Origin of the sequence: Nitrosarchaeum koreense MY1, from assembly GCF_000220175.1 — an archaeon.
In the GTDB taxonomy this organism is placed as follows: domain Archaea; phylum Thermoproteota; class Nitrososphaeria; order Nitrososphaerales; family Nitrosopumilaceae; genus Nitrosarchaeum; species Nitrosarchaeum koreense.
This window is the reverse complement of the sequence record NZ_AFPU01000001.1, coordinates 1-115,343: the sequence shown is the minus strand read 5'-3', so window position 1 is coordinate 115,343 and position 115,343 is coordinate 1. Positions and strand designations below refer to the sequence as shown.

The 115,343-nt window shown below is 31.8% G+C and carries 111 protein-coding genes, 3 tRNA genes and 1 other RNA gene (1 of these 115 running past the window's edge); 49 read left to right on the top strand and 66 right to left on the bottom strand.

The window, feature by feature from the left end:
* On the bottom strand, nucleotides 1-430 hold the 5' portion of the coding sequence (locus MY1_RS00560) for a PqqD family peptide modification chaperone (protein ID WP_007549500.1). 209 nt of this gene lie to the left of the window's left edge; 430 of the gene's 639 nt are visible here — the first part of the coding sequence; its start codon is at nucleotides 428-430; its stop codon lies beyond the left edge, outside the window.
* Nucleotides 431-468: 38 nt separating this feature from the next.
* Nucleotides 469-1,524 carry an S-methyl-5-thioribose-1-phosphate isomerase gene (gene mtnA / locus MY1_RS00555; RefSeq protein ID WP_007549499.1) on the bottom strand — a complete coding sequence of 352 codons (1,056 nt, stop codon included), beginning with the start codon at nucleotides 1,522-1,524 and terminating at the stop codon, nucleotides 469-471.
* A 177-nt stretch (nucleotides 1,525-1,701) separates the two neighbouring features.
* On the opposite strand from mtnA, the gene MY1_RS00550 reads away from it, so the two are divergent.
* Nucleotides 1,702-2,727: an SIS domain-containing protein gene (locus MY1_RS00550; RefSeq protein ID WP_007549496.1), complete on the top strand. Its 1,026-nt coding sequence runs from the start codon at nucleotides 1,702-1,704 to the stop codon at nucleotides 2,725-2,727.
* A gap of 9 nt (nucleotides 2,728-2,736) precedes the next feature.
* On the opposite strand, the gene MY1_RS00545 is transcribed toward MY1_RS00550, so the two are convergent.
* Nucleotides 2,737-3,108: a cupin domain-containing protein gene (locus MY1_RS00545; protein WP_007549495.1), complete on the bottom strand. Its 372-nt coding sequence runs from the start codon at nucleotides 3,106-3,108 to the stop codon at nucleotides 2,737-2,739.
* A 304-nt stretch (nucleotides 3,109-3,412) separates the two neighbouring features.
* On the bottom strand, nucleotides 3,413-5,002 hold the full coding sequence (locus MY1_RS00540; RefSeq protein ID WP_007549494.1) for a hypothetical protein: 1,590 nt from the start codon (nucleotides 5,000-5,002) through the stop codon (nucleotides 3,413-3,415).
* A 147-nt stretch (nucleotides 5,003-5,149) separates the two neighbouring features.
* Here MY1_RS00540 and MY1_RS00535 point away from each other — a divergent pair, with 147 nt between their 5' ends.
* Nucleotides 5,150-6,175, top strand: coding sequence for an alcohol dehydrogenase catalytic domain-containing protein (locus MY1_RS00535; RefSeq protein WP_007549493.1), 1,026 nt, complete (start codon nucleotides 5,150-5,152; stop codon nucleotides 6,173-6,175).
* Between the two features lie 77 nt (nucleotides 6,176-6,252).
* On the opposite strand, the gene MY1_RS00530 is transcribed toward MY1_RS00535, so the two are convergent.
* From MY1_RS00530 to MY1_RS09625, 6 genes are read right to left on the bottom strand one after another with little or no spacing between them, the layout of a single operon-like run.
* Nucleotides 6,253-7,602, bottom strand: a complete 1,350-nt coding sequence (locus MY1_RS00530) for an alkaline phosphatase family protein (RefSeq protein WP_007549492.1) — start codon at nucleotides 7,600-7,602, stop codon at nucleotides 6,253-6,255.
* Nucleotides 7,603-7,651: 49 nt separating this feature from the next.
* Complete coding sequence (locus MY1_RS00525) at nucleotides 7,652-8,482, bottom strand: UbiA family prenyltransferase (protein ID WP_157832747.1); 831 nt, start codon at nucleotides 8,480-8,482, stop codon at nucleotides 7,652-7,654.
* Between the two features lie 20 nt (nucleotides 8,483-8,502).
* Complete coding sequence (locus tag MY1_RS00520) at nucleotides 8,503-9,327, bottom strand: sugar phosphate isomerase/epimerase family protein (RefSeq protein WP_007549488.1); 825 nt, start codon at nucleotides 9,325-9,327, stop codon at nucleotides 8,503-8,505.
* A gap of 9 nt (nucleotides 9,328-9,336) precedes the next feature.
* Entirely contained in the window at nucleotides 9,337-10,131 is a 795-nt protein-coding gene (locus tag MY1_RS00515) for a TatD family hydrolase (RefSeq protein ID WP_048109287.1), read from the bottom strand.
* The gene (locus tag MY1_RS00510; RefSeq protein WP_007549485.1) at nucleotides 10,121-10,960 is read right to left on the bottom strand and encodes a sugar phosphate isomerase/epimerase family protein; all 840 of its coding nucleotides are present in this window, start codon (nucleotides 10,958-10,960) and stop codon (nucleotides 10,121-10,123) included. Before MY1_RS00510 ends, MY1_RS00515 begins: the two co-directional genes overlap by 11 nt.
* Complete coding sequence (locus MY1_RS09625) at nucleotides 10,957-11,106, bottom strand: hypothetical protein (protein WP_157832746.1); 150 nt, start codon at nucleotides 11,104-11,106, stop codon at nucleotides 10,957-10,959. The genes MY1_RS00510 and MY1_RS09625 overlap by 4 nt, the downstream gene beginning before the upstream one ends.
* A gap of 188 nt (nucleotides 11,107-11,294) precedes the next feature.
* Between MY1_RS09625 and MY1_RS00505 the strand changes: the two genes are divergently transcribed.
* Genes MY1_RS00505 through MY1_RS00495 form a run of 3 tightly spaced genes read left to right on the top strand, consistent with a single transcriptional unit; the run spans nucleotide 11,295 to nucleotide 14,195 of the window.
* The gene (locus MY1_RS00505; protein ID WP_007549483.1) at nucleotides 11,295-12,296 is read left to right on the top strand and encodes an SDR family NAD(P)-dependent oxidoreductase; all 1,002 of its coding nucleotides are present in this window, start codon (nucleotides 11,295-11,297) and stop codon (nucleotides 12,294-12,296) included.
* 44 nt (nucleotides 12,297-12,340) lie between these two features.
* A complete protein-coding gene (locus MY1_RS00500; RefSeq protein ID WP_007549482.1) occupies nucleotides 12,341-13,120 on the top strand; it encodes a cytidylyltransferase domain-containing protein in 780 nt (259 codons plus the stop codon).
* The gene (locus MY1_RS00495) at nucleotides 13,113-14,195 is read left to right on the top strand and encodes a DegT/DnrJ/EryC1/StrS family aminotransferase (protein WP_007549481.1); all 1,083 of its coding nucleotides are present in this window, start codon (nucleotides 13,113-13,115) and stop codon (nucleotides 14,193-14,195) included. The genes MY1_RS00500 and MY1_RS00495 overlap by 8 nt, the downstream gene beginning before the upstream one ends.
* A gap of 3 nt (nucleotides 14,196-14,198) precedes the next feature.
* On the opposite strand, the gene MY1_RS00490 is transcribed toward MY1_RS00495, so the two are convergent.
* The 7 genes from MY1_RS00490 to MY1_RS00460 all read right to left on the bottom strand — a co-directional run bounded on the left by MY1_RS00490 (nucleotide 14,199) and on the right by MY1_RS00460 (nucleotide 21,546).
* Nucleotides 14,199-14,933, bottom strand: a complete 735-nt coding sequence (locus MY1_RS00490) for an N-acetylneuraminate synthase family protein (RefSeq protein ID WP_007549480.1) — start codon at nucleotides 14,931-14,933, stop codon at nucleotides 14,199-14,201.
* 38 nt (nucleotides 14,934-14,971) lie between these two features.
* Entirely contained in the window at nucleotides 14,972-15,856 is an 885-nt protein-coding gene (locus MY1_RS00485; protein WP_048109285.1) for an NAD-dependent epimerase/dehydratase family protein, read from the bottom strand.
* Nucleotides 15,853-16,548: an HAD family hydrolase gene (locus MY1_RS00480; RefSeq protein ID WP_048109283.1), complete on the bottom strand. Its 696-nt coding sequence runs from the start codon at nucleotides 16,546-16,548 to the stop codon at nucleotides 15,853-15,855. The genes MY1_RS00485 and MY1_RS00480 overlap by 4 nt, the downstream gene beginning before the upstream one ends.
* The gene (locus MY1_RS00475; RefSeq protein ID WP_007549475.1) at nucleotides 16,545-17,612 is read right to left on the bottom strand and encodes an ATP-grasp domain-containing protein; all 1,068 of its coding nucleotides are present in this window, start codon (nucleotides 17,610-17,612) and stop codon (nucleotides 16,545-16,547) included. The genes MY1_RS00480 and MY1_RS00475 overlap by 4 nt, the downstream gene beginning before the upstream one ends.
* A gap of 79 nt (nucleotides 17,613-17,691) precedes the next feature.
* Nucleotides 17,692-18,261, bottom strand: coding sequence for a GNAT family N-acetyltransferase (locus tag MY1_RS00470; RefSeq protein WP_007549474.1), 570 nt, complete (start codon nucleotides 18,259-18,261; stop codon nucleotides 17,692-17,694).
* A 47-nt stretch (nucleotides 18,262-18,308) separates the two neighbouring features.
* On the bottom strand, nucleotides 18,309-19,619 hold the full coding sequence (locus MY1_RS00465) for a PQQ-dependent sugar dehydrogenase (RefSeq protein ID WP_007549472.1): 1,311 nt from the start codon (nucleotides 19,617-19,619) through the stop codon (nucleotides 18,309-18,311).
* A 70-nt stretch (nucleotides 19,620-19,689) separates the two neighbouring features.
* Nucleotides 19,690-21,546: a UDP-N-acetylglucosamine 2-epimerase gene (locus MY1_RS00460; RefSeq protein ID WP_007549470.1), complete on the bottom strand. Its 1,857-nt coding sequence runs from the start codon at nucleotides 21,544-21,546 to the stop codon at nucleotides 19,690-19,692.
* A gap of 110 nt (nucleotides 21,547-21,656) precedes the next feature.
* On the opposite strand from MY1_RS00460, the gene rfbF reads away from it, so the two are divergent.
* From rfbF to MY1_RS00410, 10 genes are all read left to right on the top strand, one after another.
* Nucleotides 21,657-22,427 carry a glucose-1-phosphate cytidylyltransferase gene (gene rfbF / locus MY1_RS00455; RefSeq protein ID WP_007549469.1) on the top strand — a complete coding sequence of 257 codons (771 nt, stop codon included), beginning with the start codon at nucleotides 21,657-21,659 and terminating at the stop codon, nucleotides 22,425-22,427.
* A complete protein-coding gene (gene rfbG / locus MY1_RS00450; protein ID WP_007549467.1) occupies nucleotides 22,424-23,491 on the top strand; it encodes a CDP-glucose 4,6-dehydratase in 1,068 nt (355 codons plus the stop codon). The genes rfbF and rfbG overlap by 4 nt, the downstream gene beginning before the upstream one ends.
* 3 nt (nucleotides 23,492-23,494) lie before the next feature.
* Nucleotides 23,495-24,730 carry a class I SAM-dependent methyltransferase gene (locus tag MY1_RS00445; protein WP_048109280.1) on the top strand — a complete coding sequence of 412 codons (1,236 nt, stop codon included), beginning with the start codon at nucleotides 23,495-23,497 and terminating at the stop codon, nucleotides 24,728-24,730.
* Complete coding sequence (gene rfbC, locus MY1_RS00440; RefSeq protein WP_048109277.1) at nucleotides 24,727-25,254, top strand: dTDP-4-dehydrorhamnose 3,5-epimerase; 528 nt, start codon at nucleotides 24,727-24,729, stop codon at nucleotides 25,252-25,254. The genes MY1_RS00445 and rfbC overlap by 4 nt, the downstream gene beginning before the upstream one ends.
* 24 nt (nucleotides 25,255-25,278) lie before the next feature.
* Nucleotides 25,279-26,169 carry an SDR family oxidoreductase gene (locus MY1_RS00435; protein ID WP_007549462.1) on the top strand — a complete coding sequence of 297 codons (891 nt, stop codon included), beginning with the start codon at nucleotides 25,279-25,281 and terminating at the stop codon, nucleotides 26,167-26,169.
* An 84-nt stretch (nucleotides 26,170-26,253) separates the two neighbouring features.
* Nucleotides 26,254-27,162 (top strand): glycosyltransferase family 2 protein, encoded by a 909-nt coding sequence (locus MY1_RS09435; protein WP_007549460.1) that lies wholly within the window; start codon nucleotides 26,254-26,256, stop codon nucleotides 27,160-27,162.
* An 8-nt stretch (nucleotides 27,163-27,170) separates the two neighbouring features.
* On the top strand, nucleotides 27,171-28,325 hold the full coding sequence (locus tag MY1_RS00425; protein WP_007549459.1) for a lipopolysaccharide biosynthesis protein: 1,155 nt from the start codon (nucleotides 27,171-27,173) through the stop codon (nucleotides 28,323-28,325).
* A 185-nt stretch (nucleotides 28,326-28,510) separates the two neighbouring features.
* Nucleotides 28,511-29,665 (top strand): glycosyltransferase family 4 protein, encoded by a 1,155-nt coding sequence (locus MY1_RS00420; protein ID WP_007549458.1) that lies wholly within the window; start codon nucleotides 28,511-28,513, stop codon nucleotides 29,663-29,665.
* Nucleotides 29,666-29,711: 46 nt separating this feature from the next.
* Nucleotides 29,712-31,010, top strand: a complete 1,299-nt coding sequence (locus tag MY1_RS00415; RefSeq protein ID WP_007549457.1) for a nucleotide sugar dehydrogenase — start codon at nucleotides 29,712-29,714, stop codon at nucleotides 31,008-31,010.
* Between the two features lie 65 nt (nucleotides 31,011-31,075).
* Nucleotides 31,076-32,014, top strand: coding sequence for an NAD-dependent epimerase/dehydratase family protein (locus tag MY1_RS00410; RefSeq protein ID WP_007549456.1), 939 nt, complete (start codon nucleotides 31,076-31,078; stop codon nucleotides 32,012-32,014).
* Between the two features lie 16 nt (nucleotides 32,015-32,030).
* On the opposite strand, the gene MY1_RS00405 is transcribed toward MY1_RS00410, so the two are convergent.
* From MY1_RS00405 to MY1_RS00365, 9 genes are all read right to left on the bottom strand, one after another.
* Nucleotides 32,031-32,891 carry an FkbM family methyltransferase gene (locus tag MY1_RS00405; RefSeq protein WP_007549455.1) on the bottom strand — a complete coding sequence of 287 codons (861 nt, stop codon included), beginning with the start codon at nucleotides 32,889-32,891 and terminating at the stop codon, nucleotides 32,031-32,033.
* 52 nt (nucleotides 32,892-32,943) lie between these two features.
* The gene (locus MY1_RS00400) at nucleotides 32,944-33,666 is read right to left on the bottom strand and encodes an SDR family oxidoreductase (protein WP_007549454.1); all 723 of its coding nucleotides are present in this window, start codon (nucleotides 33,664-33,666) and stop codon (nucleotides 32,944-32,946) included.
* Between the two features lie 35 nt (nucleotides 33,667-33,701).
* Complete coding sequence (gene wecB, locus MY1_RS00395; RefSeq protein WP_007549453.1) at nucleotides 33,702-34,775, bottom strand: non-hydrolyzing UDP-N-acetylglucosamine 2-epimerase; 1,074 nt, start codon at nucleotides 34,773-34,775, stop codon at nucleotides 33,702-33,704.
* A 51-nt stretch (nucleotides 34,776-34,826) separates the two neighbouring features.
* Nucleotides 34,827-36,002, bottom strand: a complete 1,176-nt coding sequence (locus tag MY1_RS00390; protein ID WP_007549452.1) for a glycosyltransferase — start codon at nucleotides 36,000-36,002, stop codon at nucleotides 34,827-34,829.
* A 73-nt stretch (nucleotides 36,003-36,075) separates the two neighbouring features.
* Nucleotides 36,076-36,867: an N-acetyltransferase gene (locus MY1_RS00385; RefSeq protein ID WP_192805771.1), complete on the bottom strand. Its 792-nt coding sequence runs from the start codon at nucleotides 36,865-36,867 to the stop codon at nucleotides 36,076-36,078.
* A 19-nt stretch (nucleotides 36,868-36,886) separates the two neighbouring features.
* Nucleotides 36,887-37,528, bottom strand: coding sequence for a PIG-L deacetylase family protein (locus MY1_RS00380; protein WP_007549450.1), 642 nt, complete (start codon nucleotides 37,526-37,528; stop codon nucleotides 36,887-36,889).
* Nucleotides 37,529-37,577: 49 nt separating this feature from the next.
* The gene (locus MY1_RS00375) at nucleotides 37,578-38,510 is read right to left on the bottom strand and encodes an NAD-dependent epimerase/dehydratase family protein (protein ID WP_007549449.1); all 933 of its coding nucleotides are present in this window, start codon (nucleotides 38,508-38,510) and stop codon (nucleotides 37,578-37,580) included.
* A gap of 4 nt (nucleotides 38,511-38,514) precedes the next feature.
* Nucleotides 38,515-39,411, bottom strand: coding sequence for a glycosyltransferase family 2 protein (locus tag MY1_RS00370; RefSeq protein ID WP_237698772.1), 897 nt, complete (start codon nucleotides 39,409-39,411; stop codon nucleotides 38,515-38,517).
* Complete coding sequence (locus MY1_RS00365; protein ID WP_007549447.1) at nucleotides 39,408-40,850, bottom strand: B12-binding domain-containing radical SAM protein; 1,443 nt, start codon at nucleotides 40,848-40,850, stop codon at nucleotides 39,408-39,410. The genes MY1_RS00370 and MY1_RS00365 overlap by 4 nt, the downstream gene beginning before the upstream one ends.
* Nucleotides 40,851-41,023: 173 nt before the next feature.
* Between MY1_RS00365 and MY1_RS09360 the strand changes: the two genes are divergently transcribed.
* Entirely contained in the window at nucleotides 41,024-42,586 is a 1,563-nt protein-coding gene (locus tag MY1_RS09360) for an ArnT family glycosyltransferase (RefSeq protein ID WP_007549446.1), read from the top strand.
* Nucleotides 42,587-42,589: 3 nt separating this feature from the next.
* Here the strand turns inward: MY1_RS09360 and MY1_RS00355 are convergent, their stop codons facing one another.
* Both MY1_RS00355 and MY1_RS00350 read right to left on the bottom strand, forming a co-directional pair.
* Entirely contained in the window at nucleotides 42,590-43,921 is a 1,332-nt protein-coding gene (locus MY1_RS00355) for a nucleotide sugar dehydrogenase (RefSeq protein WP_007549445.1), read from the bottom strand.
* A gap of 68 nt (nucleotides 43,922-43,989) precedes the next feature.
* Complete coding sequence (locus tag MY1_RS00350) at nucleotides 43,990-44,871, bottom strand: NAD-dependent epimerase/dehydratase family protein (RefSeq protein WP_081470622.1); 882 nt, start codon at nucleotides 44,869-44,871, stop codon at nucleotides 43,990-43,992.
* Nucleotides 44,872-44,949: 78 nt separating this feature from the next.
* Here MY1_RS00350 and MY1_RS00345 point away from each other — a divergent pair, with 78 nt between their 5' ends.
* Nucleotides 44,950-46,044 carry a DegT/DnrJ/EryC1/StrS family aminotransferase gene (locus tag MY1_RS00345; RefSeq protein WP_007549443.1) on the top strand — a complete coding sequence of 365 codons (1,095 nt, stop codon included), beginning with the start codon at nucleotides 44,950-44,952 and terminating at the stop codon, nucleotides 46,042-46,044.
* A 2-nt stretch (nucleotides 46,045-46,046) separates the two neighbouring features.
* On the opposite strand, the gene MY1_RS00340 is transcribed toward MY1_RS00345, so the two are convergent.
* Genes MY1_RS00340 through MY1_RS00330 form a run of 3 tightly spaced genes read right to left on the bottom strand, consistent with a single transcriptional unit; the run spans nucleotide 46,047 to nucleotide 48,943 of the window.
* A complete protein-coding gene (locus MY1_RS00340) occupies nucleotides 46,047-47,252 on the bottom strand; it encodes an asparagine synthase C-terminal domain-containing protein (protein ID WP_007549442.1) in 1,206 nt (401 codons plus the stop codon).
* 34 nt (nucleotides 47,253-47,286) lie between these two features.
* Nucleotides 47,287-48,306 carry a class I SAM-dependent methyltransferase gene (locus tag MY1_RS00335; RefSeq protein ID WP_007549441.1) on the bottom strand — a complete coding sequence of 340 codons (1,020 nt, stop codon included), beginning with the start codon at nucleotides 48,304-48,306 and terminating at the stop codon, nucleotides 47,287-47,289.
* A 55-nt stretch (nucleotides 48,307-48,361) separates the two neighbouring features.
* Entirely contained in the window at nucleotides 48,362-48,943 is a 582-nt protein-coding gene (locus tag MY1_RS00330) for an acyltransferase (protein WP_202795691.1), read from the bottom strand.
* A 125-nt stretch (nucleotides 48,944-49,068) separates the two neighbouring features.
* Here MY1_RS00330 and MY1_RS00325 point away from each other — a divergent pair, with 125 nt between their 5' ends.
* Nucleotides 49,069-50,298, top strand: a complete 1,230-nt coding sequence (locus MY1_RS00325; RefSeq protein WP_007549437.1) for a glycosyltransferase — start codon at nucleotides 49,069-49,071, stop codon at nucleotides 50,296-50,298.
* Here the strand turns inward: MY1_RS00325 and MY1_RS00320 are convergent, their stop codons facing one another.
* Both MY1_RS00320 and MY1_RS00315 read right to left on the bottom strand, forming a co-directional pair.
* On the bottom strand, nucleotides 50,299-50,796 hold the full coding sequence (locus MY1_RS00320) for a hypothetical protein (protein WP_007549435.1): 498 nt from the start codon (nucleotides 50,794-50,796) through the stop codon (nucleotides 50,299-50,301).
* Nucleotides 50,797-50,865: 69 nt separating this feature from the next.
* Complete coding sequence (locus tag MY1_RS00315; protein ID WP_131255113.1) at nucleotides 50,866-51,663, bottom strand: glucosamine inositolphosphorylceramide transferase family protein; 798 nt, start codon at nucleotides 51,661-51,663, stop codon at nucleotides 50,866-50,868.
* Between the two features lie 204 nt (nucleotides 51,664-51,867).
* Between MY1_RS00315 and MY1_RS00310 the strand changes: the two genes are divergently transcribed.
* Nucleotides 51,868-52,626 carry a class I SAM-dependent methyltransferase gene (locus MY1_RS00310; protein ID WP_007549431.1) on the top strand — a complete coding sequence of 253 codons (759 nt, stop codon included), beginning with the start codon at nucleotides 51,868-51,870 and terminating at the stop codon, nucleotides 52,624-52,626.
* A gap of 5 nt (nucleotides 52,627-52,631) precedes the next feature.
* Here MY1_RS00310 and MY1_RS00305 read toward each other — a convergent pair whose 3' ends face one another.
* Nucleotides 52,632-53,672 carry a class I SAM-dependent methyltransferase gene (locus MY1_RS00305; protein WP_007549430.1) on the bottom strand — a complete coding sequence of 347 codons (1,041 nt, stop codon included), beginning with the start codon at nucleotides 53,670-53,672 and terminating at the stop codon, nucleotides 52,632-52,634.
* Between the two features lie 109 nt (nucleotides 53,673-53,781).
* Between MY1_RS00305 and MY1_RS00300 the strand changes: the two genes are divergently transcribed.
* Nucleotides 53,782-54,840, top strand: coding sequence for a glycosyltransferase family 4 protein (locus tag MY1_RS00300; protein ID WP_007549429.1), 1,059 nt, complete (start codon nucleotides 53,782-53,784; stop codon nucleotides 54,838-54,840).
* A 9-nt stretch (nucleotides 54,841-54,849) separates the two neighbouring features.
* Here MY1_RS00300 and MY1_RS00295 read toward each other — a convergent pair whose 3' ends face one another.
* The gene (locus MY1_RS00295) at nucleotides 54,850-56,070 is read right to left on the bottom strand and encodes an asparagine synthase C-terminal domain-containing protein (protein WP_048109257.1); all 1,221 of its coding nucleotides are present in this window, start codon (nucleotides 56,068-56,070) and stop codon (nucleotides 54,850-54,852) included.
* Nucleotides 56,057-57,415 carry a nucleotide sugar dehydrogenase gene (locus tag MY1_RS00290; protein ID WP_007549427.1) on the bottom strand — a complete coding sequence of 453 codons (1,359 nt, stop codon included), beginning with the start codon at nucleotides 57,413-57,415 and terminating at the stop codon, nucleotides 56,057-56,059. The genes MY1_RS00295 and MY1_RS00290 overlap by 14 nt, the downstream gene beginning before the upstream one ends.
* 104 nt (nucleotides 57,416-57,519) lie before the next feature.
* Here MY1_RS00290 and MY1_RS00285 point away from each other — a divergent pair, with 104 nt between their 5' ends.
* A complete protein-coding gene (locus MY1_RS00285; protein WP_007549426.1) occupies nucleotides 57,520-58,413 on the top strand; it encodes an NAD-dependent epimerase/dehydratase family protein in 894 nt (297 codons plus the stop codon).
* Here the strand turns inward: MY1_RS00285 and MY1_RS00280 are convergent.
* Both MY1_RS00280 and tes read right to left on the bottom strand, forming a co-directional pair.
* Nucleotides 58,410-59,354 carry a glycosyltransferase family 4 protein gene (locus MY1_RS00280; RefSeq protein WP_007549425.1) on the bottom strand — a complete coding sequence of 315 codons (945 nt, stop codon included), beginning with the start codon at nucleotides 59,352-59,354 and terminating at the stop codon, nucleotides 58,410-58,412. The two genes, MY1_RS00285 and MY1_RS00280, sit on opposite strands and share 4 nt — an antisense overlap.
* 38 nt (nucleotides 59,355-59,392) lie before the next feature.
* The gene (gene tes / locus MY1_RS00275) at nucleotides 59,393-61,057 is read right to left on the bottom strand and encodes a tetraether lipid synthase Tes (RefSeq protein WP_179365651.1); all 1,665 of its coding nucleotides are present in this window, start codon (nucleotides 61,055-61,057) and stop codon (nucleotides 59,393-59,395) included.
* Nucleotides 61,058-61,173: 116 nt separating this feature from the next.
* On the opposite strand from tes, the gene MY1_RS00270 reads away from it, so the two are divergent.
* The 3 genes from MY1_RS00270 to MY1_RS09750 are packed head-to-tail and all read left to right on the top strand — an operon-like array spanning nucleotide 61,174 to nucleotide 62,621.
* Nucleotides 61,174-61,941 (top strand): TrmB family transcriptional regulator, encoded by a 768-nt coding sequence (locus tag MY1_RS00270; RefSeq protein ID WP_007549421.1) that lies wholly within the window; start codon nucleotides 61,174-61,176, stop codon nucleotides 61,939-61,941.
* 1 nt (nucleotide 61,942) lies between these two features.
* Nucleotides 61,943-62,401: a metal-dependent transcriptional regulator gene (locus MY1_RS00265; RefSeq protein ID WP_007549419.1), complete on the top strand. Its 459-nt coding sequence runs from the start codon at nucleotides 61,943-61,945 to the stop codon at nucleotides 62,399-62,401.
* 55 nt (nucleotides 62,402-62,456) lie between these two features.
* Nucleotides 62,457-62,621 carry a hypothetical protein gene (locus MY1_RS09750; protein WP_007549417.1) on the top strand — a complete coding sequence of 55 codons (165 nt, stop codon included), beginning with the start codon at nucleotides 62,457-62,459 and terminating at the stop codon, nucleotides 62,619-62,621.
* A 1-nt stretch (nucleotide 62,622) separates the two neighbouring features.
* Here MY1_RS09750 and MY1_RS00260 read toward each other — a convergent pair whose 3' ends face one another.
* A complete protein-coding gene (locus MY1_RS00260; RefSeq protein ID WP_007549416.1) occupies nucleotides 62,623-63,042 on the bottom strand; it encodes a secondary thiamine-phosphate synthase enzyme YjbQ in 420 nt (139 codons plus the stop codon).
* A 173-nt stretch (nucleotides 63,043-63,215) separates the two neighbouring features.
* On the opposite strand from MY1_RS00260, the gene MY1_RS00255 reads away from it, so the two are divergent.
* On the top strand, nucleotides 63,216-63,632 hold the full coding sequence (locus MY1_RS00255; protein ID WP_007549413.1) for a hypothetical protein: 417 nt from the start codon (nucleotides 63,216-63,218) through the stop codon (nucleotides 63,630-63,632).
* Between the two features lie 32 nt (nucleotides 63,633-63,664).
* Entirely contained in the window at nucleotides 63,665-64,717 is a 1,053-nt protein-coding gene (locus tag MY1_RS00250; RefSeq protein WP_007549411.1) for an mRNA surveillance protein pelota, read from the top strand.
* Here the strand turns inward: MY1_RS00250 and cutA are convergent.
* A complete protein-coding gene (gene cutA, locus MY1_RS00245; protein WP_048109253.1) occupies nucleotides 64,714-65,025 on the bottom strand; it encodes a divalent cation tolerance protein CutA in 312 nt (103 codons plus the stop codon). The genes MY1_RS00250 and cutA overlap by 4 nt on opposite strands.
* Nucleotides 65,026-65,130: 105 nt before the next feature.
* On the opposite strand from cutA, the gene MY1_RS00240 reads away from it, so the two are divergent.
* From MY1_RS00240 to MY1_RS00230, 4 genes are all read left to right on the top strand, one after another.
* Nucleotides 65,131-66,270 (top strand): site-2 protease family protein, encoded by a 1,140-nt coding sequence (locus MY1_RS00240; RefSeq protein WP_007549408.1) that lies wholly within the window; start codon nucleotides 65,131-65,133, stop codon nucleotides 66,268-66,270.
* 44 nt (nucleotides 66,271-66,314) lie between these two features.
* Nucleotides 66,315-67,229: a TIGR00269 family protein gene (locus MY1_RS00235; protein ID WP_007549407.1), complete on the top strand. Its 915-nt coding sequence runs from the start codon at nucleotides 66,315-66,317 to the stop codon at nucleotides 67,227-67,229.
* A gap of 34 nt (nucleotides 67,230-67,263) precedes the next feature.
* Nucleotides 67,264-67,575, top strand: an RNA gene (ffs, locus tag MY1_RS09430) — signal recognition particle sRNA.
* A 31-nt stretch (nucleotides 67,576-67,606) separates the two neighbouring features.
* A complete protein-coding gene (locus MY1_RS00230; RefSeq protein WP_007549406.1) occupies nucleotides 67,607-67,939 on the top strand; it encodes a DUF5655 domain-containing protein in 333 nt (110 codons plus the stop codon).
* Here MY1_RS00230 and MY1_RS00225 read toward each other — a convergent pair.
* Entirely contained in the window at nucleotides 67,936-68,214 is a 279-nt protein-coding gene (locus tag MY1_RS00225; protein ID WP_007549405.1) for an acylphosphatase, read from the bottom strand. The genes MY1_RS00230 and MY1_RS00225 overlap by 4 nt on opposite strands.
* Nucleotides 68,215-68,270: 56 nt before the next feature.
* Entirely contained in the window at nucleotides 68,271-69,005 is a 735-nt protein-coding gene (locus tag MY1_RS00220; RefSeq protein ID WP_007549404.1) for a 50S ribosomal protein L2, read from the bottom strand.
* A gap of 105 nt (nucleotides 69,006-69,110) precedes the next feature.
* On the opposite strand from MY1_RS00220, the gene MY1_RS09995 reads away from it, so the two are divergent.
* Genes MY1_RS09995 through gatE form a run of 3 tightly spaced genes read left to right on the top strand, consistent with a single transcriptional unit; the run spans nucleotide 69,111 to nucleotide 74,890 of the window.
* Nucleotides 69,111-71,651 (top strand): CDC48 family AAA ATPase, encoded by a 2,541-nt coding sequence (locus MY1_RS09995; protein ID WP_007549403.1) that lies wholly within the window; start codon nucleotides 69,111-69,113, stop codon nucleotides 71,649-71,651.
* Between the two features lie 33 nt (nucleotides 71,652-71,684).
* A complete protein-coding gene (gene gatD, locus MY1_RS00210) occupies nucleotides 71,685-72,974 on the top strand; it encodes a Glu-tRNA(Gln) amidotransferase subunit GatD (RefSeq protein ID WP_007549402.1) in 1,290 nt (429 codons plus the stop codon).
* A gap of 11 nt (nucleotides 72,975-72,985) precedes the next feature.
* A complete protein-coding gene (gatE, locus tag MY1_RS00205; RefSeq protein WP_048109251.1) occupies nucleotides 72,986-74,890 on the top strand; it encodes a Glu-tRNA(Gln) amidotransferase subunit GatE in 1,905 nt (634 codons plus the stop codon).
* Between the two features lie 5 nt (nucleotides 74,891-74,895).
* On the opposite strand, the gene MY1_RS00200 is transcribed toward gatE, so the two are convergent.
* From MY1_RS00200 to MY1_RS00175, 6 genes are all read right to left on the bottom strand, one after another.
* Nucleotides 74,896-74,980: transfer RNA gene (locus MY1_RS00200), tRNA-Leu, on the bottom strand.
* A gap of 249 nt (nucleotides 74,981-75,229) precedes the next feature.
* Nucleotides 75,230-75,766, bottom strand: a complete 537-nt coding sequence (locus tag MY1_RS00195; protein ID WP_007549396.1) for a 5' nucleotidase, NT5C type — start codon at nucleotides 75,764-75,766, stop codon at nucleotides 75,230-75,232.
* A gap of 9 nt (nucleotides 75,767-75,775) precedes the next feature.
* Nucleotides 75,776-76,855, bottom strand: coding sequence for a molecular chaperone DnaJ (gene dnaJ, locus MY1_RS00190; RefSeq protein ID WP_007549394.1), 1,080 nt, complete (start codon nucleotides 76,853-76,855; stop codon nucleotides 75,776-75,778).
* Nucleotides 76,856-76,896: 41 nt separating this feature from the next.
* The gene (gene dnaK / locus MY1_RS00185) at nucleotides 76,897-78,753 is read right to left on the bottom strand and encodes a molecular chaperone DnaK (RefSeq protein WP_048109248.1); all 1,857 of its coding nucleotides are present in this window, start codon (nucleotides 78,751-78,753) and stop codon (nucleotides 76,897-76,899) included.
* Complete coding sequence (locus MY1_RS00180; protein WP_007549391.1) at nucleotides 78,750-79,337, bottom strand: nucleotide exchange factor GrpE; 588 nt, start codon at nucleotides 79,335-79,337, stop codon at nucleotides 78,750-78,752. Before MY1_RS00180 ends, dnaK begins: the two co-directional genes overlap by 4 nt.
* Nucleotides 79,338-79,363: 26 nt before the next feature.
* Entirely contained in the window at nucleotides 79,364-80,503 is a 1,140-nt protein-coding gene (locus MY1_RS00175) for a hypothetical protein (RefSeq protein ID WP_007549390.1), read from the bottom strand.
* Nucleotides 80,504-80,567: 64 nt separating this feature from the next.
* On the opposite strand from MY1_RS00175, the gene MY1_RS00170 reads away from it, so the two are divergent.
* The 3 genes from MY1_RS00170 to MY1_RS00160 all read left to right on the top strand — a co-directional run bounded on the left by MY1_RS00170 (nucleotide 80,568) and on the right by MY1_RS00160 (nucleotide 82,558).
* Nucleotides 80,568-81,593 carry a DUF354 domain-containing protein gene (locus tag MY1_RS00170; protein WP_007549389.1) on the top strand — a complete coding sequence of 342 codons (1,026 nt, stop codon included), beginning with the start codon at nucleotides 80,568-80,570 and terminating at the stop codon, nucleotides 81,591-81,593.
* Between the two features lie 74 nt (nucleotides 81,594-81,667).
* Nucleotides 81,668-81,743, top strand: a tRNA-Gln gene (locus tag MY1_RS00165).
* Nucleotides 81,744-81,802: 59 nt separating this feature from the next.
* Complete coding sequence (locus tag MY1_RS00160) at nucleotides 81,803-82,558, top strand: NAD-binding protein (protein ID WP_007549388.1); 756 nt, start codon at nucleotides 81,803-81,805, stop codon at nucleotides 82,556-82,558.
* On the opposite strand, the gene MY1_RS00155 is transcribed toward MY1_RS00160, so the two are convergent.
* Complete coding sequence (locus MY1_RS00155) at nucleotides 82,555-83,316, bottom strand: ABC transporter permease (RefSeq protein WP_007549387.1); 762 nt, start codon at nucleotides 83,314-83,316, stop codon at nucleotides 82,555-82,557. The genes MY1_RS00160 and MY1_RS00155 overlap by 4 nt on opposite strands.
* Entirely contained in the window at nucleotides 83,300-84,238 is a 939-nt protein-coding gene (locus MY1_RS00150) for an ATP-binding cassette domain-containing protein (protein ID WP_048109246.1), read from the bottom strand. Before MY1_RS00150 ends, MY1_RS00155 begins: the two co-directional genes overlap by 17 nt.
* Nucleotides 84,239-84,409: 171 nt before the next feature.
* Here MY1_RS00150 and MY1_RS00145 point away from each other — a divergent pair, with 171 nt between their 5' ends.
* The gene (locus tag MY1_RS00145; protein WP_007549385.1) at nucleotides 84,410-85,807 is read left to right on the top strand and encodes a hypothetical protein; all 1,398 of its coding nucleotides are present in this window, start codon (nucleotides 84,410-84,412) and stop codon (nucleotides 85,805-85,807) included.
* Here the strand turns inward: MY1_RS00145 and MY1_RS00140 are convergent.
* Together MY1_RS00140 and MY1_RS00135 are read right to left on the bottom strand one after the other, a co-directional pair.
* Entirely contained in the window at nucleotides 85,804-88,557 is a 2,754-nt protein-coding gene (locus MY1_RS00140; protein WP_007549384.1) for a DEAD/DEAH box helicase, read from the bottom strand. The two genes, MY1_RS00145 and MY1_RS00140, sit on opposite strands and share 4 nt — an antisense overlap.
* Nucleotides 88,558-88,655: 98 nt before the next feature.
* Nucleotides 88,656-89,312 (bottom strand): ATPase domain-containing protein, encoded by a 657-nt coding sequence (locus MY1_RS00135; protein ID WP_007549382.1) that lies wholly within the window; start codon nucleotides 89,310-89,312, stop codon nucleotides 88,656-88,658.
* A gap of 109 nt (nucleotides 89,313-89,421) precedes the next feature.
* Between MY1_RS00135 and MY1_RS00130 the strand changes: the two genes are divergently transcribed.
* Together MY1_RS00130 and metK are read left to right on the top strand one after the other, a co-directional pair.
* Entirely contained in the window at nucleotides 89,422-89,667 is a 246-nt protein-coding gene (locus tag MY1_RS00130; RefSeq protein ID WP_007549380.1) for a U6 snRNA-associated Sm-like protein LSm6, read from the top strand.
* Between the two features lie 5 nt (nucleotides 89,668-89,672).
* Nucleotides 89,673-90,839, top strand: coding sequence for a methionine adenosyltransferase (gene metK / locus MY1_RS00125; RefSeq protein WP_007549379.1), 1,167 nt, complete (start codon nucleotides 89,673-89,675; stop codon nucleotides 90,837-90,839).
* Here the strand turns inward: metK and MY1_RS00120 are convergent.
* On the bottom strand, nucleotides 90,816-91,685 hold the full coding sequence (locus tag MY1_RS00120) for an NAD-dependent epimerase/dehydratase family protein (protein ID WP_007549377.1): 870 nt from the start codon (nucleotides 91,683-91,685) through the stop codon (nucleotides 90,816-90,818). The two genes, metK and MY1_RS00120, sit on opposite strands and share 24 nt — an antisense overlap.
* A gap of 134 nt (nucleotides 91,686-91,819) precedes the next feature.
* Between MY1_RS00120 and MY1_RS00115 the strand changes: the two genes are divergently transcribed.
* Genes MY1_RS00115 through MY1_RS00100 form a run of 4 tightly spaced genes read left to right on the top strand, consistent with a single transcriptional unit; the run spans nucleotide 91,820 to nucleotide 95,384 of the window.
* Nucleotides 91,820-92,914, top strand: coding sequence for a cobalt-precorrin-5B (C(1))-methyltransferase (locus MY1_RS00115; RefSeq protein WP_007549376.1), 1,095 nt, complete (start codon nucleotides 91,820-91,822; stop codon nucleotides 92,912-92,914).
* Nucleotides 92,915-92,951: 37 nt separating this feature from the next.
* Nucleotides 92,952-94,004, top strand: a complete 1,053-nt coding sequence (locus MY1_RS00110) for a cobalt-precorrin 5A hydrolase (protein WP_007549375.1) — start codon at nucleotides 92,952-92,954, stop codon at nucleotides 94,002-94,004.
* Entirely contained in the window at nucleotides 94,001-94,753 is a 753-nt protein-coding gene (locus tag MY1_RS00105; protein ID WP_007549374.1) for a sirohydrochlorin chelatase, read from the top strand. The genes MY1_RS00110 and MY1_RS00105 overlap by 4 nt, the downstream gene beginning before the upstream one ends.
* Nucleotides 94,743-95,384 carry a precorrin-8X methylmutase gene (locus MY1_RS00100; RefSeq protein WP_048109243.1) on the top strand — a complete coding sequence of 214 codons (642 nt, stop codon included), beginning with the start codon at nucleotides 94,743-94,745 and terminating at the stop codon, nucleotides 95,382-95,384. The genes MY1_RS00105 and MY1_RS00100 overlap by 11 nt, the downstream gene beginning before the upstream one ends.
* On the opposite strand, the gene MY1_RS00095 is transcribed toward MY1_RS00100, so the two are convergent.
* Complete coding sequence (locus MY1_RS00095; RefSeq protein WP_007549372.1) at nucleotides 95,373-96,725, bottom strand: cobyrinic acid a,c-diamide synthase CobB; 1,353 nt, start codon at nucleotides 96,723-96,725, stop codon at nucleotides 95,373-95,375. The genes MY1_RS00100 and MY1_RS00095 overlap by 12 nt on opposite strands.
* A 91-nt stretch (nucleotides 96,726-96,816) precedes the next feature.
* Between MY1_RS00095 and cobO the strand changes: the two genes are divergently transcribed.
* The 3 genes from cobO to MY1_RS00080 are packed head-to-tail and all read left to right on the top strand — an operon-like array spanning nucleotide 96,817 to nucleotide 98,345.
* Nucleotides 96,817-97,350 (top strand): cob(I)yrinic acid a,c-diamide adenosyltransferase, encoded by a 534-nt coding sequence (gene cobO / locus MY1_RS00090; RefSeq protein WP_007549371.1) that lies wholly within the window; start codon nucleotides 96,817-96,819, stop codon nucleotides 97,348-97,350.
* Between the two features lie 40 nt (nucleotides 97,351-97,390).
* Nucleotides 97,391-98,188 carry a translation initiation factor IF-2 subunit alpha gene (locus MY1_RS00085; RefSeq protein WP_007549369.1) on the top strand — a complete coding sequence of 266 codons (798 nt, stop codon included), beginning with the start codon at nucleotides 97,391-97,393 and terminating at the stop codon, nucleotides 98,186-98,188.
* Nucleotide 98,189: 1 nt separating this feature from the next.
* The gene (locus MY1_RS00080) at nucleotides 98,190-98,345 is read left to right on the top strand and encodes an RNA-protein complex protein Nop10 (protein ID WP_007549367.1); all 156 of its coding nucleotides are present in this window, start codon (nucleotides 98,190-98,192) and stop codon (nucleotides 98,343-98,345) included.
* 4 nt (nucleotides 98,346-98,349) lie between these two features.
* On the opposite strand, the gene MY1_RS00075 is transcribed toward MY1_RS00080, so the two are convergent.
* From MY1_RS00075 to MY1_RS00050, 6 genes are all read right to left on the bottom strand, one after another.
* Nucleotides 98,350-100,488 carry an STT3 domain-containing protein gene (locus tag MY1_RS00075; protein WP_007549366.1) on the bottom strand — a complete coding sequence of 713 codons (2,139 nt, stop codon included), beginning with the start codon at nucleotides 100,486-100,488 and terminating at the stop codon, nucleotides 98,350-98,352.
* A 102-nt stretch (nucleotides 100,489-100,590) separates the two neighbouring features.
* Complete coding sequence (locus MY1_RS00070) at nucleotides 100,591-101,052, bottom strand: YbhB/YbcL family Raf kinase inhibitor-like protein (protein ID WP_007549365.1); 462 nt, start codon at nucleotides 101,050-101,052, stop codon at nucleotides 100,591-100,593.
* Nucleotides 101,053-101,078: 26 nt separating this feature from the next.
* A complete protein-coding gene (locus tag MY1_RS00065) occupies nucleotides 101,079-101,447 on the bottom strand; it encodes a PIN domain-containing protein (protein ID WP_007549364.1) in 369 nt (122 codons plus the stop codon).
* The gene (locus MY1_RS00060; protein ID WP_007549363.1) at nucleotides 101,440-102,702 is read right to left on the bottom strand and encodes a translation initiation factor IF-2 subunit gamma; all 1,263 of its coding nucleotides are present in this window, start codon (nucleotides 102,700-102,702) and stop codon (nucleotides 101,440-101,442) included. Before MY1_RS00060 ends, MY1_RS00065 begins: the two co-directional genes overlap by 8 nt.
* Before the next feature lie 40 nt (nucleotides 102,703-102,742).
* Nucleotides 102,743-103,135 carry a S6e family ribosomal protein gene (locus MY1_RS00055; protein WP_007549362.1) on the bottom strand — a complete coding sequence of 131 codons (393 nt, stop codon included), beginning with the start codon at nucleotides 103,133-103,135 and terminating at the stop codon, nucleotides 102,743-102,745.
* A gap of 197 nt (nucleotides 103,136-103,332) precedes the next feature.
* The gene (locus tag MY1_RS00050) at nucleotides 103,333-103,506 is read right to left on the bottom strand and encodes a hypothetical protein (protein ID WP_007549361.1); all 174 of its coding nucleotides are present in this window, start codon (nucleotides 103,504-103,506) and stop codon (nucleotides 103,333-103,335) included.
* Nucleotides 103,507-103,557: 51 nt separating this feature from the next.
* On the opposite strand from MY1_RS00050, the gene MY1_RS00045 reads away from it, so the two are divergent.
* Nucleotides 103,558-103,631 (top strand) — tRNA-Gly (locus MY1_RS00045).
* A gap of 2 nt (nucleotides 103,632-103,633) precedes the next feature.
* Here the strand turns inward: MY1_RS00045 and MY1_RS00040 are convergent.
* From MY1_RS00040 to MY1_RS00020, 5 genes are all read right to left on the bottom strand, one after another.
* Nucleotides 103,634-104,593, bottom strand: a complete 960-nt coding sequence (locus MY1_RS00040) for a tetratricopeptide repeat protein (protein WP_048109240.1) — start codon at nucleotides 104,591-104,593, stop codon at nucleotides 103,634-103,636.
* 34 nt (nucleotides 104,594-104,627) lie between these two features.
* Entirely contained in the window at nucleotides 104,628-105,170 is a 543-nt protein-coding gene (locus MY1_RS00035) for a type 1 glutamine amidotransferase (protein WP_007549358.1), read from the bottom strand.
* A gap of 62 nt (nucleotides 105,171-105,232) precedes the next feature.
* Complete coding sequence (locus MY1_RS00030) at nucleotides 105,233-108,082, bottom strand: UPF0182 family protein (RefSeq protein WP_007549356.1); 2,850 nt, start codon at nucleotides 108,080-108,082, stop codon at nucleotides 105,233-105,235.
* Nucleotides 108,083-108,170: 88 nt separating this feature from the next.
* Nucleotides 108,171-109,292: a DNA primase small subunit domain-containing protein gene (locus tag MY1_RS00025; RefSeq protein ID WP_007549354.1), complete on the bottom strand. Its 1,122-nt coding sequence runs from the start codon at nucleotides 109,290-109,292 to the stop codon at nucleotides 108,171-108,173.
* Entirely contained in the window at nucleotides 109,292-110,320 is a 1,029-nt protein-coding gene (locus MY1_RS00020) for a DNA primase (RefSeq protein ID WP_007549353.1), read from the bottom strand. The genes MY1_RS00025 and MY1_RS00020 overlap by 1 nt, the downstream gene beginning before the upstream one ends.
* Before the next feature lie 85 nt (nucleotides 110,321-110,405).
* On the opposite strand from MY1_RS00020, the gene MY1_RS00015 reads away from it, so the two are divergent.
* Both MY1_RS00015 and glyS read left to right on the top strand, forming a co-directional pair.
* Nucleotides 110,406-111,245 carry a deoxyribonuclease IV gene (locus tag MY1_RS00015; RefSeq protein ID WP_007549352.1) on the top strand — a complete coding sequence of 280 codons (840 nt, stop codon included), beginning with the start codon at nucleotides 110,406-110,408 and terminating at the stop codon, nucleotides 111,243-111,245.
* A 31-nt stretch (nucleotides 111,246-111,276) separates the two neighbouring features.
* Nucleotides 111,277-112,734: a glycine--tRNA ligase gene (gene glyS, locus MY1_RS00010; RefSeq protein WP_007549351.1), complete on the top strand. Its 1,458-nt coding sequence runs from the start codon at nucleotides 111,277-111,279 to the stop codon at nucleotides 112,732-112,734.
* A gap of 54 nt (nucleotides 112,735-112,788) precedes the next feature.
* On the opposite strand, the gene MY1_RS09620 is transcribed toward glyS, so the two are convergent.
* A partial coding sequence (locus MY1_RS09620) for a hypothetical protein (protein WP_157832744.1) occupies nucleotides 112,789-115,343 on the bottom strand: 2,555 nt, incomplete at its 5' end.

Genomic DNA, 115,343 nt, shown 5'->3' with positions numbered 1-115,343 from the left:
TAAATCCCTGATCATGTTCGTTAGCTAGTACCATTGAACCATCTTCTTGTTGCACTAGTTTACCAACTCCTTGAGGTAACGCAATTTCATAATTGATTGGAGCTGGAGTAGTCATTGTATTGGTCATGTTTTTGATTTTTGCTTTTCCTTCCTCAGTCATGCTATCCATCGTCCATTTTGGTTCCCAGACAATGTCTACTTTGACATTATTTACCCCCGGAACTTTTTTTGCATATCTTGTCACATCTTGAACCAGGGTTTCATGTAGTGGACAACCTTGAGTTGTCATTGTCATTTTGATATTTACATTATTATTTTCAACTATGTCTATTCCATAGATTAATCCCATCTCTACAATGTTTAGTGGAACTTCAGGATCCATGCATTGTTTAAGAGATTCCTTTACGGCTTGTGCAGTTACAGTACTCATACTATTTAATGCGATATAAAATCAATAAAAACTTTCTATTAATTAGCTTGAAATAATTTTTTGATAGATTCTTCGTAGGGTGGTTTTGCCACGCCTTTTTCAGTAATTATTCCAGAGATTAACTCAGGCGGAGTCATATCAAATGCGGGATTTATCACGTTGATATCATCGGGTGCTGTTTTTTTATCACCAATTCCAGTTACTTCGGTTCCCTTGCGCATTTCAATGATTACATCTTTGGCATCGCTAGTCATATCAAAAGTCGACAATGGTGCTGCAACATAAAATGGAATTCCGTGTTGCTTTGCCATGGTTGCTACTTGATATGTTCCAATTTTGTTAAAGACATGTCCAGTTCTTACAATTCTGTCTGCACCAACAACTACTTTGTTTACTAGTCCGTTTGCCATTGAATATCCAACTGCAGTATCTGGAATTAGGCTCACATCAAAACCATCATGTTTTAACTCAAATGCCGTTAATCTGGAGCCTTGTTGTATTGGTCTTGTCTCAGTAGCTATTACTTTGATATTTTTTCCACTCTCTCTTGTGGCTCTAATAACACCTAGTGCTGTTCCATATGCAACAGTAGCTAGAGCTCCTGCATTACAATGAGTCATTATAGTATCATTGTTATCAAATAGAACCGAACCATATTTTCCCATAGTTTTATTTATTTGAATATCTTCATCTGCCATTTTCTTGGCTTCATTGATTATAGATTGTTTAATTTGCTCAACTGCATCTCCAGAGTTTGCAACTTGCATGATTTTATCCAGTCCCCATTTTAGATTTACAGCTGTAGGTCTTGTCTCATATAGAATTTTTCTTGCTTTTTCTAGATCAGAAATTAGTTGCTCCTTTGTAGTTGCTTTGCTTTGAAGAGATGCCAAAGCTAAACCAAATGCACCCGATACCCCAATTGCTGGAGCACCCCTAACAACTAGAGTTCTGATAGCATCTGCCACTTGATTATAATCGTCATATGTTACAAAGATCAGTTGGTTTGGAAGTTTAGTCTGATCAATCATTACTACTTTGTTGTCTTTCCATTCTACAGTTCTTAAAGAAGAATCTATAATGGTATTAGTCATAAATAATCTAAAAATTAGGCTTTTTAAAAATCAATGGAAAAATACACAATCAACCAGATTATGATGGATTTAGAGATTACCAAAGGTCAAATCTTTGTTAAACATGTATTCTAGACTTCTAAAAGACTTTTAGATTTACAAATTGTTATATTGTTTTAACAGATTTTGAATCACATATTGCTAGACGTTGCAACAATGGACAAAGTGGATGCTCGTGGAATGTACAAAATCTATGATTCATGGCCAGAGATTGCACGCAAATCATACGAGTCCAATCATGAGCCTGTAGATTTTCATGACATTGATCACATTGTTTTTGCTGGAATGGGAGGTTCTGGTACAATTGGGGATTTGTTTTCTTCAATATTATCCAAAAGCGATATTCATGTATCACTTATCAAAGGATATCTCTTGCCAAAGACAGTTGATAAAAACACTCTAGTAATCACTACAAGCATATCTGGAAATACATCTGAGACTTTGACAGTACTTGATTCTGCTGCAAAACTGGATTGTAGATTGATTGCATTTTCTTCTGGAGGTAAAATGGAAGATATGTGTAAAAAAAACCAAATAAAATTTAGAAAAATTCCACTGATTCATTCACCAAGAACATCTCTTGTAAGTTTTACTTATTCAATTCTAAAGACATTAAATTCAGCTCTTCCAATTAAAAAAAATGATATTGTAGAGTCATTAGACGAACTTGATATTATGAAAAAACAAATATTTTCTCATAACTTGTCTGATTCAAATCCTTCAATTAATTTAGCTAATTGGATATCTGGAATTCCTATTATTTATTATCCTCATGGATTGCAATCAACTGCAACAAGATTCAAATCATCCTTACAAGAAAATGCAAAGATTCATGCCATTACAGAAGACATCATAGAGGCTTGTCATAATGGTATGGTATCATGGGAAAAGCCATCTACAGTACAACCAATTTTATTGCAAGGAAAAGACGATTACATAAAGACAAAAGAAAGATTTGACATAATCAAAGAATTCTTTATGAAAAAAGATATTGATTTTAAGGAAATTCACTCTGTTTCAGGAAACATTTTGACAAAAATAATTTCTCTTATTTACATGCTTGACTATGTATCAATTTACAAGGCAGTTTTGTCAAAAACAGATCCTTCTCCTGTTTTACCCATAGATTACATAAAAAGCAGATTAGATACAAATAATATTTAACTAAAGATTCTATCTTTGTTTTATTTTTTCATTTACAATATTTCTATATGGAGAATAATCAGTAGCAGAATATTCCATATCAAAACATTCTATAAATAAAGAATCGTCTAAAGCAGTCAAAAGATGAGCTATATTGGGCTCTACAGAGATAGTATAAGGGGCAGAGATAATACGAATTTGCTCCATATTTGTGCTAAGATTAAATTCTCTAAATTCAATTTTGCCCTGCAAAAGTATATGATCACTTTTAAATTTATGATAATGACCACCACGTGAAAACCCTTTTTTTGTTTCAACAAAATGAATAATTAATTTTCCAAAGGAATAAAACAGAATAGTTCCACGAACATCATTTATAGATTTAATAAATTCTAGTGTCATTTGAGCTCAACTTAATTATATCTGATAATAGCATTTCGGAAATATCATTATTCTTTTTATTTACAAATGAGTTTACATGTATCTGAAATTGGATTAAATTATAGAATCAAACACACAAAGAGAATAACAAATGTCATAGATGACTTATGATTGTTATTATAGCGATTACAATTTTATTTTTTAATTTTCAAAATATTTTGATTCATAATAGATAATTCAGTTGAATCGATTGATATGATTTTATTTTGTTTAATGTATTAATCAGACTTTGAAAGTAGAGATAATCAAATCCGGAAAGTATTAACTAAAAGAGATGATCCCCAGCAACTGCACCAGAGGAATGGAAATTAAAGTAATAGCCTTGTATGTGAGGATTATCGGCTTTGGCGGTGATCCATCCTACATTTCCATCCAGAAACTGTAAAATATCATGATTCTGTACCAGATCAAATCTAAATTCGCCGTTTGCAGGTATTGTAACTTCTTTTTCCATGGAATTTGTATCTTTTTCTCGATAAAAGGTCAACATCAAGCGTGCGTTCTTTGAATAATTTTTCACAGATGAGGAATTTTCAAAGGAGATTACGGAATTACCTGTGGAAAATATAGGACACCAATGAAAAGAGCCAGGTTTGTTGTCAGTTAGTGGATTACCAAGCTTTGAATTAAAACAGATGTTGCATGGTAATTTTGATTTACTTCCTTTTTTTCCTACATTGAGACCAAACTTTATTCTGGTAGGGATTTTTTTATTTTGAAAATTAGTGATTATGTGTGCAGTTGCAGCATTTTTTGCATCAATGTTGTTCTTAGCAAGTAACTCATTAAAGTTGATCTTAAGTAACTTTGAATCATGACTGTTTATTTTCATAAAATTAGGAAGGTCTAACAAAAGACCTCCTTGTTTATCATAAAGTTTGATATCTAGATCAAAAGCAGATGGTGAAATATTTGGGTAAAGGATAAGTTCTGTAAAAAATCCATCATCAGTAAACAGTGGAATCGATACTGAACTGTCATAGTGAAATTCACTTAATCTATCCCAATAATCCAAAGGATCTGAGCACGATGTGCAGTCATAGTATGAATGCGTAAAGCTTGCACTTTGTAGTGAGTTCTGGATGTTTCCTACAAGAAAGCGAGGAAAAAATCCTACAAAGTTATGCCTTATTGTAATAGCACCTACGTTACCATTTAGAAATTGACTTAGATTTGAGATGTGGTCTTGAAATTTGAAAAACACAGTTTGGTACGGTTTTATGTAATCAAGTGTAAAACTTCCAGCAAGTTTCTTTGATTCACTATTTGTGATAGTATAATCAATTACAGCATTAGGATTAGGAAGCGGCCCGTTAACAAAAGACAAGAATGCTTGTAGATCATCTTTGGCGTATATATCAAATCCAGTTTCTGGCACTACGAATGCTTCATTTTCATTTAGATCTTCGATGTCGTTGTAGACCCGTCCCAATGTGTGAACGCATGTATTGAATTCATTATTGAAATAATCCAATACTAACGCAGGATAAGGAAAAACCATGTCTTGAGTGGAAAATATCTCTACTTCTATTGAACCTAGAAAGTTTGATTTGTCAGATATGGAAGTTTTTTCCAACAAAGAATCCAAGCTAATTGTGTATGATTTTGGATTGTCTATTGTAAAAAAATCCCGCACGAGAATTATTCCATCATTACTTCTTAGCGTTACAAGGAAGCTTACTTCAGGAATCTTTCGCTTTATCACCCAGTATCCCAAAAATAATATTCTTGAACTGTACGATCTATTTTTAACTACAGGAAAGATTCCAGAACTCCGTAAAATTGGCTTTTTATTATAATCAATCTTTTCACCAAACTCATGTCTTGAATGTAAATGCTCATAGAAGCTTTTCATGTTATATTGACAGTCAATCCATATTTAACAATATACTGTAATTATTTTTTTTAAAATTCATAGATGTTTATAACTATGATTGTATCTAGATATTGATTAAACATAATGTCTAAGTAATGAAACACTTACAAAATTAATGATAAAATTATGAAATGCGTTAGAAAAGATCAAGCAACAGGAGTTAGTCTTGTAGATATCACAGAACCAGTATGTGGAGATAATGATGTATTAATAAAAATGAAATCATGTGGAATCTGCGGATCAGACTTGGGAAACATATTTGGTGATTCATGCAGACCATCATCCAAGCTTGGTCATGAAGTTGCAGGAATCATTGTAAAAAAAGGCAGTAACGTGAAAGAATTTGATTTAAACGATAGAGTGTTTGTACATCACCATTCTCCTTGTAATAACTGTCATTATTGCAAACATGGAAATCAGACGATGTGTGAAAAATATATTGAATGTTTAGAGCCTTGCGGAATGTCTGAAAAATTTTTGGTTCCTGAATGGAATATCAAACATGAAAGTTTAATTAAAATTCCAGACGCTATGAGTTTTGAAGAAGCGTCGCTAATCGAGCCGTTAGCATGTTGTATTAGGGCTTGGAAGAAACTTTCTTTCTTAAAAAATGATTCAGTATTGATATTTGGTGCAGGACCAATTGGCGTCATGCACGCAATGTTGGCAAAACACTACGGTTTTGGAAAGATATTTTGTGTAGACATTAATGAATTTCGATTAAATTTCTGCAAGGAAGCAAATATCGGAATTTCATTAAAAGGAGATGAATCAGACATTAGTGAAAAAATTAGTACACATACAAGTGATTTGGATTTGATTATAATTGCCACTTCACAGACAGAAGTTTTTCATAGTGCAATTAATTTAGTAAGAAAGGGAGGTACCATTCTTTTATTTGGTGAACCTAGTAAAGAATGTAATTTAAAAACTAATTTGAGTAAGATGTATTCTAAAGAGATTTCAATTATACCAAGTTATGCTGCTTCAACAGAAGAGATAAGAGAATCATTTGAAATTATAAATAATAAATCAATCAACGTCAGGCAGTTAGTAACACACAAAGTTCCCATTCAAAACATCACAAAAGCTCTGAATTATGCTAGATCGAGAGATGGTGTGATGAAAGTAATAATTACAAATGAATCATAATTTATAGAATTTATTCTATATGAGATTCTAAATATTTTTGGAACTGGATAAATGATCATGTTTTTTAAAAAAGATCATTACAAGATTGAATCATTTGGAAGATTGTAAGTACAGTTGAAGAATTTCAATATGGTTGGCGCTATTTGAGAGATATCTATAATATTAGTTTCTTTCTTTGGTTTAATAGACATTCCAAATATAGGTAAAGCGTCAGTATTTTCACCATCAAACACACCATGAGAACCTTTGATCAATGAAGTGTCATGAGAAATTCTTTTAGTTATTGGATCAAGAAACAATTCAAGCGGGTCATATCCAGGTTTTCGATGGATATCAACATTAAAAGTAAATGAGGGTGCAAGATTTTCATCTTCCCACCAATAATAATTGAACCAACAATCATCCTTTGCGTATAAAATCAACTCGCCACTTCTTGTGTGATTTATGTTTAATTTTATTTGAGATTCTTTATCAAGAATTCTTGCAATACTTTTTTCTTTTTTGAAAATTGAAGTAACGGCATCATCATAGCCAGGTTTTATAAAAATATGTGCTATCTGATGATCAACCATTGCAAATGCATTACTGTTTTCAAAATCAATGTATTCTTTTCCAAGTATATTTCGAGTGGAAAGCAATCCATTTTGACGTAAAAGTATGTTTGGGGACAAAGAGTGATTCACCTCATTAAATCCATATTCAGAGTGAATCATTATCTCATATTCATTGCCAAACTCATTGGCATCAAGAAAACCTATCAAATCCCCAATCATGTTATCAATCTCAATTAAACTCTGTTTGAATTCATTACTTTGAGGTCCATATTTTTGTGCAGAATAATCCAAATGAGGTAGATATACAAGGACTAGATCAGGTCTATGTTTTTTTATCGTATACGTTGATGCATTAATTATCCACTGACTAGACTTGATGGATGTAAATGGTCCCCAATACCATTTGAGATCAAATTCACCTAGATGTTGAGCAACTTCCTCATAGTAATTGAGAGGTTTTGAATAGCACCACATTACAGTTTTGTCTTCAAGATGAATTGGCTTGGGAGTAATAATAAAGTCAGAATTTGTGTAAAGAGAATTTTGCCAGAAAAGCACAGCTGTTTTTAATTTGGGATTTGCCTTCTTTAAAATATCCCAGATTCTTGGCTTTTGAACTAAACTGTCATACTGCTCCCAGAACGAAACTTGTTTTGTATCTCGATCATAGAAACCATTTGAAATGATACCATGATCTGCCGGATAGTATCCTGAAGTAATTGAAGACTGGACACTGCATGTTACTGCAGGAAAAGAAGGAATCATTGAAGAACAAAACCCATCAGTAAAAATTTTTGACAGGTTAGGAAGCAAAGTATCATTAATTGAATTTTTTGTTAATCCTACAACATTAATCACAATTAATTTTTTCATTTAGTTATTCAGAATATTTCTAACTTAAAAATAAACCATTCATACTAATTTATGTCAAGTATAATTTTCGTAAAGCAACATATGCCGGAAATATCATAGACAGCGTCACTACTGCAAAAATAACATTAGAAAAAGCCATAACTAAAATTGCATCTAAAATAGGGATTGAAAGTAGTTGAATCGTCACTATTTTTTGCGTGGTCATGGAAGATTTTTCTTTGATGACCATCCAAGGTAAATAATTAACTACAACAAACATTCCAAGAATTAGCCAATGAATAGATCCCTTGTCATGGATTAAAACGACAACATAAGATATGGTAAATAAAACAAAGATCAGATTAGTGATTTTTACTTTTCTTAGATAAATGGAACTCTCAGTTTTTGCAAGAATGCTAATTCCTGCTACAAAAATTGCAATTGGGATTGATATCCAGATAATGTCAAAATTAAAAAGGACTATACTGGAACCTAAAATAACATTCAGAAATCGTATGGATGAGAGATTTAAAATTCCAATGGTTTTAATATTTTTTAGTTTTATGTCATATGCCAAGATGAGAATTGTCATAATGACAGATATCATTACTGCTTGAAATCCAACAAAAGATGCAGAAATGTTTGCGGCAACAAACAATGTAATGCCAAGACACAGTGCTACTTTTCTTGATATTTTTCCTGAGGGAAGAGGCCTGTTTGGTCGTTCATTTTTATCTATATTGTAATCAAAATAATCATTTAGCGTCATTCCAGCTAAAAATAAAAAACCTGAAGCTGCAAGAAGTGGAAATAGATTAAACCAATCTACAACAAATTCTGAATATATAAAAAAACCTAAAAGAATATTTGAAAAAGCAGTAAAAATACCTGGAAAGCGCACTAGCTGAAAATATGATTTCATCATTTCAGATTAAGAGAATGTATAAACTGCATTGCCTCTTTAGCAGCGTTTTCTGGATTATCTAGATAAGGGTATAATTCGATTGTAATGTAATTTTTATAATTAATATCACTAATTGCATCAAAAACCTTTTTGAGATCAATTACGCCATGACCAGGGATCAGATGTTTGTGTTCTCGTGATTCTGCAATGTCTTCTAGATGAATGTGAGATATGAAATCTGCAAGTGTTTTAATTAATTTATCTGGTCTTTCACCTACACAAAAAAAATGACCTACATCAAAATTTAGACCAATGTATTTAGTATTAAAGCGAGACATAAAATTTAGAAATTGTGATGAATTTTCTATTAACAATCCAGGTTCAGGTTCAATCAAAAGTTTTACATTGTTTTTTTCTGCTACAGGAATGACTTCATTTAAGCCATCATAAAATAATTCTAGCCCTTCTTTTTCAGATAATCCCAAAAGTGGCCCCCCAGGCTCTGTAGAAACTGTTTTTACGCCAAGTTTTGAGGCTAATTCAATGCAATATTTGGTATGTTGTATTCGAATATTACGTTCTTTTTGATTTTTTTCGATCCATGATGGATGATGAAAGTCATTTACGGCACACATCATAAATCCATTTAGATTAGAAATCTTCATTTGATTTTCTTGCAGTATTTTTTTAATTGAATCTATTTTTTCAGCAGACAGTGGAGGAAATGCATGTGGTGTATCACACATCAATTCAATTGCATCATATCCTACAGAAGAAATTGAACGAATACTATCTTCAATGGAATAATTTCGATATGCATTTGTGCTAAAGGATAATTTCATGCAATTAATCTATAATGGAACATAATTTTTTGATTGTTTAAAAAAATTATTTGGGTTATGAAAAAGTAATTGCTCAATCTCGTTTTTACTAAAACCGTCTTTTTCCATTTGGATTGCAGTTTTAGGCACACTTAGAGGATCAGATACTCCCCAATCTGCAGAGCTGTTGATCAAAATCCTATCTGTACCATATTTTTTTAACATATTAACTGCTCTTATGGAGCTCACTTTGGTATATGGGTAGACAGTAATTCCTGCAATCACATCATAAGACAAAGAAAGTTCGATTGTCTCTTCAGTGTTATGATCAATAATAATTCTTGATTTTGTGGCATTGCAATTTTTTATAATATCAAATGTTTTTTTTATCCCTTCCACTTTGTTGATATGTGGGGTATGAATAATAACTGGCATTTTAAGCTCTTCAGCCATTACCAATTGTCGCGCAAACACTTTTTCTTCTTCCTTAGTAATCATATCAAATCCTATCTCACCAACTGCTACAACCCCTTCTTTACTAAGATAGTTAGCCATAACATCTAATGATTCATTTGCAAGTTGTGAGTTATTGGCCTCTTTTGGGTTTACAGAAATGGCACAATAATGATTTATACCAAATTCTCTAGCTCTCGCTCGTTCAAAATTTATCAGATACTCCCAATAATCAATCAGGGTTTTTGATGAAGTACGTGCTTGCCCAAGCCAAAATGAAGGTTCGATAACAGTCTTAATCCCAGATAGAATCATTTTTTCATAATCATCTGTTGTTCTAGAATACATGTGAACATGTGGATCAATAAACATGATTTAACATCAAATTCTTTAGGTATGTAAAAGTAATCTTTGCGGCATACTCTGGATTTTTTGAATATGTGTAAAGTTCTGCTGTAAGAGATCCCTCATAATTGATTTCTTTTAGTGATCTGTACATGGCAGAAAAATCAATGCTGCCCAAACCTGGAATTAAATGAAAGTGAATATTGTTTTTGCAGTCACTTATGTGAGTATGAATGATTTTTTTCCGAAATTTTTTAATAATTTTAGATATGTCCTCGCCTAAAACAGCTGCGTGGCACACATCAAGATTTAATCCAACGTTATTGAACTGAGAAATAACATGATATACATCGTCTGAGTTCTCAATTAACAATCCTGGTTCGTATTCTATTGCTATTGAGATATTTTTTGTCTCTGCAAATGATGCAAGTTCAGTTAAAGATTTTTTAAAAGTACGCAGACAAGTTTGTTTTTCGGATTTAGTTGAAATTCCCGAAGTGAGGCATATGCTAGGAGATTCTAGTTCGTCAGCTAATTCGATTGCCTTTTTAGTATAGTTTAATCGCCATTGTCTGAGTTTTTCATTTTTGTTTGAAAGTGACGGTTCAAATTTTTCTATTACAGTATTGTTGTCATACCAGCCTACCACAGTATTGGCATTTAGGTTTGCTATTTCAATTTTATTTTTTTTAATGCAGTTTTTTATTTCAGACAAATATTTTTCATTTAATGGTAAGAAAGCGTGAGGTGTGTCAAGAACTAGTTCTACTCCATCATACCCAATATCAGATATGGTATCTATACCATGTAACAACGATTTTTCAGTAAATGCGTTTGTACTAAACCCAGTCTTCAATTATTTTTCATAAGAGATTCTAGTAAATTTTCCTTTGCTTTTGTGATTCTTTTTGGATCAATGTATGAATTTGGAAACATTATCTTAGCTGCTTCCCATACCAAATTCTCTATCATGGTCATTTTGTTATGCTCTTCTTTTGACATACAGAGTAAATTTATTTGAATCTTTTAACTTTTTCATTTTTTAAACAACGTAAATCACATTACTTTTGTTGCAGTATGTAGACCAGATGCAATTTGTAAATGCTTTCTGTGATAGAATATGAGACATGTTCACAAGACTATTGTGTAGAAGGTAAGATTATTTAACACAAGTTTTCCACAAATTCATTATGAATGAACTAAAGGGCAAGAAAATTCTCATCACAGGTGGAACTGGTTCTTTGGGACAGGCTTTAACAAAAAGACTGTTAAAATCAGAAGTTGATGTTATCCGCATTTTTAGTAGAAATGAAAACAAACAGGTTATGATGCAATCAGAGTTAAATGATGATAGGCTAAGATATTTGATTGGAGATATTAGAGATGCTCCGAGATTACAGAGAGCATTAGAAGATATAGATATTGTATTTCATGCAGCTGCGCTAAAACATGTACCAGTGGTTGAATACAATCCATTTGAAGCAATCAATACAAATGTCATAGGATCTCGCAATGTCATTGAGGCATGTCTTCATGAAGATGTAGAGATTGCAGTAGGGGTAGGTACTGACAAGGCTGTATCGCCTCTAAACACATACGGGGCAACAAAGCTACTAATGGAGAAATTATTTGTTACAGCAAGTAATTACTTGGATAAAAAACGTCACAAGACAAAATTCATAGCTCTGAGATATGGCAATGTTTTAGGAAGTAGTGGTTCGGTTATTCCCAAGTTTATTCAACAGATAAAATCAAAACAAAAACTTACCATTACAAGTCCAGAGATGACACGATTCAGTATCACTATGGAGGAGGCCCTGGATTTTATTTTATCTTCCACATTTGCAGGAAAAGGTTCAGAAATTTTTGTGCCAAAATTAAAAGCATATACAATTGAAACAGTCAAAGAATCATTACAAGAACTACTTGGAAATACAGGCGAAGAAAAAATACCTGTAAGACAGGGAGAAAAATACCATGAGACATTGATAAACGCAGATGAACTTCGAAATACTTTGGAAGGCAATACAAGATACATGATACTTCAGCGTTCACTTTCTGATGATGAAATTAGGCAAAAATATCCGAATATGAAAAGAACTGCATTGACTGAATCATACTCATCAGATAAAGTGGAACTGATTAAAAAAGACACATTAAAAGAACTTATTGGAAAATCTGATTTACTTTAAATGAAACATCTCCCCAGTTTTCAAAAAAATATGCTGATTACAACATGATTGGATGTATAATTCAAGCAAGAACTGGCTCTTCACGATTACCTGGTAAAGCAATGAAATTACTAGACAAAAAAAACACTATTCTTCACTATGTTGTAAGTCAGCTTCAACACTCTGAATTACTAGATGACATTGTAATTGCAACAACAGATCTTGAAGAAGACAACATAATTGCAAAATTTGCGCAAGAAAATGAATTCAAATGTTTTAGAGGCTCTGAAAAAGATGTTTTAGATAGGCATTATCAGTGTGCAAAAAAATTTGCATTTTCCACAATTGTTAGAATTCCATCAGATAAACCACTGATAGATCCTCAGATAGTAGATGATGTCATTAAAGTTTTTTTAAAGTCTAAATATGATTATGTTTCAAATTTTCTTCCATATACTTTTCCATATGGAACAGAAGTGGAAGTGTTTTCTTTTGAAGCGTTAGAGAAAACTTGGAAGATGGCAAAATTGCCATCAGAGCGGGAACATGTTACGCCTTACATTTACAATCATAAAGATGAGTTTAAGATATTCAATGTCACCAGTTCAAAGGATCTTTCACATTTAAGATGGGAAGTAGACAGAGAAAAGGATTTAGAACTAGTAAAAATAATTGTGGAACGCATCAAAAATAGACCTATACTCCTTAAGGATATAATGAACTTGTACTCGGAGGAACCAACCTTGTTTAATATGAACAAAAATGATAATCCAAATGAAGGCTACTTGAAATCATTAAAAGAAGATAAAGAGTTTGTCAAAAAAGAGAAAAGCAAACATGGCTAAAAAAATCAAACTATTTGATCCATCAGTTGGAACTAAAGAGCAACAGGTTACTCAGCAAGTTCTAAAAAGTCATTTCTGGGCATCTGGTGCAGGTATAGGTCATGTTAAAAAATTTGAAGATTCATTTAGAAAATTTATTGACTCAGATAATTGTGTTGCAGTAAATAGTGGGACAGCTGCGCTGAATCTTGCTTTATCATTAATAGATCTAAAAGGAAAAGAGGTAATAGTTCCATCACTTACGTTTGTTGCTACTGTAAATGCAATTCTTCTGAATGGTGGAAAACCAGTATTTGCTGATGTAAAACATGATACCATGTGTATTGATCCTCATCATATTGAAAAGCTAATTACCAAAAAAACCAAGGTAATTCTACCTGTTCATTACGCAGGAATGCCATGCGATTTAGATAAGATTCAACAAATGTGTAAGAAAAATGATCTCATATTGATTGAGGATGCTGCACATGCATCTGGAGCCAAATTTATGGGCAAAAGGATTGGAAGTCATGGAGATATAGTATGTTTTAGTTTCCATCCAGTAAAGAATTTGGCAATGCCAACTGGCGGATTAATTGCAATCAATTCAGAACATCGAAAGATGAGAGATGTTTTGCTGGCACGTAGATGGTGTGGCATAACAAACAGAAATAATTTTGAATATGATGTAAAGGAAGTTGGATGGAATTATTACATGAATGAGATTTCAGCAGCCATAGGTTTGGTTCAGCTGAAAAAACTGGATGCCATGAACAGAACTAGACGACAAATAGCCAAACGATATTCAAAAGAAATCAACTTGGAAAGAAAAATGCCTTTTGATGAAAATTGTAGCTATCATCTTTACTGGTTAATGGTGAAAAACAGAAAAAAATTCATGGAAAAAATGTTTAACGCAGGAATAGAAACAGGCATTCATTATAGACCTGTTCATACGATGTCTTTGTATAAAAAAAATATTTCATTACCTATTACTGAAACTGCGGGCAAGGGGATAGTTTCAATACCTATTCATCAAAATCTGTCAGATGCGGAAGTTGACAGAATTATCAGAACAGTAAATCAAAATGTGTGAAATTTAGTTGAGATTTGCTTTTTCAATAAGCCTAATGTGAGAAATCAGATCTGCCAGTTTTTGTGTATCAATTGACGTTTCTGCATCAGGTCCTTTGGAATTTTTTGATTTGACATGTTTTTCAATAAGTATGTTCTTAGATCCTTGTTGTTTCTTTAAAATAGTATACACTATTGGTGCCGTAATCCCTATAGTGTGATCTGAAAATCCGTCATATCTGATTGCATCTGTCCAGTTAATTTTCTTAAACTCTAGAGGATATTCAGAGATGCAATAACAGAAAGTGATCTTGTTTTTACCAAATATTTTTTTTATTAGATTTTTATCACCGCCCATCCCCATACTGATTATCACTGGTTTTTTGGTTGATGCTTTAAGATTCAACGTTTCCTTTGAGTATGGATCTTTGAACAAGCATGTTCTTGATGCAACTTTGTACCGTTTGACACCTAGTTTTTCAAGAAAATTTATTGCTTCAGGATAAAACGCACTGCATAGAAATTCAATGCCGATTGAATCGGCTACCTTTTTTAGTTTTTTTACTTTATCAAATGTTAGTTCTGATTTTTTGATGACTTTCCACTGAGGATGAGTTGGAGAATACAAATCACGTGCACGCCACATCTGAAACTTTACTACATCTGCTCCTGCCTTTTTACATTCTTTTATAATTTTGATTCCCTTTGGTACACTGCCTTCCCAGTTAGAACCAATCTCTGCTATTACTGTCGTTTTCAATATGAATTATACCAACATTCAAGATTTATTTGTTGTAATTAAAGAAAGTCATCCTTTGAAACGATGTTTTTGTGTATCTCTTTCAGTGTTTTTTTATCTAGTTGAACAGACGGTGTAAAATCAAGTTCTCTTTTTGCTTTAGAAATATCATAAAAAAGATGGTTAGCTTCTTTGTCTATGACTGCGTTAGTTGTACGTATTCTAATAACTTGAGAAATTTTATCGGCTATGTCATTTGCTGTTATGGGTTTGCCAGAGGCAATATTATAGATGCCAAATTTTGATTTAGACTTGTAAGCTAAGGAGATAGCTTTGCATACATCCCTAACATGAACAAAATCCATTAGTTGTAACCCATTTTTGTAACGATGGATTTCAATGTCTTTGTTATTTACACTCTTTATCATCATAGTAGGTATGATGTATTTAGAAGATTGACCTGGACCATATACTGACGATAGTCGTAAAATTTGGATTGAGAGATCATATGTATTGTGATACATTTTGCATATTTCTTCGCAGATCAACTTGGACAAAGCGTAATTATTTATCGGATTTTTGGGATGATCTTCATCAATTGGAAGATATACTGATTTGCCATATACTAGTTGTGAGGATGAAAAAACTATTTTTGCAACATTAGTTTCTGCACAACATTCCAAAATATTTGCAGTGCTAACACAGTTTTTGACGAACATGTCAAATGGGGTACTTTCTTCAAGAGAGGCTGCCAAATGAATTACCACATCATATTTGTTTTTCTTCATATGTCTAGCAAGTTTTTGTTTGTCAGATAATGAAATTTGAAAAATATTTTGTGATTTTTTAGAACGGGACAGACCGTGAACATTGTTGTTTCTTGACAAATACTTCATAAGGTGTGAGCCAATAAAACCAGATGCACCAGTAACAAGAATTTTCATTTTAACACCAGTAATTGTATTTGTTGTTTTAGATCAATCATGTTACTAATTCTAGTTATATCAAGATCTGATTCTTTGTTCAAATAATCATTTTCTACATAAACAAAGTGTATTTTTAGCAAAGTTGCAGCTTCCAAGTCTTCAGAAGAATTTCCAACATACAGTACTCTCTGCGGATCAATGTGCTCATCTTTTATTATCTGTTTTAGCAAACTTGTCTTTATCAAGACACGATTTGATCTGACTATATTATCAATGACAAACCCCAGATCATGCATAAAATATGTTGTAAAAAAATAACTGTCAATTTTATTATATTTCAAAAATGATTTTACCATTTGTTTATTTTTGCGTGCAGAACATAAAATGCATTTTATTTTCTTTCTCTTTAAAAGAGATAAAATTGGTATCACATGTTTTTTGAGTTGTAGATGGTACATTGATTTTGAATCGCTCAAAAATGTGTCTCTTTTTGATAGAAAATCACTCAGGAGGTTAGATTTTCCGATTTTTTTAAGATGTTTTTGCATAATATCTCTTGCCAGCAACCCCTTTTTTCGTGAAGAAGATATCATTTTAAGCGAAGGTGGATGTATGCCAAGATTTTTACATGGTATTTCAAATGCCTTAAAATCCAACAATCTATTATCAGTTATTGTATCATCAAAATCTAAGATGATTAGGTTGATCATATCTTTGGAATCTTCTCTATATCGTCTTGTGTGATAAATTTTTCTTGAAGATCTCTTAGAACAAAACCTACTTCATAATTTAGTTGTTGAGGTATTTCCCCAAATAATCTATATCTACAGAGAATGTCAGGTTCATTACAACCTACCAAACTTCTGGAACCAGTTGTGCCAGAAAATCTTGGATTTATTTCAAAAGGAAGTATTCCATCTTTGGTTTTTCTGCACTGTATGTTAATTGGACCATCTGTAGCTAGTACTTTTGCAATAGATTCTCCAGCTTTTCTCACTTCAGTGAATTCGTTGAATTCACCCTGGGAAATTCCAGAGGATATCACATATTTTTTATCATTGTTTTGTCCCTTAGTAATTTGTCGGGTAGATAATCCACCTTCCAAAAGTCTTTTCATCGCAATTGATGTCATCAATTTGCCATTGTCTGCATAAAGAATTCCAATGGTGTATTCGGCTTCATAATCACCAACATATTCCTGAATTATTGCCTCACTTCCATGTTTTAACAAATAGTTTCCAAAAAATTTTGCCTCATTCTCATCATGAGCAAGAAATACATTTCTTGATCCTGCTCCACTTCGTGGTTTTATAACAACAGGGTATTGCTCTATTTGTTTAATTGTTGAATCATTCTCAAAAAGTATTGATTTAGGGCAAGGGATTCCTTTTGAGGTAAGGAAATTTGTCAGATTTAATTTGTCTTTGCATGTTTGTATTGTTTCCCAAGGATTGGTAAGTACTGTGATATTTTTTTCAGAGAATAGTTTTTTATTTTTAGATATAATTTCTGTTTCTGGTTCGGAGCCTGGTACTATCACCTGCACTTTCTCTTTTGAACATATGTTTTGGATACTAGTGAGGTATTTCTCAGAATTTGCTTCTGGAACAATGTATCTATGTGAAGTTTCAAACAGACCTACGCTTTTTGCTGAAGCGTCAGTTGCAACAATTTTGTAGTTATGTGGTGCAATTTTGAATGCTTTGATTATTTCACGCCCAAGACTGCCTCCACCTACTCCTGTCACAAGAACACAAACATCAGAATTGTTCATAATTATATCATGTCCTCTTACTACATGTCAATCTTTTGATCAAAGTTCAATTCTGATCAATGATGGAACGATAAATAAATCAACTTTTAACATTCTTTACACAAGAATGAATTAGTACGTCAACTAAGGTTTCATGTATACGTTTTTGTTGTTTTAGTCGTTTTTCAAGTAGAAATCCATTCTTTTCTAAAATGGAGATATGTACGGGTCTAATATCATATGTTTCAGTGAAAATTCTAGTAAAATTAAGCTCATCAAATGCCAATTCAAAGATTAGATGTAAAAAAGATGTAAAATCGTTTTCATATGTGTTAGGATCAGACGTTCTGTTGGTATCTACAAGAAAAGATAATTCTGCATTCTTAGTTGTCCAATCAATATTGGTCAAACCTCCATAACCAATACAGAAATCATTATGTAGAAAGCTGAATAGCATCAAGATAGGTTTCTTGTCACTAAAAGATTTTTTTATTACTTGATTGTAATAATTAATTTGCTGCTCTCTTGTAATTGGTTTTTCTTGTCGTAAAATATCTATTTGTTCATTTCTCCAATTCTTAATTGACTGGATATCTTCTTCACGTAATGGAATTAATTTATAATTTTCAAAGACATAATTCTGTTTTTTTAAAATGTTATATTGATTCAACTTATCTCCTTATTGAAAAATTATCTTGAACACACCTATCAATCATATTATTTTGGTAGGATTTTGTAAATAGAATTATCTGTGATAGAAACAACATATAACAATCCATCAGATCCCATTTCGACGTCTGTAATGCAACCAAATCCTGTTCCAAATACTATTTCATCAAGGGATTCAAAGTCTTTTTGCCCACTTTCTATAGTTAAGTTGGCTATATGATCTTGTAAGTGATCTGTATCAAATATGAGTTGATTACGGTCTTCATTTAATTTGAATTTGAAGAGCTGTCCAAAGTTACATGTACCTACAAGCATCTCATTTTTGTACTTAGAAAACAGTTCAGAATCGATAAATGTTAAACCTGTTGGAGTCACTGTTCTTTCCCAGCTAAATTGAGGATCATTATACTGAAAATCTCCTAAGGGTGGAATTTCTGATATTTGTTTTTCTGTAGCAGGACCCATTACAACTGCCCAACCACTGTTAAATTTTGGCAACACCAAATTAATTTCGTCAAAATTCTCAGGACCGTTTTCAGTATCCCACATATTTCCAGTCATTGGATCTATTGCCAAACCAAAACTGTTTCTGATTCCTATAGCATAATAATGCGATAAAGGATCTTTAGCCAATTTTGGCTGTATCACATTGTTATCTAATCCAACATGCACTATTACACCACTGTCATCTATCTCTCCTTTTTCATGGTTTTGTAGAAGTGTAAATTCATTTTTGGTGTCTGGTCTTCCTCCTCCCATCTGATCACCTATTACCACATAAACAATTCCTTCCTTGTTTACTGTCATTCCGCCTCCGTTGTGCCAAGATGATTCACTTGAAAGTGTATTTATTAAAACAGGATTGTTCAGGGTATTACCATCCCATGTGTATGCATAAACATTGTTGGCAAATGTTTGTCCTCCATCTTTTTCAGCTTCAGTAAAATAAAGATAAACTGTTGAATCTAATACAGCAATTCCCAACAAACCAGACTCGTTATTGGTACCAACTTCAACATCAAGAACTGGTTCAGGTTGAAGAATTCCTTCTCTTACAAGTCTGACCTTTCCTTGATTTTTTTCAAGAACCAGTATATCATTTCCAATAAAAGCCATTTGGGTTGGCTGATTTAATCCAGTTACAAATTCTTCGACTCTGAAGTTGTCATCGATGACTTGTGCTTTTAGTGGTACCCCAATGCTTCGTTCTGTCGTACGTGTTAATTCTTGGGTAAAATCCTTCAATGATCTTATCGGTTCTAACACTTCATTAGGTAACATAGATGGTGCCTTGTATGCAATTGCACCAAAAATCAAAATTGGTATTATGATAAGAGGTATGATTATTTTTTTCTTCATTTTTCTTCAATGATGATCATCAAATTATCCTAGTATTTAGATTATTATTCAAACAACAAAAATATCAAGTTCAGGCTTTGTTATTCATACTTTCAAGAAATTTTAGAAGTGATTCAGATGATGTTCCTTGATTAACTAAGTATGAATCAACAAATTCAGTTCCTTTCAATATAACTTGATTTTGGAAATCATTAGAATTTATGACATTTGTAACCCATTCATCCAAGTCATTGATATTTATTCTCTGACATAGATTTGATTTGAAAGGCTCTGGAGTTCCATAATAATCCCTCAAGAAAACAGATATGACAGGTTTTTTCATTGCTTGGGCCTCCAAAATTACAGTACTCATATCTGTCACAATTACTAAGGAACTAGATTTTATTAGTGGACGTATGTCTCCGCTTTTGATAACCGTTATTGTAGGATCAATTTGTTTTGCTATTTCTTCCTCGTTAGTGCTTTTTTGAGGGTGTGTTTTTATCACTAATCGTTTATTTTGTTTGGAAGCTATTTCATAGACTTTTTTTATCATTGACTCATATGTTTCCATAAATTCAGTAGTCAATTCATGTGGATACATGAATGCGTATGGATCAGTTGCAAGAAGAATAGAATCTTGAAAGATGGCAGGTTTGATCATGTTATTGAAGATAGGATCAAAAAACGTACTACCAATTTCAGATATTTTATTTTTATCTAATCCATTTTCTACCAAATATTCTTTGAATTTTGGACCCCAGACTAATATTATATCAGATGTTTTTGGGATGACTCCATAGAATTTGTTTTTAGTTATCAATTCTGGAGAATCAGAATACAACCCATGTTGAAGAAGAATTATAGGGATTTTGAGTTTTTTTGCCAATGAAATCATAATTTGTTCCAATAAACCAGTTTCACTCCAAATCAAAACTGCAGAAAATTGATATTTTTTTAATATCTTTTCGGCAAGTTCAAATTCTTTGGATGCATCAAGAAATCTTTTTTCACATATGTTTACAAACTCTGTTTTAATTCCAGACCAAAATGACTGGTTATCAAATGAAAAAAAAGATGATAGTAGCTGTTCTTTCATCATAATCTGATCGATTATTTTATTGCAAAAATCTTGGTTTTGAGTTATCCTCAAGTCCATGGATTTGTCATTTAATGTCGAATAATTTTCTAACATACAGTGTGATTGTTTGATGATTGAATAAGATTCAATATTCCACACTGCAGATGTTCGCCGATCGTATTTTATTACATTTAATTGAAAATTTGGAATTGATTGTAGTAAGGATTTGTATTTAATTGTTGTAAAGTCTATCAACAAGACATTATTACAATTTGGTTTGAATTGATTTTTTTTGATTAAGCCTTGACTTAGTTTTTCCAGTATTTTTTGGATTTTTTGTACATTTGATGTATTAAGAGTTAGTGTTAATTGTTTTCCGCCTATTTTTACAGGAACATCTATTTTATTATAAATTGATAATTGTTCCTTAACATTACCAACAAGTTCTACGTTGGCAGACAAAGATGAAATTATCGGAAAAAGTGAGTGCGACACAAGAAATTTTGAATTTGGAAACTTGGTAAATATTCGTTTAATTTCTAAAAATCGTTTTAAAAAAGAAATGAGAAATTCTTGGAATTCTATGTAGAATAATTCACCGAGATTAATGTCTTTAAAAGAGAGAATTTCTTTTATTTCAGGCAATAAATACCAACGAGCATAGATCATAGAATGCTTCAAAATATCATCTAAATCACTTCGGGAAACATACTGATCAGATACTTGATGTCCGATCTTATTGTGTAATAGTAGATGATGAATTGTATTATCAAAAGTGATTATTTTGGAATCGTTGTTGGATTTTAGAAATTGATCTGTATTGACTGTAGAGTCTATTAGAAATATCTGTGTAGAAAAATCACTCATAAATCAAGACTCATCTCTTTATATAATAAGATCAATAGGATTACTATTTTTTAGCATTAATGTATTTTAACCAATTATAAGTGTAAAATCTAGGAATGGAGTGTAATTAATTGAAAGCAGTAATTTTAGCAGGAGGGTTAGGTACAAGAATTTCAGAGGAAACATCATCAAAACCCAAGCCATTAATCGATGTAGGTGGAATGCCAATTTTGTGGCATATTATGAAAATTTATTCATCGTATGGAATCAATGATTTTGTTATCTGTTGTGGGTACAAGGGCTATATGATAAAAGAATACTTTGCAAATTATTCCCTACACATGTCTGATGTCACATTTGATATGAAAAATAATTCCATGGAAGTTCATCACAAATCAGTTGAGCCTTGGAAAGTGACACTGGTAGATACTGGACTAAATACATTTACTGGAGGCAGACTAGGAAGAGTAAAAAAATATGTTAATGACGATACTTTTTGTTTTACATATGGAGACGGGATAGCAGACATCAACATTTCAGATTTGATAAAATTTCACAAAAGCAAGAAAAAAACTGCAACCATAACAGCTGTTCAACCGCCAGGAAGATTTGGAATGTTAGAGATAGAAAATGATGATGTGTTAAAATTTAAAGAAAAGCCAGAAGGTGATGGAAATTGGATCAATGGTGGATTTTTTGTATTAGAACCCAATGTCTTTGACTACATTAAAGGAGATTCAACGATTTGGGAAAGAGAACCATTAGAAAAGTTATCTCATGAGAGATCATTATCAGCATACAAGCATAAAGGATTCTGGCATGCTGTAGATACGCTTAGAGATAAAAATTATCTAGAAGAATTGTGGGCTTCTGGAAAAGCTGATTGGAAAATATGGGAATGAATTTAGATTTTTGGAGAAATAAAAAAATTCTACTCACTGGCCATACTGGGTTTAAAGGAAGTTGGCTTTCATTATGGTTACAAAAGTTGGGTGCAGATTTGGTAGGATATTCAAAATCAATTCCAACAAAACCAAGTTTGTACGAATTATCCCATGTTGAAGATAAGATGATCTCAATTATGGGAGATATAGGTGATTTGAATAAACTCAATGAAGTAATCCATGAACATAAACCGGAGATCATAATTCACATGGCAGCACAATCGTTAGTTCAGGAATCCTACAAAAATCCCATAGAAACCTACACTACAAATGTTCTTGGAACTGCAAATATCATGCAATCTATTCGTGATGTTAATTGTGTTCGAGTTTTAATTAATGTGACAAGTGACAAATGCTATGAAAATAATGATCTTGAAAGAGGATACAATGAGAATGATCCAATGGGAGGATTTGATCCATACAGTAGCAGTAAGGGATGCGCAGAACTTGTAACATCTTCATTTAGAAATTCATTTTTCAATCCTACAGAATATGAAAAACACAGAACTGCGATAGCAACTGCTCGAGCAGGTAATGTTATCGGAGGCGGGGATTGGGCGCAAAACAGAATAATTCCAGATGTCATGAAAGGAATATTAGAAAAAACCACAGTTAAGATTCGCAATCCAAATGCAGTTAGACCATGGCAATTCGTATTAGAACCGCTTCACGGTTACATGCTTTTAGCAGAAAAATTATGGTATGAAGGACCAAAGTTTTCTGAAGGATGGAATTTTGGGCCAGATTATAATGACATAAGATCGGTTTCATGGTTAGTTGAGAAATTATCACATCTGTGGAACACACAAATTAATTTGGAATATAACAAAGAAGGTTTTCATCATGAGGCAAACACTCTCAAACTAGATTGCACAAAGGCCAAACAAAAATTAGGATGGCAACCTAAAACAAATTTAGAGTTGGGATTAAAATTTGTAGTAGAATGGTACAAGCATTATGAGTTAGGAGATGATATTAGAGAAATAACAGAGCAACAAATTAAAGAGTTTAGCAAATTATGAGATATGAAAACTATACATTGTAGATATTGCGGTTCAGAACTGACTCAAAATTTCATAAATTTAGGAATGTCACCTTTGTCTAATTCATATCTTAATGCAGAACAAATTAACAAAAAAGAATCATTTTATCCATTGCATGTTTTTGTATGTGATAATTGTCTTCTTGTTCAGCTAGAAGAATTTGAGAGTCCACAGAATATTTTCACAAATTATGCATATTTTTCATCATATTCAAAGACATGGTTAGAACATGCACAAGAGTATGTCAATATGATGATCACTAGGTTTGGTTTTGATGAAAAAAGTCAAGTAATTGAGATAGCAAGTAATGACGGATATTTACTTCAATATTTCAAGGAAAAAAAAATCCCTATTTTGGGGATTGAACCTGCTGTAAATGTTGGAGAAGTTGCTGAAAAGAAGGGCATTCCTACAATTTTCAAGTTTTTTGGAACTGAGACTGCAAAAGAATTAGTTAGTTTGGATAAAAAAGCAGATTTATTGTTAGGAAATAATGTATTGGCTCATGTACCTAATCTGAATGATTTTGTAAAAGGACTTAAGATTTTACTTAAACCAAATGGTGTGATTACTATGGAGTTTCCGCATTTGTTAAAATTGATTCAACAAAAACAATTTGATACTATTTATCATGAACATTTTTCATATTTTTCATTTTTAGTAGTGCAAAAGATATTTGCATCTCATCAATTAACAATTTTTGATGTAGAGGAGATACCAACTCATGGGGGTTCATTACGAGTTTATGCAAAACATGAAGAAAATCAAAAATTCAAAATCAGTGAAAATATTGCAAAGTTGATTAAAAAAGAACATGAATTTGGAATAGATAAGATGGAAGTATATTCTAATTTTCAAAAAACAATTGAATTGTTAAAACAACAAATTTGCAAATTCTTTTCAACTATAAAAAATGAAAATAAAACCATTGTCGGATATGGTGCACCAGCTAAAGGAAATACATTGCTAAATTATTGTAAAATAGGGAATGATGTGATAAATTATACAGTAGATAAAAATCCATACAAACAAGGATTATTTCTACCAGGTACACATATACCGATACTAGATTTGGAAAAAATTAGAGTGACAAAGCCCGATTATGTTTTGATTTTACCATGGAATTTAAAAGATGAAATTATTCAACAAATTAATTTTATTAGGGAATGGGGTGGAAAATTTGTCACGGTTATTCCTGAGGTGAGAATTCATTTATGAAATTTGTTGAAACCAAACTTAAAGGTGCTTTCATAATAGAGATAGAAAAACAAGAAGATGAGAGAGGATTTTTTGCTAGAATATGGGATCATAAGAAATTTGCAGAGATGGGTCTTAATTCAAAACTCATTCAATTGAGTGTTTCATTTAATAAAAAAAGAGGAACACTAAGGGGAATGCATTATCAAATTGCACCATACCAGGAGACAAAATTAGTCAGATGTAACAGAGGTAAAATATTTGACGTAATTATAGATTTAAGAGAAAATTCTAAAACATATAGACAATGGTTTGGAATTGAGATGGATTCGAATAATAAGTATATGCTCTATGTTCCAGAGGGATTTGCTCATGGTTTTCAAACACTAGAAGATAACACTGAAGTGTTTTATCAAATTTCACAAGAGTATATGCCAGAGTATGCAAGAGGCAAACTTTGGAACGATCCGATATTCAATATTTCCTGGCCAATAAAATCACCCATAATATCAGATAAAGATGAGCACTGGCCAAAAGAACTTTAGTACAACTGCCTAATAAATTAAGAAATGAAGATTCTAGTAATAGGCGGAAGCGGCATAATTGGTTCTAAAATTGTTAGAAGATTCATAGAAAGTAAAAACGATGTAATCTACACATATTATGAAAATAAGATTGATGTTGGAATAGGACATAAACTTGACATTAGAAAAAAAGATGAAACTATAGATATAATTTCAAAAATTAATGCAGATTTGATCATTCATGCAGCAGCACTTACAAATGTCGATTTGTGTGAGATTGATAAAAAATTGGCAGATTCAATTAATGTAGAAGGAACAGAAAATATAGTAACAGGATGTCAAAGAATTAACTGCAAAATAGTGTACATATCAACATCCTTTGTTTTTAATGGAGAGAAAAACAAATATTTTGAAGAGGATGAACCATCTCCTACAACTTATTACGGTCTGACAAAATTAAAAGGTGAAAAAATAGTAAAAAATTCTAAACTATCATTTCTAATTTTAAGAACAGATCAACCATATGATTGGAAAGAAAAATGGCAACGTACTAACTCGGTTCTAAGAGTACTTCAAACGTTACAAGAAAGAAAAATATTGAATGAAATCATGGATTGGTATAATGTTCCCACATACATACCAGATTTTATTAATGCTTTAGAAAATTTGATTAATTGTAATTTATCAGGAATTTATCATGTTTGTGGTTCTGATTTTGTAAATAGGTATGAATGGTCTCTTTCCACTGCAGAAATTTTTGGATTAGATAAAAACTTGATAAAACCAATTTCATCGAAGAGTTTGAATCTTCCAGCAAAGCGTGTAAATGTAAATTTGAGTAATGAGAAACTTTTTCAAAAAACTGGAATTAAAATGATGGGAATAAAAGATGGAATAGAATCAATGAAAAATAATAATCCACTGAAGGAATATTGAATGAAATTAATTTTCATATTTGTTAATAAGTTACTTGAATTAAGAGGACACTTTTATTATGATTATATAAAATAAAGGAAATCGATGAACGGAGTAAAATTAAGTATTGGCATACCAGTATACAACGGTGAAAAATTCCTTCATAAAAAACTTGATTCATTGCTGGAACAGACTTTTACTAATTTTGAAATCATAATTTCGGACAATGCATCTACTGATTTGACAGCAAAAATCTGTGAAGAATATGCTAAAAAAGATAAGAGAATATGTTATTTTCGACAAAATAAAAACATGGGGGCATGGTGGAATTTTGGTTTTGTTTTAGAGAAAGCAAAATATGAATATTTTTTATGGTCAGCAGTAGATGATATTTTGTTACCTCAATTTTTAGAAGAAAATGTCAAAAAACTTGAATCCGATAAAAAAATTGCTTGTAGTGTCAGTAAAATGAGATTATATGGAAAAACCACGAATGAACTTGAAATTCGATCTAATGATTCAATATTTAAGAATAAAATAAAAAAGTTCAAAAAAACGTTTGGTCATTTAGATACTTTTCCAGCAACAGGATCATATGAAAAAAGAGTTAAGGAATATATCAAGAATCTTAGGCATAATCAAATTTTCTATGGTGTTTTTCGTACAGATCAAATAAGACAAGCTTACGTAAAAGATTCGTTTCTATGGAATGAGGGATGCATTATGCTAAATATTTTAAAATTTGGAGAGCTATTTGTTGTGGATAAAGTTTTGATGAATGTATATGATGAAGGTATGTCAAGAAAAGGAATGTTTGGAGTAGCAAAACAAATGCATCATGGTTTAATCACAACAATATTGCCAATGTATCCATTTACAAAATGGTGTGGAAAAAATTTAGGATCTGTGTTTATCATGAAAAATTTAGGTTTTTTTATCAAGATAAATTGCATCGGAGAGATTTCAATCATAGTTGATTTAATGAGAAAAATCAAGAGTATTGGTTCAAAGTGATAGATAATTTGAATAAAGTCAAAGAATTTTTTTCAAAATTCAAGGATTTAAGCTCATTAGGATTAGGAGTTGGAATTAGTAATGCGATTGGAGGCATATTTTGGTTTTATATGGCAGCACTGTTAGGTACGGAAAAATATGGTGAAGTCAGTTATTTAATTTCAATCGGAGTTATCGCTTCCATGATTGCTCTTATTGGGTCAGGAAACACAATCATAGTTTATGCTGCCAAAGGTGTAAAGATACAGCCTCCAATGTTTTTAATGGTAATTTTATCTTCTCTGATTACCTCAACAATATTATTTTTTATTTTTGTAAATGATTTCAGTATTAGTCTGTATGTTATTGGTTATGTAATTTTTATGCTGATTACGTCTAATCTTTTAGGAAAAAAATTCTATAGAAATTATTCAAAATTCATTATTGCACAAAAAATACTAATGGTAGCATTAGCTGTAGGGTTTTTTTATGTGTTAGAAATTCAAGGTATAATTTTAGGAATTGCAGTATCATTTTTTCCTTTTGGGTTTTTAATATACAAAGAATTTAAAAATACAAAAATAGATTTTTCATTGGTAAGTTCTCGCGTTGGTTTTATTTTTAATAATTATTTATTAGATCTGACAAACGCATTTAGGGGATCACTTGATAAATTAATTATTGCGCCATTGTTAGGTTTTGGATTACTTGGAAATTATCAACTAGGAATACAATTCATGGCTATGTTACATTTGGTACCTGGAATTATTTTCCAATACACATTAGCTCATGATGCTACTGGAAATCAGAATAAATTACTTAAAAAAATCATAATTTTATTTTCAGTTTTACTTGCAATTCTTAGTATAATTTTAGCTCCTATCATATTGCCTATTTTATTTCCTAAATTTATTGAGGCCATAGAAATTATTCAGATTATGAGCATATCGATTATTCCAGCTACAGTTATCACTACTTATGTTTCAAAATTCCTTGGCATGGCTAAAAGTAAAATTGTAATTATTGGATCAGGATTATATCTCGGGGTTCAAATTCCTGCAATTCTCATACTAGGTACAATTTGGGGAGTAAATGGATCAGCCATATCAATAGTAATTGCATCTACGGTACATGCGATTTATTTTATATTAGTTGAACGATTATTGAGTAAAAATCGTCACTAATTGATTTAAATCAGTTATGCAGTGTTTTGGTATTTTTACAATATATAATTAAATAAAAAACAATTACTAAAAACACAGTATTTTATGTGAAGTGAAGAGTAAAATAACAAGATAATCAAATTATTGTTTAAAACTTGAAGGAAACCAATTAAACGGATATTAAGAATCAAATTGCAACAAAAGAAATGAAAATTTGTATTGTTGCTCCTTATTTAGCATCTAAAGGAGGTGCAGGTAGATTTACATGGGAATTTTCAGATTATCTAGCATCAGTAAATGATACAGTAATTCTTGCTTCTTTATTCACAGATAGAACAATTTATGATGAGAAAAATAATTTGAAAATAATAGACTTGGCAGATCAATCAAGTCTTACACAATCAATAAAATTTTGGTTCAATCTGAAAAAAATACAAAAAAAACTCAAAACAATAGTGAATTCAGAGAATCCAGACGCTATACTTTTCATGAACTTTCCTGCTACATTGTGGGCTCAAAAATTTGACAATAAACCAGTTTTATGTTATCCTCAAGACATCAATTTACTATACACCAATACATATATCAAAAATTTATCATTTGGAAAATACATTTTATGGTTAATAATTAGAGTTTTTGTTCGTCCATTAGATAAAAAAAGATGGAAAAATTTCGATGAAATTATTTGTAACAGTAATTTTTCTGCCAACCACATCTCGAAAATTTACACAAAAATTCCAATCAGGGTAATTCATCTTGGTACAAGAACAAATGTTTTCAAAGCAACCAACATAGAAAAAAAGAGAGCATTTTTGTCAATAGCAGCACAAAAAGCCCAACGAACAGATTTTCTTATAGTTGCAGCAAAAAAAATGTATCAAAAGAGAAAAGATTTCGAGGTTTGGATTGCAGGAGATTCAGGTTCTCATAACAAAGAGCTTCGTGATCTTGTTGAGCGTCTTGGTATTTCAGATGTTGTAAAATTTTACGGTAAAGTAAGTGATGAGGAACTAGCTGTACTTTACTCTAAATCACTTGCCGTAGTGCATCTAGTAAGAAAACCTCCATTTGGCATGATAGTTACAGAAGCTATGGCTTGTGAAACTCCTGTAATTGCCTGCAAACCTGGAGGTACTGAAGAAACAATACTAGATAATGAAACAGGTTTTCTAATAGATGAAAACAATGAAGATGCTCTGATAAACTGTCTAGAGAAATTTTTGGACAATCCAGAACTAAGTTACAAAATGGGAAAATCAGCAAGATTACGAGTGAAGCAATATTTTGAAATGAATGAAAAAAACAGGGAATTCCGAGATCTTATTCAAGATTGGATAAAAATTAAAGCGAACAAGAATTGAAAATTTCATCTTCAAGTTTAAATTACATGCAAAAATGATTTGAGCTATGAAGGTTTGTGTTGTTGGTTTAGGCTATGTAGGATTAACTTTAGCGATAACTTTGTCAGATTGCGGAGTGATAGTGTACGGAGTAGACAGTAAGAAAGAAACTGTTTTGTCATTAAGAAATGGGAAGCCAACAATTTCAGAAAAGAATGTAGATTCGCTGTTACAAAAGCATCTTGGCACAAATCTGCACATATTAGAAAGCATTCCAGAGATTGACTTTGATGCTTACATAATTTGTGTTGGGACACCGCTCAATTCTAAAAATTCACCTATCCTAGATTACATAATATCTGCAAGTGAGGAGACAGGAATGAAATTAAAGAAAGGGCAGGTGGTGATTTTAAGATCCACCATTCCAGTAGGAACAACTAGGAATATCGTAATACCAATCCTTGAAGAAAAATCAAATCTCAAAAGCGGTGTTGATTTTGATGTAGTGTTTGCTCCCGAACGTACTGCTGAAGGTGTTGCATTATTGGAGCTTAAAACAAATCCACAGATTATCGGTAGTCTGACATCGGAGGGGATGGAAAAGACATCGCTTATTTTTAAACAGATGACACCAACGATTATTCCAGTATCTAGTATTGAGACTGCTGAAATGATGAAATTAATTGATAACACTTACCGTGATGTCAGATTTGCATATGCAAATGAGATTGCAATCATTTGTGAGACTTTAAAATTAGATGCAAAAGAATGTATTGAAAAAGCTAATTTTCAGTATCCACGTAACAACATTCCAATGCCTAGTCCAGGTGTAGGTGGACCATGTTTATCCAAAGATCCTTACATTCTTGCACATGTGGCAAGTCAATATGGCTACAAGCCAGAGATTATATCTCATAGCAGGTGGGTTAATGAGTACATTCCATCATTTCTTGCAAAAAAAGTTGTTAGAAAAATCGAAATGATGGGGAAAAAAGGAAACTTGAAAATTTTCATAATAGGATTTGCGTTTAAGGGTAATCCAGAAACAGGTGACATTAGAAATTCACCAACATTGATTCTTGTAGAAGAATTGAAAAAGCATTTTACAAATATTGTTGGATATGATCCAATTGTCCCTGCTTTAGATATTGAGAATATCGGCGTAAAAGTTACTACAATACAAAAAGGTTTTGAGGATGCAGATTGTGTAGTTGTTATGAACAATCATAAATCTTATCATTCTTTGAATATGAAGGAATTGTTACGCTCATCCTCCAAACCCTGTGTTTTTGTTGATTGTTGGTCAATGTTTAGAGATCTTAGAGAAGACAAGGAAATAATTTACACAGGTGTGGGAATTGATTAGACAGTTTGAAGAATTTTACCAATCAATAACAAAAACGTACGTAGCATTTACATGGTAAGATTTCAATGATCAAAAAGACGTTTTTAGTAACAGGTGGAGCCGGTTTTATCGGATCTCATTTAGTTGAGAGATTAGCTATGGAGGGCCATAATGTGATTTGTTTTGATAATGAATTCAGAGGCACATTCAAGAATTTTTCTACAGACATACTGAAAAAAATAACTGTAAAAAAAGGTGATGTGCGAAAATCTAGAGATTGGCCAAAATATTCTGGTAAAATTGATGCTCTTTTCCATTTCGCTGCAATTAATGGCACTCCAAATTTTTATTCTATTCCAGATATTGTTTTAGACGTTAATGTCAGAGGCACATTTAACGCGTTAGAATATGCTATAGATCATAAAATACCTCATGTCTTGTTTGCTTCATCATCAGAAACTTATGGAATTCCTGAAAAATTTCCTACATCGGAATCCGAGAAATTAGTGGTTCCAGATGTGAATAATCCAAGATGGTCATATGGAGCAAGCAAAACAATGGGTGAGGTACTCTGTGTGAATTATGCAAAAAAATATGAATTCAAATGTTCAATTATAAGATACAACAATCTATACGGTCCAAGAGATCAATATGGTCATGTCATACCAGATCTGCTTAAGAAAATTAGAAAAAATAACAAATTTTCTGTAGAAGGTACTGGAAGAGAGACACGAAGCTTTTGTTATATTGATGATGCAATAGATGCTACACTCATCATAGAAAGGAAACAGAAAAATCAAGTTGATATTTTCAATGTTGGGATTGATATTGAAACATCCATACGTGATTTAATAAAATATTTTGAAAGAATCTTAAATAAAAAACTAGAACCTAAATTCAAACAAAAAATCGGTTCAGGAACATCAAGGCGATTGCCAGACATAACAAAAATTAAAAAATTAGGATTTAAACCAAAAACATCTTTTGATGAAGGATTAAGAGATACTATAGAGTGGTACAAATAACATATACCAATAGATTTTAAGATTTCACGCACAAGAGATTGGTATATTCATCATGATATTTTCTAATTAATGATTGTACATCTGTATTTGTAATTTTCATATTCTTACTGTCAATGTCCATCATACTAAAACCATTCCTGATCAATAATTCAAGGTATGACGCAGGATCTAATCCCATATTTTTTATAGCATCTGGGTTGTATTCAACCATCATTTTCAATTCAGCATTGTTTCTCAGCATATTTGTCATTCCACCTAAAACTATACTTTCTGCTCCCTCAACATCCATTTTTACAAAATTAATCTTACGTTCAAAATTCTTGAAATAATTATCAGCAATAATTGCATCTACTTGAATTGAGTTCTTAGAATCTTGTTGTTCAGAACTTATATGATGACCTGCAGTATTTTGTTTGCTTAGTGCTAGTGTGACCTTCCCCTCTTTGTTAGATAATGCCTTCTGTTCCAATATTACATTCTTGTAGCCATTTGCTTCAATATTTTTCCTTAACAGTTCAAAATTGGTTGGATCTGGTTCAAAAGCAAATACCTTACCGGTATCACCTACAAGTTTAGCAAAAATTAGAGTATAATATCCAATATTTGCACCTATATCTATTACCACATCGCCTTTTTTGATTTCTTGTTTTACAAGATCTGTTTCAAATTTTTCATAAATATTGTTGATAGAAAGACATAACGAATCTTGTTTGTCCAGATACATGATGTGATCATCAATTTGTACGTATTCTTCTTTGAGAGAAGATTTTAGGTAATTAAATACAGTTCCAACTGCTTTGTTTCTTCCGATTCCATGTCCTGCAAGATGTTTAACAGTTTTGTTAAAAATAGGAGACAGTATTTTTTTCAGAGTCATACAAATGAGATGAGATGTTTGGTTTAAAAACTATTAATTAAAATCTAATAACTTAGATACATTCAAGTTTGTATTTCTTCCATCTTTTTGTATCAAGGCTCATATCAATTGTAAGTGGAGGTCCTGTATAATCATCTAATGTCATAGGTTTTACATCAGGAGTTGTCATTTTTGCTAAATCAAACATTGAGATTTTCTTGTCTCCAACAATATGGATTATACCCTCTAAATTATTTTCACAGATTTCCTTAATTCCATATGCAACTTTATCTGCAAAGATATACGTTCCAAATCGATCTGTAAATGCACCTGGGTATGGCCATTTTTTCTTTCCAACAAAATTTGTTCGAATTATAATGTGATTCAGTATTCTTTGTGCTTCATATTCGCCTAATAACTTGGTTAGCGCATAAAAATTCTCAGGGTATGGAATAGAACTTTCCACATACATTTCGTAGTGTCCATCAAAAACACAAGCTGTACTAATGTAAACAAATTTTGCATGTGGTGAAAACTTTGATGTTGCATCAACTAAATTTTTTGTTCCCTCCACATTTACTTTCATTGCTAACTCTTTATTTTCTTCACATCCTCGTACTGTTGTGTATGCAGCAGTATGAATTACAAGATCAAATTTTTCTTGATTAAAAAGAGCGTCAACCTGACTCTTATCACATATATCAAAATCTTTATGTTCAGGTGAAATGGAGTCTGGAAATAATTTTTTTAATTCAGAACCTAAAACACCAGTAACTCCAGTAATCAGTATGGTCATTTAGAATAATACCAGATTGTAGGTATAAAAAATGTTCAGTAAAGTTTTCCGTGTAAAATATTGATGACTTTTCTTGCAGTTTTTCCATCACCAAGGGCTTCTTTCCATTGCCAATCTGGTTTTCCAGAAGTAATGGATTCTGTAGCACGTAGTATGTTTTCAGGCTCCAATCCAGACAATATGTTAGAACCTGCTTCAATGATTTCTGGTCTTTCAGTGCTTTCCCTTATTGTTACACAAGGTTTCTTGAAATAAAGTGTCTCTTCAGGAACTGTTCCAGAATCAGTAAGTAGACAAAAAGCATTTTTTTCCAAATAAGTAAAATCAAAAAATCCTAAAGGATCAATTAATTGAACTCCTTTTGGAATTTCAATATTTTTCATTTTACTAGTTGTTCTAGGATGAATAGGATAAATAATTTTTTTACCAAATTTTTTGTGAATTTTTTCAAGACCAGAAAAAATATTCTTTAATGACTTTACATTGTCAACATTTTCGCTTCTGTGTGCTGTGACAAGAAAGTATTCATTTTTTTTAATTTTTAGTTTTTGAAATATTTTACTTTTCTCAATTTTAGGCATATAGTGTTCTATTACCTCAATTATTGGATTTCCTACAACAAAGATTTTACTTGGATGAATATTTTCCCTAATTAGATTTTCTCGAGAATAATGAGTGTATGGTAACAATACAGTAGAAAGATGATCAATCATGACACGGTTTTTTTCTTCAGGCATTCTAAGATCATAGCTTCGCATACCTGCTTCTAGATGAGCAATTTTTATTCCTTGATGTGCGGCTGGAATTGCAGAAAGTCCGCTGTTAGTATCACCTAGAATTAACAATATGTCTGGATTTTCCTTTTTTAGAAGTTTTTCCGTTTTAACAATGACATCAGCTACTTCTATTCCATATGCTTCAGTGTTTACTTTTAAATCATAATCAGGTTTTCTAATACTCAGATCATCAAAAAAAACTGAATTTAATTCCCTAGTGTAATTTTGACTTGTGTTGACCATTATATGTTCAAAATTTTTATCCAACAATGCAAATATTCTACTTAAACGAATAATTTCTGGCCTGGTTCCAAAAATAGACATTATTTTCATTAGATATCGGCTCTGATTATACGTGAATTAAAAAGTTATTGATAAAATATGCTAGTTCAGAAAAGTTTCAAATTCTTTTAAAAATCTATTTGCAACATTTTCCCAAGTATAGTTAGCCTCAACATATTGCCTGCCTTTCCTCCCAAAACTTTCTAAAGATTCATTATTAAGCAGTGAAATTATTTCAGACTCAAATTGCTCCAAATTAGCATAAATCAATATTTTTGATTCATCTGGAAAATCATACAATAATCCTTCCAAAGGAGTTGCCAAAACAGGTTTACCACAAGCCAAAAGATCAAAAATTTTAACTGGAGATAATTTTTTTGTCATGTCAGTAATTTCAAATGGATTAATGCATAACTCTGCAAGACTACAATATCTAGGTATATGCAAATATGGTACATAATCAGTAAAGACGACTTTGTCCTGTATTCCTAATTTTTTTGATATCTCTTTGAGATTCTCAAGATGTGCTCCTCCACCTACAACAAGTAATTTGAAGTGAGGAATTTTTTGGACAATCTTAGGAATTGAATTTAGGATTACAGGCAATCCTGAAATTGAGTGTATACTACCCAAATACATTACAACCCGATCTTGGTCAGAGATTTGAAGATTTTTCTGTAGCTCTAAATCTTTAGGTAAGGGTTTCATGATATTTGGATCAACTCCTTGTGGAATTATGATTACATGTTTTGATTTCATATCTTCAGACCATTTTTTCATAAACGGGGTGTTTGCGATCACTTCATCAAATTCTGGATATGCGGATTTTTCAAATTTTAAAACTATATTCTTCAAGTATTTTTCATCAATCAAATCATGAACAACATCAAATGTTCTATGGATAATAGGAATGTTAGATTCTGTACATGCTTTTATGGTAGCCTTTGCATTTGTCACAATAGAGTATAATAAAACAATATCAATATTGTAATCTTGCAAAGTTTTTTTAATAAAACGATATGATGTAAAATAAGCAGAGATACGATTCAGACCTTTAATAGGTATTACAGGAGTTCTCAAAAGTTTAACAGATGATTTTTCATATATTCTATGATAGTTGTCTACATCGCTAGTTTCTTTATTTGATGATTTTCCTGGATCTGGAATGTCTATTGCATAAACATTATGACCCTTTAAAGAAAAGAGCTCTGATAAATGATGGATTTCGTACGTAACTTTCTTTATCCAATCAACTTCATGAATTATTAAAATATTCATGTTTTAGTAAAGAAATATGTTGTTTTATAGTATTTTATGTTTTGATGCAAATCACTAGTTACAACTGTTTTAGTTAAATTCCATATTGTTTACGAATGTCTTCTTTTATGAAACTTTGTTGATCAACATCTTTTATTTTTTTTGCAGGATTTCCTGCAACTATTATCCTTGGTGGAATATCTTTGGTAACTATAGCACCAGCAGCAATAATTGCTTCATGTCCTATTTCAACTCCAGGACAAATAGTGACGCCACCACCGATAGCACAGCCGAGTCGTAATTTTGCACCTCTAATTGTAGAAGGAACATTACGTAAATGTCCAATTGGAGAATTATTTGTAAATGTAACACCTGGTCCAATAAACACATATGATTCAATCATTGTTTCAGCACAAACCATGGTATTATTATGAATAGCACATCTTTTTCCTATTGAAACATTGTTTTCACAAATGGTGTTTGAACCAATAGTTGTATCTTCTAAGATAGTTACATTTTCTCTAATGATTGCATTATGATTGATCCAACAATTATCAGAAATATTTACACCCAGATATATCGTAACTCCTGTTCTAATCAAAACATTTTTTCCAATTTTTATTTGATATAACACTTTATTTGGATTTTCATCTTTTACTTGAGACTGTTTTGGTTCATAATAATGTCCAGTAATATTACCATATCCCAATACAGAATTATCTTCTACAGTGGTATTATCATCAAGTGAAACAGATTTTAAAAATACATTATTTCCAATTTTACAATTATTACCAATTCTAATATTTCCAACAAGAACTACATTATCATTAATTTCACAGTTTTTCCCAATGATAATTTTTTCATTATCAAGATTTTTGTTAGTCATAATCATTTTCCTCAACACATCATACAAAAAAATCTACAATTTTTCCTACTTGAAATCCCTCAGCATAATCATTACCTGAAATATGTCCCCAGTATCTCTCTCTTTCAAATATTTCTCTTTTCCATCTGATTTCCCTACGAGCCCACTCGGATACATATTGAGAGAGTATTTTTTCTTTAAAGAGATATGATTCCTGATTAAAACTAAAAAATAAGTTAGGCGTAAAAATATTTACATTATCACCATAAGAATTGGATTGATACATGAGGAAATTTTTTACATTTCGAAAGGCGGTTCTAGATATTTCCCAAGTTGCCTTATGATCTGTATTAAGGTCCCCAAACCAGTGAGTAAAAACAGCATCAATTTTTTTGGTGTTTGCAATTCCTTCTAAGATTTGCATTATTTTTTTATTATACGCTAATTTGCTGTTAGGTTCTTTATCAGTCGGAATGTAATCTGCACCAATAAGTTCAAACGATTTTAATCCGTATTCTAATGCCTCTGATTCTTTCATTCCTTCATTTTCATCTTTTCCATATTGAGAGCTGCATACAACTACTGAGAAAATATTATGGCCTTTTTCCCTTAACTTTTTTAAAGTAAGACCGCATCCAAGTTCAATATCATCCCAATGTGCTCCAATTGCAAGTATATTCACTGTTAATCAACACCAGTAAAAACAGGTCAGTCTTAAATTTGCTGATTTATTATAATTTTGAATAGGTTTGAGATTTTACGAACTTTGTGATTCCATCTTTAAGACCAATAGTCGGTGTAAAGTGCAAGTTTTGCTTGATTTTATTTGGATTTGTGGAGCTGTGAACAACTACGCCAGGAATGGATTTTTTGTGTATTGTTTTTAGTCCTGACTTGTTTGCAGCTAAGAGGAAAATTTCCGATAGTTCATTAATTGAGGTAGATTTTCCAGTTGCCAAGTTAAAGACATCAAAAGATTTCTTTTTGTATTTTAAAGCCAAGTAAAACGCTTGTGCAACATCGTCAACGTGAATAAAGTCCCTTGTCTGTTTTCCATTTCCAAATATTATTGGGGGTTTGTTTTCGTTTAATCTATCCATGAATTTGGAGATCACTCCAGCGTACGCATCGTTTTGACGTGGTCCGTAAATGTTAAATGGTCTCAGTGCCGTAATGTTGATTCCAAACAAACTTGAGTAAATTTTGCAATATTGCTCACCAGTCAGCTTGGTAGAACCATAAACAGAAGTAGGAACTGTGGGTGATGTTTCAGTTATTTTTTTCTCATAATCCCCATAGATTGCAGCAGATGATGTAAAAACAAGTTTTTTGATTTTCCTTTTTCTACAAAATTCAAGAACATTCAAAGTACCATTAACATTTACATCATTTACAAAAATTGGATTACTTATTGATTCTACTACACTAGCTATTGCTGCCAGGTGAATTATCGCATCGACTTTGGGAAGCTTCATGACTTTTTTGAAATCTCGAATATCACATTTGATGAATTGAGCTTTTTTTGAATCTATGAATTTTTTGATATTAGAGTAAAGACCACTATTTAGATTATCAACGATTATTGGAAAATGATTCTTTGAAACTAATAATTCAGTCAGATGTGAACCTACAAAGCCAGCTCCACCAGTAACAAGAATTTTCATAAAATCACTTTGAAGAGTTTTCTCGTACGAGATTTACTATAGAATATAAAATGATAGAAGTCATAAGTAAAACGGTGCCAAAAATTATTGTGCCAACACCAATTACGGCAGCACTCAACAGAATTTGTCTTGTTTCTGTAAATCCCTGAATCGTCATAATTGTAAATATCAGTCCTATTCCAAAAAAAATCAGCCCTGGAATTCCATAGAATTTCAAAGGATGCTCAATTGAGATAAATTTTAGCGTACTCAGTGTTACAGATACGCCATGCGAAACTGGATGTTGTGTAGAGGTTTTGCCTTCATATGATACAACTATTGGCACTTCAGCAATTTTAAACCCATTTTTACTTGCTTTCATAAGAATTTCATTTGATACTCCCATACCTTGTTCTGATGGAGTTATTGCTGAAAGAACAGTTTTACTATATGCCCTAAAACCGCTTTGAGAATCAGATACTGCATCCTCTAAAGAAGCATTGGCAAGTTTAGTTATCATTTTTATTCCAATCTTTCTGTATTTTGGAATGTTTTCCTGATTTCCCTCAAGGAATCTTGAACCAATTACTAGATCTGCCTGGTTTTTAATGATTGGTTCGGCAACAGGCAATACATCAGAGATTCTGTGTTGACCATCAGAGTCCATTGTAACTAGAACATCACTTTCTAATTCTCTAGCTTTAAGAAAGAGTGATCGTATGGCGCCACCATATCCAATATTTCTTTCATGATTAATTACAACTGCCCCCATTTTTTCAGCTATTCTTCCAGTATTATCACTAGAACCGTCATTACAGACAATGATTGTATCTGCTATTTTGCTTAAATTTTCAATTATGGAGGCAATATTTTTTTCTTCGTTATACGCCGGAATTCCTACAGTAATTTTCAAATTAATCACTTGGTATCTTTTTTCAACATCTTGTAACCATTGTAATACATTGCAAAATCTTTGAAACTTCTAACACTAAGCAATTTTTTGAGTATGTAAGAAGGTCTGAAATAATATTCACGGTATGCTCTTTTTGCCCAATATGCCAAATCTTTGGCAGATAATGCATTTGTAGTTAAAACTGGAGCTTGAATTCCACCAGAACCAACACCGGCATAGACAAACTTGTCCCAAGTATCATCTAGTTGAATCAAGCCAGACTTTATGGCTTCATCATACAGCTTGTTACCAGGAAACGGCATAGTTATTGCAAACTGCGCATACGTACAATCTAATTTTTTTGCAAACTCGATTGTTTTCTTGATTGTCTCTTCTGTTTCTTGTGGCAACCCAATCATATAATATCCAACAGTCTGAATTCCAGCCTCATGTGTCCATCTTACGGCATCCTCAGCTTGCTTGAGAGTTGCTCTGCCACCTTTAATTTCATGAATAAACACTCCATGTTCTATTCCATAAGAGATCATCCTGCATCCTGCTTTTTTCATTTCCAATAGCAATTCCTTGTCAACTAGATCTACACGAGTTTCAGCATCCCAATCTAGCTTGAAACCTAGTTTTTCAGGATTCATCGCCTTCATTAATGTCATGGTTGCTTTTCTATTAAGCGACATCACATCATCATAGAAAGTCAATTCTTCGATTCCATATTCTGAATGAAGATATTTGATATGATCAACTACATACTCAGGAGACTGGTTTCTAAATTTTAATCCAAAACTATTTTCTCTATTACAGTAATTGCAGAAAAATGGACAACCGCGAGACCACATAATACTAGACCATTTTTTTCCAGTACTCTTTGGAGGATGTGGGTGATAACCGTCAGGAAAATGTGGCAATTTATGATAAGCAGGATATGGCAATGAATCCATATTATCTATGTATGATCGCGGTGCTGTTGGTACTACTTTTCCTTCCTTTCTGATAAACAAACCAGCTACATCAGAGAGAGGTTTCCCACTAACAATCTCTTCGATTTGTCCTTCACCCTCATCATACACAATTACATCTAATGCAGGACATTTTCTCATAGTGACATCAGCTAGAACAGCATGTGGTCCTCCTAAAACGGTAAGAATTGACGGATTGACTTCTTTTACAGCAGTTGCAGCTTCTAATGCAGGATTTGCAAAAGGAGTAAATGCACTAAATCCAACTAGATCAGGATTGTGTTTTTTTACTGCCATTTTTACATCGTAAACATAATTTTTTGAGAAATTACCATCAAGAATATCTAAAACATTAACATCGGGTAGTCTTTCAATAACTCCCGCAAGATAAGCCAAGCCCAATGGAGGTTGTGGATGAGGATCTGCATCAGAGCCACCTTGTAAAGCATTTGACCCTGTAGGTGGACGAGTAAGTAGAATCTGCTTATATTTCATAATTAAAACAGAATCTAATCATTATTTAAACATCATTCGAGATTATTTTGAATAAATCATTAAATTAATTAGAAAAATGAATTCCATGGTTTTTCCTTGAATAAATAACATAATTAATTTAATTTTATGGGTTCAAATTATCCATATTAAGCCTATCAACTAAATTGAATATATTGAATTTAAAATATGTAAAAAATCCCACTATCAAAAACCCAATCATAGTTTTACCGACAATTATTGCAATTGGAATAGCAGTTAGATTTCTTTTTGTTCCATTTGAAATTCCATTGAATTCAGATAATTTTGCATATTTTATGTATGCTATAGATCATAGCTTAGGACAAAACTCAACTATGCAAGTAAATAATAATGGTTGGCCACTTTTTGTAAGTTTTTTCTTCTCATTGTATAATTCAGATAATTTTTTGGACTATATGGCATTGCAGAGAATTTTGTCAGTTGTGATTTCCTCACTAACTGCAATTCCTATTTATTTTCTTTGCAGAAAATTTTTTGATGAAAGACTTGCACTAGTTGGAAGTTTAATCTTTGTCTTTGAACCAAGAATAATTCAAAACTCAACTTTTGGAATTACAGATCCATTATACATTTTGTTGATAGTTATTGGCATGGTTCTCATATTAAGTTCGAGTCATAAGAAGAATTATCTAGCTTTTATTGCAATTGCATTAGCGTCTACAGTAAGAATTGAGGGGCTATTTTTATTACCTGCATTTGTTTTAGTGTTTTTTCTAAAGAATCCAATAAGCAAAGAAAAAATTTTTCATATTTCAGTTTCAGTACTAATTTTTATTTTAATTGTTTCAGCAGTGGGAATTTTGAGAACGGAGGAATTTGGTTCTGATAATTTTTGGTCCCGAGTTAGTGTTAGTACTGAGGAGTTGACAGATAGTCCAGAAACTAAGATGTATGGAGGTACAATTAATCTTGTTTCTGAAGGTTTGATAAATACATTCAAGTTTCTTGGATGGTCTCTGATTCCAATGTTGATCTTTGTTGTCCCAATTGGATTTGTATTAATGATTAAAGATAGAAAGACTGCCAAATTTGTGCTCAGTATTGGCTTTTTTATTCTCTTACCAGCAGTATACGCATTTTCATTTGCGTCAGATACGAGATATCTGTTTCCTTTGTATCCAATTTTTGCATTACTAGCGTTATTTCTTTTTAGATGGATATATGAAAATAAGAATAAATTTTTTAAAATTTCGCTAATTAGCTTAGTTGTGTTGATTGCAATTTCTTCTCCATTATTTCTGATTTGGAAAGATATTGACAGAGATCATGAGAGTGCAGTATATGAGATTATGAGAGAAATGATCCCCTCAAATGTAATAGTAAATAATTTTGAACCAGAATCGTCGTATGTTTTCTCTGCTGGAATCAGTCAAATGAATAATTTTCCAAGGACTTGGGCAGAAATATCAGCAGATACAGCAATAGTACAGATAAGAGGGACAAATTCCATGGAGGAATTATTAACATCAAGTGGATATCATGAAGATAGGTTCGGAAGATCCTTTTTAGTTGAAAAAATAACTCACATAGTAGTAAAAGAAGATAACAATCCAGCATTTCTAAATGATGTGTTTGAAAATGAAGAAAAATATGATTATTTGACTAAAGAATATGATTCAAAAGAGAAAGGACACGACATTTACTTTAAACTTTTCAGAATAAATTATGAAAAAATCCCTGAACAAAAACAACAATAAAAATTAGTTTTTGCCGATTCCAATTGTATTGAGCATGCCAGATGAAAATAACTTGGGATTGAGAACATTACGTCCGTCAAAAAACAAAATCGATTTTTTTCCTTTTGAAAATGATTTTGAATCAAGTTTAGAGTAAATTTTATGATCCGATGAAATAAAGATTAGATCTGCATTCTGGGTAGCAGTTACAAGATCTTTTGTAAGAGGAACTGATTTTGGCAATATTGTGTCTTCAAAAATATACGGATCATGAACAGTTACTGTACATTCTTTTTTGAGAAATTCATTTACAACATCATATGTAGGAGACAATCTTGTATCTGTAACTTCTCCTCTAAAACCCAATCCAAGAACGGCTACTTTTGCATTTTTAGGTTTAATTTTATTTTTTAAGAGCATTTTAATGGCATCATCAACACATTTTTTGGGCATGTTATCATTGATTCTTCTAGAATATTCTAAAAGACTCATGGTCTTGCCAAATTTTGATGCGTTTTCTATAATTATGCGTGGATAAACTGGAATGCACAGACCACCTACACCGGTACCAGGATAATGCAAATGACAAAAAGGTTGAGAATTTGCACCTTTACGAGTTTCCCAGAAATTAATTCCAATTTTTTCACAATATTCTGCCAATTCATTTGCAAGTGCAATGTTTACATCTCTATATGCTCCTTCAAATAATTTTTCAGCTTCAGCTTCTGCTAAAGTAGGCATTTTTAAAACTCCTTTTTTGGAAATAATCCTAAATAGATTTTCAGCAATCTTCAAACTCTTGGGTCCAAGTCCAGAGATTACGGCAGGATAATTTTCTTCAATATCTTTAACTGCTCTTCCTTCAAAAATTCTTTCAGGATTGTAAATGAGGTAAAAGTCTTTTTCACCTTTTAGTTTGCTTTCTTTTTCAAGAATTGGCAAGACTATTTTTTCTGTAGTTCCAGGCGGAACAGATGGAGATAAAATTACAGTGTCACCTTTTTTGAGACCCTTAGCTATATTTTTGGTTACTTGAATTACAGAACTAAGATCCACCTTTTTGTTTTTCAATCCTACTGGAACTACGATAATTTTGATTGAAGATCTTTTTGACGCATCAATTCCATCAGAGGTTAGAAAAAACGACTTGTTTTTAATGGATTTTGAAAAAGTTTCAGATAAGAAAGGTTCTTTCTTATGAGAAATGCCATCCTGGATTTCAGTCAGAAGAGTTTTAGAAATATCAACACCGATAACCTTGGCACCTGCTCTAAGCCAAACAGCAGCTATTGAACCTCCAACATTACCAAGTCCATATATCGCAAAAACTTTTTTGGATAAAATTTGTTTAATCAATTACAATCACGGGTAAATAAAGTACTAATTTAATTATGTCATTTCAAAAATTTTAATCAAAAAAGTAATCACGAGTTATTTTTTAGCCAATCAATTGTTTTGCTAAGACCGATTTTAACATCTGTTGAAGGGATTTTACCAAATGTTTCATGCAGTAAAGTTGTATCGGCCACAAAATTACCTATCTCACCTGGTCTGACAGGTTGGTACTCAATTTTTGGCTCAATTTTAAGAATTTCAGACATGTTTTTTACAATTTCTAGTATGGTACTGCCTTTTCCAGTTCCCATATTGAAAACCTTATTTTTTCCAATTTCTGAGGAAGCTGCCTGTTCAAAAAATGGAAGAATGTCTTCAATGTAAACATAATCACGAACTTGATCTCCTTTCCCAAAAATTGTAATAGAGTCATTGTTTTGAATTTTATTAAAAATTGACGGGATTAATCCATTTTTTTGAAATGGTCCATAAATATTAAAAAATCTAAATACAGTGTAATCTATACCATACAGCTCATGATATAGGCGCAAATAATGTTCAGATGTTAATTTTGTTATTCCATACGCTGTTTTGGGTTTTGGAGTATGATCTTCATTTACATGAAAAGATTTTGGCTCACCTACAAGAGAGGAAGCAGAAGTAAAAATCACTTTGGGAACTGAATTTTTTCTGCAGCTTTCAAGTAAATTGAGTAATCCCATGATGTTAACTCTAGCATTGGTAATAGAACCATCGAGAGAAGAAACTAAAGAATGAGCAGTCAGATGAATTACAGCATCTACATCTCTAACTATCTTTTCCACTGAATCGTAATTTGTAATATCACATTTAGAATAATTTTGATCAGTAGAATCAAGTTGATCAGATGTATAGATATCATGTTTTTCAGATAGTCCCTTGACCAAGTTTTTTCCTACAAATCCTTCTGAGCCCATTATCAGTATTTTCATCAACAAAAACCCTGCCTCATATTCTAAAAAAGCTTGCTAAAAAATACCTTAATACGAGAGAGCAAAAATCCCAAATTAGTGACTGAAAAGAAACTCATACCGCTAGCTGTTCCTGATGTAGGAGAGGATGAGATAAACGAGATCAGAAAAGTAATGGCTACAGGTTTTCTAACAGAGGGAAGCACTACAAAAGAATTTGAAGACATGGTTGCAAAATATGTGGGAGTAAAACACGCAATAGCAGTTACTTCATGCACTACAGGACTGCATGCAGTATTGGAATGTTTGAATATTAAAGGACAAGAAGTCATTGTTCCAGATTACACGTACCCTGCTACTGCCGAAGCAGTAATTTTGGCGGGTGGAATTCCAGTACTTGCAGATGTGGATTTGAATAGCATGAATATGACTACAGATATTCTAGAGGAAGCATATGATGAAAAAATGAGCGTTTTCAGTCCAGTTTCATGGGCAGGGGTTCCATTAGAAAAAGAAATCTATCAAAAGGCAAAAAAACTAGATTTGAAATGTCTGGAAGATTCTGCATGTAGTTTAGGTGCAAAAATTGGCGAGGATTACGTCGGAAAGATTGCAGATTATTCTTGTTTTAGTTTTCACCCAAGAAAGGTAATTACAACTGGAGAGGGCGGCATGATAACTACAGATAATGATGAAATTGCAGAAAAGTGTTACTCCTTTAAGCATTTTGGAGCAAAGGGATCTTCTTTTGAAACTATAGGAACCAATTACAAATTATCAAATGTGTTAAGTGCCATCGGGTTAGTTCAGATGAAGAAAATTGAAAAAATAATTGAAGACCGAATTCAAAAGGCAAAAATTTATCAAGAATTACTATCAAAAATTGGAAACATCAAACCAGCATATGTAGGCAAGAATACAAGACAAACATTTCAATCATATACTTGTTATGTGCAAAAAGATGGTTACAGAGACAAGATAAGAAAGGCATTGGCTGATGAAAATATTCAAAGTCAAATCGGTACATATGCATTGCATTTAGAACCAGCATACAAGAATATGAAAAAAGTAGGCAATTTAGAAAACTCGGCAAAATTATTTAATAACGCATTGACACTTCCGCTTCACAAAAATTTGACACAGGAAGATCAAGAAAATATTTGCAAGATAATCAATAAGACACTAAATAATTAATGTTAAACTAATTTTTTAGTATTTTTTAATTCGTTTGTTACAAAAATTTTAATCCATATTTCTAAAGCAAGTATAGAAATTAATCTATTCAAATATCTTATGTCTCCATCAAATTCAATTTGATCAAATGCTTTTACAGTCCAGTCATAATTGATTAGATTTTTTTTATATATCTGAGAATTTTTATTTAATAAGAATGACTGACATATTTCTTTACCATTTTTCTGCCAATCAAAAAGTAAACTAGGTGAAAAACCTTTTTTTTCTTCAATATGATTGATCCCTAACCTTTTTGATATTGCTCTTAACACTAATTTTCCTCTATTATTTTTGTTGTCATATTTTTGATTTAATGGTAGTTTTTGTGCAAAAGTTATCAAAGAGGTATCCAAGAATATTGGAATGTTTTTGATTTTGTAATAATCAGATATCGCTTTCCCAGTAGGTATAAAATCAAATAACAATTTTCCATTAAAATCAGCTAGCATTACCTGAGAAATAGGATCTAGAGCATTATGAAAATAAGGTTTGAAATAATTATAAATTTCATTCCAATTAAACTTGATACATTTACCAAACAAATTATTTTGATCCGGAACCCAATCTCGATTATGACACTCTAGATATTTTTTAGTTTTTTCTAGCCATTGATCCTTTGACTTTAAAAGTTGATTGAATTTATGATATCGAAAAACATATCCGCCAAATAGTTCATCAGCGCCATCACCAGTCACCAAAAAATTTGCTTTCTTTTTAGCTTCTTTGGCAATAAGATGAGTGTAAGTATTCCATCTAGGTCTCTTGGAAATAGAGATGATCTCTGGCATGTTTGTAAACATTGAACCCATATGAAGTATTTTGAATTCGGCAGAGAATTTGTCTGCAATTTTTTTTGCTTCAATTGATTCATCAAAACCATTTTCAAAAACTCCACATATAGCAATTATTTTTCTTTTGGGAAACGTTTTTCGTAGTATTGCTAAACATATTGAAGAATCAATTCCACTACTTAGCGAAATTGCTATTGATTTATTGTCATCAGGGATAGAATTTTTTAAAGAGAGAGTAAGAAGGTTTTCAGTCACAAGCCCATGTGGATCAGAAGTTTGAGTTTCAAAATCTTTCCAAGTTGCTAAATGGGAGGAATTTATCAGAGGATCATATCGAATTGTAAGATAATTACGAATTTGGTTTTTGTTAATTTGCAACTATTTTTCTTATTTCAATGAAGTAATTATTGTTTCAGGTTATACTGGAAGTTTTTACAACATAACATGCATAACCGCTTTCTAGTTCTTTGATATATTTGATATCTAGATTAAACTCAGCACACCATGATTGTATTTCATCTTTTGAATGTCTCCAACAATATTTTGGATGATACCAATCAACATTAACAAGATTAGAATAATCATATCCCCATGAATCTTTCCAAAAACATTTAAAAAAATAATCATAAAAAAATCTTTGTAGATCATATGTTCCTTTTTTTATTCCCAACAGTTCTATATCGAATGGTATAGTAATCTGAGTATTTTTTTCATGTAGTAACTTTCCAAAATCGGTAAGAGGCTTGATTTTTTCCCATGCATTATCATAATGTAAATCAGAAATTTTTGAACGGATATAGTCGTCTGAAAATTCTCTAATGGGTGATTTTGTTTTATATATATAAAAAATACAAAAACCACCAATTTTTAATTTTTTTAGGGAATTTTTTAATGCTAATTTTGTATCAGGTGTATGATGAAATACACCATTACTAACAACAACATCAAAACTTTCGTCAAGATAAGGAAGTTTATTGATGTCAGCCTGGGAAAGAATAGGATTTGGAATTAATTTTTTTAAATTTGTTTGAACACGGTAAATTGCTTTTGAGATATCTACTCCATGAAATTCTTTGGCTTGTGGTCCCCATAATCTTGATGATGAACCACTTCCAATTCCTACTTCAAGAATAATTTTATTATTGAAGATATCTAGATCAGATTCTTCAAGACCCATCATTTCTAGGTAAACAGGCTTAATTTTTTCTTCAAATTCAGCATCATTTTGTCCAAAATCACTCTGTGTCCACTTTTCTCCAAATGATTCTTGAACTTGTTTTTGCGTTTGATCATTTACATTATCAACAAAGTTTGGTATACCATTGGATATAGAATATGATGAATGATTTGAAACAAGATAATGCCCATCAGAATTCAAAGTTTCATTAGTAATTGGATCAACCCATTGTATTTTTTGATTAAATATTTCCATTTCTAATCTAATGTTTTAGGATATTATTAGTTATTGGTAGAATAAAATTATAAAATTATTTTTTAAAATACTCAAACTCTACATTTTTTCCTTTGACTTTAACCTTACCTACAATCTTTGCTGGAGAACCAAACGCAATTGAATAAGGAGGAATTACAGTATTGACAAAACTTGATGTTCCAATAACACTTCCTTTTCCAATACTAGATCCCATACTAATTACCGAGTAAGGACCAATGTAACAATTATCACTTATTCTGACAGATTTTTTTTCATATTCAGCTTTTCCACCACTTACAGCCCATTTTACCGTGTTATGAGTATAGATTTGCACTCCGCTGCTAATACTACAAAAATCACCTATGGAGAGTTTTCCACCACTGCCATCAAGTATAGTATAAGGACCTATCCAAGTATTTTTTCCAATAGAAACCTTACCAAATACATAACTGTTATCATATATGCTACTGCCAGACAATCCATTCAAAAATTTAGCTTTTTCCCATCTGTCAGATATTAATTCATTAAAAGGTAAAACTCGGTTCCATTTTTTTTTAACTTCATTTCGTCGTTTTTTATGTATTGATATTAAGTCAGAGTAAAACTGTTCTGAAATTTCAAGTTTTTTTGTTCTCAATACAAAATAGAAAGAATTTAGCTAAATAAAGTATTTTATAAAGACTTGAACAATACATAATTCATAATCTTAAGATAATACAACTAAAAATTATAGTGTAAACAATGAATAAAGAGGTCTTTTAGATGAAATTAAAAATTCTGGCAATAGGAGATTCAACAAGCAACATCTATCTAATGAAGAAATTTGCTAGAAATGTAGAAGTTCATTTAATAGATTTTCCAAAAAAAGGTGTAGATAAAACTACAACTGGAAAAGATGGAATAGAATACTTTGACTCGTTATTAATTTCAAAACAAGTAGAAAGAATCAAAAAAATCAAAGATAAATATGATTTATGTATAGCTGTTCCTTGGGCAGGAGCAAGAATTGCATATTTAGCAGGAATAAATTACATTATGTATTTTGTCGGAGGGGATATTACAAGCCCACCTTTTGCAAAAGAAAATAAAAATTATAATTTTTTTGAAAAAAACTTTTATAAAAAAATACTAGATAATGCTATTACATGTATAGCGCCGATGGACGAATATTATACACCATTAAAAAAATATAGAAAGGATGCAATCAGATTAGATAGGATATTTGTAGATACAGAACTTTTCAATGAAAATATACAGCCGATTGAATTTAAAAAAGAAAAATTTACTTTCTTGTCAGCACAGAGATTTGGATTGGAAAAAGGAATGGATAAGATTTGGAAGGCAATAGATCTTTGTAAATCAGATTTTGAAGTATTACAAGTAAAGTGGTTTATAGAAGATACAACCACTGAAGAATTTGATGAGTTAAGTTCAATAAATAAAAAATTAATCAATGAAAAATCAGACAGAATCAGGTTCATTCCATTAATTAAAAGAGATGAATTAGGCAGATATTTTGTAGGAGCAGACGCAGTGATGGGGCAGATGAGAGCAGGTGTTCAAGGCGGGATAGAAAGAGAAGCTGCATTTTGTAAAAAACCAGTAATTTGTTATACGGATCCAAAAAAACCCAACATTGTGGATGGTAAGGAAATAATCCCTCCATTTCTACCAAAATCAAATGAACCACAAGAGATAGCAGATATCATAGATAAGATTGTGGAGTCTAAACAATTCAGAGAGGATTTAGCACAAAAAGAATACGAATATGTAAAAAAAATATCTGATCCGGAATTGGTATCAAAAGACTGGGAAAATATTTTTGTAAAAGTGCTTGAAAAAAATAAAGTGTTGGATAGAAAATTATCCATCTTGGATAGGCTTATGAGTTTTATTATTCTTAAGATTGAAAAAATATACATAAAAAAATTCAGAGAAAAAAACATTAGTACATGGGGAAAGGAAGAATATGACAGATTGATTAGAGATTAATTATTTCAAGTGTGAAAATTTCTTGAATAATGCAATATCTATTTGTTTATTGTCTTTTCTTTGATTAAAGTAAGTTTCTATTTCAGTTTTCAATTTTATTAGCTCATCTAATTTTTCATTGGAAACTTTATTTTTCTCATAATCCAAAAGTAAGAGATCAACTAATTTTAGATTTAATTGCAAAAGCAATTCTATATCGTTATATTGTCTTAGTGCATGAGGATTTGATTCATAATAGATATCAGCTTCGGCTTTATATGATGAGGTTTTTTTCTGATGTGCATATCCAACTAAAATTAGCAACGGAACACCAATAGAAGCTGTAATAGCTAGATAAACATAAAATGTTGGAAAAATTGTCTTTAAAGAAGGAATATTTTCAATTGCTAGGTAATAAGTAACAACCATTGTATTGATAGCTGCAAAAATGAAAGCAAAGTAAGTTGTCCATCCTTGTCTAAAATAGAACCATCCTCGAAAGCCAATATTTTGTTTCATGATTTTTTTCTTATTATGTTGTATATCAATTGAACTATCATATTTGATTTGAGATAGGATTTTCTTTAATTAATTTAGTCTGCTTCGTTTTATTCTGGCATCAATTACAGTACAACCTTTTTCATAATTAAAAGTATGAAGTCCAATGAGACCATTTTTCCAATCAGGCTTGAAGAATTCCAGGTGTTTTTCTTCATATTCATTTTCATTTAATTTAATTATTTCATTAAAGGAAAATCCGTTTCCATATACTTGAAAACAGTTTTGGGCTGGTCGAATAATTTTATTATTCATTTTGAAGATTTTTCCTGCAGGTCTAGCATTTCGAATATCAGAAACTATAGGATTCAGAGGGTGTGGAATCCAATTTGCACTAAGCGGATTATCAGAATAAAATAACATCAGTTCCTCAGATCTAGATGTTCCATTATTTTCGGCGCTACATGCAAATATCCACCATTTTTTATTATAAAAAAACATGGTAGTATCTACAAGTGGAATATCAATTATTAATTTACGATCATGTTTCCACTGAAATGGAAAATTATTACACTTGAATAATTCCACATAAGATTTTGAATTATGTATTGTTCCATGAATCAGATACCATGCATTTTGAAATTCAAATATTGATGGATATGATAAGTGATAATCACGTTCTAAAATTTTTACAGGTTTAGTATAATTTCCATTATTATCAACAGTCATTACTGACAAATGTCCTTTATTTTGAGAATTTAGAAATTCTTCAAAAAATATATGATGTTTTTGATCTTTGTAAATTACAAATGGATCCGCCCAAAATCTGTCTTTTGTGGGCATTATCTCCTTAAATTTTAAGAAGGATGTAGAAATATCATTATTCATATTTACAAGAATGATCCACTGATAGAAATATGGAAAATGTGAGATTTTTGATTTGATTTTTTTAAACAATTTCATATCACTGTAAACAACTATAAATTAATTCTAGATTTTAGTTATACTAATTAAAGTATGACAAAAAGTATGTCTCAAAATAAGATATTTAATGATTTAGTCATGTATAGAAAAAATCACATAAGATGAGAAATGGTTAATGAAAATACATGGATTGAATTTATTCGAAATCAGGAACTGTCATCTATTAGAAAAAACCTATCAGATGTTAGTATAAAAAAAATTTTAGAAATTGGAGGAAAAGACGGATATCTTGCAAGAATTTTAACAGATTGGGGTTTTGATGTAATTTCAATTGATATCAATCCGTCTTCAACATATTTTGATGTAAAAAAAATGAATGCAACAGAGTTAGAATTCAAGCCAGAAACATTTGATTTAGTTTTTTCTTCACATGTAATTGCTCATATAAAAGATAAAAATTTACTATTCAAGGAAATCAACAGAGTTCTAAAATCAGACGGTTTAGCCATACACATTGTTCCATCAAATTGGTGGTCAGTAATTACTAATTTTTGGCATTATGTACTATTACCAAAAATACTATACAAAAAAATTACAAGTAAATCAAATTCAAAAGAAAATTTAAAAAATGACGATAAAGATGGATTAAATCATAAAAAAATTAGATTAAAAAACTTGTTATTTCTACATCCGTTAGGAACAGAAAGATCTTTTATTATTGAAATTTTCAAGTTTTCAAAAAAATATTGGGCAAAAATATTTGCTTCTTATGGATATGTAGTTCACAATGAATCAAACGGTCCGTTAGTTTATTCTGGATATAGCATATTTAAAAATCATGGTTATAAGATTAGAAAATATTTTGCACATATTTTTCCAAGTTCATATATTTTCATAATAAAAAAACAGAATAAACAAAGTTTATAAAAAATTTATTTTTTTCCAGTAACACTAATTCCACTTTCAATTTCTTTGAAACTTGTAATTTTTATTTTGGTATCACGATACCATTTACGTACTTCATCAGGAGTGTGTCTATAAGCAAATTTTGGATAATACCAATCAAAATTAACACCTATACTTCTCTCAAAATCTCCATCTTCAGCCCAAAAGCATTTTAAAAAATGCCAATAGATGAATCGTTGTACGTCGTATGTGCCTGCCTTGATGTTAAGTAGCTTAATGTCACGTGGTATGGTGATCTTCCTTTTTAGATTAGATAGTGATTTTCCCAGAATTGTCATATCTTTTGAAAACTCTACACAATCATTTACAGACATTTTTGTAGTCTTTGAACGAATGTAATCATCCGCAAATTCTCTTATCGGAGCCTTTTTGTTGTAAACATAGATCGAAATATGACCTGTCTTTTTGAGGAATTTTGTCAGATATTTGAATGATGTTTCGGTATTTTTTGTGTGATGTAGTACCTGATCAGAGTAGACATAATCAAAAAAATTCTTTTTAAATGGAAGTTGACGCAAGTCTGCTTGCAAAAAATGAATGTTTGTAGCACCACCGTATTTTTTATAAGCAAAATTTACAGACTCACTAGCATCTATTGCAAAAACTAGTGATTGCTTGTTAGTAGATAGAAAGTTTGCACTATTTCCAAGACCAGTTCCTGCATCAAGAATATTGTGTTTTGTCAATAGAAATTTATTAAAACTTTCAAGGGGTTCCCATTGAAACCTTTCTAAAAACCAATTTCTTTGAAACTCAAACCATTTTTTCTCATGATATGATTTATGATATATTTTCCATTTTGATGAAAATGCATCCTCAGTTTTTACAAAATCCTTTGTAGCATCTGTGACAAATCTAGGAATTCCATTTGTAATCTTAAATTTGTGTTTATTTATACAAATCAGATATCCCTCCATAATTTCTCCTTTAGACTTTTTTATTATTTTGATGTTGAAATTTTTTCTGCAGATAGGACAAACTAGATATTCAACAAGAGAGGGTTTCAAGTTGTTTAATCGATTTTTTATGGCTTTAAAAATATTAGGATTGAGTATAATACCATTTATTTTACAAAATGTCTTAATACATACATTATTTTTATAACTGTGAACAAAAATGAGATTACTTATAGGAGGTTCTACCTCCAAGATATTTCATCTAAAGGAATTTGCGAGTGCTCTAACAGATTTAGGAGTTGATTGTAAGCTAGTTGTAGATACAGATATCTGCAATGGTTTTCCAAGCCGTAAGGTTTCTGATTGGTTTCAAACTAGAAAGAAGTTTGATCAATTAATTTCTGAATTTAAGCCAGATGTCATTCTAGTGGACAGACAAAGGCATTTTGCACTTGCTGCATCTAAACAGAATATTCCTCTAGTAATACATCTGAGAGGGAATATTTGGAAGGAAATGGAATGGGCAAAAAATACACTATACAAATCACTTCCAAAGAGAATTGCATTGCAAATTTGGATTTCTATTGCCAGACAAACTTTTCAAAAATCATCATTAATTGTACCAATTTGTGAACATTTAGAAAAAATTGTCAAGAGAAATTATCCAAACAAGAAAACAGGAGTGATGTATCAGGGAATATCTTCATCTAGATGGTACCCATCAAAAGGAATGGCTCTCAAGCATCCTTGTGTTGGATTATTACAAGGGGCCGTAATTTGGGGAAAAGCCCAAGAGATGCTTGTTTTAGAAAATGTTCTAAAATCTATGCCTGATGTGACTTTTTACTGGGCAGGAGATGGGCCGTACCGTGACAAGATTCTATCAGCATTAGGAAAACACGATAATTTTAAGTGGCTTGGAAATTTGCAATACCCAGATAAGGTCAGAGAATATCTAACTGAGATTGATGTCTATGCGCTAGTTAGTGGAATTGACATGTCACCTTTAACACTGCAAGAAGCACAATTAATGAAAAAGCCAATAGTTGCAACAAACGTAGGAGGAATTCCAGAGCTTATGAAAAATAATGAAACGGGATTTTTGGTAGAGAGAGGTGATGCAGATAGATGGATTGAAAAATTATCGCTTTTAATTAATGACAAAGAAAAAAGAAAAATCATGGGAGAGAATGGAAGAAAGTTTGTAGAGGAAAATTTCAATTGGAATAAAATAGCAAAAGATTTTTTAGATATTTTAGAGAAAATTGGAATTAAGTAGTTGGAAAAGTTATGAAAGTACAGTAGTTGGTTTCATTTCTTTTGTGATAAATATTCTGTACCAAATCTCCAAGGCTAATAACCCAAGAAATTTGTTTACATATCTGATATCAATGTTATTTTTATCAAAATGCTTTTCAATCCAATCTTTGTTAATCCATTTGGACTGTACAATTCTTGCATCAGACAAATAATAATCACATAAATCATACCCATAAGATTTCCACAAATTCATGGTATCTATGGAGAAACCCTGTTTTTTCTTAATCAATAATTTATCAAGGGAATACTCGTGAAGAATTTCTCGTAAGAGAAGCTTTCCAGTATCAGTTTTTAAGTTATATTTCAAATTAATTGGTAAATGTGTAGTATATTGAATTGTTTCTTTAGATAATAGTGGAGTAATAGGTTTTACTTTAAAGTAATCATAAAAACTTGTATTCAGAGGAATCCAGTTGTAGAGTAGTTTACCATTAAAATCTGCCAGAAATACTTGTGATAATCGATGTAGCGGATTATCAAAATATGGTAAAAATTGTTTGTAGATATGATTCCAATTAAAACCAAGTTTTTTACCAAATATGTCTGCTTGGTCTTCTACCCAATCTCTTTCATGGCATTGTAGATATGCTTTGACTTTATCAATTGGAGATGAGTTTTTTGCAGTTAGAGAGAGAAATTTTTTGTATCTGAATGTATAGCCCCCAAATAATTCATCGCCACCATCTCCTGATACTAGTAATTTCCCTAGAGTTTTTGCTTTTTTTACAACATGATACCAGTGTAAATCCCAAAACGGGTGTTTAATAATACTAATTGCATGTGGTAACTCTTTGAGATAATTTTCAACATATACAATATTATGATCTATGTCAAATTTTGATGCAATCTTTGCAGCGTATCTTGATTCATCAACACTGTCCTCAAATCTAATTGAGATTGCATTAATTTTTACATCTGAACATGTTTTTTTTAATAGTGCCAAAACAAGTGTAGAATCAACTCCGCTACTAAGAGCAATTGACGTTTTTGTATTTGTAGAATTTCTAATTGTTTTATGGATGTTTGAACAGATCAAGTTTTCTACTATTTCTGGAGATGTAACAAGCGGTTTTTCAACAAAATCTTTCCAAGTTTTTTTGGCAAATTTTGATTTTTTTGTTGGATTGTATCTAAGAGTAAGAATATTTTTGATTGAATTAAGAGCTAATTTCGAATTAGAGTTTTCCACGTCCAACTCCACGATAAATCAATCCTGCATTTTTTGCATCAAATTGATTAATTATACATCTAGAATCAATTACCACTGGAGATTTCAGAGTTGATTTTAAGAATGCTGGTTCTAGATCATGGAATTCTTTATGAGCTGTAACCACAATTAATGCATCAGATTGCTTCAAAGATTCTACAAGATTTGATTCACAGTTTATTCCAAATAAAGTTGAATTCTTAAAGTACGGATCATATATTTTTACATTAGAACCTAATTGGTGTAATTTTGAAATAATTGGTTCAGCAGGAGTTAATTGAACATCTTTTATATCTGGTTTGTATGTTACGCCTAAAATCAATATTGTTGACTGTTTTATGTCTGTACAAGATTCGCTAAAAGCATCTTTCAAAAGTTCAATTACATGATCTGGCATTGATTCATTAATTCTTCTTCCTGTTTCAACAATTGAAAAGTTATCAAAGCCAAAGGTTTTTGCAAAATTTATCATTTGATAAGAGTTTACAGGAAGACATGGTCCACCAACTCCAGCTCCAGGATAATGAACTTGGAAATTATATTTTGTTTTTGCAGCTTCTAAAACGGTCATGATATCTATTCCAGATTTTTCAAAGATTAATGCCAGCTCATTGATAAACGCAATGTTTAGATCGCGAAAAACATTTGTTGTTAATTTTACGGCATTTGCTGTTTTACAGTCAGGCATTGAAATCAAGTCTACAGTAAAAACATGTTTGTAGATTTTTTTTATTATATTATGTGTTCTTTGGTCTATTGCACCAACTAATCGAGGCAATCTCTCAAAGTCATTAAGAATTTGTCCAGGGTTTGCAGTTTCTGGACATACTCCTATACCAAAATTTTTTCCTGCTGTTAATTTGAGATCATTTCCTTCTATTATTGATTTTAGTTCATTCTCAATAAAACCTGGTTCAATTGTACTTTCAACAATTACAATAGAGCCTGAAGATAAAAATTCATGAAGTTGTCTTCCTACTAAACGTAAAGCATCATAATTTGGTACATTTTGTTTATCCATTGGTGTAGGCAATGATAAAACTATTACATCTGACTGAGGAACAGCATCTTGAATTTTAGTAGTTGCAGTGAATTTTTTTTCTTTTAAAACTTTTTCAAATATTGTAGGATATCCAGGTTCGTCCTTTAATGGAAATTCACCTTGATTAACCATATCAACTAGTTCAGAGTTGATATCAAGACCGATAGTAGACAGACCAGAATTGGCAAACGATAATGCTGTAGGGAGACCTATTCTTCCAATTCCAATTACACATATTTTGAGTGATCCTGATTGAATGCTATTATTGAACTCAGATTCGCTCATTTCTAGAACATTTTTCATTTCTGACTTACAACTTCACATAATTTACTTGTTTTTTAGTTTTATTAATGATGAAGATTTAAAGATTGGAAAATTTTAGCGACGACATGAAATTTGCAGTAATTGGAGGAGCAGGGTTTATCGGAAACAACATAGTAAGACAACTCCTCAAGCAAAATCACACTCCAGTTGTAATTGATAGTCTATATCGAGGAAAAATTGACAGAATTTCATCACTTGATGTTGAATTTCATAAAATTGACATAAGAGATTTTGGTCAACTCAGAGACATAATAAAAAATTTTGACGGAATATTTCATGAAGCTGCACTTACCGATGTACAAGAATCATTTACAAAACAACAAGAATACAACGATGTCAATGTAAAAGGAACTGAAAACATATTTAGAATTGCAAAAGAGTTTAACTTGAAAGTAGTTTATGCAAGCAGTTCAAGTGTATATGGAAATCCAAAAAAAATTCCAATACAAGAGAATAGCGAACGTAATCCGATTAACCCATATGGAAAAACAAAATTAGACGACGAGTTTCTTGCTGAAAAATATTCCAAAGATAATGTATCCATTATTGGCCTCAGATATTTTAATGTCTATGGGGAAGGGCAAACTGGTTCATACGCCGGCGTAATTACAAAATTCCTCAACAGGTTAAAAGAAAAAAAATCTCCAATAATTTTTGGCACAGGTACACAATTAAGAGATTTTATTTTTGTTGAAGATGTTGCACGTGCAAACATAGCTGCTATGCAAAGCAATGTAAATAACGGATTTTTTAATATTGGTACAGGCATTACAACATCAATTGAGCATCTTGCAAAAATAATGATCGAATTATCAGGTTTGAAACTAGAGATACAGTATGAAAATGCACTGGATGGTGATGTACAGTCTAGTCAGGCAGATACCAACTTGACTGAATCTGTATTAAAATGGAAGTATTCTATGGAATTAAAAAATGGATTATCAAAATTTTTTATCTAAGATAAATTTTTATAAAAATCAGTGTATTTGGAGATTAATTTCTCCCAAGTAAAATTTTCCATTATAAAGTCATATGCATGTTCTGCCATTGTTGATGCCTTGTCTTTGTCTTCCAATAATGAATTAATTGCATCAAGTAACAATTGCGGATCGTTTGGTGGAACAATTATTCCTGTTTCATTGTTTTTAATCACTTCAGGAATGTCTCCAACATTTGTAGCTATTACTGGAATTTTTAAAAAAAACGCTTCCTTAATTGATTGTGGTAAGCTCTCCATTCTTGAAGGAACAACTAGAACAAAAGATGCCTTGAGATTTTTCATAGCCTCAACCCAGGACATGTTTGTACAGTAAACTATTTTGCCTTTAATTTGCGGTTCTATATTTCGTAAAATATCAGTTCCTTTCTCAAAGCTGTCTCGCCCAACATAGGCAATTTGATTCTCAATTTTTTTTACGTCTGGAATTTCATTAAATTTTTTAATATCTAACGGTGCTGGAAGATACACAAAGTCAAGATTCAGTTTTTCTTTGTATGTTTTTTGAACAGATTTTGAATCAGTTGTAAGAACATCTGCAAATTTCAAAACTTTAGACTCTGCATTACTAACCATACTACTTGTGGCAGTAGAATGCAATACGTCTACCTGTTCTGAATAAATCCCATGAACTGAAAGAACTTTCTTTTTTGCTTTTACAAACTTCATCACAAATGCAGATGGAACATTCCATGCATGTACAACATCATATTTTTCTCTGTCAAATATTGCCTTTATCATACCAAAAATTGCAAAACTTGGATTTTTCAAATTTTTTATTGGAACATGTGGGACATGCATTAACTTTACATCAAATCCAGATTCACGCAATTTTTCTGCTACCCTAAATGCATGACCTCCAATACCTCCTTCATATCTTGGAGAGATAAAGAGAATCTTCACAAAACAAAATTAGTTTTAGATAATTTAAGGTCTAAGATTTACATTGTTGCCTGAGCAGCGTCATGGAACATCTGACTCTTTGCACAGCCAGCAGCAAGTTCATCACCTGCTCCACGTCTCATCAGACCACGATACAAACCGTCTTCTAGTTTGACGCCTTCTCTTTGTTCCCATTCTTCTACAGTAATGGAATATTTCTTTTGAATTCTGTCTCTGTACCATTCTGGAATTACATTAAATGCACAGAATGGAACTATTCTAAGATCAGGAGTCAAATAATGAATATCACATCTTTGGAGTCTTTCCAAGTCTTCGTTGTACTTGTCTTGGAAGTGCATCATACCCAAGAACAATCCTTTGACATGCCATGAGCCAATTGACTCAAATGATCTCTTCATTAGAATATTGCCAAACATCTTTGCCAAGTCTAGTCCTGCTGGTTGCTTCTTTGTATCAACGAATCCCTTGAGTTTTCTTACAACTTCAAGCATTGTAAAGTACTTGTTTTTACCAGAACGAATCTCTTCTGCTTTATCCTCAAATAGTTCAAGCATTCCTTGAATGTCACAGAACTTAGTTAGTGGAACAAATTTCTTTGTCTCTGCGTCTTCAAAGATGTATGTTCCTGCACCACAAGCAAAGTGGATAGATAATTCATATTTTGGTTTACTAGAAAATGCCTCAATTACATTAGTTAGTGGCATACAGCTTGGTACTGGGAACCAGTCATCAACAGTTACCTCACCATTTGTCTGCTCTTCAATTCTTTGAATGCAATCTGGAACTGTAATTCTATATTTTTCACGTTCACCTTTACCCATTCTACCAGTTAGTGATACAGGTTGGAAGTTAACAGCGTGAACTACATCCATGTTCTTTTGCGCATAACGAATAATTCCACCTAATTCATGATCATTAATGGATTTAATTACAGTTGGAACAAATACTACAGTTGTTCCGGTCTTTCTGCAGCTATCAAGGGCATATGGAATTTCCCAGTGATTCTTTGGATTTGTTCTTGCAGTTACACCATCAAAAGAAAGATATAAGTTGTTACATCCAGCTAGTCTGACTTCTCTTGCAGCTTCTGGATCCATTGCATGTCTAATACCATTGGTATTCATCTGGACATGGTCAACGCCTTCTTCTTTCATTATTTTAATAACATCAGCAATATCTTCTCTAAGCATTGGCTCACCACCAGTAATCTGAATAGAGTTACCTGGAATTGGTCTTTCGGCCTTTAGTGTCTTCATCATTCCTCTTACTTGTGTATGATCAGGTTCATACATGTAAGCGCCTTCAAGGCCTTTCTTTACATAAAAGAAGCAATACCAGCATGTCAAATCACATCTGTTAGTTACAATCATGTTTGCCAATCCACTGTGTGATAGGTGATTTGAGCACAATCCACAGTTATTTGGACATGAACATTTGTCAATCATTACGTTTGGAGCATGAGCGCCTTTACCGTCTACCCAGTATGTACTGAATTTCTTGTACATTTGATATGATCCAAAGTATAATTCCTCACATTCACCGTGAGTTGGGCAAATCTTTGACATGTAGACCTTGTCGTCTCGCTCAAAGACTTCTGCATCTAATATCATGTTACAGTCAGGACATATGCTTTGAGTGAATCTAATAGTTGATTTTTTGCCTAGACTTTTACTTGACTGATTGGAAATCTGAATTAATGCCATGCTTACATTGGCAACTTTTCTGAAATGCTATATAATGCATTACCTACTTGGCCCCGTATGGAATTTAGTAATCAGGCGTGACTGGTTTAAATATCAAAACTTAACGATTAGATCGCATGAACATAACTGATAAGACAAGAAAGGCTCTAGAAAAAATTGGTCTTACTAGTTATGAAACGAGGACATTTGCATCGTTACTTGAAACGGGTGAATTGACGGCCTCTGATCTTAGTCAAAAGTCAGGTGTTCCTTATTCAAAAATTTATGAGGTTTTAGGGACACTAGAAGAGAAAGGCTGGATTGGCTCTGATGATTCCAGACCAACAAAATACTTTGCAAAATCTCCATCTACGGGGTTGGAGACTACAAAACAAAAGATGCAAAATGATTTTTTACAAAATCAAAATATTATTTTAAACGAGCTTGTTCCGTTGTATGAAAAAAGTGGAACCAGTGAAAGGCCAGACATATGGGTATTATCTGGTGCAATAAATATCGCTTCAAAAATTTTGGAGATGGTTGAATCTTGCAGAAATGAAGTAATGATTGCATTACCTGAAGCAGGACAAGAGTTAGTCAGACAAGCATTACCAAAACTAAGAGCATTACACGATAAAGGGGTGGACATCAAAATATTAACTTCAGATAAAATGGACAAAGAGTCACTCAAGGCAATAAGCAGAGTTGCAACTGTAAAAATCAAAAAAGGACTCTTTGGTGGAGGAATAATTTCAGATAACAGATATGTCGTAATTTTATTGGGTCCAGAGATGGGAGCAATGAATACTCCAGATCTAGTTGCAATTTGGGCAGATCATACAGGATTGGCAGGATTTGCAAGGCAATACTTTGAATATTTATTAAAAGATTCAAAGGTGGTATAGTATGGACGCAGTAAATGATGAAAATGATGAAATTCTTTTTGTAGGAACAGCAGAAGCTGAACATGTCGAAATGTATCTCAAGGCAATTTGGCACATAAAAGAGAGAGGAGAAGATGTCAAGATATCTACAATTGCAAAGATGCTCAACGTCAGACAGCCAAGTGTTGTACAAATGCTCAAAAAATTAAATGAGAAAAATCTTGTAAACTATAACAAAGCAGGTGTAACACTAACCCAAGATGGAGAAAGAATCGGTTCCAGCATGATGAGAAACAGTAGACTGTTGGAAGTTTTGATGGACAGTGCATTAAAAGTTGCAATTGATGAGGAGATGGTGTGTGGAATTGAACATCATATGAACAAACAATTTACAGATGCACTTTGTACCATGTTAAAGCATCCAAGAAAATGTCCTCATGATCATGAGATTCCAATGGGCGAATGCTGTAAAACATCTTAGAAATAAATCTCCGAATGATCCCAAAGGATATATCGTATTGAAGATTATATGACACATGGCATGTTTTTGTGGCTGTGAAACTTGGCAAAAAAATGATGATGGATTCAAAGTAGCATGTGTGAAATGTGGTCATGGACCTCAGAATCATGATGAAGAATTCAGAGCTTCTGCAAGAAAGAACGAGTCACAAAGTCAGAAGCGCGATGTAGATTTTGGATAAATTATTCGCCAATAATTTTAACTAGCACTCTTTTTGGTCTTTGTCCATCAAATTCACCATAGAAAATTTGCTCCCACGGACCAAAATCTAATTTGCCATCAGTAATAGCTATAACTACCTCTCTTCCCATTATTTGTCGTTTTAAATGAGCGTCTGCATTATCTTCACCAGTATTATTGTGTTCATATTGATCAACTGGTTCATGTGGTGCAAGTGACTCTAACCATTTTTCATAATCATGATGTAAACCACTTTCATTGTCATTTATGAAAACACTTGCTGTGATATGCATTGCATTTACAAGACATAGTCCCTCTTGCACTTTACTTTTAAGAACCAGTTTTCTCACATCAGAAGAAATATTGACAAAACCTCTACGTCCCTTTACATTATAGGTTAGATATTCAGTTAAGGATTTCATGATATGAAAGTATCATGTCTGTCATAAAAATTCTAAGAGCAGGCTCAGAACTCAAGATCCTCATCATCAATCAAAGGGATAGGGTCATCACTGCCAGCAAGGCATAATTCAGGCAGATGCCTATTGAGTCTTTCAACAAGATTGATAAATGACGAATTGTGGATTTATTCAAAATGGTTACAATTGACACTCCAGCATCATTGGAAAGTTTTAGAAGATTTGTAATTGGCAGTACATGCCGCTCTTATGCTCCACGAAGTTATTTAGAAGATTCAGAAGTATTTGCTGAAAGAGAAGACAGTTTGGGATCAATTTATGTTGAAGCCGCAGACAAAGTTACCTTGAAAAAAGTAAGAGACATTACATTTGTTAATGCAAGAGACATTCTTGGGATTATCTATAATTCAAAGAGTGGAAATACCGCACTCAAGTGGCGTCAAATAAGAAAAAACAATGGAAAGGTAGTAGGCGAAGCCTCTGCGAATTCTTTAACAAATCTAGCTGAATCGGGAGTACTCACATTAGATTGGGTTGAAAATTACCTAAAGAAAAAAACCGAAGAGACAAAAACTAGCGAAGTTACAAGCTAAACTCTTTTGTTTCTGTTAATTAGAATAAGATCATGATTACAAAAACAATTGACGATAATTCAATTTCTGTTATGCCAGAAGATTCTGATGATCTTTTAAATTTACGTCGTATAATCAATGAAGGTGATAGGATAGTTGGAGATACAACTAGAGTAATCAAACTAGAAAAAGATTATGCAAGACCAGACAAGGGTGAAAGAATCAGAGTAAGAATTGCACTAAATGTAGAAAAAATATCCCTTGATGATGTTTTAGATAGATTAAGAATTGGCGGCACTATATTAGAATCAAGTAACGAGTCTGTACCTCACGGATCACATCATTCATTTATTCTTAAAGTAAATGACGGCATTACAATCACAAAGAAAAAGTGGTCACCAATTGAAAAAAATTTAATCGAGTCAAATAACAAGCAAGTAGGTTTTGTACTAGTTGCAATTGATACTGGGGATTGCGGTATTGCAAGACTAAAAGGAACACATTTGGAGTTTATTCCAAACATTTATTCTGGTTCTGGAGGAAAGAGATACAAAACAAATTTCAATATAGAAAAATTTTTTGAGCAGATTCAACAAGCATTGTTTTCTATAGCTAAAGAAACAGATACTATTATAATATTTGGTCCAGGAGAAACAAAGAAAAGATTTTCTAATTTTATTTTAAAATCCCAAAATGCTCAAAAATATAAAATTCAGATTGCAGAAGGCATTGATTCAGGAGGTGAAGATGGAATATACACATTTACAAAATCCCAAGCTATGAAAGAAATAATGTCAGAGAGCAAACTGGCCAAAGTATCTTCAATAATTGATGAGATAATGCTAAGGGCAAACAAAAAAAGCAGGAAATTTACCATGGGATTTGAGGAAACTCTTAAAGCTAATCAATTCGGTGCTGTTGAATTACTAGTTTTTTCAGATAAAGCAATCCAAACAAATGATGAAAAAAAAGTAATAGAACTTCTTAACGATGCTGAGAGTAAAGGTGTAAAAACTTACAGCGTAGACTCTTCCACAGACATAGGTCTCAGAGTTACTGGATTGGGAGGAATAGTTTCTTTGCTGCGTTATGCCGTAGAAGCCTAAGAGGTAGATTCGGCTAACCACTTGAGATAAGACGAATTTATTGATGAGACAGCAATTTCAGCAATTTCAGGAACTTGATAGGGATGAGTCTCTTTAATTTTTTCTTTGAGAATTTTTTTGTTTTTTTGTGTGGTTTTGAAGATTGCAAGATATTCAGTAGTATTTTCAATTTTATTATTCCAAGAATAAATGGATGAAATTTTAGTAATGTTAACACAAGCAATAATTTTATTTTCAATTAATTGATTTGCAATTTTTGTAATTGAAATTTTGTTAGGATATGTGGAGATAATCATGGTTGGCTTCATAATACCTATAAATGACCGTAGTTTAAAAAATTAACAATTAGTTTGGACCTTGATTTCATTACTCAAAATTCGATAATCTATGTGTTAATAGCGTGGGTAGTAATTTTGATAGTTGCCAAGGGATTAAAATTAGAAAAACATGGCTTTGAGCTAAAAATTTACAGTCTAGTTTACAAAAATCAGCAAGTACAATCAGCATTAACAAGAATGTTGGGACGAACCAGACGAGGAATCAAAATTTTTGCTAATGTTAGTGTAGTTGCAGGTTTTCTTATGATGGGATTTGCATTTTGGTTTTTACTATCAAATATTTCTAACTACTTTGTAGCACCAACTGAATTTTCACAGTTAACCGTCTTAATTCCTGGTGTAACTTTGACTTCTTCATCATCAATTCTATACTTTTTACTATCAATTCCAATTGTTTTAGTTATTCATGAAGGTGCTCACGGTATTGTTGCAACACTAGAAAAAATTAAGATAAAAACTGGAGGGTTTGCAATATTTATTGCAATGTTTGCAGGATTTGTAGAACCAGACGAGGAAGAATTTAACAAAGCAAAAAAGATTTCAAAATTAAGAGTCATTGGTGCAGGAGCTACTTCAAATGTAATTTTTGCACTTGCGTTAGGATTGATACTTTTAACAAATCCTTTCTTTGCAATGGTTTTACCTGAACCATTGCTAAGTACATTTTATGATTTACCAGATGGTGTACTGATACTTTCAATAATTGAAAACTCTGGAGCGGAAAAAGCAGGACTGCTTGCAAATGACATCATTACTTCAATTAATGGAATCCAAATATTGAGTCCGTTGGATTTTCAAAAGACAGAGCTGATTCCAGGTGAAATTGCAAATGTTTCAGTATTGAGAAATGGGCAGATTTTACAATTTCCTGTTGAAGTAATTCCATCACCTGAAGATCCTCAAAGAGGATTGATAGGGATAATGAGGGATAATTCATTTGCATACAAACCAGTTTTGAATTTTATTGAATGGAACGATCCAAATGTTTCAATGTTTTTGCTATGGTTATGGATGATATCATTTTTTATTGGAATCATCAACATGTTACCATTGCCAATTTTAGATGGGGGAAAATTCATTCATACAATCATAGATAAGAAAATTTCTGATAAGGCAGTAAACACTACAATGTGGGGAATTTATGCATTCACGTTTGCATTGTTTGGTTTGAATATTGCATTATCATACATGAAATCAGGCTGGTTTACTATCTAAAAAATACCTAAAGAATCATTAATGAAAAATAATCAGTGGATTTAATGAAATGCGACAGATGTGAGAATCAAGCAGCATACACGCGTAAATATTCTGGAGAAAAATTATGCTCTAGATGTTTTTCAAGTTCTATCGTAAGAAAGACTGCAAAAACTATTTCAAAATACAATATGATTCAAAATAATGAACTAGTAGCTGTTGCAGTATCTGGGGGCAAAGATTCTCTTGCTTTACTTGACATCATTAACCAAATGACTAAAACACATAACTTTAGAATAAAGGCAATAACAATTGATGAAGGAATTCCAGGTTATAGAAACGAGGCATTAGAAATTGTCCAAAAGTATTGTGCTAAATTAAATGTAGAACATAAAGTTTTTTCTTACAAAGAATTGTTTGATTTAACATTAGAAGAAGCACTAGACTTGAGAGAAAGCGAAAAAACATCTTCATGTTCAATTTGTGGAACTCTAAGAAGACGTGCAATTGATCATGCAGCAAAAGATATTGGCGCAGATGTAATTGCAACAGGGCATAATTTAGATGATACGTTACAGACATTTGTAATAAACATGTTATCTGGAGATACTACCAAGATTGGTTGGATGGATCCGGATAATTCCAGCAACACATTAAGAAAGATAAAGCCATTTTGTGAGATTTATGAATCTGAAATTGTATTTTATGCATTTACAAATGACATACCATTTCAAACAGAACCTTGTCCACACATGAACGAAGGAATAAGAACAGAGATCAGAGAGTTCTTAAATGCATTAGAAGGAAAACATAGTGGAATTAAGAATAATCTTTATCAATCAATTGTCAAAGTATCTCAAATTGTTAAAGAAGGGAATAACAAACAAAAGACAATTTGTATAAAATGTGGTAATGAGTGCACTGGAAAGATCTGTTCTGTGTGTAATATGGTTTTAAAACTAAAAGAAAATCAAACCTAATGCAAATATAACATACCGTCATAGAAAAAAATGGTAGTAGGTAGGATTGGGGTGCCAGCCGTGCCCTATTCTGAAACCGGCTATACGCAGAGATCAGTAACTGTTGGGTAAATCTCTAGATAGGTAATTCCCGCTTGGTGTGCGGAAATGAAATCACGCCGAGGCGGGTGGTTGCAGGACCAGAATTATCCGAAGGGATAACGTCTAAGTCCGAACTATCGAAAGGGATGAGGTCCGGGAGGGAGCAATCCTAAGGTGGAGCATCCACGCTTCCTCGTCTACGTGGCGGATCTTGTATGCCTTGAAATGGGGCTATCCGTCTAGACTGGAACCAACAGATCTACTACCTTTATAATTAAAATTAAATTTTAACCACCATGGATGAAATAATTTCTTTTGGAACGAAAAGGGATTATAATGATTTTAAAAAACAAATTCCAAGTTCAGTACTACCACTATTTGATTCTGTAAGAAAATTCTGTCTTTCATTAGGAGAAAATGTAGTTGAAGATATTAGAATGCATAGAGTTGTTTTTGGAAAATCCATGACGTTTAGATGGTTTGTAGATGTAGAGCCAGAAAGAGAAGGCATTATAATTAAAATTCAAAAAAGCAGAAAAGAGATCCCACAAATTCTACAAATCAAAACAGGACAAGAAATAACAGAACTCAAAGAAATCATAAAAAATGCTTTTGAAACAATCAACTAGTACAATACATCAAATTTTGAAAATTCTCCAGTAAATTTCTCGTTTCGGATTTCAACATCTTCGACTCGTGCATTTGCTGGTCCTCCATGAGACCATTCAATTAGTCTATTTACTTTTTCTTCATCTCCTTCAAGTACAGCTTCAACTCGACCATCTTTTAGATTTTTTACCCAACCAAAAACATCATTTTTTTTAGCCATTACTTTTAACGCTTGCCGAAAAAATACACCTTGTACTTTACCTTTTACAAAAATTCTTATTCTTTGCTTTGACATACAAAAAATATTTTCAATCAGGTATTAATCAATTTTAGGGAAGAAAAATCAGAATATTACTTTCTTTCTTTAATTCTAGCTCTACCAGTTTTTCTTGCAGCAATGCTACCTACTTTAGCTCCAGGCGGAGCATTTCGAGAAACAGTAGAACTTTGTCCAACGTGTTGGTGTCGTCCACCACCGTGTGGGTGAACATAAGCTGCTTGTGCTACACCTCTGACAATTGGAAATTTCTTTCCTTTAGCTCTAAAACTACGCCATTTGTTACCTGCACTCATAAAGAATCGTTCGCCAGCTCCACCACCTGCCAAAGTTCCAATCATTGCCCTGTTCTTTGGATTAAGCGTAGTGAATTTTCCAGATGGGAGTTTTATTGTAACTCCCTCTTCACCGTGAGAGAAAATAGTTGCATTTGTTCCTGCTGACTTTACTATAGCGCCGCCATCACCAAAATGTTTTTCGACGTTACAAACAATAGTTCCATCAGGAATGTTTTGAACGCTGATTACGTTTCCTTTTTCGATTTTTGATTTTAATCCAAATTGGAAAGTTTCACCCACTTTAGTACCAAGAACTGCAGGCATAAATGAGACTGAACCATCTTCAAATCGTATTTTAGCTAGTGGTGCTTCTCTACCACGCTCATGTACTAGATCAATTACTAATCCTTCATGTTGCTCAGATAACGAAAATCGAGGATATTTTGCTTTACTACCTACTTTACCAGTAGAAGTAGATCTAAATTGAAATCCTCCACGGCCACGTCTTCTTACTAATGGTCTCTTACCCAAGTAGATCGATTCCCATTCATTAAGGATTTTAAGCTTGTGATTTTACCCATGTATTTTGCTGAAATTACCACAAAGATATAAAAATTAGACAACAGAGTTTGTAATATGAGCCAGAATGCACTTTCTCTTAAAGTTCTAGAAGCATATACACGAGACGTAGGCCGTGGCGTAGCAAGAATTGATTATGATTCTATGGATACACTAAATGCATCTACTGGCGATGTTATTGAGATTAAGGGCAAGAGAAGAACCGTTGCAAAATGTCTTCCACTTTACCCATCAGATGAAGGAAAAGGAATTATCAGAATTGATGGATTGGGTCGTAATAATTCAGGAATTGCCATAGGTGATACCATTACTGTAAGAAAAATTAAAGCAGTTGCTGCTGAAAAAGTTGTAGTTGCACCACTTGAAGCAATACCTCCAATTGATGAGCGTTACCTTGCTGATGCTCTTGAAAGCGTTCCTTTGATTAAGGGAGATAATGTGATGGTACCATATTTTGGAGGACGTTTAACATTTCAAGTGATTGGAGTAACACCAGCTGCAGATGCAGTTTTGGTTACTCAAAAAACTGTTTTCCATATCGCAGAAAAGGGTGAAACATTACGAGGAGTTCCTCAAGTAACGTATGAGGATATTGGAGGTTTAACTGATGAGATAAAGAAAGTAAGAGAGATGATAGAACTACCATTAAGACATCCAGAAATTTTTGAGAAATTAGGAATTGAAGCCCCAAAAGGCGTATTATTATACGGTCCACCTGGAACAGGTAAAACCTTACTTGCAAAAGCAGTTGCAAATGAAAGTCAAGCTCATTTCATTAGTATTTCCGGTCCAGAAATTATGAGCAAGTTTTACGGAGAAAGCGAAGCTAGACTAAGAGAGATTTTCAAAGAAGCCAGAGAAAAAGCACCATCAATAATATTTGTAGATGAAATTGATTCTATTGCACCTAAAAGAGAAGAGGTAACTGGCGAAGTAGAAAGAAGAGTAGTATCACAAATGTTATCATTAATGGATGGATTGGAAGCTCGAGGAAAGGTTATCGTAATTGCAGCTACAAACAGACCGAACGCAATAGATCCAGCACTTAGAAGACCGGGTAGATTTGATAGAGAAATTGAGATTAAAGTTCCAGATAAAAAAGGAAGAAAGGACATTCTTGCTATCCATAGCAGAAACATGCCATTAGGTGATACAGAAAATTTTGAGAATAGACCAAATTGGTATGAACTCAAATGTCCTAGTTGTAAAAAATCATTAACTGAACATTCAGAAAGTGAATTAGAAAAAGTATGTAAATGGAAAAGTGAGTGTCCTATTTGTGCAAGAAGTAAAGAAGAGCATTCAGAAAATGAATTAGAAAATTGTCGTAAAGATTGGACTGTAGATATTGATATTATGGCAAACACTAGCCATGGGTATGTTGGTGCAGATTTAGAATATCTCTGTAAAGAAGCTGCAATGAAATGTTTGAGAAGATTAATGAAAGTTTTGAACTTGGAAGAAGAAAAACTTCAAGCTGAAGCACTTGAAAAATTAGTTTTAATAAATTCAGATTTTAAACAAGCTTTGATTGAAGTAACACCTTCTGGAATGAGAGAAGTTTTCATTGAAAATCCAGATGTTAGCTGGGATGATGTTGGCGGTTTGCAAGATGTAAAACGTGAACTCCAAGAAGCAGTAGAATGGCCAATGAAATATCCAGGACTATATGATAAGTTAGGACATAAAATGCCAAGAGGTATTTTGCTACACGGTCCAAGCGGTACTGGTAAGACATTATTAGCTAAAGCAGTTGCAACTCAGAGTGAAGCAAACTTTGTTTCAGTTAGAGGTCCTGAATTATTATCAAAATGGGTTGGAGAATCTGAACGCGGAATAAGAGAAATTTTCAGAAGAGCAAGACAAGCTTCACCATGTGTTGTATTCTTTGATGAAATTGATTCAATTGCCCCAATTAGAGGTGCAGGAGGCGAAACAGCTGTTACTGAAAGAGTGGTTAGTCAATTACTTACAGAATTAGATGGTATGGAAAATATGCATGGAGTAGTTGTTTTAGCAGCTACTAATAGACCAGATATGATTGATCCAGCATTACTAAGACCAGGTAGATTTGATAAAATTATTCAGATACCATTACCAGATAAGGAAAGTAGAAAAAAGATTTTAGAAATAAATGCTAAAAAAATTCCAATAGCTAATAATGAAAATTTTCTTAATGAATCAAATTGGTATGCATCCAAATGTCCTAGTTGTAAAAAATCGAAGAAAGAACATTCAGAAAATGAATTAGAAAATGTTTGTAAATGGAAAAGTGAGTGTCCTATTTGTGCAAAAAGTAAAGAAGGTCATTCAGAAAATGAATTAGAAAATTGTCGTAAAAATTGGATTGTCAATCTTGATAAAATTGCAGAATTAACAGACGGTTTAAGCGGTGCAGATACTGCTGCAATTGCAAATACTGCAGTATCACTTGTAATTCATAAATTTTTAGATGAACATCCAGATGTCAAAGACATTGAGAAAAGTTCCGCTACTGCATTAGTATCTATGACTAACTTTGAAGCAGCAGTAAGAAAAGTAAGAGAGCAAAAAAACCTCAAAGTAGGCGAAAAACTAGTCGCTACCTATTACAGGTAGTTTTTATTAAATAGACAATACCAACTCTCGTAAATGTCAGAATTTAGAGGATATACAGGTAAATCATTAGAGTTTTTAAAAAATAACAGGATCACTGTTGGAGATAACGTCAAGATTTTAGCAGATTTAACATATTTGGGAATAATTATGCCAAGATATGAACACAGTGACGATTCACATCTTGTTCTCAAATTAAAAAGTGGATATAACATTGGATTAGAAATAGAAAAGATCAAAAAAATCGAGATAACATCTAGTCCTAAAAAAAATATTGAAAAAGTAGAAAGTGTTGAAAAAAATCCAAACTTGCCAAAAATTCTATTATTATCAACAGGAGGAACAATAGCAAGTAAAGTAGATTATAGAACCGGTGCAGTAACTCCAGTTCTAAGTGCTGAAGAACTTAATTCATCAGTGCCAGAACTTTCTAAAATTGCAAATATGGACGCAGAAGTATTATTTTCAGAATATTCAGAAAACATAATGCCAGAACATTGGTTAAAAATTGCTGATAAATTAAAAGAGCATTCGAATTCAGACTATTCAGGTATAATTATAGCGCATGGAACAGATACTATGCATTATACATCATCATTTCTTTCATTTGCACTTGCAGGATTTCCTATTCCAATTGCACTTGTAGGTTCACAAAGATCCTCTGATCGTGCTTCTTCAGATGCAGCTCTAAATTTGATTGGTGCAGTAAAATTTTTGATTGATTGTAAAACAAATGGCGTCTATATTGTAATGCATCAAGATGAAAACGATGAAACAATTGCGTGTCATTTTGGAACAAGAGTTAGAAAAAATCACACTAGCAAAAGAGGCGCATTTCAAACTGTTGGAGATGATCCAGCATTTATTGTTGTAAACGAACAAGTTCAAAGAAATGCAAGAAATAATTTTTTTAAAGTAAAAGAATTTCAACCAAGAATTAAGATCAATACAAAAGTAGCTCTAATCAAATATCATCCAGGATATGATCCTAGTCTCTTGGAAAAGATTATTGAAATGAATTATGATGGAATAATTTTTGAAGGAACTGGTTTAGGGCACATTGGAAAAATAATGTACGGTAATGTAAAAAAAGCAAATGAAAAAGGAATTTTTCTAGGCATGACATCTCAATGTATTGATGGTAGAGTGAGAATGACAGTGTACGAAAGCGGTCGAGATTTACTTGATTTAGGCATAATTCCACTAGAAAATATGATTCCTGAGGTAGCTCTAGTAAAAACAATGTGGACATTAGGAAATTTTCAAGATAGAAATGAAATAAAGAAAATTATGCTTGAAAATATTGCATCGGAGTTATCAGATTAGAGGTTATCGTAGTGTCAGAATTTTCCATAAATGAAGTTGGAGTAAAAGTAGGACTTGAAATTCATCAACAACTAGCAACTAATAAGAAGTTGTTTTGTAATTGTATGCCATTAGAATCAGATGAATATTTTATAAAATTTCTAAGGAAATTACGAGCATCAAAGAGTGAATTAGGTGAATATGATCCTGCTGCATTATTTGAAAAATCTAAATCAAAAACAATAATGTATTACGCCAATCCAGCAAGTAGTTGTCTTGTAGAACAAGATGAAGAACCACCACATGAATTAGATGGTGATGCAAAGAAAATTGCGTTAATTATTGCTTCTACATTAAAATCAAATATTTTTAGTGAAATTTATCCTATGAGAAAAACAGTTGTTGATGGATCTAATACAACCGGATTCCAACGTACTATGTTAATTTCACAAGGCGGTAATTTTGAGGTTGATGGTAAAAATATTGGAATTCAATCCATATGTCTAGAGGAAGATGCTGCAAAAAATTTGGGTGATGAAGGATCTACAAGAAAATTTGGATTAGAACGTTTAGGAATACCATTAATTGAAATTGCTACTGAACCATTTGAAGCAAAACCCCAACAAATCAAATCAATTGCTTTAGGGTTAGGAAGAATTTTGAGGAGTACTAAGAAAGTAAAGAGAGGATTAGGCTCTATTAGACAAGATGTTAATGTTTCAATTAAAGATGGAGGAGTTGTAATTGAGGTAAAAGGTGTTCAGCAATTAGAACAATTAGAAAAAGTAGTAGAATATGAGGCTAAAAGACAATATGGATTACTAAAAATTTCAAAAAAATTACAAGAGATAGAATGGATGCATAATAATGAGGATCGAAGATTAGTCACGGAACAGTTTAAAAAATGTGAATCAAAAATTATTCAAAATGCTATAAAGAAAAATCAGGAGATCGTTACAATAGTCTTTAAAAACATGAGAGGTATGTTTGGATATTCACCTTATGAGGGAATACGATTAGGAAAAGAAGTAGCAGAATTAGTGAGGTTTTTTGGTTTAGGCGGAGTTTTTCATTCAGACGAGTTACCAAATTATGGTATTGAAGAAAAAGATATACAAAATTTGAAAGAATTTCTAAAAATTAATGATAATGATGCATTTTTAGTTTTAGCTATCCCATTTGAAATGATAGATACCATCATAGATCAAATAATTTTACGAATTGAACATATAAAAAATAAAGGCATACCAAATGACACACGATTAGCTACTCAGATAGGCGAAACAAAATTTCTAAGACCCAGACCCGGTGCAGCAAGAATGTATCCTGAAACAGATATTCCACCAATCTTAACTTCAAAAAAAGAATTAGAAGATGCAAGAAAAAACATACCAAAATCATGGGATGAATCTATCAAAGACTTACAAACAAAATATGAAATTAATGAACAACTAGCAGAACAGATTTTTGATTCACGATATATTGAATTATTTGAAAAAATTGTTGAAAAAACCAAAATTAGTTCCATATTTGTAGCATCAATACTTTGTTCTACAATTACGAATTTAGAAAGAAGTGGGTTAAATGCTAATTTATTGCAAAATGACGACATTGTAAAAACATTTGAGTTATTGGATATTGGAAAGATTACCAAAGAATCAATTGAGATGATTTTTGAAAATATTATGGCTGGAAAAGCAAAAACCACTGAAGAGGCAATTAAAAATACTTCAATTGAGGTTGTAAATGAATCAGATTTAGAAAAGATCATTTCAGAAATAGTTGAAACAAATCAAGAAATTGTTAAAAATCAAAAAGAACGAGCTGTTGGACCACTTATGGGAATTGCTATGAAGAAATTAAGGGGTAAAGCATCAGGCGAAATGATAAACAATCTTCTTTTAAAAAATATCAAGAAAAAATTGGCAAGTATCTAATTCTATGCGGGAAGTGGGATTTGAACCCACGAACTCCTAGAAGATAAGGATCTGAACCTTACGCCTTTGGCCAGGCTGGGCGACTCCCGCAATCTGAATTTTTGAAATCCTGAATAAGTTTCTTTATTATACTGTTTTAGTTAAAATACTTCGAACTAACAAACATAGAAAATGGAATTTAGGGAGATTTATTGTAGTAATTGTAAAAAGATTCTAGGACGCTATAACATAAAATTCTATAGTGATGATAAAATTAAAGAAATAGCAAACACTCATCACATAAATCACATAAGAAGCGGTCATCAAGTTAGAATAAGAAAATTAGTCAAAGATGCCAGATCATAATTTCAATTTTTCAACAGCTTCAGATAGTGTAAAAATTCTTTGAACCTTGGGATCAGAAATGTGGTGATTCCACGGTTGTGAGTATAATAAAACATTCTTTTTCCGTTCTAAAAATTTAATTGCATTTAATGGGGAATCATCAATAAAAACATCATAATCTAAATCTGCTTTCATTGGACCATCAATTACTGAAACATAATTGTGGTAAGTTATATCATGATGCTTAAGCCAATCTTTTACAAAAGAATCAGTTGAAAGTTCTCTAGCTGTAACAATATCAACTTGACCAAAATTTGAAAGATTTTTTGTAATTACTGACAGATTTTCTTCTGTTGGAGGAATTGCATTCCAGTTTTTCCAACAGGCAGATAATTCTTCATAAAAATCATATCTATTAATTTTGAATTTTTTCCAAAAATCCCAATTTGTTATTTCATCTTTAGAAATACTATCTCTGATTTTATTACTGTAAATTAACCATGATTTAATTACATCTGCTAGAACACCATCTACATCTAAAGCTATTTTCAATTTTATTACCTATTGATCGGCTTTTTGGAATTCATCTAAAAGGTTTTTTTGATGCTTACTTAGTTTTTTGGGAATATTAACAACAATTCGCACATATTGATCACCTCTATTTTTTGAATTCATGCGTGGCAAACCCCTGCCTTTTAATTTTATGATTGTATTTGGTTGACTGCCTGATTCCACTTTAATTTTTTCAGTTCCATCCAAAGTTGGAACTGTAATTTCACGTCCTAAAGCAGCATCAACCATAGATACATCTTGATCATAAAAAATATCCATATCATCTCTCTTGAATTTTTGGTGAGCTTGTACTCTAATTCTAACAATTAGATCTCCGTTTATTCCCCCTGGCATTTCGTTACCTTCTTCTGGAACAGTATAATCACCGCTATCTACACCTGGAGGAATATCAAATGATATTTTTTTGCTTCCTTTTTTCTTACCGTTTCCTTTACATTCGCTACAAGGGGTTTGGATGATTGAACCTTGTCCTCTACATGTTGAACAAGGCACTACAGTTACAAATGATGCAAATCCCATACTTCTGCTTTGACGTACCTGACCTTGCCCATTACATGTAGAGCATGTATTCTTGTTTGTCCCAGGTTTACATCCAGACCCATTACATATTTCACATTGTATTTCTTTTTGTAAATCAATCTCCATTTTTTTTCCATGAAGAACATCTTCAAGAGTAATGGTAGTTTGATATAGAATATCTGAACCTCTTTGTTGCCTATAGCTAGTTCCTCCTGTTCTACCAAAGATTGATTCGAAAATGGAATCAAACCCACCGCTTCTTCCAAATAAATCACTAAAGTCACTACCTGCACCTTGAAAAATATCTTCGTTACTATATCTTCCATCGACACCAGCGTGACCGTGTTGATCGTAAACCTTTCTTTTTTCAGGATCTGACAAAACAGCATATGCCTCTGAAATTTCTTTAAAGTGTTCACCAGCTTCTTCAGATTTATTACGATCAGGATGAAATTTTAATGCTAATTTTCTATATTGTGCTTTAATTTCATCAGAAGCAGATGATTTTGAAACTCCTAAAACCTCATAATAATCACGTTTTGCAGCCATAAATCATCCTTTAATTGTAATTGTATAAACGGTGGAATTTGTTAGTTTTTATTTTCATCAGAAGATGATTCAGTATTTTGCTGAGCATTACCTTGATCTTGCTGGCCATCAGTTCCAGCATTTTTCTGATCTGTGTTTGGTTGAGCAGAATTTTTGTAAAGTTCAGTTGTTATTTCGTTTACTAGTGTTTTTAAAGTATCAAGTTTTGGTTTAAGAGTATCAATTTCCTTATCAAGAGATTCTTTTACTTCTTTTACAGCATCAGTGACTTTGATCCCTTGTTCTTGTGAAATTTTGTCTTTAAGATCATGATTTACAAGTTTTTCAACTGTGTAGATAAAACTTTCAGCTTCATTTCTTAGATCTATTTTCTCCTTTTTCTTTTTATCTTCATCAGAGAATTTTTCTGCATCTTGTTTTAATTTTTCAATTTCTTCAGGTGATAATTTTGAGTTAGACGAGATGGTAATTTTAGCTTCTTTTTTGGTTCCAAGATCTTTTGCAGTTACATTAATTATTCCATTTGCGTCAATGTCGAATTTTACCTCAATTTGAGGAATTCCTCTAGGAGCAGGTGGTAAATCTGTAAGATTAAAACTTCCTAATGAAACATTATCAGTTGCCATAGGTCTTTCCCCTTGGACCACATGAATTGTTACTGCTGTCTGATTATCTGCAGCAGTAGTGAAAACTTTACTTTTTGATGTTGGGATAGTTGTATTTCTTTCAATTAATGGTTCTCTTACTCCACCCAAAGTTTCAATTCCTAATGTTAATGGTGTTACATCAAGTAATACAATATCACTAGTTACATCTCCAGCAATAATTCCAGCCTGAATTGCTGCACCCATAGCCACTGCTTCCATTGGATCAATGCCAGATTCAGGTTCTTTGCCAAGAACTTCACCAACAAATTTTTTCACTAGTGGAATTCTTGTAGGTCCCCCAACCATCACAATTTTGCTAACATCTGTTTTTGATATTTTAGCATCTTCAAGTGCTTTTTCTATAGAAGGTTTACATCGTTGAATAATTGGGCGAATTAAATCATCAAGTTTTGCTCTTGTTAGTCTTAGTTCAAGATTTTTTGCACCAGATGAGGGATCATGAGAAATGAAAGGAAGATTAATGTCAGTTTCCATAATAGTTGAAAGTTCAATTTTTGCTTTCTCTGCAGCTTCTCTAACTCTAGCCATTGCAGTACTATCTTTAGATAGATCAATTCCTTCTTTTTTCTTAAATTCATCAAGAATGTGATTAATTACTACTTTATCCATGTCAGTTCCACCTAACTGAGTATCACCAGATGTACTCATTACTTCAAATACACCACCGCCCATTTCCATAATTGTAACATCTAACGTTCCACCACCAAAATCAAAGACAAGAATTTTCATATCTTGTTTAGTTTTATCTAATCCAAATGCCAACGATGCAGCTGTTGGTTCATTTATTATTCTTACAACATCAAGACCTGCAATGGTTCCAGCATCTTTAGTTGCTTGACGTTGATTATCATCAAAATACGCAGGAACTGTAATTACAGCTTTGTTGACGGGTTCGCCTATGAAAGCTTCAGCGTCTTTTTTTATTTTTTGAAGGATAAATGCAGAAATTTGTTGAGGTTTGTAATTTTTATCTTGAATTTTAAAAATATAGTCTGAACCCATTTTTCTTTTTGCAGCCGCAATTGTACTATCAGGATTTGTTACAGCCTGTCTCCTTGCTGGTTCACCTACCAAAAGTTCACCCGTTTTGGTAAATGCAACTACTGAAGGAAACGCCTTACCACCTACAGTAGCACCTTCGGCTGCGGGAATGATAGTAGGTTTTCCACCCATTACCACGGCAGCGGCCGAATTACTTGTTCCTAAATCTATTCCTATTATTTTAGTCATTTAATTTCACCATTATTTTTTGATATTTCTACCAGTGTTGGTCTAATAACTCTCTTATGAGAAATATATCCTTTCCTCAGTTCTTTGACAATTGTGTTGTTATCTAGCTCAGAATCTTCAATTATAGAAATTGCCTCATGAAGATTTGGATCAAATATCTCACCTAATGCGTCAATTGGAGTTATATTATATTTTGAGAGTAATGAATCCATATTTTTCAAAATAGAGTCTAATCCATTAGTATTGATCTTACTTTCTGAAAATACTTGCTTTGCTCTTATAAAATCATCATAAATTTTCAAAAAATCCAACATAAATTCTTCAATTTTTGTATTTACTCCCTTTTCAATATCAGATTGTGTTTTTTTATTTAGATTTTGATAATCTGCCAACACATGTTTAATTTTATCCTCATAATCTTTCACTTTTTGTTTTTCAATTTCCAAAAGATTTTGCAATTCATCTACAGTAACGTTGTCACTAATTGTTTCTGTTAAATCTTCAGATAAATTATTGATTTTATTCTTAGAAATTACATTAACTGGGACTTCATCGGGATTGTTTTTATCTGACATTTCAACCATAATGATCTTTTAGCTAATTTATACTCTTATTGAATAATTTCACATAAGGGATTAGCTTTAATTACAATAATATTGGCATCTTGTTTATTTTTTTCTATATTTTCAAAATCTATTTTTGAGCATGCTACAATAATGGTAGTTTTGTCACTATGAAATAAATCAGAATTTGGATGTTCATATGCTTCAACATCACCAATGTAATCGCGTAATCTAGAAGTTAGATTCTGTAACATTTCAATTTTATCTCCCCGCATTTCATGTTGATCAAGTGTCCAAGATAATGCAATTTTGGTTCTACTAGCTTTTAGATCATTTTTCTTCAGTGTAGATCGAATTTCATCGATTAATTTCTTAATATAGCCATCAATGCCCTTTACGCTTCCATTAATAAGATACATGAGCGTATTTGCACTCTCAAATGAAGAACCTAGTGATTTGAGATCAAATAATCCACTAATCATATTGTCTAAAAAGATTTCCTGGAAATCATCTGAAGATAGATCATTTTTTGTGATGTCATCTTGAACGTATCGACAAACCTCTAAGATACTACTTAGACTAGCAAATCTAGATAATACATTAATTGCATGAAAATGCTCAGAAGAAGAAATGGCTACAAACTTTTTTTCTTTTTTCCCAGTTGTTAAAAGATCTGCCAATACAGAGTCCTCTTTTCCGTTGAAAGAACCAATAAACTTTGGTTGCTGATTAAGATCTTCTAACGGATAATAAAAGTATGAGATTTGTTTTCCAACCTCAAGTCCAGTTACATGTTCAAGTAGTGAAATATTTTCATTATTACCACCAAAGCCAGCAGGAAGTGTGTATATTACAGAACTGTTTTTTTTTAAAGATGTTGTAGCGTCTTTAAATTTTGAATGAATTTCAGTTTTGATGTCTTGTCCTGTTTTTCTAATTCTAGGAGTAAAGAAAAGATATTGAGCTTTTGAAATAGCTGTATCGATTGGTTCCATAGCTAATAATGGCTCATCTTCTTTTAGAGAAGATACGTTTGGATAAGTTTTAGCTATTTCTGCTTTTAATGAAATTGCTGAAGGTGTTGATTCATCAATAATGTATACGTCAGCGCCCTTAATTGCCATTTGACACGCGATTGCATATCCTTCGGTACTAAGTCCATAAACAACAACTTTTGCTCCCCCCATTACACATAAGGCTAGTATTAGACTAAGAAAAACTTATTGAACTAACCATAATAATGAGATATACTTGAAAATTTGGATAGATGTTCTAACTCCCAAACAATTATTGTTTTCAGAACCAATGATTGAAAGATTAAGGAAAAAACATAATGTTTTGTGTACATCTAGATCATATAATGAAGTCTCAAAACTAGCAAAAATTCGAAAAATTGACCTAATTTATGTGGGAAAGCATGGCGGAGGCGAAAAATTTGACAAACTTGAGGCTAGTATTGACCGAATAAAGAAACTCACTTTATTAATAAATAAATTTTCTCCAGAATTGGTAATTAGTTTTTGTTCTCCTGAAGCAGCAAGAGTTTCATTTGGTATGGGAATTAAACATATTGCATTTTGTGATTCACCACATGCTAATGCAGTAATGAAGTTAACATTGCCTTTAATTCAAAAATTATTAATTCCATGGATAATTCCCAAGAAAGAATTTTCAAGATATGGCATAGATTCAAAAGATATTGTTCCATACAAAGCAATTGATGCATCAGTAACGATAAAAAGAAATAATAACCAAAAAAAATATTTACCATTTAAAAATAATAAAAAAAACATTTTGATCAGAGTAGAGGAAGAGCAAGCAGCGTATACATCTAAATCAAGAAAAATAATACCAATAATAAATGAAATTGTAAAAGAATTTGATAGTGAGAATATTATCATTCTTGGAAGATATTCCGAACAAATTAAAAATTTAAAAAAAATATTTGGTAAAAAAGCAAGCATTATAAAAATGTCATTCGATGGAAAACATTTGTTAGAGCATACGGATATTTTTCTAGGTTCAGGTGGCACTATGACAGCAGAGTCAGCTTTACTAGGAATTCCAACTATTTCATATAATGCAGTACCCAATATAGTTGAGAGATTTTTAGTAAAAAATAATCTTGTAAATAGAGAAACAGATCCTAAAAAAATTACTAAAATTATTAGAAAACTCCTTGAAACTTCAGATAATAATTCCAAAAAAAGAGCAAGAAAAATTACCGACAGCATGGAAGATCCTATTCAAAAACTAATTCAAATTATCAAAGAGTAATTATGAATTGGTTTTAGGTAGAAATTCAAGTAAATAAAAAGTTCATTAGGGGAATCAAGTTGCTCCTTTTTGATAGTCCTGTAGTGTAGCGGTCAAGCACAGGGGCCTTTGAAGCCCTTAACCCCAGTTCGAGTCTGGGCAGGGCTACCATATTAAAAAACATCAACTGTAACACGAATATAATACTGTGAATTTTCAGAGGGTAACAAATGACAGACATCATTTTAGGAATGGGAGAAGTTGGAACTACTCTTTTTGAGTTACTTGCTGAGCGTGGATTTGATTGTGTAGGAATAGATAGTGATAAATCAAAATGTAGAAACTATTCTGAAAATAATCTAATAAAAAATCCAGACTATCTACATATTTGTCTTCCAGGAGAATTAAACGAATTTAATGAAATAACAATAAATTGGATAAAAAAAATTTCAGACTTACAAGTTGTCATTATTCATTCAACTGTACAACCAGGTACTACAAAACATATTCAAGATAGAGTTGAGATACCAGTTTTATTTTCACCTGTACGTGGTGTGCACAAAAGATTTTTAGATGATATAAAAAAATATACAAAATTTATCTCATCTGATAAAAAAGAAATTAGCCCTAAAATTAAATTAGAATTAGAGAAAAGATTTCAAAAAATACAATGGATGTCTACCACTAAAACTGCCGAATTAGCAAAAATTTTAGTTGATACAACATATTATGGATGGTTAATTAATTATGCTCAGATTACTAAAATGATTTGTGATACAGAAAAAATAGATTTTGATGAAATGTGGAAATTTGCAGATGAAATTCATGAAAATTTAGGAAACAGACCAAAGATGTATCCAGGAATAATAGGTGGGCATTGCGTTATACCAAATCTAAGTTTAATCAAATATGATAATTTAGACATAATTAAAAAAATAAATAATATGTATAAGAGTTTTAACGATGTGAAAAATTATAATAATTAAAAATCTAGTTTTGTAAGTAATTTTGTTGCTATAATAAAAAGCACTGATGCAATAACTACTAAAACACCCATTTCCATAATTACAAATTCTGTAATATTACCAAAAATTCCACCACGTATAACATCGACCAAATAGGTAAGAGGATTTAGATAAAAAATGGTTCTTAGAGGTTCTGGCGAACCTGAAGATGGATAAAACGCAGTACTAACAAAAGCAAAGAACAGAAAAACAGTATTGATTATAACATTAAATCCTTCACTAGAACGTAATCGGGTAGAAATTATTGAGGCTATTGAGCCAAACAAGACAGAACCTACAATTGCAGCAAAGATAATTATCGGAATGGTAATTGGAGTAAATTCAATTGATTCAAAAAATACAGGATACCCAACAAGTGCAATCAATGATGCACTTACCAACCCTACAATTCCAATAGTGCAAATATTACTTAAAATATAATCAGATCGTGTAAATGGACCAGACATTATTTGCTCAAACATGCCATGTCTTCTATCATTCCAAATTATTATTCCTGAGATAAGAGTACTATTCATAATATTAAATCCAATCATACCAGTTGCCAAAAATGTAGGATAGCTGATATTTTTGTCACCAAAAGGAACTTGATCAATTAGTGATGTGTAAGCATAACCAGCAACAAAGATGTAAATTAAAGGAAAAATTACTTGCCAGATTAAAAATCCAGGATTAATTGATATTGTTAAGTTTCTATTAACAAGCCTAATTATTGGATGCATTATCACTCACCATTTTTAAAAATATCTCTTCTAGATTTGTAGGAACTGCTGAAAGATCTTCTATCTCAATTTTATTTTCATTTAGAATTCGTAGAACTTGTAATAAAACTAATTCAGATTGGTCTGAATGTATTATTATGTTAGTTCCATTATTAAAATCAATTTTGCAGTCAACGATTCCCTCAAGAATTGTTGTTATTTTATTTTGTTTTTCAAGTAAATGAATTTTTATTGTTTTTTTATTTCCAAATCTATTTTTTAGTGCCTCAGGTGTATCTACTGTAAGAATTTTTCCTTTATCAATGATAGCTATTTCATCACAAAGATATTCAGCTTCGCTTAGAATATGTGTGGTATAAAATATTGTCAGACCTGTCTTGGCTTTGTTTTTTAAAAAATCTAATAATTTTCTTCTAGCACTAGGATCTAATCCTACAGTTGGTTCATCAAGAAATAAAAGTTCCATATCGTGCATAAATTCACGAGCTACCTGAACCCGTCTTCTTTGACCAATAGAGAGATCCTCGTTTCTTTTCTTACGGATATCAATAAGATCAAAATCTTTTAGGAGTTCTTCTCTTCTTTTTTTACGTTTATTTTTTGGAACATTCCACATCATGCCATATTTATCAAGAGATTTTTCAACCGTCAATGTCGGTTCGTAGCTAGGTTGTTGCAAAACTACTCCAATTTTATGACGAACCTGTAAAGGATTTTGAATTGCATTTATTCCTAAAATTGTCAGAGAACCATTTGACGGCGGAATTAATGTAGTTAAAAGTTTGATAGTAGTTGATTTACCTGCACCATTTGGACCTAGAAATCCAAAAACCTGACCAGATTTTACTACTAAAACAATATCATCAACTGCTGTTAGTGTTCCATATGATTTCGACAAATGCTCGACAACAATACATGACATGAAAATAATGCGATCTTCCCACTAATTTAGTTAATGAAGAAACTACTAAAGTCTAGATATGAATTATTAAAATTAATAAAAAAATCTACAGATTTGCGATCAAGATTTGATAAATATGATATTTTACAATAATGAAATTTTTATTAATACAACTGATTTACAAACAATGAATTGTCAGAATTTGATAGTCTTATAGATAAATTACTGGAACAAAAACCAGAATTAACTAGATCAGATATTGAAGAGCAAATTAAACATAAAAAAGAGAAGATTGGTGCAGGCTATCTAACAGATCAAGGTGCTCTATTTTTGATAGCGTCTGATTTTGGAATTTCATTATCAAGACCATTAAAAGTTGAAATGGGTTTAAAGGATCTCTATGCTGGTGCTAAAGAAATTTCCTTAGAAACCAGAGTTCTTAACGTATCTCCTGCCAAACAATTTTCTCGCAAAGATGGTTCACCATTTTATCTCAGAACCATGACGGTATATGATACTAATTCTACAGCTAGTGTAAAATTATGGGATGATAAAGCAAATCTGCCTGGAATTGAAAATATCAAACCTGGTGATTTGATCAAAATTATCAAGGCGTATGTAAAATCAGATCTTAGTGGTTCTCCAACTATCAATATAGGTTCAGGATCTAATATTGAAATAACAGATGACAAAAGTGACATTCCAACTATAGATAAAATTACAAAAGACATTAGTGAATTACATGAAGGCCAAAAGGATCTTGTTATTTCTGGAACAATAGATGGTATCGTAAGTAGTATGGAATTTACAAATTCTAGAGGTCAGCCTGGAAAGGCACTGAGAATGAGATTGAAAGGTAAAGACGGAACTGCGCTTAGAGTAGTTTTATGGGGAAAAGATGAGTCAGATATTCCCAATATGATTTCTCATGGCGCTAAAGTACGATTACTTGGAATTAACATGAAAAATGGAAATCAGGGATTAGAGATTCATGGAAATGATTCAACTTTAATTGAAATTGAAGGTGGTAAAGAAGCAGAACCAGTAATAGTAAGAATTCTTTCAATTGTAACTACAGAAAATGGAAAGAATATGATTTTGGGTGTGGATAATAAAAAAAATATTTACAACATCATGGATAATTCAAGTTCTACAAGTATTTGCAATGAAGGGGATGTAATTGAATGCATGCCAACAAAAGTTTATGGAAATTCTGTTACATTAGATAATAATTCATTTGTAAGAAAATTGGAAAATGATGTATCACTCCCATCATTATCACAGTTAAGGACAAAAATTAATGAAGTTAAAGCAGATGGAAGTTTTTGTATTGAAGCTATAGTATTAAAAATTCCTGAAAGAAGAGAAATTCAAACCAAATCTGGAGAATCTGTTTTATTATCAGAGATGTTTGTTGAAGACGATACAGGTCAAATTTGGGTCAAGGGATGGAGAAATCAAGCTAGATTAATAGAAAAATGTGAACTGGGAGAAATAATTTCAATAACAGGAGTCAATGCTAAAGCAGGTTTGGAAGGACGAGTTGAATTAACTCTTACTGCATTTTCTAAAATTACAAAGAAAAATTAAGAATCCCAAAATCCACGCGTTACAACGTATTGTCTTTCTGCCTCATAAATTTGCTTAAAGATGTGTTCATCATCGATCATATTCCGCAATATCCTAGCAGCAGTATCAGCCCCTACTCCATATCCAGACATCACAGTTACTGCAATTTTTCCAAAATTTTCTATTAAAGAAGATACTTTCCAGGCTCGTTCAAATCGATGTTTTTCATCTAAAGTTAGTTTTTTTCCTTCAAATTTTTTTCGTATTATTTTTGGAAGATCATAATCTGAATAAAAAGTCGCAGTTATTTGTCGAGCTTTACAATAAGGACATATCAATGTATTTTTTACATCATTTGTTTCCATTACTCTTTCCCATTTTCCACATCGTGCACAGATAAGACGATGCTTTGTCTTTGCTAATCTAGCTTTTACAAGATCAATAATTCCCTTGTCAAGATTAGCTGGTGCTGAATAATATTTGGATGTATGATCTAAAATTGGTTCAGCCAATTTTGAAAATTTATCTATTTCTAACCATGTAATTAGAATTTCATTGTCTCTGATTTTTTTTAATATTTTATCAGTATTTTGAAGATCATATTTATCATGAAATAATTCACGTAATGCTTCTTTTACAAGAGATGTTTTTGCATATCTCTCATATAAAAATCGGGCCGATTTTTTTTCATAAATTGCTCCTCTTCCAACTACTCCAAATTTTTTTGCAACACACCATGTCTTCCAATTTATATTATGTGTTCCTGCCAAAGATGCAGTGATAATTGAATAAAGATCATAATCGTCTTTTATAATTTCAGTGAAAAGTTTTTCAGAAATTCGTGATCTAGAAGATAAGACTATTCTATACCCATCTGAACGCGAATCAACTATGGAACCCAACATAGAAGATATCATAGAGGAGAGCAGAGTAGATAGAGTTGAATTAACTTTAGTACCAAAACATGAATGTAGCACTATAGAACCCTGAGAACGACTAGATTCTATGATGATATTTTTTTCATCTGGAATTTTATTGAAATTTAATTCCTCAATGGTTTTATTGATTAATTTCAATGTACCATTTTTCACCTTGCTACGAAATGCCCCAACTTTTTTTGCAGTATTATAATCAATTGGGATGTTTTCTCCTTCCCAATATGGAACTGTTATTCCCCCTCCTCTAAAGGGTTCGACATTTACCGAAAATGATTTTTCATCCACATTAAGTATTCTCCATTGTAAACCCTTTAAAACAAAAATATTTCCAGAATCCCCAAAATCACCTACAAATCTTTGATCTAATGTACCAATGATTTTTTTCCCAACACTATCAAACACTTTGAATTTAAGAATATCAGGAATTGTGGAAAGATTTTCAAAATAATATTTAAAAGAACGACCTTTTTTCCAAAATGTCATTTTTGTTCTATCAAAGTATATCAAATAATTAGAATCAAGTAAATCTAAAACTCCTAACAAGTCTTCTAACTGTAAATTTCTAAATGGATATGCATTGTTTACGGTTTCTAATGCTTGATTTACAGGAATCTCTCCTAATTGCATAGTCATTCCAACAAGATGATGTGCAAGCACATCAAGAGAGCCATCATGAATTTTTTGTTCTTCAATAGAGCCTTCTTTGATACGATCAAGTATTGCTCTTGCTTCAAATTCATCATCAGAATTGTTTGTAATTATTAGTCCCTTAGCAGAAGCATCTCTATTATGTCTACTACGACCAATTCTTTGAACTAATTTTGATACTTGTCTAGGAGAACCATAATGAATGACTAATTCAATTGAACCTATGTCTAATCCTAATTCAAGTGAAGACGTACAAACTACAATTCCACGTTTTCCTTCTCTTAATGAAATCTCTGTATCTTCTCTTACTTCCTTTGATAATGATCCATGGTGTAATTCTATGTTAATAGATGATTTTTCTTTTAATATGGAAGCTAAAAATTCAGCTTCGCCTCTGGTGTTAGTAAAAAGAAGTATAGGGGAATCTAAATTTAGTTCTAAAACATGCTCAATTATTTTATCTGCAACATCTGAAATTGTTCCATTGACAAATTTTACTTCAACATCATATTTTCTAACAGAGGTATCTCTGATAATCTGACATTTTCGTTTAGTTCCTACTACAAATTTACCAGCTTCTTCAAAATTACCAACTGTTGCAGATAATCCAATTTTTGTAAGGTAGTATTTTGAATTAAGTTGTAAACGTTCTATACTTAATGATAATTGAGATCCTCGTTCACTAGCAAGGAGTTCATGTACTTCATCAATAACAATCCATTCGAGTTCAGATAATGCATCTAGCATCTTTAATTGTGTAAGAAGAATAACCAAAGTTTCAGGAGTTGTTATCAGAATATCAGGAGGGTTTTCAGTGATTTTTCGTCTTGCGGTTTGAGTTGTATCACCATGTCTGATTTCAATTGAAAGGTTAGAATGCTGAGCGTATTTTATGATCCTTCGAAAAACATCTCGATTAAGTGCTCGTAATGGAGTAATGTAAATAACTTTAATTTTTCCAAGTTTTTTTGATTTTTTTACTAGCGAAAAAATAGGAATTACTGAACACTCTGTTTTGCCCGAACCAGTTGGTGCAATTACCAAACAATCTCTTTTTTGTAAAATTATAGGAGAAGCTTTTTTCTGAATTTCAGTAAGAGTAGTAAATCCAAAATAATTAAACAGTGAATCAATTGTAGAATCAGGAAGCTGATTCTTTTGTTGTATTTGATCGGGATCTTTCATAAACTATTACGCCAGCTAGGCCAAGTACAAATAACACCACAGTGATTATTGGAATTGAATCAAATATTCCTGCCATTGCTAAACTTTATGATTGATAGTTAAATATCTTCAGGATAATCAGATAAACCTGCAGGAAGAATCTTATAAGAAAATTGGGTTTGATGAAGAAGCCATCTAATCTCTCCATAAAATTTTGATGTTTTTGTGAGTTTTATTTTAATATGTGTAAGCGGATCAATAGCAGTTCTCATATTTTCCATTTCTATGCCTTCTATGTTTCTAATCATATTAGTAATAACAACAGGAATTTTCTTATTGATTGCAACAAGCGATAGATTATGGATGTATTTGAAAAATATAGAATTTTTTTCAAAGATTGCATCATCTTTTGGATATTCATATGAAAACAAATCAGTGATGTTATCAATTACAATTAGAGAAAAGTTTGAGTTATTCATGACTTCGATGGATTTGAGCTGTTCAGAGGTATTAGTAATTCTTGAAACTGTTATTTTTTCAAGAATATCAAATGTTAAATTTTGTTGTTTCTGAATTTCAAGGATTCGTTCAGGTCTGAAACTACCTGTTGTATCTTGATAAAGAACATTACCTCCATTTTTTATTGCATTAATGCAGATTTGAAATAATAGTTGAGTTTTACCAGTTCCACTTCCCCCATAAATGTCAGTAATTGCACCCTTAGGTATTCCACCAGATAAAAAATCGTCTAATTTTTGTAATCCTGTAGAGATCATTTGGTTAATCATCTAAAAATGATGAAAAAATTTAAAGAATTTCATAATTCACAAAAGAGGCAAGGCTTTTATTCTAGAAAACAACGTAAGCAAAACAAGTGAATAATTAGTGTCACAAACTAGTAGTGCAAAAAGGCCATTAACAACTCTTCAAAAAAGTACTAAGAAGAAAGTTACTGTAAGACTGAAAAATGAAGTTGAATACAAAGGAAAAATGGATAATGTTGATTCATACATGAATTTAATCATGACTGATGCAGAAGAATTCCACGACGGTAAAGTAATTGCAAATTATGGTCGAGTAATTGTAAGAGGCAATAATGTACTGTTTATCAAACTAGAAAACGAACTCTAGGGGTTATGACTAATAATTTTCTATTTACATCAGAATCAGTTACTGAAGGTCATCCTGATAAGATATGTGATCAAATTTCAGATGCATTTTTAGATGAATTTCTCAAACAAGATCCTGATTCTAGAGTAGCAATTGAAACAATGGTTACTACAGATTTTGTTGCTGTTGCAGGAGAAGTAACTTCAAATGCTAATTTTGATAAGAAATCTCAAGAGGCTTTAGTTAGAAAAGTAATTAGAGAAATAGGATATGACAATAAAGATTTGATGTTTGATACTGAATCTTGTCAAGTTACATTAAGACTTCATTCTCAAAGTCCAGATATCAGTCAGGGTGTAACTGCAACTAAAGAAAAAGAACAAGGAGCAGGTGATCAAGGATTGATGTTTGGCTATGCTTCCAATGAAACAAAAGAACTAATGCCAATGCCAATATTACTTGCACACAAATTAACACAAAAACTTGCCGAAGTTAGAAAAAACAAAGTTTTACCATGGGTTAGACCCGACGGTAAATCACAAGTTTCTGTTAGATATGAAAATAACAAACCAACAAAAATTGAAACAATAGTTATTTCAACTCAACATGCACCAGAAATAACACAAGAACAGATATCAAAAGAAATTATAGATAAAGTAATCAAACCAGTTTTAGGAAATCTTTGGAATGATCAAATTAAAATTCACATTAATCCTACAGGAAAATTTGTAATTGGAGGTCCACATGGAGATTCTGGGCTTACAGGACGAAAAATAATTGTAGATAGTTATGGGGGATTTGGAAGACATGGTGGTGGAGCTTTTTCTGGAAAAGATCCATCAAAAGTAGATAGATCTGCATGTTATATGTGCAGATACATTGCCAAAAATATTGTTGCAGCGAATCTTGCTGAAAGATGTGAAGTTCAATTAGCTTATGCCATAGGAGTTGCCGAGCCAGTTTCACTATATGTTAATACATTTGGCTCCAGTAAAATTCCAGAAAAAGAAATTGAAGAATTGGTTAGAAAAAATTTTGACATGAAACCATTTGGAATTATCTCACAATTAGATTTGAAAAGGCCAATTTATAGAAAGACAGCAGCGTATGGACATTTTGGAAGAAATGAGCCTGAATTTACTTGGGAAAAAACAGACAAGGCAGACGTTTTAAAGAAGGCTGCCGGTTTTTAGAAGTTTTAGAATAGAAGAAAATTTAATTTTAGAGATATCTTTTAGTTTTTTATAGTCTCCATTAAAATCTCCAATTAACAGGTTTAGATCATCTACTCCAAATTCACAATCAGGCTTAGAAATAGCTTCATGGTAAACAGTTTCAAGATTTATTTTTTTAATTTGAGTACTGGTTCCACGTGAAAATTCTTTAACATATTTTTGAAAAGTGATCGATTCAGAACCTACAAGATCTAGAATCATTTTACTAAAATTATTTTGAGTTAAAGCATTGAAAATAATTTTAGTAACATCATCGATGTAGATAGGTTGAATTGAATAATTACCTGAACCAGGAATTTGAATTTGACCCGCTTTAATTTGTTTTTTAAGATATTTTGTAAAATAATCATCTTTACCAACAATATAAGAGGGTCGAAATATCGTATAATTTAATTTAGAATCAATGATCAATTTCTCAGCCTTGTATTTTGAAATAAAATATCCTAATGAAGCATTTTGGGAAACACCCAAGCCACTGAGATAAATTATTTTTTTGATTTTTGATTTTTTACATAAATTAATTATTTTTTTTGTGAGTTCAATATGAATTTGATTGTAATCGTTATCAATTGTTTGTTTTCCAATTCCAACTAAATGAATTAATGCATCAGAATTTTTTAATTTTGAAAAAATAACTTTTTCATCATAGTTTTTTGTAATAAATTTTGTTTCATTTTTAACTTTTTTAAAATCATGTCTTGAAATTGAGATTAATTTTACATCATTAGCAGATAAATATTTTCTAATATTTTTTGCTATAAATCCACTAGCACCAGTGATAACAACCTGCATATCTTTTTCCATAAATCCTGCATTTATTATTTTAAATATAATCTAAAGAAATGTTACTAGAAATACAAGAAATTTTAGTATAATTTCTAGTCTTAAAAAGTAAGATTCAAAACAAATCAAAGAAGAGTTAATACATCAAATTAGGCATGATTAGCGTGGAAGAGATAAAAAAAGAAAATCTTCGAACTGGATATACTACTGGAACTTCTGCTGCTGCAGCAGCTAAAGCAGGATTATTATCCATAATTAATCAATCAAAAGTTGAAAGTGTTGATGTTAAATTGCCTAAAGGCAGTTTTATCAAAATTTGTATTCATCAATGTCAATTTGATAAAAACAAGTCTACATGTTCTGTGATTAAGGATGGAGGAGATGATCCTGATGTTACTCATGGTGCAGAAATAATAGTGGAATTATCATTAACTGAAAAGCTCAACGATATAGATATTGATGGTGGAGAAGGAGTTGGAATTGTAACTAAACCAGGATTAGGTCTTGAATTAAACAAGGCTGCAATTAATCCAGTACCAAAAAAAATGATTAAAGAGAATCTAAAAGAAATTTTAGACAAACATCATTTGAAAACAGGTGTCAAAGTAATAATTTCCGTACCAAAAGGACGAGAATTAGGTCCTAAAACAGATAATCCAAGAATTGGTATTTTAAATGGAATTTCAATTTTAGGAACAAGTGGAATTGTAATACCGTTTTCAACTGCATCGTATGCAGCTTCAATTAGACAAAATCTAGATGTATCAATTGCGATGGGTAATGACATAGTTGTTCTTACTACAGGTGGAAGAAGTGAGGATTTTGCAAAAAAAATTGTTGATTTACCGGAACATTGTTTTATACAAATGGGAGATTTTTCTGGATATACAATACAACAATGTGCTAGAAAAAATATCAAAAAGGCATACATTGTAGGATTTATTGGAAAATTAGCCAAAATGGCAGCAGGGGTAAAACAGACACATGTTAAAGGGTCAAAAGTTGATATGAATTTTTTGGCAGAATTAGCGAGAAAATGTAATGCAAGCGAAAAGATCATTGAGGACATTAAGAAGGCAAATACAGCCAGACATGTGTCTGAAATTATCATAGAAAATAATGTAAAAGGCTTTTTTGATGAAATATGCAATGAGACATACCGACATATGAGAAAACATTCTGAAGAAAAGGTCCCACTAGATGTGATATTATTTGATTTTGACGGAAATATTTTGGCTAGAAAGTTCTAGTAGCAAGGTATTTTATTTAATTTGAGAGATTTTAACTGTGGATAAAGTTTCAGTTCTTGCAATTACCAAAAACGGGATAAAAATAGGGATAGAATTAAAAAAATATTTTCCAAATTGGAAAATTTTTGCACCATCTAAATTTTCAGATAACAATAAAGAAATAATCTGGTATTCAGATTCAACAACAGAAAAAATTGTAGAATTATTTAAAAATAATAATGCAATCATTTGTTTATTTTCTTTAGGTGCAGTAATTAGATTAATTGCACCATATTTGAAAGATAAAAAAACAGATCCGGCTGTAATTGTTATTGATGATAAAACAAGTTTTGTAATTAGTGTATTATCAGGACATTTAGGGGGAGCAAATGAACTAACTCAGATAATTGCTCAAAAGCTTAATGCTACACCAGTAATCACTACTGCAGCTGATGTCAATAAAACAATTGCAGTTGATCTGGTAGGAAGAGAATTGGGCTGGAAGATAGAAGACGATTCTACAGTCACAAAAATTAGTGCGTTTATGGTAAATGAAGAAAAGATTGGAATTTTTCAAGATGCAGGCAAAAGAAATTGGATAAAAGAATTTCCAAAAAATGTAAAAATTTATCAGAGTTTAGAAGAAATGGAAAAATCTGACTCTAAGGGATTTCTTATAATTTCTGATAAAGTCTTAGAAGGAGATTTTCTCAAAAATTCTGTAGTGTACAGACCCCCAAGTCTTGTGGTAGGAATTGGATTGCATTGGGATACATCTAAAGAAAACATCAAGGAGGGTTTGGACTTTTGTTTACAAAAATTCAAACTGAGTAAAAAATCTATTTCAAAATTAGTTTCAATTAAAAAACCTGAAGATGTTAAGGGACTAGTTGATATTGGAAAAGAAATGAGGATTACTGTGGAATATGTTAACAGAGAAGATTTAGCAGATGTAGCTACACCTAATCCTTCTGATACTGTCAAAGCATTTGAAGGAACAGCTAGTGTTTCAGAGGCTGCAGCCATAAAAGTTTCCGGAGGTAAATTAATTGTTGAAAAACAGAAATTTCCCCCAAATTTGACTATAGCTATAGCGAGGATAATAGATTGAAACGTGGATTTTTACTAATTGATAGAGGTAGTAGAGAAAGAGAGGCATCTGAAGAATTAGAAGTAATTTGCAATGCTGTTAAAGCAAAAGGAAATTATGTTTTTACAGAATATTGTTTTCTTGAAGTAGAACCGCCATATATTGAAGATGGTATTGCAAAATGTCTAAAACAAGATATTGATCATTTAACAATAGTTCCATATTTTCTGTATCCTGGTAAGAAAGTAAAAAATGCAGTTACAGATGTAATGAAATTTCAAAAAGATACCAAAGTAAAATTTGTGGTTACAAAACCAATGAGTATGCATAAAACTTTGATTAATTTGGTTGAAAATAGAATATCTTCAACCATACAAGAAAATAATATTACAGTTCCAAAAATGAATATCGATGTATTAATTATTGGACATGGTAGTAAAGATCCTAATGCCCAAATGTCAATGGATTATGTTGTAGATGGACTAAAAGAAAATTATAGAAATGTAAGTAGATGTTGGTTAGAGATAGAACAGCCGGACATTGCAGAAGGTATTAAGAATTGTGAAAAAAACAATCCAGAGATTCTCATAATAGTATTTTATTTCTTACATGAAGGTGCACATGTCAAAACTGATATCAATAATGATCTTTTACCTGCACTAAAAAACTCTAGTATCAAAAACACATACATTACAAAACATTTAGGAGCTGATGAAAAAATGGTGGATTTGATATTAGAAAGAGCAAAAGAGGTAGAAAATGCAAACTAAAAGAGGTCAATCTATTGAAGATGCAAGTATGCAGATGATTGATGATGAAATTGGCACTCATCATTATAATGAAAAAGAATGGCCGATTGTTAGAAGAATAATTCATTCAACTGCAGACTTTGATTTTGCAGGAGATAATAAAGTAATATTTCATAAAGATGCAATTCAAAGTGGGATGACGGCCTTAAAGAATGGATGTAGTATCGTAGTTGATGTAAATGGTGTTATTGGTGGTTTGAATAAGCAAAATCCAAAGGACTTTCAAAATAAGATAATCTGTAATATTTCAGATCCAAAAATAATGGAGATAGCAAAAAAAGAAAATAAGACTAGATCTCAAATATCAATGAGATCAGCATTACTAGATATTGATGGAGGGATAGTTGCCATTGGCAATGCCCCTACTGCTCTTATCGAAGTAATAAAGATGGTAAAAGAAGGTATTGTAAAACCAGCATTGATCATTGGAATTCCAGTAGGTTTCATTTGTGCCTCAGAATCAAAAGAAGAACTAAGCAGATTAGAAAATACTCCATTTATTACAAATAAGGGAAGAAAAGGAGGTAGTTCTTCAGCATCTGCAATAATTAATGCACTCTATAAGTTTGTAAGAGCAGAATCATCTTCTTGAATTTTTAATACAATTATTTACAAAAATTTGAGCATAATTAGAACTATCAAAATAAAGATGTCCATATGATGCTAATGTATTGTATTGAATCATACCGTCTTTGTGATTTTTAATTCCATCACCAATATCTAACTCATACGCAAATTTAGAGTCAGAAGATACAGAAGTTAATTCAGAATAGTGAAATTCGTGTCCTCGCAGATTATGAAATTTATCTGAAATATTATTTTTTGAGATAATTTTACCTTTAGTATAATTTAATTTCATTTTTTTAGTCATTTTTGTTTCTGCATCAAACAAACCAATCATTTTATATTTTTTATTTCCATAATCAATAGATTTTGTAAGATACATCAATCCCCCACATTCTGCATAAATTGGAGTATTTTCTTCTGATATTTTTTTTATAGTTTTTTTCATGGAATAGTTTTTTTCAAGTAAATTACCAAGAATTTCAGGAAATCCACCACCAATGTAAATACCATCAGATTTTGGAAGTCTTTTATCATGTATTGGACTAAAAAACTTTAGAACAGCACCTTCACGTCTTAGTGCTTCTAAATTATCACGATAATAGAAATTAAAGGAACCATCAAGGGCAATAGAAATTGTAGTTTTTGGTTTTTTTAATAAAATTTTTGATTTGTTTGGAAGCGGAAAAGGATTTTTTATAATTTGAATAATTTTGTCAATGTCAAGTGAATCTGAAATTATTTTAGATGTTTTTTCAATTTTTGATTTTAAATTTTTTTCTTTAGCAGGAATCAATCCAAGGTGCCTAGCTTCAAAATTTAATTCTGAATTTTTATAAATTACTCCTATAATTGGAAGATTTGTTTTTTCAAGTGCCTCTCTACATAGAATTTCATGTTTTTTACTGCCAATTTTATTTAGTATAAGGCCTGAAATTCTAGAATTTCTGTGAAATTTCTGAAATCCTATTGCTGTTGCTGCAATTGATCTAGAAGTTTTACTTGCGTCTAATATCAAAATCACAGGTGATTTTATAATAGATGCAACATGATGAGTACTAGCATAATTTGAATTTCCTCCAAATCCATCATAATATCCCATTACTCCTTCAATTACAGAAATATCAGATTTGGAATTAGATACAAAGCTCTCAATAAGATGTTTTTCCCCCATTAACCATACATCTAGATTAAATGCTTCTTTTTTTGAGATACTTGAGAGATAACTTGGATCGATGTAATCAGGACCTACTTTGAATGATTGTACTGAAAATCCTTTCTTTTGTAAAGCATAGATAATGGCACACGTTATTGATGTTTTACCAACACCACTTGTAACTCCAGCTAAAGTAATTCTGGGAATTTTCAATTCGTATCACTAGAATTAGTTTTTATTTAAATTGATACATTAGTGTCAAATAATACTCAATGTTTTTACTTGGATAATTTATGAATTAATCATGGACGAAAAAGGATTAACTATAATATACACTGGAAAAGGCAAAGGAAAAACTACTGCTGCCCTAGGAATTGCATTGAGAGCTACAGGTTATGCAAAAAAAACATGCATGGTACAATTTATCAAAGGTTCATGGCATTATGGTGAGATGTATTCATCAAAGAGATTAGAACCAGAATTTGAAATGGTAGCTATTGGCAAAGGATTTGTTGGGATTATAGATGATAAGAGCCCCAAAGAAGAACATGAAAGAATAGCAAAAGAGGCAATTAAAATAAGTACTGAAAAAATTCAATCCGGAAAATACGATATTGTAATTTTAGATGAGATAAACTATGCAATAAATTTAGGTTTAGTGAAACTAGAAGATGTAATTAGTTTGATTAAATCAAAACCAAAGAACCTAGATCTTGTGCTAACTGGAAATTATGCTAAGGATGAAATTGTTGAATTAGCTGACCTAGTCACAGAAATGAGAGAAATAAAACATCCCTTTCAACATGGAATAAAAGCAAAAAAAGGAATTGATTTCTAACTAGCAACATTAAATTATACAGAATAGAAATCTAGAAGAAATGTCTACTGAAATTCAAGAGATGCCAGAGCAGGGGGAAATTGTTCTTGCTACAATTACCAAAGTTATGGATCACGGAGCATATGTTACATTAGATGAATATAATGATATTCAAGGATTTTTACATATATCAGAAATTGCACCTGGTTGGATTAGATCAGTTAGTAAGTTTGTAAAAGACGGTGAGAAAAAAGTTCTGCTAGTAAAGAAAGTGAACTCTGACAGAGGAGATATAGATCTATCACTAAAACAAGTATCAAAGGATCAAAAAAAGCAAAAGCTAAAAGAAGTTAAGAAATTTGAAAAGGGAAAAACTTTATTGCAAAATGTTAAAGAAAAAGGAAATCTCTCAGATGAAGATATTGAGAAATTAGAAGATATGATTTATTCAAAATTTGATTCGGTGTATGACGCATTTATTGAAATTGCAAGAAATGGAATAGAATCAATAAAAGAGTTAAAGCTTCCTAAAAAAACAGCTACAGTAATTGAAGAAATATGCTCCAAAATTAAACTACCCTCAGTCGAGATTAGGGGGATTATGGAAATTACTAATAATAAATCAGATGGAGTTGAAATCATTAAAAAAGCGCTTTTGGATGCAACAAAAAAAGATCCTACAATAGACATTACATATTTGGGTGCACCAAAATATAGATTATCTATTACTGCCGAAGATTTTAAATCCGCTGAAAAAACACTAAAACCAATACTTGTAGAGATTCAGGACAGTATAGAAAAAAAGAAAGGTTCATTCAAATTCACCAGAGAAGAATCTAAAAAAACAAGAGAGAACTAAAATGAGATTTCAATTAAGAAAATGTTTAAAGTGTAATCATTACTCACTTAAGGAAAAATGTCCTTTATGTAATGAAGAAACTATCTCAGCACATCCAGCTAAATTTTCACCAGATGATAAATACATGAGATATAGACTAGCTGAAAGATACAATTAAAAAATTAGTTAGTTGGAACATAATCTTTGTTTACTTGATAAATGAATACTCCTATCATCGGTTGACCCTTTTCTGCATTAAAACTTGGGGATGCATGAACTAATCTAAATGGACCATTACTGTCAAAAGGATATTTGATGTCTTTTACATACACTGGTGTAAATCCTGGTTGGTATGTTGCAGATTGTTGATTTGTTTGGAAGTTGACATAAGCTAATGGAGTAAATGGAAACATTTTGCCCAATAAAGTTTCATTCCAAAAATGATCAGTGCCACTCATACCATCAGATTCTAAATATTTTGGTTGAGATTCCTCAGCAATTCGTATGAACCATTGTTTTTTTGATTCATCCCCACCACCTTGCAATACATAAAGAGCTTGATCATCATTGTCAACTGCTAACCTCTGACCGGAAACAAAAACTACCACATAATCAGATTGCATCTCTGTTAACATTTTCCATGCTTGATCTGGAGAACTCATTAACATTTTTGCAAGATTTTCTATAATTTGGGAATTTAATGTAGAATTATCAGCTATTGAGGCTCGTTCACCCAGTGTAGATATCCAGTATCCATAATCCCACCAAGATGCAATTACAGCATCTTTAGGAGTGTTGTTTTTTATCCACTCCATAGATTCTGTCCAATCATTTGTACTGACTGGATAAGCAGTACCACCATTAAGAATCGTAGGTGGGGATTTTGCTGCCGTAACCCAACTACCATTCTCAGGAAAAGAAATTGGGATGACTAGGAGAATTATAACTCCTGCAAGAAATGAAGATTTTATAATTAGATTTTTAGATTTTTTACTCTCTGTGTTGTTTAAAACATTTCTTACAAGTATTGACAACCCCACTGAAGACAATATTATCAGAGATATAGACGCAAATACCTCCAATCTTACAAATGCAGAACTAACGTAAATCCCAATTAATCCAAAGATTAATGAAAATAAAATTGCATCATTTTTAATAAAATTAGAATTTCTTTCTTTTTGATTTTTTATCATAAACCATATTCCTAATCCTGCAAATATCATTAGAATTGAATGAAAGAAAAATGACTGTGAAATTGTTGTGCTAGCATGCTCTGCAACTGAATCTACTAGTGGAATTGAAGTGGTCAAAAAAGGATTAATTGCATTTAGATATCTATAACTTGGAAGAGATAAAAATTCTGATTCTGCATTAATTATTAAAAGACTTGCACCGATTATCAGAATGGCAGCTAAAAACAATAGGCCATTTCTAGTTTTTTTGTTTTCATTACTTTTACTTTGAATAAAAATACAAGCAACAATGAAAATTGTTGGAATTAATAATGAAGCTCCTCCCAACCCAAAAGTAAAACTTGCACTCAATCTTTCAAAACTTAGAGAAACCAAAAATACAGTTGCAGTGAAAAGAGGAATTGCCCACATGATAAATTTATGATCAGATCTTACAAAAGGTAACGTAAGAAAGAAAATGCCTATCGGAATTATAAAAAACTGGCTACCACCCCATGCAGAAATAGATAATGGTACAGTAATTCCTGCAGCTATTAATTTCACAATTGCTATCTTTGTATTTTTAGAATTAAGACCGCTAAGCAAAAAATAAAGTGCCAAAATGCCTAAAAATAAGCCAAGAGGTTCAGATTTGAACCAACCAATTGTACCTCTTACTATCAGAGGTAACGATACGGAAAATAATAATGCAGAAAGCAACCCAGCAGTTGTTCCACCAATCACTCTGACTAGCGCAAAAATTACAACAGTACTAAGAGATCCAAAAACAACAGGAAAAAGAATTGTAAAATCATAAAGATCCATACCTCCACCAAAAATCCAATACGTGACAGCAGCAGTAACGTGAAGGACTACTTGGGAAGTTTGTGAAACATCTCTTCCGTGAGGATACCAACTAAGTTCATCGTTCCATTCAAAATATGCATTTATTCCATTATCAACAACATATTGTGTAGCTCTATAATTGAAAAAAGGATCAAATTCATTTAATTCCCAACCATAATCAGCTGCTTGTGATCTAACTAAAAAAGAAATAGAAAAAGACAACGATAGAATTCCTATAATCAAGAGATGGTGTAGTTTTAGATCAAATTTTCCTAATGAGACCAAAGTTACATTTGAAATCAATTAGCTTTTCTCTCTAGACTTTGTTTATTACTCTTTGTATAAAAAGTAATTAAAATTATTCATAGATTTCAGATTGGATATATAAAATCGGAAAAAAATTATTTACGGAGAATATCTACCGGTTAGTTTAGCTTCAGCAAGAATGTGATCTTTCATTGATTTTTCGACATCTTTTTTTGATGAGCCTTCCTTTAAATTCAATTTTATATTTAATGCATATAATTTGAAAATGTAAGTATGTTCTTTGTCAGGTGGAGCTGGTCCACCATAACCTATTTCTCCAAAATCAGTTTTACCCTCAATGGCTCCAATAGGAATTGAATTTTCTTTGATTTCTACAGTAGGTGCAATATTCCACACTACCCAATGTACCCAGACTTTTCCTACTGCACCCATTGCATCAGGATCATCCATTATTAGAACTAGCGACTTGGCATCTTTTGGGATTCCCTTAATTGTTAATGGTGGATTTATGTTGGTATTTTTATAGCCATATTTTTTTGGAATTTGTTCTCCATTTTTAAAAGCAGGACTTTCCAAAATTAAATTAGTCACAGCAATCATGAATAAATTCTCCAAGTTAAATTTTTCTATGATTCTAAAACAATTTTATCATTTGACAAAGACATTATAGTTCCACCAAATTTTTTGATTTGTTTTTTCAATTCTTTGTCCATGGTGCCAATAATAGAACCATTTTTTTTTACATAATTGATTAATTCTTTATCTGCAAAATTTCCATTTAAAGGAAGTACTTTGAAATTTTTTATGAAATTTAGTGTTTGAGTAATATCTTGTTGTTTTTTAGGATTTTTAATTAATCCAGAAAGCTCGTTTTGAACAACTTGTGGGACAACAAAAATAACTTGTCCTATTTCAACATCAAGATTATCAATATTTTTGATTCTTCTAGTTGCTAGATGAATTAAGAAATTGGTATCACAAATAACTTCAACCAAGTATTCCTGCACCAATTAATCTCCATCGGTCAGTAATTCTCCTACTAATGGCTACATTACCACCTTCAAATATGCAAGCTGGTCTTCTAAGTTCAACTTCTATACTATTTGATTTTATTTTAGAAACTTTACCCAGAATTGGAGCAGTTCCTATGTTTAATCGTAATAATTCTCCAACTTGGATTGGAAGTACTTTAGTATCTTCAGTTGCTCCAACTGCAGAATCAAATAAATTTACTTCAAGTTTTATTTGAGTTGAATTTTCTGGTAGGGTTCCAGGTTTTCCAATTACTGAACCAATAAACGAATCACTTCTAGTCATTGCAGGATCTAGTTTTGTACCAATTGCGACCAAACCTCCTGGCTTTACATAATCCACTATACCAGCTGCTGTACCTAATGAAGTAATCTCTGTAAGTAGTGGCTCATATGATTTCTTTTTTTCATCCATTATTCCTGGTTTAATTTCAATTTCATCACCTACATTCAAAGTTCCCTGTGTTAAACTACCACCAATAACACCACCTTTGATATTTTTTAATTTAATTCCAGGTTTGTTGACATCAAATGATCTCAATACATGCATTATTGGTTCTTTAGATTCATCTCTTTCTGGAGTCTTAATGGTTGATTCTATTGCACCAATTAACGCATCTATGTTAAGTCCGGATTGAGCAGATATCGGAATGATTGGTGCTTTTGCAGCATTTGTTCCTTTAACAAATTTTGTAATATCTTGTTGATTAGAAATGGCTTCATCATATGAAATTAAATCTACTTTATTTTGCACAATTACAATTTGTTGTATTCCAAGTGTCTGAAGTGCCAAAAGATGTTCTTTGGTTTGCGGTTTAGGTACTGGTTCATTAGAAGCTATTAGTAATAATGCTCCATCCATTAAAGCTGAACCTGAAAGCATGTTTGCCATTAGACTTTCGTGTCCTGGACTATCTACAAAACTAACAACTCGTGATAATTCACTTTCTTTTCCACAGTTTTTACATTTTGGAGTTGTTGAATATCCTAATGGATCTTCACAAATTTTACATTTGTAAAATGCTGCATCCGAGTAACCTACACGTATAGTAATTCCCCTTTTTAGTTCTTGACTGTGAACACTTGTCCATGAACCTGTTAATGCTTGAATTAGTGTAGTTTTTCCATGATCGACATGACCGGCAGTTCCAATATTTACACATGGTTGATGACCATATTTTTTTATGTACCAATCAGGAAGTGTTTCTCGCCAGTGCATCAATGAAAATGTAGATCCGGTATATGTTAAGCTATTCTTTTTATTTATTTTCTTGAGGTTCTGCTGCTACTTCAGCAGGAGCTTCTACTGGTAGCTCTCCGTCAAATTTACAATTTATTTGATAAATTTCTTCTGAAATAGTATTACCACGCATAAGTTTTCTTATTCTTTGACCTATTTCAGCTGCTTGTAATCCAACTCCCTTTGAAAGTAAAATATATTTTCTTGCGGATCCATGTATATCATTTCTCATTGGTACTCCAGATTTATCACTGCCACCAGTAAGTTTTAGTTTTCCTTGCAATCCTACAATAGACGCATCTGTTTCATTACCTAGTTGTAAACCAAGCAATTTGTTTGCATCACTGTCTTTCAACTCTTTAGTAATAGATTTTCCTTTTACATCAGATACGGTAAGCTTGAAGTTTGTCAATTATTCCAAAAAAAAGTTGAACGACTAATTAACCTTTGGACATTATTTTTAAATCAAGTTTACTTAGCATACGCATGGATGAAGAAATTAGGTGTCCTAGATGTGATAATAAGATGGTAGATTTGCAAGCGTGCCATATGTTTTGTCCAAAATGTGGAGCACATTTGGATTGTTCAGATAAAGGAAATTTTTGGTAATTAAATCCCGGGTCTTTTTGGTATGTAATCATATGACATGTTAATTGCTTGATCTTTCATTATCTCAAGATATGTATCATAATCTGCTTCAAAATTACAATGAGGGCATTTTACAATAGTAATTTCATCATTTAAAATTGCTACTTTCTCACATTCAGGGCAACGTGCATCCATGATATTGTTTTACAATCAAGATATTTAATCATAATTAATTAATTTCAGTAAGCGGAGTTAGTCTAGCTCGGTAAGATGTCAGCTTCCCAAGCTGAAGGTCGCGGGTTCAAATCCCGCACTCCGCATATCATAATTCTCTTATAGCTTGCTCGATAATCCCACGATCTTTAGCCTTTGGGAAAAGTTTCAAATAATTTTTTAAATCATTTTTTGCTTCAGAATTCTTTTTTTGTTTTTCTTTTAGATAAGCTCTGTTTTTGTAAATTTTTGCTGATCTTTTAGGATTGATTTCAATTGCTTTACTATACTGAATTTCAGCTTTTTCAAATTGATTGTTTTTAAGATAATAGTTACCTAGTCCTACATATGCAAGATAAAACCTTTTGTTAAGAGCAATACATTTCTCATAATACTTTATACAATCGTTAGAATTTTGTTCATTAAGTAAACTAGCTATCAAATATGATGCAGTTAAGTTATTTTCATCTGATTCAATTGCTTTTTTTAAAGATATCAAAGCGTCAGAGGGATTTTTTTGTATGATTAATCTTTCAGAAATAAGACATAATCGATTTGAGATTTCGTTGGTATCATTTAGTTTTATAGAAGAAAAGACATCAGATGGTGCTAAAATAATTAACAATCGTCCATCTTCAGACCACTCTTTATCAAAAAGTTCTTGTGGAATAGCTCCCACTTGGTGTTCACCTTCATAATTTCCTTTTTGAATGTAATGAAGGATGATTTTTTCATTATCATCGTATCCAGATATTACAGAAGCATGTTGTGTAATTTCTGGAATTCCTGGTAAAATAACGATTGGAGGAATTCCTGATGCAATAATTGTCTTTAATTCAGATAAAGATGAATTAATAATTTTACATTTTAATCCATGTCTTTCTGCAGATTCAATTCCTTCAATTAAGATACTTCCATTATAATTCGAATATTGTTTAGCAGATTCAATAGCTTCTGACATTGGAAGTGTAATATTCCAATATTTTGAAACTACATTTATCGGCAAAGGCAAGCAAATATTTTCTTCGTCTACTAAAGGAAGTAAAAGTTGATGATCATTAGTGTCCATAAAATTAAAAAGATTTGAGAGTTATTAAAAGCAATCAGAGAGAACAGAATTTTTGAATCAGATTTTGACCATCACTACTCATTTCAGGATGAAATTGAGTTCCAAAAATTGGTTTATTTTCATATTGAATAATTTCAATTTTACAGTTTTTAGATGAACCCACAGCGTGTAAAATCTGAGGCAATTTAGAAATTTCAAATCCATGGCTTTCAAATGCTTCTAAATCATTTGTAACAAGTGGGTTTTCTTTGTTAATGTTAATTTTTTGCGTACCTTTTTGAGATATTGTAAGTTTTCTAATTGTTCCACCCAAAGTCAATGCTAACATTTCTGCACCATAACATATTCCTAATAATTTTTTATTATTTTGAATTACATGATTAATAATTTTAGAATTAATTTGGTTTGTTATTTTTTCATTTTTTCTTCTTCCAGATAGAATAAATGAATTATAATTATCTAAAGATTTTAAATCTAACATTTCAGGTGTTTCAATTTTAAATAAAATATTTTTTTCAGTTAAAAAATCAATCAAAGTTTTTGTGTAAACAGACCCATTATCAATTATCAGTAGCATTAGTTGATAGAAAAGATGCAGGTAATTTAACGTTCTAAAATATTTTAAGCATAATTTAAAAGTTAATTTCCAATTTCAATTGAAATATAATGCATTTCAGGAATATTGTCTTTTACTATTATTGTTCCAATATTGAGATTACTGTTTTCTTGCCACATGAATACTCTATCGGTTCTTGGTTTTACAAAATTATCTATGAATTTTTTCAAGAAATCTTGTGTATCAAGACGATCATTTTCAGTAAAGAAGAATATTTCTCCCTCTTTAAACGATAATGGAATCTGAATTGATGTTGGTTCAGAAATCTCAATTTTATTATCTGTAAATGACGATTTTATAATATTGATTCTATCTGCTTTTCCTAATTCAATATAATCAACATTAACTGAAGTTGAGGAACCAGCTACGCCAGATACCTTTTTCAAATATGCTTCAAAGGCTTTTTCTTGAGTATCTCCCAAACCAACATAATATTCACCAGTAAAGGCTGCGCCTACTGCTGCAATAGTACCAAGTTGTGCAACAACTCCACCAGAACCTGCAGTGTATACAGGTATAAAGTAAACATCATGTTGACCAACTCTATATAGAATATTATCTCCAATTCTAGGATTTCGTAAAAGAGTCTTTAGTTCTGCAAATGTAGGATCTTTATCTAATGCTTCTCTAACTGCAGTAGGACCAATCAACTTAGTAGTAGAATTTAATGGAACTTCATAGAATTGTAAATCTCCTAAATGATTAAGATCGTTTTCAACTATCATGTATCCTGCAAGATTTCTTCCTTGAGAACCTCTAAGTTCTAATGAAAGTAAACCAATGAATTCTGTTTTATCAAAACCTGGAGGTTTTGCTTCAACATAATATGCTTCTAGTCCTTGAGGAACTTCGTAAAATTCATTTGCTTGAATAAATGTTTCAACATCATTTACATGATAAATGTTATACATCTCTGCTTTCCAATTAAAGAGTTCAACTGGATATCGTATTTGTTCCTCAAGCCAAGTAGGTATTGGTGTGAACTTGTCAGAGTATTGACTAACAAACATATCGGTAAAGAAATCATCACCTGTTTTCATTAATTGAATATCACCATCATAAGTATCTACTAAAGCAAACCCTACTAATCTCAAATATGGATTTCCGACAGACCATGGTACATCATGAGTATCAAATCCAACTATCAAAGGAATTAGCCAATAGGAATTTGTGCCATCAGTTACTGGAATAGAATCTAGTTCTTTACCAAAAAGATCATACAGAAAATATGGATACAAAGTTTTCATTCTATCATGAACATCTTTGTATCGCATTACATGTACAGATTCGGCAGGAAATGAAAGTAAAAAGTTTGGCTCAAAAGTCCAGCTAAGTGGTGGAGATACATCTAATCCTCCTGCACCATTATAAGATACACCTCCAAGTTCGGCACTAGTGGTTCTAGAGTTTGGATATGCAGACCATGTTGTAGAAAAGAGACCACCTTCGCCGTAATAGATTTCTCGTTGTTTGAAAAATTTACTACTGTCTATAATTTGACCAGTTGTAGCCTCAAGCGTTAGGAATCCATTTGGAACGTGAGTGTATACGAGATGCTCGTTATACCATGTGTTTGCAAGACTTACTGAAGATGGCAAGACTGGTTTCATAGAAGCAGTCCAGTATAATGTACCATTAAAGCGAAGAATATCATTATCCTCAAAATCCACGTAAGGGATTAATCCAATTTCTGGTTTTAGTTTAGCAAAAGCTGCTTCCCAGTCCCATACTCTAACAACATTAAGCACATCTTTATTTTGATTAACATAATTTTTGATATTATTTGGTGATACAGATTGTAATTTTACATCGTGAGTGTTTTCTTTGATGTCATCTAGTTGGCCAATGTGTCTATTGAGACTAATTTGTTGAGCAGTGTATGGTCCCAAATATTCAATTTTTTTTGCATCAGCAATACTATTGTTAACAGAGACTAGTCCCCCAACAATTACTGCAATTGCAAGAATTGTTAAAATTCTAATATAAACATCTCTCTTAAACATATGAGTAAGAACACGAGCCCGAATTCTATCTACAAGTGCAAATGCTAAAAGAGCAAAACCAATTACAAGTGTTCCACCAATCACATATCTAGTATTGTAATCAATTTGATCAGTGAAAAAGAGATTGAATCCTAACCAAACTATTCCCACGCCAATTATAGTTTCTACTGTTGAAACATAATTGAGATATCTTGGTTTTCCGCTTTGTGAATCTTGAAGATACGACGTAATGACATTAATAATTTTATGAACACCAACATACAAAACCAATCGAAGACCAATTGCTGCAAGAATTGGAGGTAAGAGAAGCACAAGAGATGGAATCATTGGAACAACTTGTTCAACTGAATAACTACCGTCAGTTGGTGTAACGAATGGTAAAGAGAAGATATTAGTTATATTTTCAATACCAAGATTATTCCCATCAATAAAAGATACAGCTGCAAATCCAAACATAATATTGACAAAAAATGCTCCGAAAAGCAAAATCTTGGTAATCTGCCAAATTACAAATTGTAATGGGCTAAGATTGTAGGCTTTAAAGCTTGTAATATTATTTGAGAGTGGTTGCTGAGTACCTTTTCCTATAAAGCCAATTGCTGTGTGAAGTCCATACCAAAAGATAGATGATCTACCAATGATGTTTACTCGTACCAGAGCAATAGCTGAAAGAATAATGGTTGATACAAGGGAATAATACAATGGTTTGGAAAACTGATCCCCAAATTCAGTAAAATTCATTGACAAAATTACTGCCTGATTTCCAGCAACTGCAATTATTACAATTGCAATTATTGCAACTATAATTAATCGGACAAGTTTACCTGCGTCAGGAGGCGGAACTTGCTTATCAGTGGAGGCGCTATACAAAATCAACGTTACTTGCGGCTTGGTAAATTAATGTCTTACCAGTAAATTTCAGAATTTAATCAAGAATTTCTCAGTTACGAGGTTTATTCTAAGAGATTGTTGCTAGTTTTTTGCAAATCATATATACTGCAGCAAATGTCGGAACAGATACTTTTTCATTAAAATATGGACCAAACTTTGTGTTTTTTAGATTAAATCTAATCGGACAGTTAGCTATTACTTCAACTAATTTTTCATTGAGAAACGAGGCTTCAAGATATGGATCAAATTTTGTAAGATCAGTACAGAAAACTTTGGTTAGACCACTTTTACTATTTAATGAACCAGGAAGTCTGAAAATTCTATGAATATCCATTGTAACATTAGGATCTATTTTAGCACCAATTTTATCAGAAAGATCATCCAAAGTTTTTTGAAAAGAAGAATACCCATTTGCAATTAATTCAGTGATTATTTTTGAACGCTTTGATTTTGCACCATACACTTCTTTAGAAAATCTTCCTCTCCATCCCTTTTCATCAAAATCCGGAAATGTTAAACGATTTGGCTTAATTTTTTTCATTCCAAATGTTTCTGGAATTGCTCCATGAAACATTATGTAATCAGTTAATTCTGATCTTTCTTTAGAACCTAATTGTTGAAATTGTGAATTATACACATACACATGAAATCCTTCATTACCAGAAAAATACACATGAATATCATTTTGGGGAATACTAAAATCTTCAATAAGAATATTTGATAGTTTTAATACTTCATTTTTTGAAGCATTTATACAATTTTTACAAGGAAGAGATTTTTTCTCTAGTTTTATAGAATTACATTTACTACAACTATTCATATTAGTAGATATTTCATTGCACTCATTACATTTAGAAATTGTATGATTTTTTCTGCATTCTAGATTAATATCTTTAGCATCAATATCAAAAATTAGATCGGCTTCTTTCCAGTCTTTTTCATTCATAGGTAAATTGGGAAATGAATAACATGCATTAGAACAATATACATCAGACGGAATATTTTTCATCAACAGTAGATGTAATTCTTTATCATCTTTGATTGAAATATGTCTAGTCATACCAGAATTAAATTTTTGGAATCCAAATTCTCTCTCTGAGGTTCTGTTTGGAACACGAATTAGATCAAAATGATCAAAATAATATTTTTTAAAAGTATCCTCTAGAAATTTTATGTCATTTTCTTGCATCAGATTCTCTTTTTTCCAAATTGAATTGGGTTTATGATATTATCACATTCTGGTATTGCAAAACATAAATTTTGTGTTTTAAGTTTTTCACATGAAGGACAAGAATAATGAGTTCCACTTCCTGAAGTTCCAGCAAGATGATTTAATTGATAAAGAGTTATTCTTTGATTATAATCCGGTGCGTTTTTGAATAGCGGTGCAATTTCTTCAACTGATTGTCCTTTTGATAAAAGAAACGTAGCAAGCATAAATCTACCAGAGTGAGGTAGATTTTCTCCTTTTTCAAGAACTTCAATTGCATGTTTTATGCATGGTGGATATTCTCCAGTAATAGTAGTGTAAGAAGGAGTAAGTTTTTTACAAATTGAAATTAATTCATTTACCATATTTTCAAATCCAGGAATCATGGGAGGTGTTGGAGCATTGTTAATTTTAGAGCCAATATAGGTTCCTAGTTCTTTTCGAATCAATCTAACTGTTTTTTCTGGAGTAAGTAACACTTTGCCATCCTTGACATATCTATTGATTAATTTCCATTCTCGCTCATGGAAACTTGTAGAGTGTTTTAGATAATCAGCTACTGGTATTTCAAAGAAATCATCTCGTTTTATTATTTCAATACCAAATAAATCATGAATTATTTTTATTGCTAAATCAATTTTAGATTTTTCAGAAGCTTTTCCTAGATCTTTTTCAAGATGCTGTTCTGCTCGTCTAGCTTCTGCTAATGCAAATCTTTTGGTTAGAGTATGCATACCAGTTAATTTAATCAAAACTATAGCTAAAAGAAATGAAAAAACTTCAATCTCAAGAACATATGATTTTGATGCTTGTCCATCAATAAGTTCAGATTTGTAGATTCCTCCCTCAGTAGAAACTTTAAGCCTATGAAATGCTTTTTCAACAGAGGGCTTTAGATCAGGATCTGTTCCAAATTTAACTAGAGGAAAACCTTTGTCCTTTAGATATTGACCGGCATCAGCCATAAATGGATATTTGGCATATTCATCAGCTCCAAGTTCAAGCATAAAAGTAATTTACCGAGTTTACTTAAAAATCTGATTTTTGAATTTGAACGGTGGTTTAAATTATGTTTTAAGAAAAATGTTAGTGATGCAGATCGGATGTCATGTTTCAATATCTGGATCAATTGACAAAGCAGTAGATAATGCAGTAGAGAGAGAATGTTCTGCTTTTCAAATATTTACTAGAAATCCTAGAGGATGGCATGCAAAAGATCTTTCAAACGATGACATTATTAATTTCAAAGAGAAACTAAAATCAAGTAAGATAGATAGATTTGCAACATGTGCTCATATGCCATATTTACCAAATTTATCTACGCCAAAAGTAGACGGTTTTGAAAAATCTGTAAATACACTAATTAATGAAATTGAGAGATGTGAAAAACTTGGTATTCCATATTTAGTTACACATCTAGGCAGTCATCTAGGAACAGGAGAAGAAGCTGGAATAAAGCAACTTGTCAAGGGATTAAACAAAGCAGGACAAACAAAAAATGATGTGATGGTTTTACTTGAGAACACCGCAGGGCAAAAAAATTCTGTTGGTGCAAACTTTGAACAATTAGCAGAGATATTTAATCAATTAAAGCCATCAAAAAAGTTTGGTGTTTGTTTGGATACATGTCATGCGTTTGTTTCGGGATATGATCTAAGAACAGAAAAATCAGTCAAAGAAACGTTAAAGAAATTTGATGACATAATAGGATTTGAGAATTTGAAGATTCTACACCTTAATGACGCCAAAGGTGAGATTGGCTGCAATCTTGATAGACATTATCACATAGGATTGGGAAATATTGGAGAGAAAGGATTAGCCGAAGTAATAAAAACTGCCAACAAGAAAAAAATTCCAATAATTTTGGAAACTCCTATTGATGATATAAGAGATGATTTTGAAAATATAAGAAAGGTCAAGGAGTTGGCGTAGAAATTTATTCAGTTATTGGTGATATGATACAATGAATTATGAAGACGTCATGAAATTAGCACTTGAACGTGGATTTTATTTTCCAAGTTGTGAGATTTATGCAGATGCACAGGCAGGGTTTTGGGAATATGGTCCTTCTGGCGTAAGTTTGAAAAACAAATTTCTTGAATTATGGCGAAGAGAATTGATAAGAAGAGATGGAATGATGGAAATTGATGGCTCACAGATAATGTCAAAATCTGTTTTTGAGGCGTCAGGTCATTTGGGAAACTTTGCAGATCCAATAATAAAATGCATAAAATGTAAATCAACGTTTAGAGCAGATAGAACTATTTCTGAAATATCAAAAATTGAAATTCCTGAAAGTGCAGATTTGATAGAATTTGATAATGCGATTTTGCAAAACAACATCAAATGTCCAAAATGTAAAGGGGATTTTGAAAAAACAAGAAAATTCAATATGATGTTTAAAGTAGGAATTGGACCTGAAGAAGAGGAAGCATATCTTAGACCAGAAACATGTCAATCAATCTTTGTTGATTTTCCAAGGCTCTTTAAGACAATGAGAGGAAAATTGCCATTAGGGATAGCTCAAGTAGGAAAAAGTTTTAGAAATGAAATAGCACCAAGACAAAGTTTACTTCGTTTAAGAGAATTCTATCAGGCAGAAATTGAAGTGTTTTGTAATCCAAAAAAGTTAGATGAGATGGATAGATTCTCTGAGATTCAAAATACAATAATTAGAATTCAGACCGATGCTGAACCAGTATCAATGACATGCAGAGAAGCTGTCGAATCTAAAGTAATACCTAACAAGTTTGTGGCATATTATCTTGGGATATTAACTGAATTTTATGAGAAAACTGGCATTGATGTAACAAAAAGTAGATTTAGAAAACTTGGAGATAAAGAAAAAGCATTCTATGCTGAGGTTGCATTTGACTTTGAAGTTGAAACAACAATAGGATGGCTTGAATTAGTTGCATGTAATTATAGATCAGATTATGATCTTTCAAGCCACGCAAAGAAAAGCAATGAAAAATTTGAGGTCATGGACAATGATGAAAAAGTATTACCACATATCTTTGAGATTTCAATGGGAATTGACAGGAGTCTTTACACAATTTTAGAGCATAGCCTGAAAGATGATAAAGAAAATGAGAGGATAGTTTTAGCTCTAAAACCATATTTGTCACCTATTCATGTAGGAGTTTTGTCCTTGATAAAAAAAGATGGACTAAAAGAAAAGACCGACGATATTTATCTGCAAATTAAAAGAAAATGTGATGCATTTTTGGATCATTCAGGAGCAATCGGAAGAAGATATAGAAGATTAGATGAGATTGGTTCTCCATTTGCAATAACTGTAGATTATCAAACTCTAGAAGATCAAACTGTCACCATACGTAAAAGAGATTCTATGGAACAAAGTAGAATAAAAATTTCAGACTTGCAATCAATAATTACAGAATCAATTGCATATCCTTAATTTTTAAAATATTTTAAATTATTTAATTAAAAAATAACAAAATTGAATTAAGATTTAATTTGATTTCACGGTGATTGTTTCAGAGTGATATCTGTATTTTATCTTAATTGATGTGTCTTCTGTTGCATGAACTTGTGGTACAAATCCATCATCAGTTTCCAATGTTACAGTCCATTGATCAGTAATTGGATCAATTGATGTAATTGAGAATCTCTCAAGTGCATTATCAGATCCACTATATTTTACTCTAAGGATTTGATCTCCATACGGAATACTTTGTAATCCACCACGACTCTGTTTGGTGCTTTCTTTGACAAGACATTCATCAGTTCCACCAATAATACATTGTCCTTGAGGATCTATTACTCTAAATCTAAGATTTTCATCTGAATCAGATGCATAAATCAATGCAGGATCTGCCAAGACTTTGTCATCTTTTACCAATACTTCTAATGGCTTCATATCATATACGGACATTGTAATTGTCTTTGGATAGCTGTGAACTAGTGCTTGATTTGTGATAATTGTCTTATCATACAAATCAACTCTTCCTTGTAATTCATTACTTGAATAACCTTCAGATGATGGCACAGTCCAGTCAAATGAGACTTTAGTTTGTCCTGTTTCAATTAGTTGGGATTTCTTTGAGACTATCTTACCGTCTACCACTAGAGAAACAATACCAAATGCTGGAGAATTTTCATTTTTAATGTATATTTCTGGTTTTGCAACAGATCCTGTTGGTCTAATTGTTGGTGTATCCATCTCAACTAGAACATCAGGGATGGTTGTTGGTTTAACACCAATGCTGTATTGTTTTGATTCATTTGTGTTTTGATCTTCATCTAATACATGTATCCAGTACTTCATTGCTGGTTCTGCAATGAATTGTGATGGAATTGTTGCACTAACAAGATATGTAGAGTTTGATACAGGTATGGACTTTATATTCATTTTAACTGCAACATACTCATTATCAGATTGAGTCATTGGAATTATCCTAAGTTCAGCTCTCTGTAATGAAATCTTACTATCAATTATTGCAGTGACAGTCAAATCTTGGTTATCAAGATAGTAGAATTCTGATTCAGTATCTGCACGATATTGCTTTCCATCATCAATTTGGAATTTGGTATCAAATATTCTAGGTGCAATAGAGGATGTCTCTTCAATCTCATCTTTTGGCACCTTTGCAATCACAATAGATCCTTCACAGACTAACAAACGGACCACTGTCTGAACAGTGTTTTTGATTTCTCCTTTTTGTTCTGTAACTACTATCATCAAAAATGATTCATCTGAATCAATTGTAATTTCGTAGAGATACTTGTCTATTTTTGTTATCTTGTTTGATTCTGCATATGGTTGATTATCAGATAATTTTGCATCAATGGATCCTGACTTTGCAGTTTGTACTCTCACAGATGGTGCAGTATCAGCATCACTTGATACAAGTATTCTTGCAATATGTTGACCGCATTTATCATAAGTTACCTCATTGATTGTCAATGAAGTACCAAGTATTCCACCAAATCCACCAGCAGCCCCTGTACCACTACCACTTGCACGACTACCACCGCCAGAGGAACCAATGGATGTTCCGCCAGTACTGCCAGAGGAACTAGATTTTGCTGATTTATGAGCATCACCAAATGATGTAAAATGAGTAGTCCAGACGATAATATCAGTTCCATTATCAATAGCACATTCTCCTGTTCCACCAAGTTGTGCCTTTACTGAAGCAAGGTTATCAGAGTTACAAACAGTATTGATAAATGTCACATTGCTGTCACCAGGTTTCTTAAAGTAGGTTACAAATCCCTGACCGCCAGAATTTGAGAACTTCATTCTGACAGGTTCATTAAATGTAACACTATCAGAAGACGATCCAATTTCAAATGCAGTGATATCATCAAATGTATCAGTACTGGTATCAGGTATGGTTATGGTAGTAATTGTTGGCAATGAGAGCAAGCCATTCCATCCAGCAGGTCCTGTAATTGTAGTAGAGTTGGCAAGTGTTACTTGCACATCAGATCCAGATACACCATCATCTAGATCAATCTGAGCTGTCCAGCTATTAGACACAAGAACAGTATTTCCTGTTTTAATTGCAGTATAATTCATTTTTGTGTTTTCAATATTTCTTTCTATGGAAATAGAATGTAGCATAATATCATTAGATAATATAACTAGCTCAGAATTACTGGTGTTAAGAGTAATAGTAGGCTGTTGTTGTTCAATTAGAATTTGATTAGGTTGTATATTTTTCAACGAAGTTCCACTGTCAGATAATTTTAATAATTCAGTGAATGAACGTGGAATTTTTTTGTTGATTTTATCTTGTAGTGACAATGATTCAGATAGGGATAAGGATATAGCTTGTTCAACATCTACTGTGTCTTGTAGTGACAGTGATTCTGAGAGAGAGACTGATGCTGTCTTTGTAACTGTGTCATCAAGTGACAGTGATTCTGCAAGGGAGACAGATACAGATCGGGTTGCATTTACTGTGTCATCAAGTGACAGTGACTCTGCTAGGGATACTGAAGCTGTCTTTGTAACTGTGTCATCAAGTGACAATGACTCTGACGTAGAGAGACTGACTA

What these genes read in the sequence shown, in the direction of transcription:
- MY1_RS00535 (WP_007549493.1), top strand. Translation starts at nt 5,150, where the DNA reads ATGAAATGCGTTAGAAAAGATCAAGCAACAGGAGTTAGTCTTGTAGAT.
- MY1_RS00300 (WP_007549429.1), top strand. Translation starts at nt 53,782, where the DNA reads ATGAGATTACTTATAGGAGGTTCTACCTCCAAGATATTTCATCTAAAG.
- rfbC (WP_048109277.1), top strand. Translation starts at nt 24,727, where the DNA reads ATGAAATTTGTTGAAACCAAACTTAAAGGTGCTTTCATAATAGAGATA.
- MY1_RS00325 (WP_007549437.1), top strand. Translation starts at nt 49,069, where the DNA reads ATGAAATTAAAAATTCTGGCAATAGGAGATTCAACAAGCAACATCTAT.
- MY1_RS00040 (WP_048109240.1), bottom strand. Translation starts at nt 104,593, where the DNA reads ATGGACACTAATGATCATCAACTTTTACTTCCTTTAGTAGACGAAGAA.
- MY1_RS00405 (WP_007549455.1), bottom strand. Translation starts at nt 32,891, where the DNA reads ATGACTCTGAAAAAAATACTGTCTCCTATTTTTAACAAAACTGTTAAA.
- wecB (WP_007549453.1), bottom strand. Translation starts at nt 34,775, where the DNA reads ATGAAAATAATGTCTATTTTTGGAACCAGGCCAGAAATTATTCGTTTA.
- MY1_RS00320 (WP_007549435.1), bottom strand. Translation starts at nt 50,796, where the DNA reads ATGAAACAAAATATTGGCTTTCGAGGATGGTTCTATTTTAGACAAGGA.
- MY1_RS00315 (WP_131255113.1), bottom strand. Translation starts at nt 51,663, where the DNA reads ATGAATAATGATATTTCTACATCCTTCTTAAAATTTAAGGAGATAATG.
- MY1_RS00025 (WP_007549354.1), bottom strand. Translation starts at nt 109,292, where the DNA reads ATGCAAGAAAATGACATAAAATTTCTAGAGGATACTTTTAAAAAATAT.
- MY1_RS00250 (WP_007549411.1), top strand. Translation starts at nt 63,665, where the DNA reads ATGATTACAAAAACAATTGACGATAATTCAATTTCTGTTATGCCAGAA.
- MY1_RS00255 (WP_007549413.1), top strand. Translation starts at nt 63,216, where the DNA reads ATGGTTACAATTGACACTCCAGCATCATTGGAAAGTTTTAGAAGATTT.
- MY1_RS00100 (WP_048109243.1), top strand. Translation starts at nt 94,743, where the DNA reads ATGCAAACTAAAAGAGGTCAATCTATTGAAGATGCAAGTATGCAGATG.
- MY1_RS00260 (WP_007549416.1), bottom strand. Translation starts at nt 63,042, where the DNA reads ATGAAATCCTTAACTGAATATCTAACCTATAATGTAAAGGGACGTAGA.
- MY1_RS00135 (WP_007549382.1), bottom strand. Translation starts at nt 89,312, where the DNA reads ATGATCTCTACAGGATTACAAAAATTAGACGATTTTTTATCTGGTGGA.
- MY1_RS09435 (WP_007549460.1), top strand. Translation starts at nt 26,254, where the DNA reads ATGAACGGAGTAAAATTAAGTATTGGCATACCAGTATACAACGGTGAA.
- tes (WP_179365651.1), bottom strand. Translation starts at nt 61,057, where the DNA reads ATGGCATTAATTCAGATTTCCAATCAGTCAAGTAAAAGTCTAGGCAAA.
- MY1_RS00445 (WP_048109280.1), top strand. Translation starts at nt 23,495, where the DNA reads ATGAAAACTATACATTGTAGATATTGCGGTTCAGAACTGACTCAAAAT.
- MY1_RS00235 (WP_007549407.1), top strand. Translation starts at nt 66,315, where the DNA reads ATGAAATGCGACAGATGTGAGAATCAAGCAGCATACACGCGTAAATAT.
- MY1_RS00175 (WP_007549390.1), bottom strand. Translation starts at nt 80,503, where the DNA reads ATGGGGGGAGCAAAAGTTGTTGTTTATGGACTTAGTACCGAAGGATAT.
- MY1_RS00225 (WP_007549405.1), bottom strand. Translation starts at nt 68,214, where the DNA reads ATGTCAAAGCAAAGAATAAGAATTTTTGTAAAAGGTAAAGTACAAGGT.
- MY1_RS00480 (WP_048109283.1), bottom strand. Translation starts at nt 16,548, where the DNA reads ATGATCAACCTAATCATCTTAGATTTTGATGATACAATAACTGATAAT.
- MY1_RS09750 (WP_007549417.1), top strand. Translation starts at nt 62,457, where the DNA reads ATGGCATGTTTTTGTGGCTGTGAAACTTGGCAAAAAAATGATGATGGA.
- glyS (WP_007549351.1), top strand. Translation starts at nt 111,277, where the DNA reads ATGAATTATGAAGACGTCATGAAATTAGCACTTGAACGTGGATTTTAT.
- MY1_RS00140 (WP_007549384.1), bottom strand. Translation starts at nt 88,557, where the DNA reads ATGAAAGATCCCGATCAAATACAACAAAAGAATCAGCTTCCTGATTCT.
- MY1_RS00465 (WP_007549472.1), bottom strand. Translation starts at nt 19,619, where the DNA reads ATGAAGAAAAAAATAATCATACCTCTTATCATAATACCAATTTTGATT.
- rfbG (WP_007549467.1), top strand. Translation starts at nt 22,424, where the DNA reads ATGAATTTAGATTTTTGGAGAAATAAAAAAATTCTACTCACTGGCCAT.
- MY1_RS00115 (WP_007549376.1), top strand. Translation starts at nt 91,820, where the DNA reads ATGATTAGCGTGGAAGAGATAAAAAAAGAAAATCTTCGAACTGGATAT.
- MY1_RS00495 (WP_007549481.1), top strand. Translation starts at nt 13,113, where the DNA reads ATGGCTAAAAAAATCAAACTATTTGATCCATCAGTTGGAACTAAAGAG.
- MY1_RS00020 (WP_007549353.1), bottom strand. Translation starts at nt 110,320, where the DNA reads ATGCTTGAACTTGGAGCTGATGAATATGCCAAATATCCATTTATGGCT.
- MY1_RS00545 (WP_007549495.1), bottom strand. Translation starts at nt 3,108, where the DNA reads ATGACACTAGAATTTATTAAATCTATAAATGATGTTCGTGGAACTATT.
- metK (WP_007549379.1), top strand. Translation starts at nt 89,673, where the DNA reads ATGACTAATAATTTTCTATTTACATCAGAATCAGTTACTGAAGGTCAT.
- gatD (WP_007549402.1), top strand. Translation starts at nt 71,685, where the DNA reads ATGTCAGAATTTAGAGGATATACAGGTAAATCATTAGAGTTTTTAAAA.
- MY1_RS00050 (WP_007549361.1), bottom strand. Translation starts at nt 103,506, where the DNA reads ATGGATGCACGTTGCCCTGAATGTGAGAAAGTAGCAATTTTAAATGAT.
- MY1_RS09995 (WP_007549403.1), top strand. Translation starts at nt 69,111, where the DNA reads ATGAGCCAGAATGCACTTTCTCTTAAAGTTCTAGAAGCATATACACGA.
- MY1_RS00035 (WP_007549358.1), bottom strand. Translation starts at nt 105,170, where the DNA reads ATGCTACTGATAATTGATAATGGGTCTGTTTACACAAAAACTTTGATT.
- dnaJ (WP_007549394.1), bottom strand. Translation starts at nt 76,855, where the DNA reads ATGGCTGCAAAACGTGATTATTATGAGGTTTTAGGAGTTTCAAAATCA.
- MY1_RS00120 (WP_007549377.1), bottom strand. Translation starts at nt 91,685, where the DNA reads ATGGAAAAAGATATGCAGGTTGTTATCACTGGTGCTAGTGGATTTATA.
- MY1_RS00155 (WP_007549387.1), bottom strand. Translation starts at nt 83,316, where the DNA reads ATGCATCCAATAATTAGGCTTGTTAATAGAAACTTAACAATATCAATT.
- dnaK (WP_048109248.1), bottom strand. Translation starts at nt 78,753, where the DNA reads ATGACTAAAATAATAGGAATAGATTTAGGAACAAGTAATTCGGCCGCT.
- MY1_RS00180 (WP_007549391.1), bottom strand. Translation starts at nt 79,337, where the DNA reads ATGGTTGAAATGTCAGATAAAAACAATCCCGATGAAGTCCCAGTTAAT.
- MY1_RS00390 (WP_007549452.1), bottom strand. Translation starts at nt 36,002, where the DNA reads ATGAATATTTTAATAATTCATGAAGTTGATTGGATAAAGAAAGTTACG.
- MY1_RS00415 (WP_007549457.1), top strand. Translation starts at nt 29,712, where the DNA reads ATGAAGGTTTGTGTTGTTGGTTTAGGCTATGTAGGATTAACTTTAGCG.
- MY1_RS00500 (WP_007549482.1), top strand. Translation starts at nt 12,341, where the DNA reads ATGATTGGATGTATAATTCAAGCAAGAACTGGCTCTTCACGATTACCT.
- MY1_RS00310 (WP_007549431.1), top strand. Translation starts at nt 51,868, where the DNA reads ATGGTTAATGAAAATACATGGATTGAATTTATTCGAAATCAGGAACTG.
- cutA (WP_048109253.1), bottom strand. Translation starts at nt 65,025, where the DNA reads ATGAAGCCAACCATGATTATCTCCACATATCCTAACAAAATTTCAATT.
- MY1_RS00375 (WP_007549449.1), bottom strand. Translation starts at nt 38,510, where the DNA reads ATGAAAATTCTTGTTACTGGTGGAGCTGGCTTTGTAGGTTCACATCTG.
- MY1_RS00230 (WP_007549406.1), top strand. Translation starts at nt 67,607, where the DNA reads ATGGATGAAATAATTTCTTTTGGAACGAAAAGGGATTATAATGATTTT.
- MY1_RS00475 (WP_007549475.1), bottom strand. Translation starts at nt 17,612, where the DNA reads ATGAACAATTCTGATGTTTGTGTTCTTGTGACAGGAGTAGGTGGAGGC.
- MY1_RS00420 (WP_007549458.1), top strand. Translation starts at nt 28,511, where the DNA reads ATGAAAATTTGTATTGTTGCTCCTTATTTAGCATCTAAAGGAGGTGCA.
- cobO (WP_007549371.1), top strand. Translation starts at nt 96,817, where the DNA reads ATGGACGAAAAAGGATTAACTATAATATACACTGGAAAAGGCAAAGGA.
- MY1_RS00365 (WP_007549447.1), bottom strand. Translation starts at nt 40,850, where the DNA reads ATGAAATATAAGCAGATTCTACTTACTCGTCCACCTACAGGGTCAAAT.
- mtnA (WP_007549499.1), bottom strand. Translation starts at nt 1,524, where the DNA reads ATGACTAATACCATTATAGATTCTTCTTTAAGAACTGTAGAATGGAAA.
- MY1_RS00290 (WP_007549427.1), bottom strand. Translation starts at nt 57,415, where the DNA reads ATGAGCGAATCTGAGTTCAATAATAGCATTCAATCAGGATCACTCAAA.
- MY1_RS00015 (WP_007549352.1), top strand. Translation starts at nt 110,406, where the DNA reads ATGCAGATCGGATGTCATGTTTCAATATCTGGATCAATTGACAAAGCA.
- MY1_RS00060 (WP_007549363.1), bottom strand. Translation starts at nt 102,702, where the DNA reads ATGCACTGGCGAGAAACACTTCCTGATTGGTACATAAAAAAATATGGT.
- MY1_RS00285 (WP_007549426.1), top strand. Translation starts at nt 57,520, where the DNA reads ATGAAATTTGCAGTAATTGGAGGAGCAGGGTTTATCGGAAACAACATA.
- MY1_RS00530 (WP_007549492.1), bottom strand. Translation starts at nt 7,602, where the DNA reads ATGAAAAAATTAATTGTGATTAATGTTGTAGGATTAACAAAAAATTCA.
- MY1_RS00515 (WP_048109287.1), bottom strand. Translation starts at nt 10,131, where the DNA reads ATGTTTATTGATCCACATGTTCACATGTATTCTAGAACAACAGATGAT.
- MY1_RS00485 (WP_048109285.1), bottom strand. Translation starts at nt 15,856, where the DNA reads ATGAAAATTCTTGTTACTGGTGCATCTGGTTTTATTGGCTCACACCTT.
- MY1_RS00435 (WP_007549462.1), top strand. Translation starts at nt 25,279, where the DNA reads ATGAAGATTCTAGTAATAGGCGGAAGCGGCATAATTGGTTCTAAAATT.
- MY1_RS00505 (WP_007549483.1), top strand. Translation starts at nt 11,295, where the DNA reads ATGAATGAACTAAAGGGCAAGAAAATTCTCATCACAGGTGGAACTGGT.
- MY1_RS00270 (WP_007549421.1), top strand. Translation starts at nt 61,174, where the DNA reads ATGAACATAACTGATAAGACAAGAAAGGCTCTAGAAAAAATTGGTCTT.
- MY1_RS00070 (WP_007549365.1), bottom strand. Translation starts at nt 101,052, where the DNA reads ATGATTGCTGTGACTAATTTAATTTTGGAAAGTCCTGCTTTTAAAAAT.
- MY1_RS09625 (WP_157832746.1), bottom strand. Translation starts at nt 11,106, where the DNA reads ATGTCAAAAGAAGAGCATAACAAAATGACCATGATAGAGAATTTGGTA.
- MY1_RS00410 (WP_007549456.1), top strand. Translation starts at nt 31,076, where the DNA reads ATGATCAAAAAGACGTTTTTAGTAACAGGTGGAGCCGGTTTTATCGGA.
- MY1_RS00160 (WP_007549388.1), top strand. Translation starts at nt 81,803, where the DNA reads ATGACAGACATCATTTTAGGAATGGGAGAAGTTGGAACTACTCTTTTT.
- MY1_RS00080 (WP_007549367.1), top strand. Translation starts at nt 98,190, where the DNA reads ATGAGATTTCAATTAAGAAAATGTTTAAAGTGTAATCATTACTCACTT.
- MY1_RS00540 (WP_007549494.1), bottom strand. Translation starts at nt 5,002, where the DNA reads ATGAAAAGCTTCTATGAGCATTTACATTCAAGACATGAGTTTGGTGAA.
- MY1_RS00350 (WP_081470622.1), bottom strand. Translation starts at nt 44,871, where the DNA reads ATGAAAATACTGATAATGGGCTCAGAAGGATTTGTAGGAAAAAACTTG.
- MY1_RS00265 (WP_007549419.1), top strand. Translation starts at nt 61,943, where the DNA reads ATGGACGCAGTAAATGATGAAAATGATGAAATTCTTTTTGTAGGAACA.
- MY1_RS00150 (WP_048109246.1), bottom strand. Translation starts at nt 84,238, where the DNA reads ATGTCATGTATTGTTGTCGAGCATTTGTCGAAATCATATGGAACACTA.
- MY1_RS00460 (WP_007549470.1), bottom strand. Translation starts at nt 21,546, where the DNA reads ATGAGTGATTTTTCTACACAGATATTTCTAATAGACTCTACAGTCAAT.
- MY1_RS00085 (WP_007549369.1), top strand. Translation starts at nt 97,391, where the DNA reads ATGTCTACTGAAATTCAAGAGATGCCAGAGCAGGGGGAAATTGTTCTT.
- MY1_RS00520 (WP_007549488.1), bottom strand. Translation starts at nt 9,327, where the DNA reads ATGAAATTATCCTTTAGCACAAATGCATATCGAAATTATTCCATTGAA.
- MY1_RS00335 (WP_007549441.1), bottom strand. Translation starts at nt 48,306, where the DNA reads ATGGAAATATTTAATCAAAAAATACAATGGGTTGATCCAATTACTAAT.
- MY1_RS00400 (WP_007549454.1), bottom strand. Translation starts at nt 33,666, where the DNA reads ATGACCATACTGATTACTGGAGTTACTGGTGTTTTAGGTTCTGAATTA.
- MY1_RS00385 (WP_192805771.1), bottom strand. Translation starts at nt 36,867, where the DNA reads ATGACTAACAAAAATCTTGATAATGAAAAAATTATCATTGGGAAAAAC.